The following is an 82,179-nucleotide window of genomic DNA, read 5'->3' as shown; positions in this document are numbered from 1 at the left end:
CCCGACCCCGCCAGACACTGGACTGGGCCACCCCAGCCCAGCGCCTGGCACAACTCATCACCGCTTAACGATTGCACTCACCACTTGACCCCAACGCTCGAATCTCGTCGCTAACTTCATGATCAACGGGGTGAGGGGGTGGGGTGGGGCGGTGGCGCGGGGCGGGGGGAGGGGGCGGGCGGTACGGTGAGGGTGCTCGCCGGTGCCGGGGCGGGTCCCGTTCAGGGGACCGGCGTGATCGCCGAGCGTACGCAGCCGAGGGAGATGGGCACCGGTGACTCGATCTAATACCCAGCCGACGGTCGACGACGACATCGTGATGCTCACGGTGCCCGCCGACGGCGGGTATCTGGGGGTGCTGCGTACCGCGACCGCTGGCCTGGCCGCGCGGCTGCACTTCGCCCTGGACGAGATCGAGGATCTACGGATCGCGGTGGACGAGGCGTGCGCGATGCTGCTCGCGATCGCCACCCGGGACGCCGAGCTTGAGTGCCGGTTCTCGGTGACCGACGACGCCCTCACCGTCGAGGTGACCGTGCCGACCACCTCGGGTGCCCGACTGCCGGCCGAGTCGTCGTTCGCGTGGAAGGTACTGACCGCGCTGACCACCTCCGCCAACGCCACCGCCAACGGGCGTCAGGCGACGATCACCCTGCTCACCCGCCGCGCCGCCGAGTTCTGAGCCCCGAGGCGCCGCCGCACTCCGAGCCGCACGCACCGCGCCGCCGCACTCCGAGCCAGGGGCCACCGCCGCCGCACTCCGAGCCGGGGCGCACCGCCGCCGCACTCCGAGCCGAGCGCACGGCCGCCGAGTTCCGAGCCCGGCCGCGCCGCCGGACTCCCGGGTCGGGCGCACGCCGCCGGATTCCGAGCCGGGCCGGGAGCGGTTTCTGCGGTCAGCCGACGCCGAGGGCGCGGGCGGTGGGGGTGCAGACCAGCAGGCCGATGACCAACACGCCGAGCGCCATCAGCGGGATGCCGAGCCAGGCCAGGCCGCCCTGGATCATGTAGTAGCCGACCGGGAGCAACATCAACTGGAGCACGATCGCGGGTGCGCGGGCACCGGCCCGGCGCCGTACGAGCGCGGCGGCGAGCAGCCACAGTACGAGGGCGCCGCCGGCCGTGAAGGCGGTCACGAACAGTGCGTTGACGAGGTCGGTGGCGTCTGCGGTCAGGTCCGCGTAGATCAGGTAGGCCGCCAGCAACCCGAGGCCGGTCGCCTCGCCGCGCAGCAGCCACACGGCCCAGCGCAGCGGTCCGGGCACCAGGGCAGATTCGCTGGTCACGGGTGAGTCGGTGGTCACGCGCGAAACGATACCCGCGCTTTGTCGCGGTACAGTGCCGCCCATGCGGGCCCTTCTGGTGGTCAATCCCAAGGCCACCGCCACCAGCCAGCGCAGCCGGGACGTACTCGTCCGGGCCCTGCGCAGCGAGGTCGATCTCACCGTCGAGTACACCCGGCGGCGTGACCATGCGGTGAGCCTGGCCAGGGAGGCCGTACGAGATCGGATGGACCTGGTCGTCACGCTGGGCGGTGACGGCACGGTCAACGAGGTGGTCAACGGGTTGATGACCGCCGAGACGTCGACCGTCGACCCGGACCGGCCGTCGGCCGAGCGGCTGCCCGCCCTGGCGGTGGTGCCGGGTGGTTCGACCAACGTCTTCGCGCGGGCGCTGGGTCTGCCCCGGGAGTGGCCGGAGGCGACCAGCGTGATCCTCGACGGCGTACGGCTGGGGCGGTTCCGTTCGGTCGGGCTGGGCCGGGCGGACGATCGCTACTTCACGTTCTGTGCCGGCTTCGGGCTGGACGCCGCCGTCATCCACCGGGTGGAGCAGGCCCGGCGACGGGGTCGGGTCTCCACCCCCTCGCTCTACCTGCGCGCGATGCTCACCCAGTACGCCTTCGGCCCGGAGCGCCGGCACCCGGACATCTCGCTGGAACTTCCGGACGGCGTCGTGGCGAGCGAGCTGGCCACGGTGGCGATCCAGAACACCGCCCCGTGGACGTACATCGGGGACCGGGAAGTGAACCCGAACCCGGACGCGTCCTTCGATCTCGGGCTCGACGTGATGGCCGTACGCCGGCTCCGCGTGCCGAGCACCACACGTACGGTGACACAGCTGCTCTCGCGGAAAACTCAGCCGCACGGCCGGCAAATTCTTCGGTTGCACGACCTGGAGGAGTTTTCCCTGGTCGCAGGCCGTCCGCAGGCGTTCCAGCTCGACGGGGACTACCTCGGCGAACGAGAAAAAGTTCGATTCGCCTCCGTAAGCGCCGCACTAAGAGTAATCTGCTAGCGCTGGGGTACAGCCTCCTCCATGGCCCCCTGAAAACGAGCCGGACGAGGAGACGAGTGTCGGAAATGCCAGCAATGTCGCGTGGACTGTACTATATTGATCCTTGGCTGTGGCACCCTGGGTCCCGGCAAGCGCCGGAATTCGGACAAAAGGGTTGTGGGCTTGCTCACCCGTTCAGAGTTTTTCCGAGCGGTCCCCTTGACATCACGGGAGTTCGTGAAAGTATTCACAAGCGAACTTGAGTTACCGGGACGTTGCCTCGAACTACTCGCTAAGCGAGTTGCTCACGCGGCGCTCCCAAGCGCACAACAGCCTGCGCACGTGCTTGTCGAATCGATGGGTGTACACCGTCGGGATCGGCGCGCCACGGATGCATATAGGAAAAGATCCACGCTATCCACTGCCACCCACCCAGATTGAGGAGTGTTGCCGCCATGGACTGGCGTCACCATGCTGTCTGCCGCGACGAAGACCCGGAGCTGTTCTTCCCGATCGGGACGTCTGGCCCGGCTCTCCTTCAGGTCGAGCAGGCCAAGGCCGTCTGCCGGCGCTGCTCCGTGACCGAAGATTGCCTCCAGTGGGCACTCGAATCCGGTCAGGACGCGGGCGTCTGGGGCGGAATGAGCGAAGAAGAGCGGCGCGCGGTCAAGCGCCGTGGCGGACTTCGGGTCCTGCGCGCTCACACCGCCTGACCAACCACACAAACGCTGAACGCGCCGGGGGAGTAACTCCCCCGGCGCGTTCTGTTGTGGATATGCCAAATGGATCAACACCGCGTGTCATAGAAGGATCACTACGCATCGGTAGTTGATGTCTCGGCCCGCGCCCAGTTGGCTTTCACCGCCATCATCTGAGCGGTCTTCGTAGCGTCATTCTCGATCAGATCTGCCAACGTCTCGTCTATGCGGCGCATCACATCGGCGTCCAGCCGTACGCCCGCCGCGGCGGCGTTCTCGGTCACCTGCTCCGGCCGGGTCGCGCCGATGAGCGCCGTACCGACGCCGGGGTGTTGCAGGGTCCAGGCGATCGCCAGTTGGGCCATCGACAGCCCCGCCTCCTCGGCGACCGGGCGCAGCGCCTGCACCCGCCGCAACAGCTCGTCACCGAGCACCCGCCGGATGAACACCGGCGCCCTTCCCCCACTGGCCGCCCGGGACCCGGCCGGCGGCGGCTGCCCCGGCTGGTACTTGCCCGTCAACACGCCCTGGGCGAGCGGCTGGAAGACGATCTGGCCGAGCCCCTCCCGCTCGCACAGCGGCAGCACCTCGGGCTCGATCACCCGCCAGAGCATGTTGTACTGCGGCTGGTTGGACACGATCCGGCCGCGCAGCCCGAGCTGGTCGGCGAGGGCGAGCGCGTCCCGGATCTGCGGCGCGGTCCACTCCGAGACGCCCAGGTAGCGCACCTTGCCTTGACGTACCAGGTCGTCGAAGGCGATCAGCGTCTCCTCCAGCGGGGTCCGGTCGTCGTACCGGTGGGCCTGGTAGAGGTCGACGTAGTCGGTGCCCAACCGGCGCAGCGACGCGTGGCAGGACTCCAGGATGTGCTTGCGGGACAGGCCACGGTCGTTGGGTCCGTCCCCGGTCGGCAGGCACACCTTCGTGGCGATCTCGACCGACTCCCGGCGTACGCCGCGCAGCGCCTCGCCGAGCAACTCCTCCGCCGCACCCCGGGCGTAGACGTCGGCGGTGTCGAAGGTGGTGACACCCGCCTGGAGCGCGGCCCGTACGCAGACCAGGGCGGCGTCCCGCGCCACCAGCTCCCCGTGGGTGAGCCAGTTGCCGTAGGTGATCTCACTGACCCGCAGGCCGCTGCGACCAAGCTGACGATGCTTCATGATCGGTCACCCTAGCCAGCGATGGGGCGCGTCGATGTCCCCCGAGACTGGCCGACGATCTCCGGCAGGGCGGAGGCTCAGGCCGCTACCCGCGGGGCCGCGTCAGGGCGTCCGCGTACCGGATCCGGTGCCGGCGCGACCGGCGAGCCGGCGCCGCTCGCGGTATCGACCCGGTCCAGTACCAACCGGGCGATCTCCGGCGAGTCCGTCAGCGGGGCACCGATCGCCACCGCACCGGAGGCCCGCGCCGAAGCCACCGCGCTCTCGTACAGGCGGCCGGGGGCGAGGAAGTAGGCGGCCACACCGATCCGGCGCGCACCCCCGGCCCGGAGCCGCGCCACCGCCGCGCCCGCGGTGGGCGGGGCGGCCGAGGCGTACGCGGCCAGGCTGGGCACCGCCAGCGCCTCCCCCAGCGCCCCGGCGACCGCCTCGACCGTACGACGTGCCTCCGGCACCCGCGTGCCCGCCGCCGCCAGCACCAACCCGTCCAGCGGGCCTGGAGCCGCCTCGGCAGGCTCGGCGTACAGAGCCTCGGCCAGCCGGTGCCGGAGCCCTGCCAGCAGCAGCTCGTCGGGCGCAGTGTCCACCTCGGCCGGACCGAGGACGTCGGTGACGCGTACGGGCAGCCGGAGGCCCTGGGCCTGCGCGGCGGCGATCGCACCGGGGATGTCGACCCGACCGTGGTACGCGGCGGTCAGCAGCAGCGGCACCACCGTGGCGCCCCGGTGACCGGCCGCCTCCAGCTCGTGCAGAACCGCCACCGGGCCCGGCGTGGTGTGGTCGAGGTAGGCGGCGCGTACCGGCAGGCCGGGACGGGCCAGCTCGACCGCCCGTACCAGGGACCGGGTCGCCCCCGCCGCCCGGTGGTCCTGGCTGCCGTGGGCAACCAGGACCACCGGATCCGGTCCGGATCTCATACGTGCAGGCCGCACTCGGTCTTCTCGAACATCGCCCACCGTCCGGCCCGGGGGTCCTCCCCGGCCTTGGTGCGGCGGGTGCACGGCCAGCAGCCGACCGAGGTGTAGCCGGACCGGAACAGCTCGTTGACCGGCACGTTCCAGCGGGAGATGTAGTTGTCCACGTCCGCCTGGCTCCACGCCGCGATCGGGTTGACCTTCACCTTGCCCCGCCGGGCGTCGAAGGTCACCACCGGTGTGTTGGCACGGGTCGGCGACTCGTCCCGGCGCAGCCCGGCGGCCCAGGCGTCGTAGTCGCCGAGCGCCCGTTCCAGCGGCTCGACCTTGCGCAGCGCGCAGCACTCGTCCGGCGCCTTGGCGAACAGGCGCGGGCCGTACTCGCCGTCCTGCTGGCCGACGGTCAGTCGCGGCCGGATCGACCGGACGGTGACCGGCAGCGTACGGGCGACCGTGTCGCGGACCTTGAGCGTCTCCGGGAAGTGCAGCCCGGTGTCGAGGAACATCACGTCGACGCCGGGTGCCACCCGCGAGACGACGTGGGCGAGAACCGCGTCCGCCATCGAGCTGGTGACGCAGAACCGGTCGGCGAAGGTGTCGACGGCCCAGCGGGCGATCACCTCCGCCGGGGCGCCCTCCAGCTCACGGGCGGCCTCGTCGGCCAGTGTCTTGAGTTGGGCGGGTGACCGCCGGGCCGGATCCGCCGGTGCGGCTGCCGGGCCGAGGTTGACCAGCCCGAGGTTGGTTGCCGAGAGCATGTTCATCGCGCCACCGCCCGTCCCAGTAGTCCGCTGAACTTGACCGTGAACACCCGCGCGCAGGCGTGACACTCCCAGGCGCCGTGCGATTCCTCGTTGGGCCGCAGGTCCTCCTCACCGCAGTACGGGCAGTACATCGGTGCCGCGCGGGTGTCGCTCATCTCAGCTCCTCCTCGTCGGCCCGGAGCACCCACTGGGCGAACGCCTCGCCCTGCTGGCGCCCGGCCAGGTAACGGCGGGCCACTCGTTCGACGTACTCCGGAAGTTCCTCTGCCGTGGTCTTGAGGCCGCGCAGCTTGCGGCCGAACCCGGCGGTCTGCCCCTGGGCCATGCCCAGGCCGCCGCCGAGGTGGATCTGGTAGCCCTCGACCTGACGCCCGTCGGGTCCGACGACGATCTGGCCCTTGAGTCCGATGTCGGCGGTCTGGGTCCGGGCACAGGCGTTCGGGCAGCCGTTGATGTGGATGGAGAGGTCGGCGTCGAAGTCGCGCAGCCGCTCCTCCAGCCGGGCCACGAGTTCCTGGCCACGGGCCTTGGTCTCGACGATGGCGAGCTTGCAGAACTCGATCCCGGTGCAGGCCATCGTGCTGCGCCGCCAGACCGACGGCCGGGCTTCCAGGCCGATCCCACGCAGAGCTGTGACCAGCGATTCGGTCCGCTCTTCGGCGACGTCGAGGACCAACAACTTCTGGTACGGGGTGAGTCGTACCCGGTCACTGCCGTGCTCGGCGGCGAGGTCGGCCAGGGCGGTGAGCTGGCTGCCCGACACCCGCCCGACGACCGGGGCGGCACCGACGTAGAACTTTCCGTCGCGCTGGCGCTGCACCCCGATGTGGTCGATCGGCTTCTCCGGCAGCTCCGGGGCCGGACCGTCGAGCAGCGTACGGCCGAGGTATTCCTTCTCCAGCACCTCGCGGAACTTCTCCACGCCCCAGTCGGCGACGAGGAACTTCAGCCGGGCGCGGTGGCGCAGCCGGCGGTAGCCGTAGTCCCGGAAGATCGAGACGACGCCCTCCCAGATATCCGGCACCTCGGCCAGCGGCACCCAGACGCCGAGGCGCTGGGCCAGCATCGGGTTGGTGCTCAGGCCGCCGCCGACCCAGAGGTCGAAACCGGGGCCGTGTTCGGGGTGGTCGACGCCGAGGAACGAGATGTCGTTGACCTCGTACGGGGTGTCGGCCAGCCAGGAAATCGAGGACTTGAACTTGCGCGGCAGGTTCGAGTAGGCCGGGTCACCGACGTATCGGGCGACGATCTCGTCGATAGCCGGGGTCGGGTCGATCACCTCGGCCTCGGCGACTCCGGCGACCGGGCTGCCGAGGACGATCCGGGGGCAGTCGCCGCACGCCTCGGTGGTCTGCAGACCGACCGCTTCCAGCCGGCGCCAGATCTCCGGCATGTCCTCGACCCGGATCCAGTGGAGTTGGATGTTCTGCCGGTCGGTGATGTCGGCGCTGTCGCGGGCGTACGTGGTGGAGATGTCGGCGATGGTGCGCAGTTGCTCCAGGCTGAGTTGGCCGCCGTCGATCCGGACCCGGAGCATGAAGTGCTCGTCTTCGAGCTCGTGCGGTTCGAGTACGGCGGTACGACCACCGTCGATGCCGGCCTTGCGCTGGGTGTAGAGGCCCCACCAGCGGAAACGTCCACGGAGGTCGGCGGGGTCGATCGAGGCGAAGCCCCGGTGCGCGTAGATGTTCTCGATCCGGGCCCGTACGTTGAGCGGGTTGTCGTCCTTCTTCGACCGCTCGTTCGGGTTGAGCGGCTCGCGGTGGCCGAGCGCCCACTGGCCCTCGCCGCGTGGCCGGCGGGGTGCCCGTGCCGGCCGGGTCGCGGCGGCGGTCACCTGTTCGGGGGCGGTAACGGGCCGGGCCGGGGTGCTGCTGACCGCCATCGCGGCGTCCTCCGTTGTCTGCTGAGACGAGTTGCTCGACGTACGCGGAAGCGACGGCACCCCGGTTGATCAGCGGGGCGGAGACAACGGTGTCAGCAGGCCGGCGCGGAGCGCACCCGAGACAGTTTTGGTCCAGGTGGCGTCAGTGAGCCGGACAGATCGCGCTACGTACGCGGCCGTAGTCGACGTGACGGCGGCAGGTCAGCCCCAGCGTCACAACGCGGCCTTCGACGGCGGTCATAACCGCCATGCTGCCATACCCGCCGGCCCTGAACCACCGACCGATGCCGCGATCCCGCATCCCGGACCACACTGTGGCCCGGTTCACGTTAATATAACCAATATTCGGGCTAATGCCGCATACCGCATTTTTGTCTCGTGACGTCATGAGGCGGCAACAGTGGGTGGTCACTACCGGGCTGTGCCGCCCTCGACATCGACCGACGCCGGTGAGCGATCCGGCGGGCGCGATCTCCCGCACTGGTTGGACCGGACCCGGTGGCTCTGGCCGGCACTGCTGACCCTCGCGATCACCCTGGTCCAGATCGACCGCGCCCCGCTCTGGCGCGACGAACTCGCCACCTGGAGCGCCGCCTCCCGCCCGACCGGTGACCTGCTCCGGCTGGCCGCCAACATCGACGGGGTCGCGGTCGCGTACTACCTGCTGATGCACGGCTGGATCGAACTCTTCGGCGACTCGGCGACCGCACTGCGACTGCCGGCCGCGCTCAGCCTGACCGGCGCGGCGGCACTGGTCGCCGTACTCGGGGGGCGGCTGTTCGGTGGGCGGGTCGGGCTGATCGCCGGGCTGCTCTTCGCCGTACTGCCGAGCACCTCCCGGTACGGGCAGGAAGCCCGCCCGTACGCACCGGCCACCCTGTTCGCCGTACTCGCCACCCTGCTGCTGGTACGGGCCCTGGACCGCCCCGGCTGGTGGCGGTGGACCGGGTACGCCGCCGCGCTGGTCGGCCTGGGCCTGTCCCACCTGCTGGCGACGAGCCTGGTCCTCGGGCACGCCGTGGCGGTACTGCTCGCCTGGCGGGAGGGCCACGACCGCCGGCTGTGGCGGTGGCCGGTCGCCCTCGTACCGGCGATCCTGGTCCTGGCACCCCTGGCCCGGCTCGGCCGCGACCAGCAGGCGCGGCAACTGAACTGGGTACGGCCACCGACCCTCACCGACCTGCCCGACCTCCCCGGCGACCTGCTCCAGAACGGCACCGTCGGCGGCCTCCTGGTCGGACTGGCCGCGATCGGGCTGGTCACCCGGGGACGTCGGGGCGTGGTCCTCGGCGCCTGCGTCCTGCTCCCCGCCGCCCTGCTGTACGTCGGCGGCCTGGTCACCCCGCTCTGGGTGCCGCGCTACCTGCTCTTCACGGTGCCGTTCGCCTGCCTGCTCGCCGCCGGCACCCTGGCGCGGCTACGGCTGCGGTGGGCGCTGCCGATCGTCGCGCTCGCCGGACTGCTCGGCGCACCGGCCCAGGCCAGCCTCCGCCGTACGCACGAGACGCCCCGTTCGGCGCCGGTGGACTACCCGGCCGCCACCCGGATCATCGGCGCCCACCAGCAACCCGGTGACGGGATCGTCTACTCCCCGCGTGACCCGCGCGCGTTCCTGGACATCGCGGTCCTGTACCACCTACGCGAGCACCACCCGCGCGACGTGCTCGCGGTCGAGGGGCCGGTCGCCGCCGCCACCCTGGACACTCCCGAGTGCCCCCGCCCGGCCACCTGCCTGACCACCGTCACCCGGCTCTGGCTCCTCACCCGCGGCGAACACCGATCCGACCCCCTCTCCGCCGCCACCCCCGCCAAAGCCACCGCCCTACGCAACACCTTCCGAATAACCCGGACCTGGACCGTCCCCGGCCTAACCGTCACCCTCCTGACCCGCTAACCCCTCCCCACCCAGTCCCCTCGTCGATCTAGGGCAGATGGTGGTGATCAGAGATCCACTAACACGTATTTGCCCTAGATCGGCGAGGACGCCGACGCGGGCCCGGATCGCCGCTTCCGGTTCAGCGTTTGCCGAGGGGGACGACGAGGACGGCTTCGGTGCCGCCCTCGGCGCGGTTGCGCAGTTCGATGGTGCCGGTGAGTTCGCCGGTGGCCAGGGCGCGGACGATCTGGAGGCCGAGGCGACCGCCGCTGGCGGCGTCGAAGTCGGCGGGCAGGCCCTGGCCGTTGTCGGCGACGGTCACGTGCAACTGTTTGCGGAACCGGTGCGCCGACACCACCACCTCGGCCGCGCCCTCCTCCATACCGCCCTCCTCGTCCGGCGGCGGGAAGCCGTGCTCGACCGCGTTGAGCAGCAGTTCGTTGAGGACCATCACCAAAGAGGTGGCGATCTCGGCCGGCAGGACGCCGAACGTACCCTCCCGGCGCATCCGTACCGCCACCTCGGTCGCGGCGACCTCGGTGGCGGCGGAGGCGACCCGGTCGACGATCCCGTCGAACTCCACCGCCTCGTCGCTGGACATGGCGAGGGTCTCGTGCACCAGGGCGATCGAGGCGACCCGGCGTACGGACTCCTCCAGTGCCGCCTTGGCGGCCGGGATGTCGACCCGGCGGGCCTGTAGGCGCAGCAGGGCGGCGACCGTCTGGAGGTTGTTCTTCACCCGGTGGTGGATCTCCCGGATGGTGGCGTCCTTGGTGATCAGGGCCCGGTCGCGGCGGCGTACCTCGGTCATGTCGCGGACCAGGACCAGCGCGCCGATCGGCACCCCGGCGGGCATCAGCGGCAACGCCCGGGTCAGTACGGTCGCACCCCGCGCCTCGATCTCCCGGCGGGCCGGTGCCTCGCCGCGCAGTGCGGCCAGCACCCGGTTGCCCGCCTCGGTGCCGTCGAGCGGGTCGGCGGCCAGCCGGGTGTTCAGGGCGGCCAGGTCCTCCCCCACCAGGTGGGAGGCGAAACCCAACCGCCGGTACGCCGACTGCGCGTTGGGGCTTGCGTAGGTGACCTTTCCACTGGCGTCGAGCCGGACCAGCCCGTCCCCGACCCGGGGTGCCGAGGTGGTCTCACCCGGATGCCGGGGCGGCGGGAAGGTGCCGTCGGCGAGCATCTGGGCCAGGTCGTCGGCGGTGGTCAGGTAGTTCAGCTCCAGTTGGCTCGGGGTCCGGGCGGTGGAGAGGTTGGTGTCCCGTCCCACCACCGCGATCACCTCACCCGACTCACCGTCGGCGGCGCGCAGCCGGACCGGGATCGCCTCGTGCCGGGCCGGGGTGTCGCCGTACCAGACCGGGTCACCCTCGCGCCAGATCCGCCCCTGGGTGTACGCGATGGTCAGGTGGGCCACCTCCGGCCCGCCGACGATCCGCCCCACCTGGTCGTCCTGGTACGCGGTCGGTGCGGTGGTCGGGCGTACCTGGGCCACGCAGAGGAACGCGTCGTTGTCCCCGTCCACCGGGACCCAGAGCAGCAGGTCGGCGAAGGAGAGGTCGGACAGGAGCTGCCAGTCGCCGGCGACCCGGTGCAGGTGGTCGATGTCGGCCGGACGGAGCAGGGTGTGCTCCTCGGCAAGGTCGCGCAGCGTGGACATCAGGCAAGCCTGCCACGTCCACCGCCCCGGGCCGGCATGGCGGCCGGCTCAGAGGGTGGAAGTGACCTTGTGCAGGCCGCGCGGTGCATCCGGGTCCTCGCCCCGGGCCAGCGCGAGTGCGAGCGCGAGCTGCTGCAACGGCAGGATGTCGAGCAGTGGGGCGTACCGCTCGTCGACCTCCGGCACGACCAGCCGGGCGGTGGCACCGGGGACGTCCGCCGGCCCGATCGCGACCACGTCGGCCCCGCGTTCGCCGACCCGCGCGAGCACGTCCCGCATGGCCGTGCCGCCGGGACCGGCGCCGACGACCGCGAGCACCGGTACGTCCGGGTCGGTCATGGCGAGCGGGCCGTGCAGCAGGTCGGCACCGGAGAAGGCGAGCGCCGGCAGGTACGAGGTCTCCATCAGCTTCAACGCCGCCTCGCGGGCGGTCGGATAGGCGTAACCCCGGCCGGTGGTGATGACCCGGGCGGCGAACCGGTAGCGGGTGGCGAGTTGGCCGGCGGTCGGGTCCGCGAGCGTACGTTCCGCGAGCGCCGGCAGGGCGGCCAGCGCGGCCCGTTCCTCCTCGGGCAGTACGCCGTTCCCGGCGCGTATCCCTTCGATGAGCATGAGCAGGGCGAACAGCTCGGCGGTGTACGTCTTCGTGGCGGCGACCGCCCGCTCGTGTCCGGCGGCGACGTCGATCGAGAGTTCGGCGACTCCGGTCAGCGGCGAGTCGGGGGCGTTGGTCACGGCGAGGGTGAGCGCGCCGGAGGCACGGGCCTGCCGCACCACCTCGGCCAGGTCGGACGACCCGCCGCTCTGGCTGACCGCGATGACCAACGCGCCGGACAGGTCGGGGCGGGCGCCGAAGAGGGTGACCGCGCTCGGCGAGGCGAGCCCGGCGGGCAGACCGAGCCGGATCTCGGTGAGGTACGCGGCGTAGAGCGCGGCATGGTCGGAGGTGCCACGGGCGGTGAACACGACGTGCCGGGGTCGGCGTTCGGCGATGACGGCGGCGATCCGGGCGATCGGGTCGGCCTGCGCCGGCTCCAGCAGGCGCGCGAAACCGGCCGGCTGCTCGGCGATGTCGGCCGCCATACCGGCTCCCGGATGCGCCACGAGGACCTCCCCATCATGCGCGATTGCCGCGCGTTTCATGCTCAGTCTTGCACGAAGATAAGCGTAGGAGCAATCAAGCAAGCAGTATCGAGCAGATAATCACCGCCTCTCCCGATCATGCTTTAGGCTTCCCGACCCAGGGGGGAACGAACGCGCGACGAGAGGCCGACACCGTGTCCGAGGGAGTGTCCGAGGGAATGGACGACCCACGGCTGTCGGCCGAGGGTGAGTTGGCGTTGGCCCGACTGGCCCTGGACGAGGGCGACCTGCGGCACGCGGCCGGGCACCTCGCGGGCGCGCTCGCGTACGCGCCGACGATGCCCGAGGTGCACGAGGTCCTCGCCCGGCTGGCGGCCCGCAGCGAGGGCGGGGTGGACCTCTTCCCGCTCGACCACCACCCGTTCATCGGTGCCGTGGTGGCCCGCGCCCACCTGCTCGCCGCCACCGGCAAACCCGACGAGGGTCTCGAACTGCTCGCCGCCGCGACCGCGCACGCCCCGGGCGCCGACTGGGCCGGGGTGCCCTGGGTCAGCACCCCCGAACTGCCGGCCCTGCTCGACCCGGAGCAGATCGCCCGGCTGCTGATGCAGATCTGCGCCGCCGTCGCCGACCCGGTCGACGAGGACGAACGGGAGCCGCTGCGGCCGTACCTGCTGCTGGCCCGGCACGCGATCGACACGTACCCGGACCACGGCCTGCTGCTCGGCGCGGCGTCCGCGTTGGCCCGCCGGGTCGGGGCGATCGACCAGGCGGTGGCCTGGGCGGACGCCGGGGCCCGGATCATGCCGTCGAAGCTCGCCGAGGTGTGGCTCGGTTACGCCTACCGCAGCGCCGGGCGCACCGCCGAGGCGCTCGCCGCGCTGAACCGGGCCGTCGACCACGACCCCGACGACCTCTCCGTGTACGCCGACATCGCCGGCACCCTGGCCGACCACGGGCGCCTGGACGAGGCACTCGGCTGGATCGACCGGGCCCTGCTCCGGGATCCCACCTTCGACTGCGCGGTGCACACCGGTCACCGGCTCCGCTACCAGCGCGACGGCCGCCTCGACCACCTGGTGGCGCTGGCCGACTTCCGCCGCGACCACCCGGACGACACCCACGAGCACGGCGACCTGGCCGAGTGCTGCCAGGGGCAGCCCTGGCTGGGGCAGATCCCGGCGGCCGGCGAGGCGGTCACCAACGTGCTCCGGCAGGTGCTGGCCGACGAGGGCCCGGTCCGGGGCGGGCAGTTGCGGCTCAGCGGGCTGGAGCCCCCGAGCGCGATGCGGGCGGTGGCCGCCGCCGTACCGGGGTTGGCCGTGGAGGTGGCCGAGGTGGCCGCCCCGGACATCCGGGAGCCCCGGCGGTCGTCGGCCCGACGGCTCTGGAGCTACCAGGGCACGATCGCCGTACCGGCGCTGCCGGCACCGTCACCCACCGCGGTCGACCGGATCCGCCAGCTCGCCCACCCGGCCTGGCCGCACCCGCCGGCCGCGTACGACGCCGCGGTGGGCCTGGCCACCCTGGAGGTCGACGACCTGCTCGGGCTCCTGGTGCACCCGCCCGCGCCACCGGCCACCCCGCTGGGCCGGACGTTGGCAGAACACGACCCGACCCTCTGGGTACGGTGCGTGCAGGTCTGGGCCTGCCTCGGGCTGCTGCACCACCGCACCGACGAACCGTGGGCCGACTCGACCCGGCGCCGGGTCCTGGTCGACCTGGTCTGGGGGGTCGAGGACTGGGTCACCGAGGCGGCGCTCTGCGCGCTGGTCACCGCGGCCTGGGTCGATCCGGCGGTCCGCGCCGACGTGGCCGCGATCGCCGCCGAACGGCTCGCCGACAGTGTCACCGTGGCCCGGCAGCGCCCCGTCTCGATCGCCCGCTCCCTGGCCCAACTGGTCCTGGCCACCCCCGAGATAGACCCGGACACCCGGGCCACCGCACGCACGATCCTGGCCACCGAGACCCCCGCCGCCCGCCCGTACCGCTGGCTGTCCCGGCTCTGGCACCACCTGCGCCGCCCCCGCCCCTGACGTGGACACGAACGCGCCGGCCCCGTTGGCTGCGGGACCGGCGCGTTCGTACGGGACAGGTCAGTGCACCGGGGCGTTGGCCAGAGCCGTCTCGGCCTGCTCCTCCGGGGTTCCGTCGGTCGGGGCGTTGCTGTCGCGCAGCGGGATCTCCTTGATGAACCAGGCGAGCACCGCGACCGCGGCGGCGAAGAAGACCGCCCAGGTGAAGACGCCGGAGATCGAGTCCGCCAGCCCGCCGAGCACCCCGTCGCGTACGTTCGGCGCCAGGTCGCCCAGCTTGGCCGGGTCCACCCCGCCCCCGCCGCCGCTGGTGAGCTGGTCCGCGGCCTGGGCACCGAGCCGGTCGGAGAGGCTGTCGTGCAGCCGGTTGGCGAACACGGCGCCGAACAGCGAGATGCCGAACGAGCCACCGATCGACCGGAAGAAGGTCGCCGCGCCGCTGGCCGCGCCGAGGTCCTTCTGCTCGACGCTGTTCTGTGCGATCAGCATCGAGGTCTGCATCAGGAAGCCCATGCCGACGCCGAGTACGACCATGTAGAGCGACAGCACGGTCTTGCTGGTGTGTACGTCGATCATCATCAGCAGCGCCATGCCGGCGGTCATCGCGACCCCGCCGATGATCGGGTAGATCCGGTACCTACCGGTCTTGGTGATCATCCGACCGGCGATGATCGAGACGACCAGCATGCCGAACATCAGCGGGAGCAGCAGCAGGCCGCTGTTGGTCGCCGAGGCACCCTGCACGGTCTGCTGGAACAGCGGCAGGAAGTTCATCGCGCCGAACATGGCGAAGCCGAGCAGGAAGCCGACCGCCGAGATGACCGCGAAGTTGCGGTTGGTGAAGAGGTTCAGCGGCAGGATCGGCTCCTGCACCCGCCGTTCCACCACGGCGAAGACCGCCAGGGTGACCACGGCCAGTGCGGCGAGGCCGAGGATCTGCGGCGAGGTCCAGTCGTACTCGTTGCCGCCCCAGGTGGTGATCAGCACGATCGCGGTGATGCCGACCGACAGCAGGGCCGCGCCGAGCCAGTCGATCCGGTGCTCGGTGCGGTACTTCGGCAGGTGCATCCGGGTGATCAGCACGATCAGCGCGAGGCCGCCCAGCGGCAGGTTCACGTAGAACGCCCAGCGCCAGGAGAGGTTGTCGGTGATGAAGCCGCCGACCAGCGGCCCGGCAACCATGGCGATGGCCATGATGCCGGCCATCAGGCCCTGGTAGCGACCGCGCTCGCGGGGCGGCACCAGGTCACCGATGATGGCCATCACGCCGACCATCAGACCGCCGGCCCCGAGGCCCTGGATGGCCCGGAACGCGATGAGCTGGATCATGCCGTCCCTGGCGCCACCGAACATCGGTGAGCCGGCCATGCCGCAGAGCGCGGAGCCGATCAGGAAGATCACGATCGAGGTGAGGAAGACGGCCTTGCGGCCGTACAGGTCGCCGAGCTTGCCCCAGATCGGCGTCGAGACGGTGGTGCCGAGCACGTACGCCGTCACTACCCAGGTGAAGTGGTTCAGCCCGCCGAACTCGCCCACGATCCGGGGCAGTGCGGTGCTGACGATCATGTTGTCGAGCATCGCGAGCATCATCGCGATCATGAGACCGGTGAGCACGACCCGGATGTTCGGTCGTGCCACCGCCTGCTCGGTTGTGGTCATCGGTAAGCTCCCCCTGAGCTGCAACCAACTTACTTGCCGGCCGGCTAGCGCCCTTACTAGCCGTACGGTAAGCTGGCGCCCAGGTCCAGTCAAGCCAATTCGACATGTGGGGGTCGGGTGTCTGAGAACACAGGCAACACCAGGGCCCGCATTCAGGCGGTCGCGCTGGAGCTCTTCACCGAGCAGGGCTACGAGAAGACCTCGCTGCGCGAGATCGCGGAACGACTGGGCGTGACCAAGGCCGCCCTCTACTACCACTTCAAGAGCAAGGACGACATCGTCAACAGCTTCGTCGAGGACCGGCTCGACCGGCTCGACGGACTGATCAAAATGGGTGCGGAGCCGCCGGTCGACGTGGCGGCACGGCGGCGGGAACTGCTCAGCCGCTACGCCGACGAGTTCTTCGGCAGCACCGGGCACTCGGTGATGCGGTTCTTCGACCAGAACCAGACCGTGCTCAAGAGCCTGCCGGCCGGGCAGATGATGCGGGAGCGCCTGCTCCAACTCGCCACGGTGCTGGCCTGGCCACAGGACTCACCGACCGCACAGCTGCGGGCCACGCTCGCGCTGTTCGCCGTACACAGCAGTTGGTTCGCGATCCGCAGCCCGGAGATCACCGACGCGCAGCGGCGCGAACTCGCGCTGGAGATCGCCCACGAACTGCTCGACCGGATCGACGGCACGCCGTAACCGGCGCTCGTCACCGCCCGACGGGACCCGCCGGGCGGCAGGACGGTCAGGCGGTTGCGGTGGGGGCGGTCGACGGGGCCAGTTCCAGGCGCAGGGCCAGCAGGTCCACCCCGGCGGCCGGGGCCCAGTCCCGCTCGGGGATCCGGACGAATCCCAGCCGGGCGTAGAGGCGCCGGGCGCCCGCCACGAAGTCGCGTACGCAGATCACCACGGCGCCGAAACCCAGCTCGGCGGCGCGGGTCAGACAGGTCCGGGCGAGCAGCTCGCCGACGCCCCGTCCCTGGGCCGCCGGATCGACCGCCAGCATCCGGAACTCCGCCTCGCCGGGGCCGGAGACCTCCGCGTACGGGGTGCCGGGCAGCACGAACAGCACCGACCCCACCACCCGGTCGGTACGGGTGTCGACGGCGACCAGCAGCTCGCCCTCGGCCGCCCGCCCGGCAACGTCGTTCAGCGTGCTGGCGTAGTCGTGCTCGCTGTTGAGCTGCCCGCTCGCCCGGTACGCCGCCACGGTCAGCTCGGCGATGACCGGGAAGTCCGCCGACACCGCGGGCCGGACGAGCAGATCCGTCATTCGATGACCGCGATCAGGTCACCGTCCTGCACCACGTCGCCCTCGTTGACCGCGAGCTGGCTGAGCACGCCGTCGGACTCCGCGATGACCGGGATCTCCATCTTCATCGACTCGAGAATCACCAGCGTGTCGCCCTCGGAAACGGTGTCGCCAGCGGTGGCGACGACCTTCCAGACGTTCGCCACCATCTCGGCGCGAATCTCCTCGGCCATGGTGTGGCCCTCCCTCGTCGACGCGGTGTTGCTGCGAACGGTATCCAATCATGCGCCGGCCCGCGCCGGGGCCACGGCGGGGCGGACTAACATCATCGGGTCAACTCCCGGTCCCGGGAGAACCTGTCCGACGGGAGGCCAGCATGGCGAAGAAGTCTCGCAAGAAGAAGGCTCGGAAGAAGAGCGCCGCCAACCACGGCAAGCGCCCCAACTCCTGACCGAAGCTCGACGCCGCCCGGCGGAGATGCTCGGCGGTCCCGCGGCGGGCCCTGAACCAGGGCCCGCGCGGGACCACAACGTCGATGCGTACGCGTCTGGCGAGTGGCCGATCCCCCGGGCGGCAGGCGCCGGGGTCGGGTCGGTCAGTCCGGCAGGTATTCGCGGGACTGGTCGGTCTCGAAGACCAACTCGGTGAGGCGGAGCCGGAGCCGCTCGCGCAACTCCGTCGGCGCGGTCTCGTTGCCGCAGCAGCGGGCGACCAGCGCCTTCACCTCCTGCTCGATGCCGTACTCGCGCAGGCATCCCGTGCAATCGTCGAGATGGTCGCGAATCAGATTCCGTCGCTCGTCGGCGCATTCCAGGTCGAGGTACAGATAGACCTCGGCAAGCACCTCACGACAATCGGTCTCGTGCGGTTCACCGCAACTCACGGTCCTACACCTCCCGGCCGGCTGCGGCGGAGTCCTTGGACGTCGCCGCCGCATGGAAGCCCCGGTCTGCGGCGTAACGCTCGAGCAGCTTGCGCAGATTGCGCCGACCCCGGTGCAGCCGGGACATTACCGTACCGATGGGCGTTCCCATGATGTCCGCGACCTCCTTGTAGGAGAAGCCCTCGACATCAGCCAGATAGACGGCCAGCCTGAATTCCTCCGGCAACTGCTGCAACGCCTGCTTGACGTCGCTGTCCGGCAGCCGGTCCAGTGCCTCGGTCTCGGCGGACCGCAGGCCGCTGGAGGTGTGCGACTCCGCCTCGGCCAACTGCCAGTCGGTGATCTCCTCGGTCGGCGCCTGGATCGGCTGACGCTGCCGGCGCCGGTACGAGTTGATGTAGGTGTTGGTCAGGATGCGGTAGAGCCAGGCCTTGAGGTTGGTGCCCTCTTCGAACTGGTGGAAGGCCGCATACGCCTTCAAAAAGGTCTCCTGGACCAGATCCTCCGCATCGGCCGGATTACGGGTCATCCGCAGGCCGGCGGCGTAGAGCTGGTCGACGAACGGCAGGGCGTCGCGCTCGAACCGCGCCCGACGCTCGTCCGTCGCCTTGTCCGGTTGTGTCAACCGCACATCCCCCCGCCTCGGTTGCGCGTCCCGGTAGCGGCCGGAGACGGACGGCCGGGACGTGCTCAGGACCAGCCCCGACGGCGCCAACGACGCCACGGAACCAGTCGACTTTCCCGCCGAGGATACGCGGAATCCGGGGCCCGTAGATCGGGTTCCGGCCGTGCTGGTGCTCACCGTGCGCAGTTCGCGTGTCGCTCGTCCCACACCTCGGGCACCCACCGGGCGATGTGGGCCCGTGTGGTGTTCGGCGCGCTGCGGATTCCGTGTTTCGGTCGGCACCGGTCAACCCCCTCGCGCTGAGTAGCTTCCGGAGGTTGTAACGCTGGGCGACCGGTGGGGCATTCCGGTGATCCCGGCCCCATCCCTGGTCCCGGCCGGCAACCCGTGGCTGGGGCCGTCCACGACTGGGACCAGGAAGGGCCTGGGAGGATGATGCCGAGCCCTCGTCCTACGTACTGCTGCTGTCCCCTCGGGTGTCCGGCATCATGAAAAGCAACGATCTCCCCAGGCCGGGGAAACGGTCCGGTTCCGGGTCAGCAGCCGGTCAGAATGACCACTGGTACGCCCGTCAGCGGGCCCAACCCCGCTCCCGCAGCCAGGTCACCGCGAGCGACGCCGTACCGACCGGATCCCTGCGCAGGTCATGCCCCTCGCCAGGGCGTACGAGCACGCTCACCCCGGCGGTGGCGGGCGGGAGTCCGAACGGATCCCGGTCCCCGTTGAGCACCAGCGTGGGCAGTCCGGTCAGCAGCTCGGCCGCACGGGACCGCTCGGGCCGACCAGGCGGATGGAGGGGGAAGGCGAGCGCCACGATTCCGGCCGCACCGGTCGCCACCGACGTCCGGCAGGCCACCCGGGCACCGCTGGACCGCCCGCCGACCACCAGCGGCAGCCCCGGATACCGATTCGCCAGTACGGCGACCACCGCCGTCCAGGCCTCGTCGAGGTGCCCCGCGGGTGCCGGAGCCCGCCGCCCGGCGACCCGGTACGGCTGGGTGATTCGCGCCACAAAAACACCGGACGCCCCCGCCCGATCACGCAGAGCAATCAGGTCGGGAGCGTCCACGCCACCGCCTGCACCATGTCCGAGCATCAGCAGACTGACGGGCGAGCCGGCGTCGGGCGGGTCGACCTCGACCCGCGCGGGCCCTCTCGGGGTATCAACAACCTGGTCACCGTGGAGCACCCGGTCATTCTGCTCCCCGCCGGAACCGCGCCGGCCCGCCCGGTCGTCAGCTCAACGGCTCAATGGCACCAGCGTCAGCAGCCGGTCTCTCACCGGCGGCCCGCCGTCGTCCACCACCGCGTCCGGATCACGCTGCACCTGACCCCGCCAGGCGACCAGCATGGCCCTGCGTTCCCGGGGCGTGGTGCCGCCCCACACGCCGTGGCAGTCGCCCACCTCCAACGCCCAGGCCAGACAGGCCCCCTGGACATCGCAGGTACGGCAAAGCGCAACTGCCGCATCGGCCGGTTCACTCGGTGCCGGAAAAAATGTTTCCGGGTCCACGCTCTGGCATACGCCCCTGGTACGCCAGGCATCGTCAAGTTGCCGCTCCGCCACTGCCCGCAACAATCGCGGGTCACGCCGTGCTGCGGCAACCTCGTGCGGGCGTGGCATCCGCGCCCGTGTCATCCACCCACCTCCCCCGTGGGACCGGCATGATCGGTGGGCCTCACCCGCCCGGTGCGAATCCGTACCCACTGCCGGCGCTGTGTTCTATCGCACTATTGCGGGCGGAGACAAGGGTTTGCCGGGAACCTGCGCGAAGTCCAGGGCGACGATTCACCCCTAACTCTGGCAAATCAGCACGCGCCAATGTGGCGGGCGACGCTCAGAAAAGCGTCAATTCGTCGGGCGCGGCCGGGTCCGTACGCAATGGGGGTGCGCTGACCCGGGCGACGAGTTCGGGGCCGTCGTTGCGGACGTCGCCGACGCCCCGGCCGACCGGACGGATCTCGATTCCGGCGAGCATCTGCGCCGACGGCGGCGCGAGCAGACGTTCCGCCGAGTCCCCGCCGTCGAGCCAGTCGTCCCAGCGCTCCGGCGCCAGCAGCAACGGCATCCGGTCGTGTACGTCGGCCAGCTCACCGACCGCAGCGGTGGTGATCACGCTGCAGCTCAACAGTGGGCCGTCCGGACCCTTCCAGACCGACCAGAGGCCGGCGAGGGCCAGCACGCCGCCGTCGGCGGGAGTCATGAAGTACGGCTGCTTGGTGCCGCCGTCACCGCGTACCCACTCGTACCAGCCGTCGGCCGGGACGAGGCAGCGGCGCCGGGCGAACGACCGCGCGTACGCGTTGGTGGTGGCGACCGTCTCCGCCCGAGCGTTGATCATGCGAGCGCCGCCCCGGGCGTCCTTCGCCCAGGCCGGCACGAGTCCCCACCGGGCGACCGAGAGCGCCCGGCGCCGGGCCGCCGGAGCGTCGCCGGGGTCGCCGGCCCGGTCATCCGCCACGTCGGGGTCGGCCTGGTTGTCCCGGTCCCGGAGGTCGGCACCGGCGGAGCGGTCGTCGGCCGGGCCGGCGGTGGCGGACATCCGGACGATCGGCACCGGATCGGTCGGCGCCACGTTGTAGTCCGCGTCGAGCCGGCCGCCCGTCTCGTCGAACGACTCGAAGAGCTGGCTCAGGTCAGCCGCGCTGCGGGTCGTCGCGTACCTCCCACACATGACCCCAACGCTAGCCCCTGGAGCCGGTCGCCGGCCGCCCCCGAGATCAACCTGCTACCGCACCGAGATCAATCGGGCGGCCAGCGGAGATCAACCCGAATTCCGGCCGTCCCGGCAAGCGGGAGCGCCCGGACCGCCGAGTCCGGCGCCGCCACCCGGCGCGGCAGAATGTACGGGTGGCAAACCTGACCGCGACCCGTCCCACCCAGCCGTGGAGCGCGCCGACCGCGACCGACCCGGTGGTGACGACGCTCACCCTGCCCGGGTCCAAGTCGATGACTGCGCGTGCCCTCGTACTGAGCGCCGTCGCGGTCGGCTCGTCCACCCTCCGCCGGCCGCTACGGGCCCGCGACACCGAACTGATGGCCGCCGGGCTGCGCGCCCTCGGCACCCAGGTGTCGACCGTCGACGAGGAACGCTGGCTGGTCCGGCCGAACCCGCTGCGCGGACCGGCCCACGTCGACATCGGCCTGGCCGGCACCATCATGCGGTTCGCACCGGCCGTCGCCGGGCTGGCCCACGGGCCGGTCACCTTCGACGGCGACCCGCACGCCCGGACCCGCCCGGTCGGCCCGCTGCTCGACGCGCTGCGCCACATCGGCGTACGGATCGACGCCGCCCCCGGGGACCGGCTGCCGCTGACCGTGCACGGCGTCGGCGAGGTGGCCGGCGGCGAGGTGGTCATCGACGCCTCGGCCTCCAGCCAGTTCGTCTCGGGGTTGCTGCTCGCCGCACCCCGGTTCACCAACGGCATCACCGTGCGCCACGTCGGCCCGCCGGTCCCGTCCGCCCCCCACCTGCGGATGACCGTGCAGATGCTGCGCGCGGCCGGGGCCGGGGTCGACGACACCACGCCGGACGTCTGGGTGGTCGAGCCGGGGCGCCTGTCCGGGCGCGGCTGGGACATCGAGCCGGACCTCTCCGGTGCGGTGCCGTTCTTCGCCGCAGCCCTGGTCACCGGCGGCTCGGTGACCCTGACCGACTGGCCGCACAGCAGCCTGCAACCGGTCGACACCCTCCGTACGCTGCTGCGCCGGATGGGCGGCGAGGTCACGCTGGACACCGACGGGCTGACCGTACGCGGCACCGGGGTGATCCGCGGCATCGACGCGGACCTCTCCGACGTCAGCGAGCTGACCCCGGTGCTGTCCGCGCTCGCGGCCCTGGCGGACGGCCCGTCCCGGCTGCGCGGGGTCGGACACATCCGGGGCCACGAGACCGACCGGCTGGCCGCCCTGGCCAACGAGCTGACCAGCCTCGGCGCGCACGTCGTCGAATCCCCCGACGGCCTGGAGATCCACCCCCGGCCGCTGCACGGGGGGACCTTCCGGACCTACGCCGACCACCGGATGGCGCACGCCGCCGCCGTGATCGGGCTGACCGTCGCCGGGATCGAACTGGACGACGTGGGGTGTACCTCGAAAACCCTGCCGGAGTTCCCGGCACTATGGTCAGCGATGGTGGCCGGCGACGAGAACGCGTGACAGCCGACCCCCGATCCGCTCCGCTAAGGCGCGGACGCGGCACCGAACGAGGGGGCTGAGCTGACCGGCAAACGGCGGGAGTACCGCGAGGAGGACGTCCGGATCCGGCCGGGCCGTTCGTCGCGCCCCCGTACCCGCACCCGGCCCGCGCACGACGACGCCGTACCCGCGTTCGTGGTCACCGTCGCTCGGGGCCGCTACATCTGTGTGCTCTCCGAGGACGACGACGGGCGGCACGGGCCGAACGACGGATCGGCCGCCGCCCCCATGGTCACCGCGATGCGTGCCCGGGAACTGGGGCGCAAGTCGGTGGTGGTCGGCGACCGGGTCTTCCTGGTCGGGGAGACCACCGGCCGGGACGGGGCGCTGGCCCGGATCGTCCGGATCGCCGAACGCAGGTCGGTGCTGCGGCGTACCGCCGACGACGACGACACCACCCCCGAGGGCCGGCTCGAACGGGTCGTGGTGGCCAACGCCGACCAGCTCGTGATCGTCAGCTCGCTGGCCGATCCACCACCGCGTACCGGGTTCATCGACCGGTGCCTGGTCGCCGCGTACGACGCGGACGTCGAGCCGCTGCTCTGCCTGACCAAGTCGGACCTGGCCGGGCCGGAGGAGGTGCTCGACTACTACGCCGAGCTGGACCTGCGGCACGTCCTGGTCCGGCCCGACTCCGACCTGGCCGAGCTGCGCCGCCTGCTCGGCGACCGGGTGTCGGTGATGGTCGGTCACTCCGGGGTGGGCAAGTCGACCCTGGTCAACCGGCTGGTCCCGGACGCCGACCGAGCGGTCGGTGTGGTCAGCGCGGTCGGCCGGGGCCGACACACCTCGACCAGCGCCGTGGCGCTGCACCTGCCTCCGCTGCCGACCGCCGCAGCCCCCGACTCCGGCATCGACGCCGAGCCGGACGGCTCCGGAGATGAGACGGACGGCGGCGAGCCGGGGCTGGTCGAATCCGGCGTCGTGTCGGGCGGCGAGGAGATCAAGCCCGGTAGGGACGTCGGCGCCGGATGGATCATCGACACACCGGGGATCCGGAGCTTCGGGCTCGCCCACGTCTCCGCCGACAGCCTCCTGCACGGCTTCGCCGACCTGGTCGAGGGAACGGTCGACTGCCCGCCCAACTGCGAGCACACCGCCACCGACGCCGAGTGCGCGCTGCCCGCCTGGGTGGCCGCCGGGCACGCGGACGCGCGCCGGCTGGCGTCGTACCGCCGGTTGCTGGCGTCCCGGGCCGGCGAAACCGAGTAGCCGGTCGTCGGCGACCCACGCGGACCGGGTGGCCCGCGCCACGCGGAGGGTGGGTCCTTGATCGCGTCGCCCCGCGAACTCCGCTACCTTTCCGGCCATGGCCCGGTATGCGGATGATCTGTCCCTCGCCCACGTGCTCGCCGACACCGCGGACTCGATCTCGACGGCCCGGTTCCGCGCACACGACCTGCACGTGGAGTCGAAGCCGGACCTGACCCCGGTGACGGACGCGGACCAGGCGGTCGAGCGGGCGATCCGGGCCACCCTGGCCCGTACCCGCCCCCGCGACGGCGTCATCGGCGAGGAGTACGGCAGCGCCGCGCCGTCCGCCGGCTCCGGCACCCGGCAATGGGTGATCGATCCGATCGACGGCACCAAGAACTTCGTCCGGGGGGTGCCGATCTGGGCCACCCTGATCGCCCTGATGGAGGGGGACCAGCCGGTTGTCGGGCTGGTGTCCGCACCGGCCCTGGGGCGCCGCTGGTGGGCCGCCACCGGCCACGGGGCGTACGCCGGGCGGCACACCGCCGCAGCCACCCCGATCAAGGTCTCCGGCGTACGGCGACTTGCCGACGCGAGCGTCTGCTACTCCTCGCTCGACGGTTGGGCCGAGAACGGGCGCCTGCCGGCGATGCTGGACCTCATCCAGGGCGGGTGGCGCAGCCGCGCGTACGGCGACTTCTACGGCTACATGCTGGTCGCCGAGGGAGCGGTCGACATCATGGTCGAACCGGAGCTGTCGCTCTGGGATCTGGCCGCCCTGATTCCCATCGTCACCGAGGCCGGCGGCACCTTCACCGACCTCGCCGGGCGTCCGGGTCCGGCCGGGGGCAGCGCCGTGGCCAGCAACGGGCTCCTGCACGAGGACCTGCTCCAGCGCCTCGGCTAGGCGTCTTCCCGCCCCTTGTCCACCGTCGCGGGCCGAGCGGCGGCTCGGGGCGGGAACCTCTATCCTCGCCGGATGGCTTCTGCGGGCTGGTGCTTCCTGGCGGGCATGATCATCGCCTACGGTGTCGCCAACCTGCTCCAGTCGGTGGCCGCCGCGCGGACCACCGTCCACCACAGCTTCGATCCGGGTCTGCTGCTGCGCCTGGCCTGCCAGCGGACGTACCTGCTGGGGCTCGGCTGCCAGGTGCTCGGTTTCGTGCTCGCCTTCCTGGCCCGGCGGGACCTGCCGCTGTTCCTGGTCCAGGCCGCGGTGGCGGCCGGGCTGGGTGTCACCGCGCTGCTCGGGGTGCTGCTGCTCAACTGGCGGCTGCCGGTGACCGAGGTGGTCCTGCTGGTGCTGCTCCTGGTCGGGATTACCGCCCTGGTGCTGGCCGCGAGGCCGGCGCACTCCCGGCCGCTCGGCCCGACGGCGGTGGTCGCCCTGGTCGCGACCCTCGGCCTGATCGGTGCGCTCGGTTTCTTCGCGGTACGCCTGCACGGCGCGCCGGGTTCGGTGGCGCTGGGCGCGCTGGCCGGGCTGGCGTTCTCCGCGGCGGCGGTGTCCGCCCGACCGTTGGCCTCGGCGGAGTCGTTCGCCGCGTGCGTCCGCGACCCGTTGTTCTACCTGCTGATCGCGCACTCGATCGTCGGTCAGCTCCTGCTCGGGCTGGCCATGCAGCGGGGTTCGACGACTGCCGCGGTCGCCGCGATGGACGCCGCCGGGGCGCTGCCGGCCGCGGTGGTCGGGCTGCTGCTGCTCGGCGACCGGATCTGGCCGGGGCGGGAGTGGTTGGCCGGGCTCGGTTTCCTGCTCACCCTCGCCACGGTGGTCGGCCTGACCCGGTACGCCGAACCGCAGCACCAGCGCGCCGTCACCGCCGTCCGGCGCCCGCCCCGGGTGCCCGTGTAGCCCCTGCCGGCCCTTACAGCTCGGCGTCGGGGTTGCGGCGGCGTACCACCTTCTCGTAGACCCGCTCCAGGGCGCCTGCGGTCCGTTCCCAGGTGTAGCTGCACCGCACCCGGTCCACCGCCGCGTGCCCGTACGCGAACCGCCGGGCGTCGTCGGTGAGCAGCCGGCGCAGGGTCACCCCGAGCCCGCGTACGTCACCGGCCGGGACGAGACGTCCGGTGACCTCGTCCACCACGGTGTCGGCGATGCCGCCCAGGGCGTAGCCGACCACCGGCACCCCGCACGCCATCGCCTCCAGCGGCACCCGCCCGGCGGCGGCGTACCGCTGGGTGCAGGCGACCACGTCGGCGGAGCGGTACCAGGCCGGCATCCGTACGTGCGGCACGTCGCCGATCAGGAGCACCCGGTCGCCGACGCCGTTCTGCGCCGCCAGTTCCCGGATCCGGCGGGCGTCGGGATCGTGGTCGAGCGCGTCCCCCGGCGGGCCGCCGAGGATGATCAGTTCAGCGTCGCCGACCAGGCGCAGCGCCCGGATCAGGTCCTCCTGTCCGTGTCCGGCCGACAGGCCGCCGACGGAGAGGATCCGGGACCGGCGCCCGCGCGGGGCCGCCTCGCCGTCGGGGGTGAACCGGTCGACGTCGACACCGGCGGGGACCACCGTGACCGCCGCCCGGTCCAGGCCCATCCGGGTCAGCTCGTCCACCTCGTCGGTCGACTGGGCCACCGCCAGGTCGACCGCCCGGGTCAGCGCGCGTTCCAGGGCGATCCGCTCCCCCGGTCCGGCGTACTCCCGGCCGAGGTGGCGCAGTTGCTCGGCACCGAGCGAGTGGAAGGTCTGTACGACCGGAATCCTGGTCTCCCGTACGGCGTTCGCCGCCGCCAGGCCGCCGATCCAGAAGTGGCCGTGCACCACGTCCGGGGCCCAGTCGGCGGACCAGTGTTCGATCAACCAGCGCCCGAACTCGGAGACGTGCGGCACCAGGCTGGCGGTCGGGGCGCGGGTCGACGGGCCGACCGGCACCCGCTCCACCCGGTAACCGTCGGCGTCGGTGGTGTCCGGCAGCTCCGGATCCTCCCGCCGTTCGTAGACCCGTACGTCGTGACCCCGGCCGCTGAGTTCGGCGGCTACCCGCGCCACATGCTGCTGGGTACCGGTCGCCGTACTGGACGGGCCGGGTGGGCCAGCGTGTGCGCGGACGAGGCCGACACGCATCGGGTCACCTCCATCGAGGGTGGCCGGACCAGCGGCAGACTGGCCGGGGCGGTCTCCCGGTGGCGGGCACGCCGAACGGGTGACTGGGCCAACAGGCTTTCGAACAGAGTCTCCCGTTAACCGGGCCCGGCGGAGCCGAAACCTGCAACTCGGGCCGGTGGCCCCCGACGGCCGGGGACGCCCAGCGCACGGCGTACCCGGACGATCGGACGGGAGCGCCCGAACCGGTCGGCGACCCCGTCCGCCCCGTGCCGCGCCCACGGCGCGGGATCGGCACGAAGCACCCGTCGTGCCCGGCGCGGCACACGGGTGCCGATCACCGACAGGGATCACCCGCGCCGTCACCGCTCGACCGCGCTCGTCGACCATGAGTCCACTGTGGATTGGGACGGGGATCGGGTCGGGCGGGTTCGCCGGGACGAACCAGTCAGACGGCCACGGTGCCGGGACACCCGGACACCGGTCGCCGGTTATGCCCGTGGGGCAACGGGTAGTTCCCTCGGTATGCGTGATGACGACTACCCCGTACCCCTGTCCGACCCGGAGGCCGAGGGCCTGCCCGGCACCGCCGACGACGACTCGACCGCCGGGGACGACGTCAACACGGGCCGGGAGGCGGACGGTCCACAGCCCGCCGCGCTACCGGCGGACGTGCCGCAGGCGGTCGACCGGTTCGGGAACACCGCCCAGGAACAGCTCGACGGCGAGTCGGTGGACTACAAGATCGGGCGTGAACAGCCCGAACCTCCGATCGACGACCCGCTCGCCGGGCCGGTCGACCCGGCGATCGCGCGCGAGGCGGACAGCGACGAGGCCGCCGCCCAGGCCCAGTTCGACGCGGACGTGATCGATCCCGGCCCCAGCTCGGACCCGGCCTCCGCGGTGTCGATCTACGATCACGGCAATCTGGGCGGGCCGACCCAGCCGATCGTGGGTCGGCTGGTGGAGCCGGACGAGGGCAGCCGCGACGACACCGAGACCGACGCGATCGCCGCTGACGCGGGGTCGGCCGGCGGCGGGCCGACCGCCGAGGAACTGGCCATCCACGAGACCGAGCCGCCCGGCGACCGGGAACCCGGCCTGACCCAGCCGCCGCCCTGACAGACCAACTCTCCGACGAACACCGGACCCGTGACGAAACCGGGCCGGTTGTCCGTCGGTTCAGTTGTCCAGGCCCCGCTCGATGGCGTAGCGGGTCAACTCGACCCGGTTGTGCAACTGGAGCTTGCCGAGCGTGTTCTGTACGTGGTTCTGCACCGTACGGTGCGACAGGCCCAGCCGCTCGGCGATCTGCTTGTACGACAGCCCCTTGGCGACCAGCCGGAGCACCTCGGTCTCCCGCTCGGTGAGCCGTGGTGTGCCGTCGTCCTCGACCGGATCGGGGACGGCGGCGAGCCGGCGGTACTCACCGAGCACCAGACCGGCCAGCCCCGGGGTGAACACGGTGTCGCCGGCGGCGGTACGCCGTACCGCCTCCAGGAACTCCTCCGGGGCGGCCGACTTGACCAGGTAACCGCTGGCACCGGCCTTGACCGCGTCGAGCACGCTCTGCTGCTCACCGCTGGCCGAGAGCATCAGGACCCGTACGCCCGGCACCGCGCCGACCAGCCCGTCGATCACCTCGACACCGGAGATGTCCGGCAACTGGAGGTCGAGTACCACCACGTCGGGCCGGGCGGCGGCGGCGATCCGGACCGCCTGGCGGCCCTCACCGGTGGTGGCCACGACCGCGTAACCGGCCTCGGTCAGGTCGCGGGCCACCCCCTCCCGCCACATCGGATGGTCGTCGACCACCATCACCCGGATCGGCGTGCCCGTACTCATGTCCCCACCCTAGATGGTGTCGTTTTTCCTGAGCCGCACCTCGATGCCGATCCCCACTGGTCAGCCGATCGGGATGCGGAGTTCGATCTCGGTCCCCTGGCCGGGGCCGGTGGTGATCCGTACCGTGCCGCCGAGGGCGGCGATCCGGCCCCGGATCGACTGCGCCACCCCGAGCCGCCCCTGCCGCGCGGCCTCCGCCAACCGCTGGGCCGGAATGCCGGGACCGTCGTCGCGGATCGAGACCGTCACCACGCCGGCCTCCTCCTCGACCAGCACCCACGCCCGGCCACCGCCGTGCCGGGCGGCGTTGTCCAGGGCGGCACCCGTCGCCGCCCCGACCTCACGGGCCAGCACACCGGGCAGCCGTACGGGGGTGGCCGGCATCGCCACCGAGACCGTCGTCGAGGCGTACCCGCCGAGGACCGTACGCAGATCCGCCTCCGGAACCTCGGCGGTGTCATCGGCCCGGGTCGGTGGCGGGGTCGCGATCAGCGCCCGCAGGGCCGCCTCCTGCTCACCGGCCAGCCGGGCCAGCTCACCAGCCTCCCCGTCGAGCCGGGCGCCCCGCCGCTGGACCAGGGCGAGCACCTGGAGCACCGAGTCGTGGATGCCACGGGCCAGCCGTTCCCGTTCGCGGGTCGCGGCCTCCAACTCGGTCGCCCGTTGCAGGCTCTGCTCGGCGATCGCGGCGAGCCGGGCCACGTGCCCGAGGGCGATCCCGGCGAGCAGCATCAGGATCACGCCGTTCACCGTCGCCTGGATGACCCCGTCGCGCATCAGCAGGTCCGTGCCGCCGAGGATCAACGCCGCGATCGCGCCCCGCCGCCGACCCCCGGTGACCGCCCAGGCGAGCACCGGTCCGCCCTGCCAGGCCACGGCCAGGGTGGGCACTCCCGAGGCGAGCGCGGCCTGCCCGGCCACCCAGACACTGGCCAGGAGTACGGCCATCACCACCAGCAGGTCGGCGACGAGCAGCGGCCAGCGTCGCCGGGCGGGTCGGGCGTACGCGTAGCTGGCGAAGACCGTCCAGGCGGTCATCGACACCAGTACCGGTACGGCCGCCGCCGGATGGGCGTACTCGCCCAGGTTGATCAGCACCAGGGCGAAGACGTAGCCGAGAGAGGCGAACCGGAAAACCGCGATCGCCCGCCACAGCGGCACCTGGAAGCCGCTCGCCGGCTGCTCGATCGGTCTCTCCGGCACGAACCCGACGATGTCACATCGACGCGGCCGGGACGATCCCCCCGACGTCCTCGTCAACGCACCGAAACGAGCCGATCCGGCGGGGCGCCACGGTCGGGTGCGCGACTGTTGCGGCATAACCTGACGTAGGGTGAAAATGCCATAAAGCATTTTTCGATCGATGGCGAGCCGACCATGACCAGCACCGCACCCCGCACTCCGCGTACGGTGGTGCCCATCGACGCACCCCCACTGCTCACCGAGACCTTCGACCGCGCCCGGGTGACCGAGGTCCGGCACTCCGTCGCCGCCTCCGCCGAGGCGTCGGGGCTCACCGGCGAACGCCTCGACGACTTCGTGCTGGTCGTCAACGAGCTGATCACGAACGCCGTACGGCACGGCGGGGGCCGGGGTTGGCTGCGGCTCTGGCGGGCGCCCGGGACGATCGGGTGCGAGATCTCCGACCACGGCACCGGGATCGACGCCGACCGGCTGGACGACCGGCGTAGACCCCCGCCGGACACCATCGGCGGCTGGGGGCTGTGGCTGGCCCGCCGGCTCAGCGACGAGATCACGGTGCAGACCGGTCCGGCCGGCACCACCGTACGGATCACCGCCAGCCTGCCCCCGGACGACCCGGCGGCGGTCAGCTGAACAGTGCGCTGACCGACTCCCCGTTGTGGATCCGCCGCATCGCCTCGGCCAGGGCCGGTGCCACCGAGAGCACCTGCAACTTGGGCACCCGCTTCGCCTGCGGGATCGGCACCGTGTTGGTGCAGACCACCTCGAGTACGCCGTCCTGCTGGCTGAGCCGCTCCAACGCGTCACCGGAGAACAGCCCGTGGGTGCAGGCAAGCCGGATCGAACGCACCTTCAGGTCCCGCAGGTGGTCCATCAGCTCGACCATCGTGCTGCCCTTGGCGATCTCGTCGTCGAGCACGATCACGTCCCGGTCGGTCACGTCGCCGATCACCGCGCTGATCTGCACCCGGTCGTCGCTGAACCGCTGCTTCGCGCCGGCCGCGACCGGGGTCCCGAGCATCCGGGCGAAGGCCGCCGCCTCCTTGGCGTTGCCCAGGTCGGGCGAGACGACCACGGTCTCGGACAGGTCGTAGCGCTTGAAGTGGTCGGCCAGCTCACGCAGCGCGTGCAGGTGATCCACCGGCACGCTGAAGAAACCGTGCACCTGCGGCGAGTGCAGGGTCAGCGCGAGCACCCGGTCGGCACCGGCCGCCACCAGCAGGTCCGCCACCAGTCGGGCGCCGATGCTGATCCGGGGAGCGTCCTTCTTGTCCGACCGCGCGTACGCGTAGTGCGGCAGGACCACGGTGATCCGGCCGGCCGAGGCGCCACGCGCCGCGTCGAGCATGAGCAGCAGCTCGACCAGGTTCTCCTGCACCGGCGGGACCAGCGGCTGGATCAGGAACACGTCCCGCTCCCGACAGTTGGCCTGTAGCTGCACCTCCAGGCAGTCGTTGGCGAACCGGGAGACCCGGACCGGGTGCAGGGGGACGCCGAGGTGGGCACAGATCTCGGCGGCGAGTTCGGGATGGGCACTTCCGCTGAAGACGGCGATGTCGCGCACGGTCGCATCCTAGGTTTCCCGGCCGCCGTCCGGTGCGTGACCTGGCCGGTGCGCACCCTGGCCCGTTCCGGGTACGGTGCGGCGGTGACCGAGCAGTATGTCGCCGCCATCGACCAGGGCACCACCTCCTCCCGGTGCATGGTCTTCGATGCCACCGGCACCCCGATCTCCGTGGCACAGCGCGAGCACCGGCAGTTCTTCCCGCAGCCCGGCTGGGTCGAGCACGACGCCGAGGAGATCTGGGAGAACGTCGAGTGGACGATCCGGGAGGCCCTCGACGGTGCCTCGATCGGCCCCGACCGGTTGGCCGCGATCGGCATCACCAACCAGCGCGAAACCACCCTGGTCTGGGATCGCGTCACCGGGCGGCCGGTGGCCAACGCCATCGTCTGGCAGGACACCCGTACGGTCCCGCTGCTGCGCCGGCTGGACGAGACGTACGGAGAGCACCGGTTCCGGGCGCGTACGGGGCTGCCGTTGGCCACGTACTTCGCCGGGCCGAAGCTGATGTGGCTGCTGGCCGAGGTCGACGGGCTGCGCGAGCGGGCCGAACGCGGCGAGGTGCTCTTCGGCACCATGGAGAGCTGGCTGATCTGGAAGCTCACCGGTGAGCACGTCACCGACGTGACAAACGCCAGCCGTACGCTCCTGATGGACCTGCGCACCCTGGACTGGGACCCGCAGATCCTGGACCTGATGGGGATTCCCGCAGCGATGCTGCCGCAGGTCCGCTCCTCCGCCGAGATCTACGGTACGGCCACCGGCGTACTCGACGGCGTACCGGTGGCCAGCGCCCTCGGCGACCAGCAGGCGGCCCTGTTCGGCCAGACCTGCTTCGAGCCGGGCGAGGCGAAGTGCACCTACGGCACCGGCAGCTTCCTGCTGCTCAACACCGGCACCGAACCGGTCGTCTCCGGCCACGGACTGCTCACCACGGTCGGGTACCGGATCGGCGACCAGCCGGCGACGTACGCCCTGGAGGGGGCGATCGCGGTCACCGGATCACTGGTCCAGTGGCTGCGCGACAACCTGGGACTGATCTCCGCCGCGCCGGAGGTGGAGGAGTTGGCCCGCACCGTCGAGGACAACGGCGGCTGTTACGTCGTACCGGCGTTCTCCGGCCTGTTCGCGCCGCACTGGCGCAGCGACGCGCGCGGGGTGATCGCCGGCCTCACCGGTTACATCACCAAGGGGCACCTGGCCCGAGCGGTGCTGGAGGCGTCCGCCTGGCAGACCCGCGAGGTGGTGGACGCGATGAACGCCGACTCCGCGGTGCCGCTGCGCAACCTGCGGGTGGACGGCGGGATGACCGGCAACGAACTGCTCATGCAGTACGTCGCCGACGTCCTGGATGTACCGGTGGTCCGGCCGGCGGTGACCGAGACGACCTGCCTCGGCGCGGCGTACGCGGCCGGCCTGGCGGTCGGCTTCTGGCCCGATCCGGAGACGCTACGGGCCCAGTGGCGCCAGGATGCCCAGTGGCAGCCGGCGATGGACCCGGATCACCGCAACCGGGAACTACGCAACTGGCGCAAGGCAGTCGAACGCACCCTCAACTGGACCGACGACTGACCGCGTACCGGTACGGGCGCCCGTGGTGCTCGCCCGCTTGATCCACGCGCGCCTAGCTGTCGGCGAGGGCGGCCCACGAACAGGTGAGCGCGCGTGGATCATGAAGCGCTCCGGCTGCGCCGCAGCCATACCGCTCGGAGCGGTCTACCACTGGCGGCCGGTGAGCCGTTCGTAGACGTCGACGTAGCGGGCGCGGGTGGCAGCCACGATCTCCTCCGGCACCTCGGGCGCGGGCGGCTTCTTGTCCCAGCCGGTGCTGACCGCCCAGTCCCGGACGAACTGCTTGCCGAGGGAGAACTGCCCCCGTCCCGGCTGGTACGACTCCGCCGGCCAGAAGCGCGACGAGTCGGAGGTGAGCACCTCGTCGGCGAGGACCAGGGTGCCGTCCGGCGCCCACCCGAACTCGAGCTTGGTGTCGGCCACCAGGATGCCCCGCTCGGCGGCCAGTTCGGCGCCCCGGCAGTAGACGTCCACGGTGATCTGCCGCAGTCGCTCGGCGGTTTCGGCGCCGACCTTGTCGACCACGTCGGCGAAGGTCATGAACTCGTCGTGCTCGCCCATCGGCGCCTTGGTCGTCGGCGTGAAGATCGGCTCGGGCAGGATCGACGCGTCGACCAGGCCGCGCGGCAGCTCGACCCCGGAGACCGAGCCGTCGCGCTCGTACTCCTTGAGTCCCAGACCGGTCAGGTAGCCACGGGCGATGCACTCGACCGGCACCATCTCCAGCCGCTGGACCCGGATCGCCCGCCCGGCCCACTCGGCAGGTACGTCCGTAGCGGAGATGACATGGTTCGGCACGATGTCGGCGAGCTGCTCGAACCACCACAGCGACAGTGCGGTGAGCAGCTTGCCCTTGTCCGGAATCGGCGTCGGCAGGACCGCGTCGTAGACCGACACCCGGTCGGAGGCGACCAGGATCAGGTCATCGCCGTCCGCGTAGACGTCCCGTACCTTGCCCGAGTGCAGCAGTTCCACGCCGGCAAGTACATCACGCCCGGTCGCGGCATCCCACGCGCCGTCGCCCCGGTGTGACGCGACTCCGTCCGTGACCCGACGCACCGGCTCTGACCTGGGCAGGAACGGCGCGACCGGGCGCAGATCCGGACACCGCACGCGATCGGGCACACCCCACTCCCCGTCCCATGCGTTACGGCGGTGGGTCACGCATGTCAATGCGTCGTTGCCGCCGCCACTGGACCGGACTGTGGATCTCGACCGGACGGCCGTTGACACCCGGTGGCCGTACCTGTGTAAATGTTCCCGATTGAGCCTCTGACCGGCGCCGTTGGGAGAGAACGTGCCCCCTGCCTTCCGCCCGTCCCGGCGCCGGGCGCTGGCCGCCGCCACCCTGGCCCTCGGGCTGCTCCTGAGCAGCACCCTGACCGCCTGCGACGGCGCCCGGGACACACCGTCCGAGGACCCGATCCGACTCTCGATCTTCTGGTGGGGCGGCGAGAAGCGCGCCGAGCTGACCGAGCGGGCGCTCCAGCTCTACTCGTCCCGGCACCCCGAGGTGACCTTCCAGGTCACCTGGCAGGGCAACACCGGCTACTACGACCGTCTGTCGAGCCAGGCCGCCGGCGGCAACCCGCCCGACCTGTTCCAGATCGACGACAACTACCTGACCGAGTACGCCGAACGCGGCATCATCCTCGACCTGACCGAGCACGTACGGCAGAACCGGCTCGACCTCACCGGCCTGCCCCCCAGCCTGGCCCAGTACGGCCAGGTCGCCGGCCGGACGATGGCCGTCGCCGCGGCCGAGAACACCCCCGGTCTGATCTACAACAAGAGCCTGCTGCGCCGCCACAACCTGCCCGAGCCCCGGATCGGCATGGAGTACGACGAGTTCGTGGACTGGGCGGCCCAGGTCACCGAGGCCACCGACGGCAAGGTCGCCGGGACGATGGACCCCTCCGCCGACTACAAGGCGCTCTGGCTGTGGCTGCGGGCGCAGGGCAAGGAGCTGTACCGGGGACGGCAGCTCGGTTTCACCGAGTCGGACATGACCCGCTGGTTCGACCTGTGGCGGGACGCCCGCTCCGATCGAGCCACCCCGTCGGCGGCGGTCATCGCGGAGGCGAACAGCGGCGACGTCACCCGCCAACTGGTCGCCACCGGCAAGGCCGCGACGAGCTTCATGTGGTCGAACCAGTTGCCCGAGTTGCAGAAGTTGACCCAGGACGAGTTGGGCCTGGTCACCTATCCCGGCGCCCCGAAGGCCCAGTGGGCGCGGGCGTCGATGTACTGGGCCGCCTTCCGCGGGTCCCGCCACCCGGAAATCGTGGTGGACGTGATCAACTTCCTGGTGAACGACGTGGAGGCCGGGCAGATCCTCGGCACGGAGCGCGGTCTGAGCGCGAACCTCGACGTCCGCTCGTACGTCGAGGACACGCTGACCGACCAGAGCATGAAACTCACCGCGTCCTTCGAGACCTCGATGGTCGACCGGTTCGGACCCGCCCCGACGCCGCCGCCCCGAGGTCACGCGAAGGTCCGTGCCCTCCTGATCAGCGTCGCCGAGAGCGCGCAGTCCGGCCGGGCGACCTCCAAGGAGGCGGCGCGGGCCTTCGTCAGCGAGGCCAACGCGTCGCTGGCCGGTGGCTGAGCGTCCGAAGGCGACGACTGAGGTCAGTGGCCGGGCCGGCGCCGGGTAGGGCGCCGGCCGGCCGGGACCCGATCAGCGGCGGCCGGACCGGCGACGGAGCAGCAGCACCAGCACCACCACGATCGCCACCACGACAACACCGCAGCAGACCAGCCCGAACAACCCGGCACCGATACCGCTGCGGCGCGGCCGGCGTGCCGCCTCCAGCACCAACTCACCGGTGCCGGACGACGCCCAGGCCGCCACCGGCACGAAAACGGCCAGGCTCGCCGTGAGTACGACGGCGCTGAGCCTTGCCCACCACTTTCCAAGAGAAGCCATGGCTACATCCTCCGTGTTGGGCGCAACCCTTACGCCTCGCTCGCTCGAAAGGGACGTTACCCACGGCGGGGCGGAAAGTACCCTCGGAGCGCCGGGGAGCGTCACGGGCACAGTGGGCGGACCGCCTGCCAGCCCGGGTCGTAGCGGGTCCGTAGCCGTACCCGCCCCTGGTCCCAGCCCCGGACGGCGTCCCGTACCGGCCCGAGCGGCGACGCGCCCGCCTCGGCGTACAGGTGAAAGGTCCGGCGGCCGGCGCAGCTCTCGTGGGCGACCAGCACCGCGCCCGACGCAGCCGCCGCGATCTGCTCCTCCAGCCGCTCCAGCGCGGCGAGCGCCGTCTCGGTCGGCAGCCCGGTCTCCGCCGCCCGGTACGGCACCACCACCCCGAGGTGGGTGTCCAGGTGCGGCCAACGGACCGGCTTGAGCGGATGCCGCACCGCGGCGGTCTGCGGACTGCCTCCGACCGGGGCGCGTTCGAGCAGCACCCAGCTCGTCTCCCGCAACCGCCGGGCCAACTGGGCCACCACGGCGGTGAGCGCCTCACCCGACTCGGTACGGGGCGGCAGCGTGGTGCTCACCTCGACCCCGCCCACCCACAGCTCGACCGCGACCTCACCGAGCAGCCAGTCCAGGGCGAGGAACGCCACCCGCATCCGATCCGGTTCACCCAACCGGCCAAAGTCCGGGTGATGTACGAGCACGTCCACCTCGTACCGGTCGGGGTCGATCCGGCAGGCGAACCGCAGCTCGGTCAGCTTGATCTCGTGCCCGGAGACGGTCAACGCGGCCGACAGCGAGGTCGGATCGGGTTGCCGGGTCGAGTGGTACTCCCACCGGTCGTCGGCGGCCGGAGCCGCCCGGCGCCAGCGTTCGGCGACCGCCCGCAGCCGGGGCGCTCCGGCGGCCGAGACGACAAGCGCGTGACCGGACCGGGTGCCCTGGGCGAACTCCCACTCCAGTTCCCGGTCGATCGCCTTCACCCGCCCGCTCACCTCGGCGATGAGGTCGTCGGACCAGGTGCCGTCGGCGATGGCCGCCTCCACCCTGGGCCGCGCACCGGGCCACCACCGCCAGAATTCGGCGATCGCCGGACCGACATTCCTGTGCTGGCGCGAGAACAGCATGGCAACGGAGCGTACGACCGAACTCGCCAACTGTTGATCGGCCGATCAGCCTGACTCGCTGATCTTCACCGATATCTTCCCGACCCCGGCGGGTGGCGGCACCCGCCGATTTCCGACCCTGCTCGATGGGGGCAACCGAAGATTCGCGGATCACCGACACCGTCGGGAACCCGTGTATAGCCTCGACTTGCCGGTCCGAATTCGATTCACGTTCGCACCGTCCGAACCTTCCGGACGGATCCGAGCCGTCCCGACCGGCCGCCGCCGAGGGGGTGTCCCGTGCCCACATGGCCACCGTTGAGCCGACCTGGAGCACGGGCCACCCGACCGGGGATCTCGGGACGCAGAACCAGGATGCGTACGGGCGGCGGCGGCAGGCCACTGGCGGCCCTGTCGGCCGTACAGCGGTCGATCCTGCGGGCGCTGGCGCTGACCGGGACACCGGGAGAGCTGTCGTTCGTCGAGCGGATGGTGCGGCGATCCGGGCCGGCACTCGAACACGACATCGAGACCCTCATCGGGTACGGCCTCCTGCGTGACGCCACCGACGGGCTGCACCTGGCCGACCCCGGCGTACGGCGGGCGGTGTACCGGGTCACCCCACCCTCGCTGCGCGCCGCCACCCACGTACGGGCCGCCGCGATCCTGGAGCGGTGCTGCCCCACGCTCGCCGCCGAACAACTGCTCCGGGTGCTGAACACGGCACCTCCCCCGGACGGCACCGCCACCGGGCCGGAGCGGATCGACCTCGACCTGGTGTCCCGACTCGCCGTCGACTCCGCGGTGGACCCGTCCGTGGCGGCGGAACTGCTGCTCGCCGTACACACCCGCGCCGGGGCGGGACTCGACCCGCGACACCGACGCCGGCTGCTGCCCGCACTCGTCGACCACCTGATGCTGGCCGGTCGCGCCGAGCGGGCGCTGGCCGTACTGACCGAGGAGATCGCGGCCGACCGGGACGGTCCGGAGCAGCGTGCCGTCCTGCTCGGGCGGTTGGGGGCGTGGCACGCCACCGGACGCCCGTCACTCGCCCTGGCGTACCTGCACCGGGCGCTGACCCAGGACCGGTGCGCACCGGTCCACCGGGCCTGGCTGCTGACCACGCTGGCGGCGACCGCCGGACCGCTCGGCCAGCCCGACATGACCGGGCTGCTCGGCGAGGCGGAACGGGCCGAGCGGGAGGCGCCCGCCCCCGGCGGCACCGTACGCCTGGCGCTGGCCCGCGCCGGGGTGGCGCTGGCCGGCGGCGACCTGCCCACGGCCCGGCAGGTGCTGGGGCGGGTGGATCCGCACACGCCCGCGTCCCGGGCGCCGGCCGCCCTGCTCCGCGTCGACCGGATCGCCGTCCAACTCGCGCTCGGGGAGTTCGACGAGGCGCGGACCGCGCTCGCCGCCGCCACCGTGGAGGTCGGACGGTTCGCCCCGGTGGTCGAGCCGATGCTGACCGCGCTCGACTGCCTGCTCCGGATCACCGTCGGCGAGCTGCCCGAGGCCGAGGTCCGGGCCCGGCTCGCGCTGCGCCCGCGCCCGGACCGGCAACTACCCGAGGACGTACGCCTGGAGCTGCTCGCGGTCGCCGTCGAGGCGCTGATCCGCCGGGGCCGCCCCGACCGGGCCCGGACCCTGCTCCGCGCCGAGTCCCCGGCCACCGGCTGGCCGGACCTGATGCCGTGGATCCGGCTGGGTTGCGCCGCGGCGACCGATCCCGACCCGGTACGGCACGCCGACCTGCTCCGGCACACCGTTGACGGGCTGCGCCACTCGCTGGCCCACCTGGTCCGGCTGCCGCACCGGGGGCCGATGCTGGTACGGGCCGCCCTCGCGATCGGTGAGCCGGCGTTGGCGCGTACCGTCGCCGGCCACACCGCGACGATCGCCGAACGGGTCGACGGCCCGCTCTGGTCGGGTCTTGCCGACCACGCGGCGGCCCTGGTCGAACGGGATCCGGCCACCCTGCGGCAGGCGGTCGCCCGGCTGCGGGCCACCACCGCCCGCCCGGCGCTGGCCGACGCCCTGCTCGACCTGGCCCGGCTGCCCGGCGTCCCGTCGGCCGAAGCCGGTGCCGCCGCCCAGGAGAGCGCCGGGCTGTACGGGCGGATCGGCGCCACCGGCGACCAGGAGCGGGCCCAGCGGCAGCTCCGGGCCCTCGGCGCGACGGAACAGCGGTCCCGGGACACCCGTCCCCGAGCCGGCCTGGACGCGCTCACCCAGAGCGAGGTACGGGTGGCGGCACTCCTGGCCGCCGGGGCGACGAAGCAGCAGGCGGCGGCCCGGCTCTTCGTCTCGTTCCACACCGTCGACACCCACCTGCGGGCGATCTACGCCAAGCTCGGTATCCGTACCCGGTTGGAGCTGGCCCGGATCTGGGACGGCGACAGGCCCATCGGGGAGACCTCCTGACGGAAGCGGTTCGGACCGGCGGTGGGGAACGCTCCTCGCGCCGGGACCCACCGCCGGTCCACGGTCAGCGGACCACCGGCTGTTTCGACTTCGGCAGCGCCTCGATCATCTCCCGCGGCAGGTTCAGGGTGTCGGCGCTGATCTGCGGCGGCGTGTTCGCCATCCACTGCGCCAGCGAGATGTCCTCGAACCGTGGGTTGCGGAACATCTCCAGGAACCGCAACGGCTCGTCGCCGAGGTTCTCGATGTAGTGCCCGTACGCGAACGGCACGTAGCCGACGTCGCCGGCCTGGTAGTTGAACGTACGGTTCATGCCGGAGCTGGCGAAGACGCCCATCCGACCGAAGCCCGAGATGTAGTACTGCCACTCGTCGTCGGTCGGATGCCAGTGCAGCTCCCGCATCCCGCCCGGTTCGATCTCCACCAGGGCGGCGCAGATGGTGTTCGCGGCGGCGAAGTTCGTCGAGTCGGCGATCCGTACGGAACCGCCCTTGAACCGTTGCGGCGCCTGCGCGTGCATCCGGTGCTTGAACGTACGCGGCACGTCACCGGTCGGGCTGACCACCCTGTCGGCGGAGAGCGCGGGCGGGACCTGCCCGCTGAAGATGTACTTGTCCCGCTCGGGCAGGTTCTCCAACTGGTCCACCGTCCAGCCGAAGTTCTTGGCCAGCACGTTCTTCGGCACGTGCGCGAAGAAGTCGCTGATCAGGAAGGTCCCGTTCTCGGTGAACGCCCCGTCGTCGAAGACCAGCAGGAACTCCACCCCGTCGGCGAGCGCCTGGATGTGGTGCGGCACGCCCTTCGGAAAGAACCACAGGTCGCCCTGCTCCACGTCTTCGAGGAAGTTGCGGCCCTCATGGTCGACGGCGCTGATCCGGCAACTCCCGGCCAGCACGTACGCCCACTCGGCCGCCTGGTGCCAGTGCAGCTCCCGGTACGCACCCGGCTCCAGTTTCATGTCCACGCCGGAGAGCTGGCTGGCGATCGGCAACTCGCGCTGGGTCACCTCGCGGGTCCACCCGCCCTTCTCGATCCGGGTGTGCGCCATCGAGAAGGAGAACTTCAGGTTCGGCACCGTGCCCTGGTCGGTCGGCGGCGGCACGAGCAGGTCCGGGTTCTGCCGGTCCAGCTCGACGTTGCGCGGGCCGGGGTCCAGACCGCCCTGGTCACCCCGGATGGGCTGGAGTACGTCCTGACGGGCGAAGTCGGGCATCGTGGTTCGTCCTCTCGGGTCGGTGCCGCGTCGAGTGCGGCCGGGATGGCAGGAAGAACAGGGCCCGGGCGGGGCACGGCCCGCCCTGGACGGCCACGGCGACCGGGATCGCCAGGCAGGTGAGCAGCAGTGCGGCAACGGCCCACCAGGAGATCCCGGCCGCCGCACCGGCGACGGCGAGCCCGGCGAGCACAACCAGCCGGGTGCGCAGACCGGCGATCGAGGTCGGTCCGGTGGGCGGGGTCGGTCCGGCGGGCGGTGCCGCGACGGTGGACGGGGTTCGCCGCCGGGTGACCGATGCCGCCGGGCGGTGGCGGGTCGGGGTTCGCACTGGTACGACTCCTCTCGGGTCGAGCACACCGGATCGGTCCGGGTCTTCCGCCGTACGCCGGTCGGGTTTCACAGCAGCAGGACGATCGGCAGGCTGAGCCCGAGTACGGCGACCACCGTGCCGGCCGCGGCGGCCACGTGGGTGGTCAGCGGGGCGTTCACCAGCGGGCCCATCAGCGACCGGTCCCGGCAGAAGAGGACCAGCAGGAAGAGCGCCACCGGCACACCGAGTGAGATCACCACCTGGCTGAGGATCAGCAGGCCGGTCAGCGGGGCACCGAGTACCAGGGCCAGCACCGCCGGAGTCATGGTCACCAACCGGCGCAGGTGCACCGGCACCCGCCGGGCGAGGAAGCCGTGCAGCACCACGTCCCCGGCGAGCGTGCCGACGCCGGACGAGGAGATGCCGGAGGAGAGCAGGGCGATCGCGAACGCCAGCGCGGCGGCGCCACCGACCTGGGTGGCCAGGTGCTCGTGCGCGGCGAAGAGATCACCCGTCCACCCACCGGCGGTGGCCGCACCGAGTCCCGCACCGAGGGCGATCATCGACACGTTGACGATCGTCGCCACGCCGAGGCCGACCACGCAGTCCAGCCGCAGCGCACGGCGTACCAGGGTGGGTTGCGCCCGAGCCACGGCCGCCGCCGGTCCCCGGTCCTGGACCAGGGCGGAGTGCAGGTAGACCGCCGGGGTCGACGTACGCGATCGCGGCGACCAGGGCCGGACCCAGCATGGGTGTCAGCCTCGACCGACCGCGACCCGCTACCGGTGCCTCGGTACTCGGCGCAAGCGCATCCGTCGTCACCACCCGATCGTGGCCCCACCGCCGGTCGGTCCACATCGCGCGAACACGGGGGATTTGCCGGGCATGTCCGCTGAGCGGGGACAGCGAGACCTCGTCCGGCAGGAAAAGCAAAAGCCCGCCCCCCGAAACACAGGGGACGGGCTTTTCTTTGTAGCGGGGACAGGATTTGAACCTGCGACCTCTGGGTTATGAGCCCAGCGAGCTACCGAGCTGCTCCACCCCGCGTCGGCTCGTTAACACTAGCGCACCGGCACACGCGCCCGCAAAACGAGCCGACACATGGTCCTGACTTCAACGCTGACCAGGCACTTTGCCGTACGGGCGGGTGGGGCGGAAGGCTCCCGATCGGCGGTGCGCGATATTCGGCGGAGCGCCCCATACCCCAAAAAAGAGCTCGGGGTACGGAAATCAGCGAACTGATTCCCGTACCCCGAGCGAATGCCTTTACCAGCCGTAGGACGCTCAGCCGCTCGGCGTACCGGCCGGCGGACTCGGCGTGCTCGCCGGTGGCGTGGGTGAACCCGCCCCCGTCGGCGTGGAACCCGGCACCCCGGCCGCCCGCTGGGCCGCCTGGAACTCCGTCAGCGCCGTGTCGAGCGTCTTCAGCGACTTGCCCCACCGCTCGACGTCACCGGACGCCTGAGCGGCCTGGACCTCGGCGATCGCCTGCTGCACCTTGGCCGCCGCCGCCGCGAGTTCACCGGTGAGCGCCGGTGGCGGGGTCGGCGTCGCGCCGGGGCTCGGGGTGGCCGACGGATTGTCGGTCGGCGCCGGTGGGGTGGCGGGCGGCGGATTGTTGGCGCCGGCCGCCTTGCCCTGCTCGACGAGCTGTTTGATGCCGTCCTGCAACGTGTTGGCCAGTACGACGTACTCGCCGCCGTCGCCGTAGGAGAGCAGCACCCGCTGCAGCAGTGGGTACGCGTTCTGCTGGTTGCTCTTCACGTACACCGGCTCGACGTAGAGCATGCCGTCGCCGAACGGCAGTGAGAGCAGGTTGCCGTACTGCACCTGGGCCTGGTTGGACGAGAGCAGGTTGAGTTCCTGCCGGATCGCCGCGTTGTTGGTCATCTTCTGGTGCACCTGCACCGGGCCGGAGACCGCCGTCTGGTCGGGTAACTCCAGCACCTGCAACTGCGGCTGCCCGTTCACGTACGACCCGGAGATCAACGCGGCCAGGTTCTGCCGGCTGGCCGGTGTGACCGCCGAGGTGAGCTGGAACCTCGGCGTGTCCTGCCCGGGGAACTGGGTGAACAGGTAGTACGGGGGCTGCCGCTGGCCGGTGTCGGGGGCGTCCGGGACGTTCGGGACCTCCCAGAAGTCCTGCCCGGAGAAGAACTCCCTCGGGTCGGTGACGTGGAACTTGGCCAGCAGGTTGCGCTGCACCTTGAACAGGTCGGCCGGGTAGCGGAAGTGCGCGGCCAGGTCGGCCGGGATCTCCGACTTCGGCGTCACCAGGTCCCCGCCGAAGGCCTTGTTCCAGGCCTTGAGCACCGGGTCGGTCTCGTCGAACTCGTAAAGCTTGACGGTCCCGTCGTACGCGTCGACGGTGGCCTTGACCGAGTTGCGGATGTAGTTGACGTTCTCCCGGGCGAGCTGGAAGGTGCCCCGCCCGGTCAGCTCGTCGGCCGTCTCGGTCTGCAGGTTGACCTGCTCCGCGTACGGGTAGGTGGCGGCCGTGGTGTAGCCGTCGATGATCCACTGGATCCGGCCACCGACCAGCGCCGGGTACGGGTCGCCGTCCAGCGTCAGGAACGGGGCGACCTTCTCCACCCGGTCGCGCGGGTTACGTACGTAGAGCAGCTTGGAGTTCTCGTTGACCGCGGCGGAGAGCAGGAAGTTGCTCTCCTGCTCTTTGATCGCGTAGAGCAGCTTGCGGGTGAACGAGCCGATCTCCACCCCGCCGGTGCCGGTGTAGGTGTAGGTCTGCCCGCTGTTGTTCTCGCTGTCGTTGCCGGTCGGGCGGTCGAACTCGACGGTGCGGCCCGCGTCGGTCTGGCCGACGATCGCGTAGTCGCTGTCGTCCATCTGCTCGCCGTAGTAGATCCGCGGCTGCTCGGCCGGGATCTGCTCGGCCGAGGCGGAACACCCGGCCTGGGCCTGGTTGCCGAGGAAGCCGGAGACGAAGAACGGCTGGCCGCCGCAGACCACCTGGTTCGCCGGGGCGCTGACCAGCCCGTACCCGTGGGTGAAGACGGTGTGCCGGTTGATCCAGTTGCTCTGCTGGGTGGTCAGCTCGCCGTAGTTGATCTCCCGCATACCGACCACGTAGTCCTGGGTGGCGCCGTTGACCGTGTAGCGGTCGATGTCGAGCTTCGGGCCGAAGTCGTAGAAGCCACGGACCTGCTGCAACTGGGTGTAGGTCTCGGAGATCAGTTGCGGGTCGAGCAGCCGGATGTTCGGCACCACGGAGGTGTCGGTCGCCAGCGCGGCGGGGGGCTTCAGGTTGCCCGCGCCGTACGGGGTGGTCCGGGTCGCGGCCAGCCCGAAGGACGCCCGGGTCGCCTCGATGCTGCGCTGGATGTACTGCGATTCCTTGTCCTGGAGGCTCGGCTTGACCTCGAAGGTCTGCACCGCCCACGGGTAGATGCCGCCGATCGCCACCGCCGAGATGCCGAGCAGGGCCAGCGAGATGCCCGGCCAGACCAGGTTCCGCATCACCGCGTTGGAGAACACGATGATCGCGATCGCGACCACGATCGAGATGTAGGCCAGGATCTCCTTGGCCGGCAGCAGCGCGTTGATGTCGGCGTAGCCGGCACCGTAGGTGTTGACGCTCTCGTTGAACTCCAGCAGCATCGCCCGCCGGTCCAGCACGTACGCGATGGCCTTGAGCAGCACGAAGACCGCGACCAGGGTGGTCAGGTGGGCTCGGGCGGCGTTGGTCATCCGGTCGCCGACGCCCTGCAACCGGACCCCGCCGAAGATGTAGTGCACGGCGAGGGCGCCGATCACCGAGAGGACCACGACGGTGAAGCCGACCCCGAGCAGGTAGCGCCAGAACGGGAACTGGAAGACGTAGAAGCCGATGTCGATGCCGAACTCCGGGTCCTTGACCCCGAAGTCCTGGCCGTTGCGGAACAGCAGCCACTGGCTCCACCGGCTCTGCGCGGACAGGCCGGCGAAGAGGCCGACGATGACCGCGATCGCGCTGATCCAGGCGCCGATCCGGGGTGCCAGGGCCATCCGGTAGCGCTCGAGCGTGGCCTGTTCGGCCGAGTGCGGGCGCAGCACCGGGCGCAGCCGGTACGCCAGCCACAGGTTGCCGCCGATGATCACGGCCATGGCCGCACCGACCGAGGCGAACAGCCCGATCCGGGTGACCAGGACGTCGGTGAAGACCTGGGTGTACGAGACCTCGTCGAACCACAGCCAGTCGGTCCAGGCCTGTACCCCCCAGCCCAGCAGGGTGAACAGCAGGAACACCCCGACCAGTACGCCGACCGTCACGCGACCGCGCCGGCTCATTCTCGGTAGGGGACTGCTACGCATGACCACTGTTGGCTCCGCTCCACGGTGATCGGCTCCGACCAGGCACCCAGAGTACGGGGTCCACCTGAGCGGGATGAGCCCAAGGTGAGCCGAAGGTGAGCGGGCCGGTTCAGCAGCGTGGCGGTTGGCCTCCGGTGCGCAACAGGTTCAACGCGTTCAGTGCGTCCTTGAGGGTGGCGATCCGGTACAGCGGCAGGCCCGGTTGGGGGTTGCGGACGGCCTCCTCGCAGTTGTCCGCCGGCACCAGGAACGACACCGCGCCGGCCTGCTTGGCGCCGACCAGCTTCTGCGGGATGCCGCCGATCGGTCCGACGTTGCCCTCGTCGTCGATGGTCCCGGTACCCGCGATGATCTTCCCGCCGGTCAGGTCCTCGGGGGTCAGCTTGTCGATGATGCCGAGGGTGAACATGAGCCCGGCGCTCGGTCCCCCGATGTCGCCCAGGTCGATCTTCAGCTCGAACGGGTGCGGCTGCCGCTGCTCGATCTCCACCCCGATCCGGGGCGGCTGGCCGCTGGCCGCGGTGGTGGTGACCGTGGTGGTGCCGGGCGTGCCGCCGCGTACGAACCCGACGGTGAGGGCGGTGCCGGCCGGGTGGGCCCGGACCAGCTCGGTGAGCCTGGTCGCGGTGGGCACCGGCTCACCGTTGACCGAGGTGATCACGTCGTCGACCTTGAGCCGGTCCACCGACGGGCCGCCCGCGGTGACGACCTTGACCGCGACCTGCACCGGGAAGCCCAGCTCCCGCAGCGCGGCGGTCTCGGCACTGGTCTGGGACGCGGTGAAGTCCTCGGCGTTGCGCTCGTCGACCTGCTGCTGGGTCTGCCCCGGCGGGTAGATCAGCTCGCGCGGCACCACGGCCTCGGAGTCGGACAGCCAACCGGAGATGGCCGACAGCAGCCGTACGTCGGGCTGCACACCGACCGTGGTCAGCCGCAACTGCCCGGCCGAGGTGGAGGTCTCCCGGCCGGTCACCTGGATCACCTCCTTGCCGTCCTCGGTGCCCAGCGTGTTGACCGTCGGTCCGGGGCCGAGCACCACGTACGGGATGGGTGCTCCGATCACGCCGAGGCTGAGCAGGGCGGTGAGCAGCGCACCGAGCAGGACTGTGACCCCGCGACGTCTCATGCGCCAGAGCGTACCGAGGCCCCCCGGGGGTCCCGCCGGTCGAACCCCTTAGTTCTCCCTGAGCGCAACACCTGGACCGGCATCCGGGCCCCTCGCGCGCGTACCGTGGACGGGTGCCTGATATTCCGTTCGGCTTCGCGCTCCCGGGTGGCCAGCCGCCCGACCCCAACGACCCGCAGCAGATGCAGCAGTTCATGGCTCAGCTGCAACAGCTGCTCGCCGCACCGGGCAGCGGCCCGGTCAACTGGGATCTGGCCCGCCAGGTGGCGGCCAGCCAGCTCTCCTCGTCCGGGGACCCGGCGGTCACCCCGTTCGAGCGACACGCCGTGGAGGAGGCCCTGCGCCTCGCCGACCTCTGGCTGGAGCCCAGCTCGGCGCTGCCCTCGGGCATCCAGACCTCGGTGGCGTGGAACCGGAACGAGTGGATCTTCCGGACCCTCGACGTGTGGCGCAAGCTCTGTGACCCGGTCGCCGGCCGGATGGTCGCGGCCATGGGTGACCTAGTGCCGCCGGAGCAGCGGGCCCAGCTCGGCCCGATGCAGTCGATGGTCGCCAGCCTCGGCGGTGCCCTCTTCGGCGGTCAGCTCGGCCAGGCGCTCGGCTCGCTCGCCGCCGAGGTGCTCTCGGCCGGGGACATCGGCCTGCCGCTCGGACCGGCCGGCACGGCCGCGCTGGTTCCGGCCAACATCCGGGAGTACGGCACCGGCCTGGAGCTGCCGGAGGACGAGGTACGCCTCTACGTGGCCCTGCGCGAGGCGGCCCACCAGCGCCTGTTCGGCCACGTGCCGTGGCTGCGCGGACACGTGCTCACCGCCGTGGAGATGTACGCCGCGGGCATCACGGTGAACCGGGAGGCAATCGAGGAGGCGATGGGTCGGGTCGATCCGACCAATCCCGAGTCGTTGCAGGAGCTGGCCCTGGAGGGCATCTTCACCCCGGAGGACACGCCGTCGCAGAAGGCGTCGCTGGCCCGGTTGGAGACCGCGTTGGCCCTGGTCGAGGGCTGGGTCTGCCATGTCGTGGACAACGCCGCCGCAGAGCGGCTGCCGAACGTGGTCAAGCTCGGTGAGGCGTTCCGGCGGCGCCGGGCGGCCGGTGGGCCGGCCGAGCAGACCTTCGCCGCCCTGGTCGGGCTGGAACTGCGCCCGCGCCGGTTGCGGGAGGCGGCGGCGCTCTGGGCCGCGCTGACCGAGCACCGGGGCATCGCCGGCCGGGACGCCATCTGGGGACACCCGGACCTGCTGCCCTCCGGTGAGGACTTCGCCGACCCGGAGGGCTTCGCCCGCGCCCAGCTCGACCTCGACGAGTTGGACAGCTTCGACTTCACCCAGCCCGGCGGCCCCAAGGGCGGCGACCAGGGCGACAACGAGGGCGAGGGCCCGGAGCAGCCCGGGGACAAGAACCCCTCCTGACCGCCCGTGACGCGCCTCTCCGCCCCCGTCAGGGGGCGGAGAGCAGCGCCCTGGTGGTGTCCCACCCCTCGACGGCGGGATCCAGGGTGGCCAGCTCCGCCGGGCTGCGCAGGCGACGCCAGCCCGGCGTGACCGCCACCTCGGCCGGGTCCGGCGCGGCGGCCCGGAGCGCGTCCGCGTCCGCCGTGTCCAGGTCGATCTCCGACAGCCAGTCCGGCGCGGGCAGCCGCGCTGCCACCCCGAACAGCCCCGGTCCCGGCGCCGCCGGGGCGACCGCGACACTCCGGCTGGTCAGCGGCCGGAGCAGCTTGCCCAGGATCAGGCCGGGCAGGTCGGGGGCGTCGGCGACGATCACCGCCGCCTGGTCGTACCCGTCGGCGGCGGCGGCGGCAAGAGCGGCACCCACGGTACGGGCCGGCAGGTCGTAGATCGGCATCCCCGGCCAGACCACCGCGTCGGCCAGGGCCCGCTGCTCGGCGGTGGCGGCGATCGCCGGTTCCACCTCGCTGAGCGTGGCGATCAGGTCGACCACGTCCTCGGCGAGGGCGGTCTGCCAGCGGTTCGGGTCGGTTCCGGGGGGCGACCAGCGCACCGGCCCCAGCAGCGTTACCAGCAGTCGTCGGGCCATCCGGTGACCCTAGCCGGGCGCTCCCGCGCTCAGTCGGTGAGGTTGACCCCGGCGGCGGCCGCGACCCCCTCCAGGTATCCCCGGGCCCGCTCAGCCTTGGGATAGCGCCCCACCAGCGCCCAGAACCGGGCGTTGTGACTCGGTACGACGAGGTGGGTCAGCTCGTGCAGCAGGACGTAGTCGATCACCCAGTCGGGCATCTCCTGGATCCGGTGCGAGATCCGGATGGTCCGGTCGGCGGGCGTGCACGAGCCCCACCGCCCGTTCTGGTTGGTCACCCAACGTACGCTCGCCGGGATCGCGGCCCGCCCGTGTTCGGCGAGGTAGCGGTCGATCAGCCGCTGCGACCGCAGCAGGAGGTCGTCGTCGGAGCGGCCGGTGCGCTCCTCCCTGGCGGCCAGCCGGGCGAGCATCTTGTCGACCCACTCGCTCTCCTCGGCGCGGGAGAACTGGTCCGGGATGAGCACCACGACCCGCTCGCCGTCCCGGTACGCGGACACCGTCCGGCGCCGGCGCTCACTGCGCCGTACCTCGACGACCGGCTTGCGCGCCACAGCCATTACCGGTTCGCGACAGCCCGGGTTTCATTCACGAAGGAAAACTAATGCGTAGTGACCAGGGGACCGCAAGAGTCAACTCGTCAACACGCGCCAGGAAAATCCCGGTTAGCGGCCTGCCGTCCGAAAAAAATATTTGATCGGCCCCTCGGCGGGACCCGCACCGGGGGCTGACCGGTGCGTACGCGAGGGCAACCGGTGGGCGTCCCCACGGTAAACGATCAACCTGAGCGCTCCTCACGGGTACCCCCCGGAATGACGTTCTGAAGGCATTCAACCGGCGTGTCCCTGCGAAACTGACTTATCCGACCTATTCCGGCATGCACACTCTCGTCGTCGGCTTACTCACAGTGCCGGCGCATTGCTGACATGGAACCGCCCGCACCTGGGTAGGGTCCGCCGGACCGGCGGTCACACAGTCGTGATCGCGGAGAAACCCCAGCGCCAGGGCTTGGAGGCCCGCCGCCGGGCACCCGTCGGGTGAGCCAGCCGACGGGATAGGACGAGGAGGGGCACCGTGGCCGAAAAGGCCCAGACCTACAACGGTTACTGCGTGAAGTGCAAGGAAAAGCGCGATTTCGAGGGCAACGTCGAGGTGTCCAAGACGGGCATGAACATGGCCAAGGGCAAGTGTCCCGTCTGCGGCACCACGGTCAACCGGATCCTGGGCAAGGCCAAGGTCTGAACGACCGAGGGCGAACCCGCCCGCGGGGGTTGGGGCGGCCACCAGGCCGCCCCTTCCCGTACCCGCGGGTTACGGGCACTGTCGCGGTACGGACACCGCGCGTCATGTCCCGACGGCGACAGAAGTTACCCGCTGGTTGTGGATAACCCGCCAAGTCCTGTGGATAGTGCACGGCAGGGCCGGGCACGCCTGTGGATAACGATCGACCGACCGTTCGGCAACGATGACAGCGTGTCACCCATGACACGTACCACGCTCCCCCGGCCCACGCTCCTTCCCGGCCTGGCCAGGCTCTGGCGCGACCGGCACACCCTGCAACTCGGCCTCGATCCCAGCCGCGCCGTCCTGCTCGAAGTGGCCAACCCCGGCGCCGCCCGACTGCTCGACCTGCTCGACGGCACCCGCAGCGAACGGGCGATCCTGGACCAGGCCGTACGACTCCAGGTCACCCGCGACGACGCCCGTACGCTGATCGACACCCTCCGCGCCGCGGGCCTGGTCGTCGGGGCACACACCCTCCTCCCGGCGGACCTGCCCGAGCCGGCCCGTCAGCGGCTCTCCAGCGAGGCTGCGGCGATCGCCCTGCGCGGCCCGGACGCCACCGCCACCCCCGCCCAACTGCTGCGTCGGCGCCGCGCCGCGCGGGTCGTGGTGACCGGCCGGGGCCGGCTCGGCGGCCCGATCGCGGTCGCCCTCGCGCAGGCCGGCGTCGGCCACGTCCACCCTGACCTGGACGGTCGGGTCGGGGCCGACGACGTGACCGGTACCGGGCCGGCCGCCACGGACGTGCACCGGCCCAGCGCCGAGGCGGTCGCCGACGCCATCACCCGCGCCGCTCCCGGCACCGAGACCCGACCGGTCCGGCGCGGCCACGCCAGCCTGGTGATCCAGATCGGCGCCGACCGCCCGGCCAGCCTGCTCGCCGCCGGGTACGCCCAACGCCGGCAGGCGCACCTGCTGCTGAGCCTGCACGACGGCGTACCCGTGGTCGGGCCCCTGGTCCGGGCGGCCGGCGCCCCCTGCCTCAACTGCCGCGACCTGCACCGACGCGACCGCGACCCGGGCTGGCCGGAACTCGCGGCACAGCTCGCCGCCGACCCCGCGCTCCAGGCGTGCAGCACACCCACCCTGCTCGCGGCGGTCGGCTACGCAGCCGGCGAGGTCCTCGCCTTCCTCGACGGCGGTGTGCCGGAGACGATCGGTGCGGCGGTGGAGATCCGGACACCGGGGCGGTTCCGGCGCCGGACCTGGCCCCCGCACCCCGACTGCGGCTGCGGCACCCGCCGCCGGAAACCACGGTCCCCGGCGGCGTAGCAGGCGTCATCGGGGGCGCATCTTGCGGTCTCGGCAGAAGGAATATCGGTCAACCGGGGCCAGGGTGGCCCGAGCCACCCGCTGACGGCGGTCGTGACCACCGAAAGTCGGTAACAATGATCTGGTGACCGACATCCCACGCCGGGCCGTCTCCCGGACCGCCAAGCTAGCCGCCCTGCCGCTCGGCTTCGCCGGTCGGACCGTGCTCGGCGTCGGTAAGCGGGTCACCGGCCTCGCCTCGGAGGTGATCTCGGCCGAAATCCAGCAACGTACGGCCGAACAACTCTTCAGCGTGCTCGGGCAGCTCAAGGGCGGCGCGATGAAGTTCGGTCAGGCGCTCTCGGTGTTCGAGGCCGCGCTGCCGGAGGAGATCGCCGCGCCGTACCGGCAGGCGCTGACCAAGCTCCAGGAGTCGGCTCCGCCGCTGCCGGTGGCGAGCGTGCACAAGGTCCTGGCCGAACAGCTCGGACCGGACTGGCGGTCGTACTTCCTGGAGTTCGACGACAAACCGGCCGCCGCGGCGAGTATCGGGCAGGTGCACCGGGCCATCTGGAACGGGCCACCGGTCGTACCGGCCGGCACCCGGCGGCGCGGCACCAAGGCCAAGGCCGCCGCCACCGGCCGACCGGTCGCGGTGAAGGTGCAGTACCCCGGTGCCGGCGACGCCCTGCTCGCCGACCTCAAGCAGCTCTCCCGGCTCGGCAGCATGTTCCGGGCCATCCAGCCCGGACTGGACATCAAGCCGCTCCTCGCCGAACTGCGCGACCGGATCAGCGAGGAACTCGACTACGAACTGGAGGCGGAGTCGCAACGGGCCTTCGCCGCCGCGTACGCCGGTGACTCGGAGATCTTCGTGCCGGAGGTGGTCGCGGCGAGCCCCCGGGTGCTGGTCACCGACTGGGTCGAGGGCATCCCGATGTCCCAGATCATCGCCTCCGGGACGGAGGAGCAGCGCAACCAGGCCGGGCGGCACCTGGCCACCCTGCACTTCTCCGCGCCCGGTCGGGCCGGGCTGCTGCACGCCGACCCGCATCCGGGCAACTTCCGGCTGCTGCCGGACGGCCGGCTCGGCGTGATCGACTTCGGCGCGGTGGCCCGGCTGCCGGGCGGGCACCCCGAGCCCGTCGGCCGGCTGGTCCGGTTGGCCCTCGCCGGGGAGGCCGAGGCCGTGGTCGCGGGCCTGCGCGGCGAAGGCTTCATCAAACCGACCGAGGTGATCGACGCCGAGGCCGTGCTCGACTTCATCATGCCGGTGCTCGAACCGCTCTCGGTGGACGAGTTCCGGTTCACCCGCGCCTGGCTGCGGGTCGAGGCCGGACGGCTGACCAACCCGAGGTCACCGGCGTACCAGTTGAGCCGGCAGCTCAACCTCCCGCCGTCGTACCTGCTGATCCACCGGGTCACCCTCGGCTCCATCGGGATCCTCAGCCAGTTGGAGGCGAAGGCACCGTACCGGGCCATCGTGGAACGCTGGCTGCCCGGTTTCGCCCCGCCGGCCAGCACGGCGGAAAACGACTAGAGACGGAAACGAGCCGAGGGCGGATCCGGGTGCTGGGAAGCACTCTCGGATCCGCCCTCGGTCATTCGGGCCGGTCGGTGACGACCGGCGGGACGGGTCAGCGGGACCGCCCGCTCATCAGCGGGCGGCTCGCCGGGTGGTTAGTAGAGCCCCTGCTCGCGGGCGGCCCGACGGTGGGCCTCCAGTGCGATGACACGGGCGGAACGGGTTGCCTCAGTGCGCGTGGTGTGACGACCGGCCTGAGGCAGTCGCATTCGAGCACGTGACAACGCTTCTTGGATGAGATGCATCTCTTCGACTCCGTTTGGATTCTGGATCGCGGTGTTCGGGAAAACGTTCGATACCGGCAGGATGCCGGCGTACGACTGGATCGGGTTCATGTCAGGCCGCCAACCGGACAGCAGCGCGCGACTCGGACAGCCCATCGGCCGCCAACCGCGCCTCGGCCTCGACCCGCAGCATCACGTCACGCGCGACGTCCTCCTTGCGCGGACGGCCACGGGGCCGCTTGCGCGGAACAACCGCGCCACGCTCGAAGATCTCGCCGCCCCAGACGCCCCACGGCTCCGCTCGGTCCACCGCACCGGAGAGGCACTCGACGCGCAGCGGGCAGTCCCCGCAGAGCGACTTTGCCAGTTCCAGCTCGGTGGGCGAGTCGGCGAACCACAGGTCGGGGTCGAACTTCCGGCAGGGCAGATTCGCCTCCAACTCAACGGTCAGGTCAAGTGGAGCCAACGCCAGACTCATGGCCCGGTCACCTCTCTCTCGCTTCGATCTCGTGGATCGCTGTCCTACGTACTTGTGGCGAAACAAAAACTGAGGCCGCGGATCCCGGTAAGCGGGTTCCGCGGCCTCGAGGTGAGCCGGTGGTCTGTAGATCAGACCGGCCTTCCTCGAGGTGGAACACCGCGAACATCCATCCGCTTCTTGGCCAGTTGGATGCCTTCGCCCGTGAAGCCACTCGTGCCATTGATCCCCGCGGACGCGGCAACCCGGACCAGCTCGGCCTGGACCGGAGCCTGGTGCGCCTGGGGAACCAACGGAGTACCGACGGTCAGCAGAGTCCTGGCCGCCGACACCGGTGCGAGAACAGTCAGCGATGCCGACGGTCGCTCGTAGCGGTAGATCTCCATGGGACTCGCCTCCTGTCTCACACTCGTCGCCAACATGTCGTTACCCCTCTTGAGCAGGCCTTTAGCCCCTGCTCGCGAGGTGTGCCTTGAGGCTATTCCTCATCCGGGGGCGAGGGCAAACGGTTTTACGGCTCGATTGTCGAAGTTTTTTCCGGGCCCAACTCGTCCACTGTCGCGCCGCCCACCAGAGCGAGCACCGCCTCGCCGTACAGGCCGAGCTTGCGGGGGCCGATTCCGGCGATCGCCAGGAGCCCGTCGACGGCACTCGGACGGCGTTCCGCCAGCGCGGTCAGGGTGGCGTCGGTGAACACCACGTACGCAGGGACTTTCTGGGCACGGGCGACCCGTGAACGCCAGTCGAGCAGGCGTCCGTACAGCTCGTCGTCGAGATCCGACGGGCAGTCCGAGCAGCGCCCCAGCTTGCGGTCCACCCCGGCGAGCAGGGTGGCCCCGCAGATGCGGCAGGAGATGACCCGGTTCCGTCGCGGGTCGGGTTTCCGACCGGCGACCGCACCGGTCGGGCTCGCTGCCCGCTCGCCGCCGGAGCGGTCGAGCTGCGGCAGGAACCGGGACGGGCGCCGGGGCCGACCGCCGGGCGAGCGGGCCGAGGCGTACGACAGCCAGAGCCACTCCCGAGCGCGGGTCACCCCGACGTAGAGCAGCCGCCGCTCCTCCTCCACCTGCTCGACCGTCTTCGCGTACGTGGTCGGCAGGGTGCCGTCGGCGAGCCCGACCAGGAACACCGCGTCCCACTCCAGCCCCTTCGCCGAGTGCAGCGACGCCAGCGTCACCCCGTCCACGGTCGGTACGTGCTGCTGGGTTGCCCGCCGCTGCAACTCGGTACAGAAGTCCGCCAACGACACCGCCCGTTCCACCCACCCGACCGGGTCGCTCGCGACTGCGGGGCTGGCAAGCCCACTCCGCGCGCTCGCCGCCGCGGCGTCACCGATCGGCAGCAGGTTCGGGGTCCTCGCGTACTCCTCGGCGAGCTGGACCAGCGCGGCCAGGGCCTCCCAACGCTCCCGTGCCGCCCCACCGGGCGGGGGCTGTTCGCGGGCCCAGCCGACCGCGGAGAGCGCGTCGACGACCGCCTCGACCAGCGGGGTCTCGGCCGGCGTCGAGCGCACCGCCGAGCGGAGCGCGATCATCGCCTGGCGCACCTCGGTCCGCTCGAAGAACCGCTCGGCCCCCTGCACGAGGTACGGCACCTCGGCCTCGGCCAGCGCCTTCTCGTACGCCTCCGACTGCGCGTTGGTACGGAACAGGACGGCGATCTCCCGGGCCGGCGTACCGGAGGCGATGAGCTGCCGGCAGCGGGCGGCCACCGCGGCGGCCTCGGCCGGCTCGTCGGGGAAGATCCGCAGATCGGGCTCGGGTCCGGGCGACCGCTGACCGACCAGTTCCAGCCGGAGCTGCGCCTCGGTGCCGCGGGCCTGCCGGATCACCGCGTTGGCGAGTCCGACCACCTGCGGGGTCGAGCGGTAGTCCCGGACCAGCCGGACCACCACCGCGTCCCGCCGCCGACGCGGGAAGTCGACCAGGTACGCCGAGGTCGCACCCGTGAACGAGTAGATCGTCTGGCTGGCGTCGCCGACCACGGTCAGGTCGTCCCGCCCGCCGAGCCAGGCGTCCAGCAGTCGCTGCTGCAACGGGTTGACGTCCTGGTACTCGTCCACCACGAAGTGCCGGTACTGGGCGCGTACCTGCTCCCCGACGTCCGGGTGCTCCTCGATCCCCCAGACCGCGGCACGCAGCATGTCCTCGAAGTCGATCACCCCGTTGGCGCGCTTGACCTGCTCGTACGCGGCGAAGACCTCGGCAACCCGAGCCGGGTCGTGCGGTGTCTCGCGCAGCGCCTTGGCCGCCGCCACCACGTACTCGGCCGGCTCGACCAGCGAGGACTTCGCCCACTCGATCTCACCGGCGAGGTCCCGGGCGGCAGCCCGGTCCGTACGCAGCCCGGATCGTGCGGCGGCGAGGGTGACCAGCCGTACCTTGCTGTCCAGCAGTTCCGGCATCGGCCGACCCTCCAGCAGCCGGGGCGCGAAGTAGCGGACCTGGCGCAGCGCCGCCGCGTGGAAGGTGCGGGCCTGTACGCCGCCCACCCCAAGCGCGGTCAGCCGGGCCCGCATCTCGGCGGCGGCGCGGGCGGTGAAGGTGACCGCGAGCACATGTCGGGCGGCGATCTCCCCGGTGAGCGCACGGTGGGCGATCCGGTGGGTGATCGCCCTGGTCTTGCCGGTGCCCGCGCCGGCCAGGATGCAGACCGGACCGGCCGGCGCCGTGACCGCGGCGCGCTGCTCGGGATCCAGCCCGGCCAGCACCCGTTCCGCGCTTGAGTCAACCGCCACAGCTAGGAATCATCGCAGTCGGCTTCGGCGTTGCAGCGATTAGCCTGTCGATCGACGACTACTGGAGGACCTGATCATGCTGACCATGTACTCGACGTCCTGGTGCGGCTACTGCCACCGGCTCAAGTCCCAGTTCGATCGGGAGGGGATCGCCTACCAGGTGGTCGACATCGAGCAGGACCCGAAGGCGGCCGAGTACGTGATGAGCGTGAACAGCGGCAACGCCACCGTCCCCACCATCCTCTTCCCCGACGGCACCGCCCTGACCAACCCCTCCATAACCCAGGTCAAAACCCACCTCTCCACCCCCACCACCGCCTAACCGCCCCCACCCACCCCCACCCCCCACCCCACCGCCTCGTTGATCATGAAGTTAGCGACGCGACACGCCGAACAGCAGGTCGCTAACTTCATGATCAACGAGGCGTGACAGCGGGGGTGGGGATGGTGGACACCGGAACGGCGGTGGGGGTGGGGGCGGGGGGTGAGAGGTGGCGGCCCAGCCAGAGGAAGCGGGCCACGGCGAGCATGGCCACCGCCATCAGGGCGAAGAGCAGGCGGTAGTCGACCACCCCGACCAGGACCGCACCGAGCCCGATGGACAGCGACTGTGGGCCGCTGATCAGCGCCTCTGACGCCGCCGCGACCCGGCCGACCAGCGGCACCGGCGTACGTCGCTGGGTCAGCGTGTTGAGCGAGACGATCACCAGCGGCAGGGCGAAGCCGGCCATCACCATCGCCACGAACCCGAGCAGGAGATTCGGCTGGACCAGGGCGAGCACCGCCGGCGCGAAGATCGCCACCCCGGTGGCCAGCGCACCGACCTCGCCCAGCCGGCCGACGATCGTCGCCGACGACAGGCCGCCGAGCAGCCCACCGATCCCCTGCACGGTCAGCAGTACGCCGACGAAGGCCGGCGGTTGGCCGAGCCCCCGGTCGACGTAGGCGAAGATCAGCGACTCGCTGAAGCCCAGCACCAGCATGGTCATCGCGGTCCCGGACACCCCCCGCCGCAGCGCCAGGTCGTCGAACATGTGCCGTACGCCGGCTCCGATCTCGGCCAGCCAGCCCGGCTGCCGCGGGGCGGGTGCGTCCTCGCGTACCCGCATCCGGCTGACCGCGGCGGCTGCGGTGAGGAAACCGAGCGCGCCGAGGGTGGCCAGGGCCCAGCCGCCGACGCCCGCGTAGAGGGCCGCGCCGGCCAGCGGGCCGACCAACCGCAGTCCCTGTTTGACCGTCTGGAGGGCGCCGTTCGCCTCGGCCAGCAGGTCACCCGGGACGATCTCTTTGATCAAGCCGATCAGGGTCGCACTGAGCGCGACGTAGGAGAGCCCGTAGAGGGCGCTCACCCCGTAGATGATCCACACGTCGTCCCGGTCCCGGACCGCGTAGAGCGGGGTGAGCAGCGCCGCGGTGCCCAGGTTGACGGCGATGAAGAACACCCGTCGGCGGAACCGGTCCACCATCCAACCGACCAGCGGCGCGAGCCCCATCGGCGCGACGATCGCGAAGATGGTCGCCCCGGCCATCCCGTCGGAACCGGTCAGGTCCTTGACCCAGATGGCGAGCGCCAGGAGCAGGATCGACTCGGCGACCATGCTGGCGACGAGCCCTCCGAAGAGGAGGCGGAAGTCGGGGCGGCGGAGGATGGCACGCATGGCGAGGGGTCCCTTCGTGCGCGGCAGCGGCCCTAGCCGTCGTCCGCGTCAATCGGCTCGGGCGGCCGAGCCGGCACGCCCCAGGCGATGAACCGGACCGGTCGCGAACCGGGTGGTCGGGCTTCGGGGTCGGTCAGGCTCGGCAGCCGGCGGGAGAGCAACTCGGTGATGGCCTCGCCGATCTCGGTGAGCTGCGCCGGCGTGCACCAGCCCATCGACTGGGTGAGGAAGCCCGCCTCGCGCCACTGTGGCGTCTCCTCGTGCCGACCGCCCAGCCACTCGCGCAGCGCCCGGTATTCGAGGTCGAGCAGCACCTGATGGGCGGCGGTGCCGGCCCGTGACCCCGGATCGGCCTCGACGTGGTCCGGCTCCCGATCCGCGTACGCGGGCTCGACATCGTCCGTACGGGACGGGTCGCCCGGTCCCCAGCGGTACGGCTGGAGCACGATCCGCCAGGGACGTTGCCGTCCGGTGCCGCCGCCGGCCTCCTCGACGAAGCCGTAACGGGCCAACTGACGCAGATGCCAGGAGCAGTTCGCGGGGCTCTCGCCGACCTGTTCGGAGATCTCCGTCGCGGTGGCCGGACCGGAGAGCGCGACCACGTCGAGGATGCGCAACCGCAGCGGGTGGGCCATGGCACGCAGCATCCGTGGATCCCGGATGTCCCGGACGGCCGGTTGCGGCATGGCCGGAAGCGTAGCTTTCGAAAGCTTTCTTTGGAAAGAGATCCTTTCTTGGACACGCCGGGACCCCAATTCCGCACCGGAGTGCGACGGCCGGCATACTGACCGTGGGGGGCAGTCTGAAGCGGTCATCGCCCGGCACGGCCGGGCTCGACACACGATGTCCGGCGTCCGCCGGGCTCGAAACGATCGAGAGCGAGGACCAGTTGCCTCCAGCTCAGTCCAACTCGGCCGACTCCAAGTCGGCCGTGCCCAGCCCGCTGATGCGTCGTCGCCGGCTCGGTGCCGAGTTGCGTCGCCTGCGCGAGTCGGCCCGGCTCACCGGCGACCAGGTGATCGAGCAGATCGGCTGGGCATCGGCATCGAAACTGTCCCGACTGGAGAATGGTCGAAGCCGACCCGATCCACAGGACGTCATGGTCCTGCTGGAGCTATACGGGGTCACCGGGCCGCTGCGCGACGAGCTCGCCAGCATCACCCGGGAAGCCGGGGACGTACGGAGCTGGCTGCGCTCGTACCCGGTGATGACGCCACGGCAGCGCAGCTTCGCGGAATTCGAGGCCGGCTGCGCCGACATCCGCGAGTACAGCCCGGTCGTCGTGCCCGGCCTGCTCCAGACCAGGGAGTACGCCCGGACCCGGATCATCTCCTTCCGCCCGCTCGGCAACCACTCGACCGACGCGGAGAAGTCGGACGTGGAGGATCCGGAAACCGAGGTCGAGGCCCGGATGGCCCGGCAGGCCCGGCTGATCCACGAGACCCACCCGCCGCGCTACTCCGCCGTGATCGAGGAGGCGTCGCTCAGCCGCCGGGCCGGCTCGCCGGAGGTCGTACGCGGGCAGCTCAACCAGCTCTGCAAGCTCGCCGCGTTGCCGAACGTGACGTTGCAGGTGCTGCCGAGCCAGGCGCGGATCGCCAACTGGTACCTGCCGCACACCGGCTTCTCGCTCTACCGGTTCGCCGACCCGCAGGACCCGGAGACGCTGGCGATCGAGGGACACCTCACCAATCAGGTGCTCACCGATCGCGACGAACTCGACCGGTACACCGTGGTCTTCGACTGGCTCCAGTCCGCCGCGCTGACCGCCGAGGACACCCTGACGTGGCTGGCCGACGCGGCCGGGCGGGTCTCCAGCGAGCCGGGCCGGAATTCGTCGGGTCGCGGCTCGACGACACCGCCGATCCAGCGTCGGCGGACCGAACGCCTGACCGACCAGTGACTCGTCGCGGCCGGACGCCGTTGGAGGGACGGCCACCCGTCACGATGCACCAGTCAGGTAGGAGCTGACCATGAACACTGCCTGTTCGTCCCCGGTGCCGGACCCGCTCGGCGAGCACCTGGCCGGCGCCGCCTGGCGGACCAGTTCGCGCAGCCAGACGTCCAACTGCGTGGAGGTCGCGCCGCTCGGCGACGATCGGGCACCGGTGGCACTGCGCGACAGCAAGGACCGCGGCGGGCCGGTGCTGGTATTCGCCCGTACCGGTTGGTTGGACTTCATCGCCGGCGCCAAGGACGGCGAGTTCGACCTGAACTGAGCGTCCCCCGTCATCGAGGGCTGCCTGCCGCGTGTGACCGCGCGAGCCGGCAGCCCTCGACGTGTCCGATGACGAAACCGGGGCCGCCCCCGACAAACCGGCGGCCCCGGAACGTCTCCGCTCGCGGGCCGGTGGTGACGGAGTGGTCATCGGCCTCTGTGGAACCGTCCGAAGCGCTCAGTCACCTTTCGGCGCAACGGATCCGGCTCCCCGGCGCTCCTCCGGGGGCGCCCGGTCGGTTGCTGATCCACTGTGACACCACCACTGAGCAGGCATCACCCGAATGGCTGACCCGCAAAACCAATCAGCGCGTATCACTTGCCGGCGACGCTCCGGTGCGTAACATGACGAGTGGAACTACGTGGAACTTCCACGGACCAACTCCACTCAGTAGTTACACGATCATCATCCGTCACGGTTCATCCGGAGACGCCCATGCGGTTTCTGATCGTTCGCACCGACATCCGTACCGCGGCCGACGACGACCTGGCCTCGATCTGGGCCGGCGGTGGCCGGCTGCGCGACGAGCAGACCGCGCCCGAGAACCGCCGTCAGATCGTCCGCGCGGACGATCGCGACGCCGCCCTGATCCTGGCCCGAGCGCTGTCCACCGTCGGGGCCGTACGCTCCGGCCGGCAGCGGGTCAAGGTGGTGCCGCTGCGCGAACCCGAGCTGAAACCCCACGCCGAGTGGCGGGAACAGCCGGGGACAACCGGCCCGCCACCACGCACCACCCGATAGACGACCGCCGTACGCCGGCCCGGCTCCCCCGCCGTGCACCACGCCACAGCCGGCCTCGGCGGCCCATGATCTTGGCCCGTGACCGCCGCGGCAACGACGGTCACGGGCCAAGATTGTCCTGCGGGAGCCTCGCGGGCACAGAAGAACGCGGCGGGTCAGGCCTCGTCCAGCCACCGGTGGATCAGGTAGAGCGCGATCGACGAGGGCGGCGGCAGCCCCACCCGCAGCTCCGCGTCCGCGCCGACCCGGGCACCGGCGAGCACGTCGGTGATCTCCCGACGGCTGAACCAGCGGGCCTGGGCGATCTCGGTCGGATCGACCCGTACCGGCTGCGCCGGATCGGCCCGAGCCAGGAAGCCCAGCATCAGCGAGCCGGGAAAGGGCCAGGCCTGGCTGCCCGCGTACGCGAGGTGGTCCAGGCCGATGCCGACCTCCTCGGTCACCTCGCGGTGCACCGCCGCCTCGGCCGACTCACCCGGCTCGACGTACCCGGCCAGGCAGGAGAACCGGCGGACCCCGTCCCGCGGACGCCAGGCCGCGTTGTTGCCGAGCAGGCACAGCCCCTCCGGACCGGGCTTGCCGTCATGCACCAGCACGATCATCGCCGGATCGGTACGCGGCCAGACATGGTTGCCGCCGTCGTCGACCCGTGACCAACCCGCCTCGATCACCTCCGTCGGCAACCCCGTGGTCGACGAGTACGCGTGCCGCGCGTGCCAGTTGCCCAGCGCCACCGCGGTGGTGAACAGCCCCGCGTCGGAGTCACTGAGCAGGTGCCCCACGTCGCGCAGCGACACCGCCCTGGTGTCCGGCAGCACCGGCAGCGGCGCGTCTACCGCGAAGACCGGGGTGCCGTCCGGCTCCACCCCGAGGAAGAGCCGACCGAGGGCGTCCTCCGGCACGTCCGAGGCCGCCAGCAGCAGCAACGTCGGTTGGTCGGTGTCCGGGCCGGCGAGCGCCCGCCCGCCACCGGCGATGTCCACCACCAGGATCCGGGCCCGCTCCCAGGCGGCGGCCAACCACTCCGCATCGGCCCGCCGGTGCGCCGCCCGGTCGAGCGTGGTCCGGGCCAACGGTGGACCGTCCGCCATCTCCATCCAGGTCACGACGCCGTGGCCGCCGGCTCTACCGGGGTCAGCGCGGCGAGCGGCCCGGCGATCCGCGCCGCGTCACCGAGTACGACCGTGACCGCGCCAGCCGGAGCCAGGTACTTCGCCGCCGCGGCGGCCACCTCGTCCCGGGTGACCCGGGCCAACCGGGCCGAGTGCTCGGCCAGATAGTCCAGCCGCAGTCCGTAACCCGCGTACACGCTGGCCACCGCGGCCAGTCCGGCCTGCGTCGACACGCCGAGTTGCAGGGTGCCCAGGGCGTACTGGCGGGCCTGCTCCAGCTCGTCCTCCTTCGGCGGCAACGAGGCCAACCGGCCCAGCTCGTAGATCGTCTCCAGCAGGGCCGGACCGGTCACCTCGGTCGCCACGTCGGCCGCCACGATCAGGGACGAACCGGCGACACCGTGCTCGATCACCGAGTGCGGCCCGTACGTGTAACCCTTGTCCTCGCGGATGTTCTCCACCCAACGGGACGAGAAGTAGCCGCCGAAGACCAGGTTCGCCAGGTGCAGCGCGGCATGGTCCGGATGCGTACGCGGCACCGCCGGCAGCGCCATCCGCAGCGACGACTGCACCGAGTCCGGGCGGTCCACCAGCACCAACGGCCCCGGTGTCAGCGCCGGTGCGGGCGGCAGTTCGACCGCCCGTCCCGCACCCTTCCACCGACCGAGGGTGGACTCGGCGGCGTCCAGCGCCCGCTCCGGCCGTACGTCACCGACGATGACCAGGACCGCGCCGTTGGGGTGCACCCGATCGGTGTGCAGGGTACGCAACTGGCCCGGCCGGACCGCTCGTACCTGCTCCGGTTCCGGGGTCTGCACCGCGTACGGGTGCTTGCCGTACATCCGGTGCAGCAGCGCCTCCCGGGCCAGGTGCGACGGCTGGCTCTTGGCGACCTGGATGTGGTCGATCATCCGGTCCCGCTCGTTGGCCACCTCGTCGGACGGGTAGGCCGCGTCGGTGAGCACCTCGGCGAGCAGTTCCAGGATCCGGTCCAGGCCGGTGACCAGCCCGTTGCCGGAGATCATCAACCGGTCCGGGTCGGCACCGGCGGCCAACCCACCGCCCACCTTCTGCAGCTCGGAGGCGATGTCCAGGTTGGACATCGTGCCGGTGCCGGAGAGCAGGGTCTGGGAGAGCAGCACCGCGCGGGCCAGCGGTGCCCGGCCGAACGGCACCCAGAGGCGTACCTCGACCAGGGGCACCGAGGGCCGTCGGACGGCGATCACGGTCAGCCCGTTGGGCAGCGTCCGCTCCGCCTGGGTGGGCACCTTGAGCTTGCGGGTCGGGCCCAGCGCGGGCAGGGCGAGCTTCACCTCATCGCTGGTGGAGCTGACGGTGCCGTTCACTTCGCTCCTCCGGGGATGACCTCGACGGCCGCCCGACGCTCCGGACGCAGGGTCGCGGCGGCAGCCCGTACCTGCTCCTCGGTGACCTCGCCGAGCAGCCGGGGCAGGTCGTTGATCAGTTCGGGGGCGCCGCGCTGCTGTTCGAGTGCGGCCATCTGCAGGGCCCGGCCGAGCACCGCGTCGGTCCCCCGCAGCAGGTGCGTCGCCATCCGGGCCTGGGTACGGGCCAACTCGCCGTCGACCAGCCCGTCCACCGCGATCCGGGACGTCTCCTCGTCGATGGTGCGCAGGACCTTCTCCACGTCACCGCCGGGCGGCAGGTGTGCCTCCACCAGCAGCGCGGTGGGGTCCCGTACGCCGAACGGCTCACCCATGAAGCCCAGGTAGCCGCCGATGCTGGTGACCGTACGGTCGCGCAGGACCAGCCGCTCGACCAGCCGGGAGGCGTCGCCGTCGGTCAGGACCTCGGCCAGCACCACGTACGGCAGGTAACCGGTCAGGTCGGCGACCGGGTCCGGTACCCGCCACGCGGCCGCGACCGCGGGCAGTGGCGCCAACCGGTCCGAGTACGACTGCCGCCGCTCGCCGGTCAGGTCCGGCTCGGCGAAGTCGGGCCGGACCGGCGCCGGTCGCGCCGGTACGGAGTCGAAGTGCCGGGCGACCAGTTCCCTGGTCTGTGCCACGTCCAGGTCCCCGCCGATGGCGAGTACGGCGTTGCCGCAGGCGTAGTAGCGGTCGAAGAACTCGGCCGCCTCGTCGACGGTGGCGCTCTCCAGGTCGTCGAAGGAGCCGTAGCCGTCGTGCGCGTTCGCGAAGGTGTCGAACATGATCGGCGGCAGCCGGAGCCAGGGGAAACCGCCGTACGGGCGGTTGAGGACGTTGACCCGGATCTCCTCCTTGACCACGTCGACCTGGTTGCGCAGGTTCTCCTCGGTCAGCCGGGGACCGCGCATCCGGTCGGCCTCGAGGAAGAGGGCGCGTTCGAGGGCGTTGCTGGGCAACGTCTCGAAGTAGTCGGTGTAGTCGAGGTGGGTGGAGCCGTTGAACGTGCCGCCGGCACCCTGCACGTACCTGAAGTGGGCCAGCTTCTCCAGATTCGCCGAGCCCTGGAACATCAGGTGCTCGAAGAGGTGGGCGAAGCCGGTCCGGCCCTCGGGTTCGGATCGGATGCCGACGTCGTAGACGACCGCCACACCGATCACCGGGGCGCTGCGGTCCTGGGTCAGCACCACCCGCAGACCGTTGTCGAGGGTGAACCGCTCGACCGGATACTTCGTTGCTGGAATCTTTGATCTCCGCGCCGCCACGACCCGACCCTAGCGCGTCCCCACACCCGCGTGCGGCGCCGTTGCCCCGACCGGGGACAGCGGATCGACCGCCGCGCCGATGCGGGTGAGCGGGAGCACCTCCCGGCCGACCCGGTACGCCTCCTCCAGGTGTGGCCAGGCGGAGAGGACGAACTCGTCGACGCCGAGCGCGGCGTACTCGTCGAGCCGGGCGGCGACCTCGGCGTAGCTGCCGACGAGCGCCGTACCGGCGCCCTCGCGGACCAGGCCGACCCCGGCCCAGAGGTTCGGCGCGATGGTGAGCCCGCCGGTGGTGCCGGCGTTGAGCGCGGCCATCCGGGCCTGGCCGACCGAGTCCATCCGGGCGAACCGGGCCTGCGCGGCGGCGATCCGGGCCGGGTCCATCCCGGCGAGCAGCCGGTCCGCCTCGGCCCACGCCTCGTCCGCGCTCTCCCGGGCGATGACGTGCAACCGCAGACCGGTACGGAGCACCCGGCCGTGCTCGGCGGCGAGCCGGCGGATCCGGGAGACCCGTTCGCCGATCACGGTCGGCGGCTCGCCCCACATCAGGTACACGTCGGCGAGCCGGGCGGCCACCGCCTCGGCGGCCGGGGAGGCTCCCCCGAAGTAGATCGGCGGCGGCTCGGCCAGCGGGGTGGACAGGCCGCCGCGCTCGATCCGGTAGTGCTCGCCGGAGTAGTCGAACGGCGTACCCTGCCAGGCCAGCCGGAGCACCTCCAGGGCCTCGGCGGTCCGGGCGTAGCGGGCGTCGTGGTCGAGGAAGTCGCCGTACGCCCGCTGCTCGGCCGGGTCACCGCCGGTGACGATGTTGATCGCCAGCCGGCCGTCGGAGATCGCCTGGAACGCCTCGGCCTGCTGGGCGAGCAGGGTCGGCAGGGCGAACCCGGCGCGGACCGCCACCAGTAGCCGCAGCCGGGTGGTGTGCCGGGCGACGGCGGCGCAGACGATCCACGGGTCGGGGCACCCGGAGCCGACGGGGGTCAGCGCCGCGGTGAAACCGGACTCCTCGGCTGCCCTGGCCACCTGGCTCAGGTAGTCCACGCTCGCCACCCGGTCGTGCCGGGCGGCTCCGGCCCGTACGGTCGCGGCACCCACCTGGTGACCGTCGCCGGAGGTGGGGAGGAACCAGTGGAAGGTCACGGTCTGCTCGCCTCCCGCGCCGGGGCGCGCTCGGTGGATCGGATCTCTATCTCTGTAAGTCCTACTAGTTAGATAGGGATCTTGTCCAGAGGCATTCGTGCTGCGGGACGGACGGGGCTCGATCCGGGGTGCGGTGATCGGCGATCCGGGCGTCAGGCGGTGGCGACGAGTGGGCTGGTCACCCCGTCGAGGGCGGCGAACCGGTACGCGATGCCCCTGGCCTGGCCACGGATCTCCGGTACGGCGGTGGTCTCCCACAGCCGCCCCCGGCGCGGTGAACCGAGGGTCCAGAGCGGGGCGGTGGGCGTACCGTCGCGCCCCAGGACCGCACCGGCGTGGTCCACGTCCAGCCCGAGCCCGTACGGCCCCGACCGGGCGAGACCGTCGGCCAGCAACTGCCGTACCAGGGGATCCGCCGAGGCGGGCAGCCGCCCCGGACCGGTGCAGTTGACCACCGCGCCGTACCCGTCGAGCCGGTCGTCGGCGCCCGACGCCGGGGCACGGTGCCCGAGCCGTACGTTCAGTCCGCCCTCCGACCTCGGCTCGATCGCCTCCACCACGGCCGCCCGTACGGCCAGCCGGCCGGTGTCCCGCAGCCGCCCCACCTCGTCGGCGATCTCCGGGGCCATCCGGTGCCGGTGCACCTCCCAGTGCCGGGCCAGGTGCCGCAGGAACCGGTCCCGGTCCGCCGACGAGAACCCGGCCCAGTAGGTGTCCAGCCGGGGACGCAGCCCGTCGACCACGGCCCGCCAGTCGGCACCCGCCTCGACCAGGGCACGAACCTGGCGGACCAGCCGACGCAGCGACTCGGGCGCCTGCGGCAGCGCGGTCGGGACCGGTGCCGGCGGGCCCGGCCGGTGCTGGGCGTTCGGCAGCAGTCCGTGCCGGGAGACGGCGACCATCGGGCCCCGGTGGCCGGCGGCATCCAGGCTCAGCGCCACGTCGACCGCGGTGAGGCCGGTGCCGACCAGCAGTACCGGCTGGTCGGGCGGGACCGTGTCCAGTGCGCCGGGCAACCACGGGTCGCGCACGTAACCCGATCCCCGCGCACCGGAGGCCGGCCACCGCTGCGCCGGGTCCGCCGAGGCGGGGGCCCCGATCGCGAGTACGGTCCGGTCGGCGGAGAGCCACTCGCCGGATTCGAGTTCGGCGCGCACCCGCCCACCGGTGTCGACGATCCGGCGTACCCGGTCCCGGACGATCCGCAGCCGACCCGGCGCGTCCCGCCCGACCCCGCCGAGTACGTCCCGCAGGTAGTCGCCGTACCAGCTCCGGGGCATGAAGTCACCGGCGGCGACGGCCGGGCGTCGGACCCGACACCAGTCGACGAAGTCGCCGGGCGCGTCCGGGTCGGCGCTCATCGTCCCGGCGGGTGAGTTGAGCAGGTGCCACGGCTGGGCCGCCGGCCCGTACGCCACTCCGGTGCCGGGGGACGCGGCCGGATCGACCATCGTCACCGAGGCGGCGGTGTGCCGCAGGAGTTCCCGGCTGACCAGCACGCCGCTACAGCCACCACCCACCACCAGCACCGTCCGGCTCATCCCGCCGCCCCTCGATGTTGATCTGGAAAATCCTATGCAGAAAGTAGGAGATCAACGACCTCGCCCGCTAGCGGTCGTGACAAATTCGGCGGGATCCGGAGGACGAATGCGGGACACTCCGGACGGCACCGACGGAAGAACCGTACCCAGGACGACCACCCGCCCCGACCGTTTCGGCGCAGTTCGGTGTCGGCGTGGCGTCAGATCGGGCGGACCGACGCGAGCGCGTCGTCGACCACCCAGTCAAGCTCGCGGTGGGTGCCCGGAATGGAGACGTAGAAGACCGCGGCGGTGGCCCGGCCGACGTCGATGCAGGCGACCGCGGCCAACTCGTCGGTCGCCTTGAGCCCCGGCCGGCTGAAGTGCAGCCGGAACACGGTCACCCAGGCGGGCCGACCACCGAGCAGGGTCCGCTCGTCGCGGAGCAGTTCCATCCGACTCGGCTGCGGGTAGTACTCGGCCCGCACGTCGGCGGCCACCTGCCGGCCGACGCACTCCAGGTCGAAGGTGAGGGCGTCGTTCTCGGCGGCCGGCACGGCGGCGGAGAGGATCGACGCGTGGTAGTCACTGAAACCGTCGTACGCCGACTCGGTGACGAAGTGCTGCCCCACCCGGTACGGCACCTCGAGCATGCCTGCGTTCCACTCGGTGTCCCACGGCAGCCAGGGTGCCCCGTACTCGGTGTAGGAGATGCCCGCCTCCTCGTCGACCGTACGCGGACCCACCGCCGGCGCCACGGTTGCCGGCGGTGACGGCGCGGCCTGCGGTGATGCGGTGGATGGTGGGCACATCCGGGCCAGTGGCGGCCGGGTGTCGGCCGGGGCGGAGAAGTCGTCACCGAACAGGTGCGGATCCGAGCCGAGGGTCATCACCAGCACCACCGCCAGGCCGGTGACCAGGACCGCACCGGCCGCTCCGGCGAACCACCAGAGGCGGTACCGTTCACGCCCGACCGGTGCCGGCGGCGCCACAGGGGACGGACCTGCGACGGGCGGGCCACCGAGCCGGGTCACCGGGCCGGCCGCCCATGCCGTACCCGGTGTGGGCCGGGACGGCGGCTCGGGTGGCATCGCGGGAGGCATCTGCTCTAGTCAACACCAGCATCCGACGTGTCGCCGACCAGCCCTCGCGGCTCAGGGTCACTTTCGGATCCGGGCCACTGGCGAGTCCGGGCAAACCGTCTCAGTTCATCCGGAGCCGACGAGGTTCGGCTCGACGGTGTCGGCGGCGCGGGGCGGTGGGGCCTGCAACTCGACCACGTGTGGACGGCTGGGCCCGGCCGGGGCGTCGTACCAGGGGGTGAAGGCGGCGATCAGGGCGAGGAGAAGTCCACTGAGGGCAACCGCGAGCACAACGAGGATTTCTCGTACCGCCCCCGGTCCGGCAGTCAAGATCATGACGACCTCCCCATCGGGAACCCGTCGACCAGCCCGCCAGCTCCCCAGGGAACAGGATCACCCATGACCGGACACATCGCAGTCATCCATCGGACGCAATCCGATGACCCGATCGGCTTCCCACCCCCGCCCCCTCGCCCACCCCCTCCGCCGATCCGGACAGAAGGGGGCTTGTGGATCTTCTAGGGCAACCTATTCACCCTGGAACGACGAGCGGGGAGACGGGGAGGAAGCAGAAGGGCAGAGGGGGTGGATCAGACGGCGCGGGGAGCGGCGGGGCGGCGCGGGCGACGGGTACGACCCGAGCCACGGTGCTGCGCCCGGGGCGACGCGCCGCCGGCCTGGTTCGGAGCCTGGGCGGGCTTCGGCGCGACGACCGTGACCGGCACGCCGGACGGTACGCGGGCACCGGTCACCCGGACCAGCTCCGCGTCACCCGGCCGGACCTGCGCCGACTCCGGACGGATCCCGGCGGTGGCCATCAACCGGGCCATGTCCCGGCGCTGGTCGGGCGTGACCAGCGTCACGACGGCACCGGACTCGCCGGCCCGCGCGGTACGACCGCCCCGGTGCAGGTAGTCCTTCGCCTCCGTCGGCGGGTCCACGTTCACCACCAGGTCGAGCCCGTCGACGTGGATGCCACGGGCCGCCACGTCGGTGGCGACCAGCGCGGTCACCTGGCCGTTGCGGAACTGCTCCAACACCCGGGTCCGCTGCGGCTGCGACTTGCCCCCGTGCAGCGCCGCGGCGCGTACGCCACTGGCCAGGAGTTGCCGGGCCAGCCGGTCGGCGCGGTGCTTCGTACCGGTGAACAGGATCGTCCGGCCCTCACGGGCGGCGATCTGGGTCGTGGTGGCGGCCTTGTCGGCCGCGTCGAGGTGCAGCACGTGGTGGGTCATCGCGGTGACCGTGGCGGTCCCCGGATCCACCGAGTGCGACACCGGGTCGGTCAGGAACCGGCGGACCAGCCGGTCGACGCCCCGGTCCAGGGTGGCGGAGAAGAGCATCCGCTGCCCGTTCGGCGCGACCTGCTCCAGCAGCCGGGTCACCTGGGGCAGGAACCCCATGTCGGCCATCTGGTCGGCCTCGTCGAGCACGGTGATGGTGACCTGGTCGAGCCGGCAGTCACCCCGGTTGGTCAGGTCGGCGAGCCGACCCGGCGTGGCGATGACCACCTCGGCACCGGCGCGCAGGGCGTCGGCCTGGCGCTGCAGGGAGAGGCCGCCGACCACGGTGACGCAGCGCAGGTTGACCGCGCGGGCGTACGGGGCGAGCGCGGTGGTCACCTGCTGGGCCAGTTCGCGGGTCGGCACCAGGACCAGGGCCAGCGGCTGACCGGGGCGGGCCCGGCGACCGGCGGTACGGGAAAGAAGCGGAAGCCCGAACGCGAGCGTCTTGCCGGATCCGGTGCGACCCCGGCCGAGTACGTCCCGACCGGCGAGCGAGTCGGGCAGGGTGGCGGACTGGATCGGGAAAGGCTCGGTGATGCCGTTCGCCACCAGCGCGGAACGCAGCGCGGGGGCGAGGGCGTCGGTGAACGACGCGATGGCATGAGTCATGGATAGCACCTTCCTCAAGGGCGGCACGTGTCGAGGAAGGTGCCCGTGGGGCACTGGCCGCCGGGAGCCGTGAAGGGCTCCACCAGCGATCGCAAGCACGAACCGATGGGTAATACGCGGGGCCGGCCCGCGCCAGCAAGGCGCGGGCCGGTCACGTCACCGCGCCCGGCGGGCGCAGTGGGGTGTAACTGGGTTCAGATCAGCCGGATGTTCTCGGCCTGCGGGCCCTTCTGGCCCTGGGTCACCTCGAACTCGACCCGCTGGTTCTCGTCCAGGCTCCGGTAGCCGGAGGACTGGATCGCCGAGAAGTGGGCGAAGACGTCGGCGCCGCCGCCGTCCGGGGTGATGAAGCCGAAGCCCTTGTCAGCGTTGAACCACTTGACGGTGCCAATTGCCATTTGTTTCGTCTCCTTGACGGAACGATCGGTCCCGCACTTTTGCGGGCCGAAGAGAATCGCCCGCGCCCGGCAGGCGCGGATCGGTGTCGCCCCCTGGTCGCCCCGCCCGGAGAACTCCGGACATAACAAAGAGCGCCTGGGTTACAATCCCGCAGGCGCACACAGAGTCTCTGGGAACCAAAACTGCAACTTGGTCAGCCTAGCACGTACGTGCCGGAACAGCCATCAAGCCACCGGCAGTGCGGTGATCAGCGCCGCCAGACCGTCCGCGTCGAGCAGGTCGACCGGGCGCACGGTGGTGCCCTCGCGTACGTAGTGGAAAGCGGCCCGTACCTGCTCCAACGGCACCCCGGCCAGTTCCGCCCAGGCCAGCCGGTACGCGGCCAACTGCACCGCCGCCGCGTCCGCCGCCGCACCCACCGGCTCCCGACCGGTCTTCCAGTCGATCACGTCGAAACGGCTGCCCGGCCCGCTGAACACCGCATCCATCCGGCCCCGGACCACCACCCCGGCGACCACTGTGGCAAATGGCACCTCCACCTCGGCCGGCATCCGGTCCGCCCACTCGCTGGCCAGGAACCGCTGCTGCAACTCGACCAGCGCCTCGTCCGGCGCGGCGTCCTCGTCGGCCGCCCCGGGCAACTCGTCGATGTCGAGCAGTCGACCGGCCCCGAACCGCTGCTCCAACCAGGCGTGGAAGGCAGTGCCCCGGCGGGCGTACGGGTCCGGGCGGGACGGCATCGGCCGGCGCAGCGTACGGGCCAGCGCGTGCGGGTCACGACGCAGCGCCACGAGCTGCGACACGGAGAGGTGACCGGGGAGCGCGACCTCGATCGGCCCGACCCGCTGGGCGAGTTCCGCCCGCTCGGCGAGAAGCAGGTCCGCCTCCCGCCGCCACCGGTCGAGATCCGGATCGGTAGCGGGCTCAGCCGGCTGCTCGTCGGTCGGCAACGGCGGGCCGGTGTCGGCGGCCATGTGCTGGCGGACCAGGGCTGCCGCGTCGGCCATCGCCGGACGGCGGCCACCCAGCGGGTCGGCGGGCCACTCGGCCCTCAGCACCACCTCGGTGGTCGGGTTGACCGCGTCACCGGCCGGCTCGGGCGCCCACGCGTCGATCACGTAACCGTCACCGGTCAGGCACCGGTCGTACACCTCGCGGAGGAAGACCGACGGGCCGCGCGCCAGCTTCGCCCCGTCACCCCACCAGTAGCCGGAGCAGAGCAGGAGCCGCCGGGGTCGGGTCACCGCCACGTACGCGAGCCGGCGCTCCTCCCGCTCGTCGTGTGCCCGCCACTGCTCGGTGAAGGTCGTGAGCGCCTTCATCACGCCCTTCTGGTCGGCCACCTCGTCGAGGTCCAGGACCGGCAGCCCGTCCGCGTCACCGCGCAGCGGGAACGGCAGCACCCCCAGGCCGAGCAGGTAGTGGTCGGAGTTGCGGACCGGTCCGGGCCAGACCCCACGGGTGAGCCCGGCGACCGCGACCACGTCCCATTCGAGGCCCTTCGCGGCGTGCGCGGTGACGATCTGCACCGCACCCTCCATCACCTCCAACTCGCCCGGCGCCAGTCCCCGTTCCTCCTCCTCGGCGGCGGCGAGGAAGGCCAGGAAACCGGAGAGGGAGGCGTTGGTCGAGTCACCGGAGAACCGGGCGGCGACGTCACCGAGGGCGTCCAGGTGGCCACGGGCCAGGCCGGCGTCACCGCCACGACCGTCCGTACCGGCCCGTACGGCGACCTCCACCTCCAGGCCGATGGTCCGCTCCACGTCCGCCACCAGGTCCGGCAGCGACTGGTCCAGTCGGTGCCGGAGCAGTCCGAGTTCCAGGCCGTACGCGCGCAGCCGGGCATAACCCTCGGCCGAGTAGAGCTGCGCCGGGCCCAGGTCGGCCAGCGCCTCGACCAGGGTCGCGTCGTCCAGCCGGTCGGTGCTGATCTCCGGCTCGACGTCACCGTCGGCGCGGGGCAGTTCCCGCCGGGCGGTGGCGATGGCCCGGGACCTCTTGTGCAGGGCCACCAGGTCGCGGGGGCCGATCCGCCACCGGGCCCCGGTGAGCAGCCGGAGCAGGGCCGCCCCGTCGGTCGGGTCGGCGAGCACCCGCAGGGTGCAGACCACGTCCCGTACCTCGGGGGTGTCCAGCAGGCCACCGAGCCCGACCACCTCGACCGGCAGCCCCCGCTCGCGCAGGGCCGCCTCGATCGCCGGGATCTGGCTGCGTACCCGGACCAGCACCGCGCTGGTCGGGCGCCGGTCGACCGGGATGTGCTCGGGCAGCGCCGTCGGCATTCGGGCCGCGCCCCGCCAGGCGGCGAGCAGGCTGTCCGCGATCCAGTCGGCCTCTTCCTCGTACGTGGAAAGCAGCGCACAGTGCACGGTCCCGCCGGCGGCCCCCCGCGCCGTCCGGCCGGGAATCGGGTCCTTCACCTGCATCGCCGCGGCCAGTTCGCTCACCTGGGCACCGGCGGCCCGCAGCGGCACCGCGAGCCCGTTGGCGACCCCGAGGATCTCGGGCCGGTTCCGCCAGCTCGTGGTGAGGGTCAGGGTGCGCGCCGGACGGCCACCGGTGTGGTTGAACTCGGTCGGGAACCGGTTCAGGGTGCCGGCGCTCGCACCGCGCCAGCCGTAGATGGACTGGCACGGGTCGCCGACCGCGGTGACCGGGTGACCGCCGCCGTAGAGCGCCCGCAGCAGCACCACCTGGGCGTGGCTGGTGTCCTGGTACTCGTCGAGCAGCACCACCCGGTAGCGCTCGCGTTCGATCGCACCGACCTCCGGGTGGTCCCGGGCGACCCGTGCCGCCCGGGCCATCTGGTCGCCGAAGTCCATCGCCTCGAAGTCGTCCTTGCGCTGGTCGTACGCGCGGACCAGGGGCATCAGCTTGAGCCGGATCTGCTGGATCTTCAACGCCTTGCGGACGTCGGCGTAGATCTTTCCCGGCTGGGAGCTGACCTCGGCGTAGAACCGTCCGGTCCAGGCGGAAAGCTCGTCCGGGGTGACCAGGTGCTCGGCCAGTTCACCGGCGAGGGCGAGCACCGCGTCGGTGATGGTGCTCGGCATCCGGTCGACATCGGACATGTCCCCGTCGTACGTACGCACCAGCAGGTCGGCGAGCTGCCACCGGGACGCCTCGGTGAGCAGTCGGGTCGACGGCTCGTACCCGGCCCGCAGCCCGTGCTCGGTGACGATCCGGGCCGCGTACGAGTGGTACGTCGCCACCGTCGGCTCACCGCCGAGCTGATCGCCCTCCGGATCCCGGCCGTCGCGCCCGAGCCGGCGGACCAACTGGTCCAGCCGGGTACGGATCCGGTGTGCGAGTTCACCGGCCGCCTTGCGGGTGAAGGTGAGCCCGAGCACCTGCTCGGGTTGGACGTACCCGTTGGCGACCAGCCAGACCACCCGGGCGGCCATCGTCTCGGTCTTGCCCGAGCCGGCCCCGGCGACCACCAGCAGCGGCTCGACCGGCGCGGCGATGATCGCCGCCTGTTCCCGGGTGGGTGCGTGCAGCCGGAGCAGCTTGGCCAGCTCGACCGGGGTGTAGCGCGGGCCGGCGTCGGCTCTCCGTGGCGGCTTCGGCGCCGTGGCGGCGAACAGTGACGACTGGCTCAATCCTGCTCTCCACGCTGGGTCGGCGGTGTCATCCCCGGCCGCCGTGCGGGCGGTTCGACCACCTGGCGGCCCTTGCCGGAGACCGGGCAGCTGGTCCGGACCGGGCAGACCCGGCACTTGCTGTTGGCCACCGCGGCGAAGGTCGAAGCGGCCATCGTATCGGCGGTACGCCGTACCATCGCCCGCGCCCAGCCGGCCTCGTCGGCGGCGGTGACCGGGGCCTGGCCCTGTTCCTTCGCGTCCTTGGTCCCGGTGCCGAGCTGCACCAGCGCGGCACCGCCCGAGGAGTCGCCGAACTCGGCGAACGCACCCGCCTCCACGGCCGCCTGGTACGCGCCGAGCTGCGGATGTTCGGCCAGCTCGGTGCCGGTGACCGCGGTCGACTTGCCGGTCTTGAGGTCGATCACGACCAGCCGGCCGTCGGCGTCGACCTCCAGCCGGTCCACCCGACCGGTCAGGTCGACCGGCCGGGTGGGGTCGTCCAGCCGGACCGCGAACTCGTGCTCGATGGCGAGCAGCCGGCGCGGGTTGGTCGCCAGCCAGCGGAGCAGCTTGTCGACCATCGCCTCGGCCCGCTGCTTCTCCGGCCCGGCCATCCACTGTGCGGCCAGGTCGATCACGTCGAACCGCGCGGTGACGTACTCGATGAGCTGGCTCCGGTCGGCGCTGGCGTCCTCAGCCAGCATCGCGGCGGCGTGCACCAGGTTGCCCACCCCCTGCGCGCCGCTCGCCGGTGCCGCGCCGCCGTGCCGCTCCAGCAGCCAGCGCAGGCTGCACCGCAACGCGCTCTCCATGGTGGACGGGGTGACCTTGACCGGTTCGCCCTCGTCCACCAGCGGCCGGTCGTCGGAGAGCGCCCGCAGCCCCCACCAGTCGTCCGGGTGGGCGCCGGGCACACCGGCGACGGCGAGCCGGGCGAGCTGGGCCGCGGCCTCCTGCCGCCGCTGGTCGGACGAGGCCGGGTCGATCACCACGGTACGCAGCTCCGCCACCAGCGCCGGCAGGGTGAGCGCCCTCGGCGCCCGCTCCACCGGCAACTCCCCCGGCTCCCCCGCCTGTGCTCCCTCCGCCTCCGCTACTGCCGCCGGCGCTGCCTGTGGTGCCGCCTCCGCTTCCGGAACCGGGCCGTTCGAGCCCTCCGGCGCGGAGCCGTTCGAGCCCTCCGGAGCCGGGTGCGGCGCATCGTCCGGGGCCGGGCCGTTCGGAGAGGGACCCGGGTCGGACGAGCCGACCGGGCGGGAGCCGGGGTCGGCCGGCGGGGCCAGCTCGTAGAGGAAGCGGCTCGGCTGCTCCTCGTGGTCCATCCCGCCGACCGCCGCCGAGGCGACCGCACTGACCAGCAGCCGGCGCCGGGCGCGGGTGACCGCCACGTAGAACAGCCGGCGCTCCTCGTCCAGCAAGGCCGAGGTCTGCCCGACCAGGCTGGCCGCCAGCCCGCTGCCGTCGGCGCGGCCGGCGAGCACCTCGACCAGCCGCTCCGAACCGAGCAGGCTGCCACGAAGCCGCAGGTCCGGCCAGGTCCCCTCCTGTACGCCGGCAACCGCGACCAGGTCCCATTCGAGTCCCTTGGCCGCGTGCGCGGTCAGCAGCCGCACCGCCTCGCCGGGATCGGCGCTCGGGGCCAGGGTGTCGGCGGGCAACTGCTGGCCCAGCACGTGCTCGAGGAACACCTCCGTACGGGCACCCGGCAGCCGGTCGACGAACCGGGCGGCCGCGTCGAAGAGCACCACGATCGCGTCCAGGTCCCGGTCGGCGGCGGCGGCCCGCCAGCGGGGCGCGTTCTCGCCCTCGCCGGTGGCGGTCCGGCCCCGGCCGATCGCGCCGGACCAGCGTTCGGCCAGCCCGCTGTCCTGCCAGACCGCCCAGAGGACCTGTTCGGCGGTGGCTCCGGGAGTGGCGGCGGCGGTCCGGGCGGTGGCCAGCAGCCCGGCGACCGCCTGGGCCGGTGCCGCCCAGCGCCGTTCGATCGCGGCCAGTTCCGCCGGCTCGCGCAACGCCTCGACCAGCAGCTCACCCGAGGGCCTGCGGTCACCGCCGGCCAGGGCGAGTGCGCGCAGGCCCTGCCGCAGCCGCCGTTCGGCCAGCGGATCCGCCCCGCCGAGCGGCGAGTGCAGCAGCGCCACCGCCGCCTCCTCGTCGAGCCGGTCCGGCTCCAGGGCGCAGCGCAGCAGCAGCAACAGCGGCGCCACCGCCGGTTGCAGGTGCAGCGGCAGGTCCTCGGCGTGGACCACGGTCGGCACCCCGGCGGCCTGGAGCGCCCGTTGCAACGAGGGCAGTTGTCGGGGCGCCGAACGGACCAGCACCGCCATCTGGGACCAGGGCACCCCGTCGATCAGGTGGGCGGCGCGCAGGGCGTGCGCCAGGTACGCCGACTCGCCGGTAGCGGAGCGGAACGTACGGACCTCGACGGTGCCGGGTTCGGCGTCCGGCAGCGGTGCCAGTTGCCGGTGGGTGATCGGTCCGCGCAGCCGTCGGGCGACCCGTGCGGCGGCGCCGAGCAGTCCCGTACCGCCCCGGTAGCTGGTGGTGAGCAGGACGGTCCGGGCCACCGCACCGGAGGCGGTACGGAACCGGTGCGGGAAGGCGGCGACACCGGCCGGGTCGGCACCCCGGAACGCGTACGTCGAGGAGTCCGGGTCGGCGAACGCGACCAGCGGCTTGCCGCCTCCGGCGATCAGGTTGAGCAGTTCGAGCTGGGCCGGGTCGGTGTCGGCGAGCTCGTCGACGTAGACGTGGGTCAACCGGCGCCGCTCGGCGGCCAGCAACTCCGGGTCGTCGACGAGCAACCCGCTGGCGGCCCGGACCAGCTCCGCCGGGTCGTACGCGATCGAGCCCCGGCCGGTCGCGTCCCGCAACGCCAGTACGGCCACGTACTCACGCAGGAAGCGGGCTGCGGCGGGCCAGTCGGCCCGGCCCAGCCGCTCGCCCAGCCGGGCCAGTTCGACCGGTCCGACCCCGCGTTCGGCGGCACGTTGCATCAGGTCGCGGAGCTGGCCGGCGAAGGCCCTGGTGCGCAGCGCCGGGCGGAGTTGTTCGGGCCACCCGATCCGGTCGGCCGGTGCGTGCGCGTCTGCCGGGGCCTTCGCGTCGGTCGGGTTCTGGTCGCCGACCACGTCGAGCAGCTCACGGATGATCAGGTCCTGCTCGGGGCCGGTGAGCAGGCGCGGTGACGGCTCACCCCGTTCGGCGGCGGCCCGGCGCAGCAGGCCGAAGGCGTAGCCGGGGAAGGTGCGTACGAGGGGTTCGTGCATCACCCGGGCGCCGATGCCGGTGACGCGGGCCTCGATCCGGTGGCGCAGCGCGGTGGCGGAACGCCGACCGAAGGTCAGCACCAGGATGCGTTCCGGGTCGACTCCCCCGGCCACCCGCGCGGCGACCGCCTCGACCAGGGTGCTGGTCTTCCCGGTCCCCGGCCCGCCGAGTACGAGCAGCGGCCCGTCGACGTGCTCGACGACCTGCTGTTGCCGGGGGTCGCCAACCCACGCCGGCACGGCCTCGGCCGGCCGACGAACGAGCTGGTACGCCTGCACGCCGCCCATCACACCATGCCGCCCCGACGCTCCCGCGTAGGCAACGGCGGCTTGTCACCGCTTTCCGGAGCCCTTCCCGAGCGAGGACCGCGCGGGGTGACCGGGTGGTGACGGTGACGGGAGCGTGGGTCAGTCGAGGCGGGCTTCGATGGCGTCCAGCGCGGCGCCGATCGAGTCGACCACCACCAGCAGGTTCATCGCCCGCTGGTGGGCGAAGCGGGTGGGGGCGAGTCCGTACAGCCAGTCGATCAGCCCGGTGTAGAACCCGTCCTGGTCGAGCAGGACGACCGGCTTGTGGTGCATGGCCAGGGTGGCCATGGTCCAGACCTCGAAGAGTTCGTCCAGGGTGCCGAGCCCGCCGGGCAGGGTCAGGAACGCGTCCGACTTGTCGATCATCGCGGTCTTGCGGCTGGCCATGCCGTCGGTGATCACCAGCTCGTCGGCGTGCCGGTCGGCGACCTCCAGGTCGACCAGCGCCTGCGGGATGATGCCGAGGGTGTGGCCACCGGCGGCGCGGGCGCCGTCGGCGAGCGCGCCCATCATGCCGACGCAGCCGCCGCCGGAGACCAGGGTGTGGCCGCGCCGGGCGAGCTCACCGCCGGTCTCGGTGGCGAGGTCCAGCCAGCGCTGGTCGAGCGTACGGGAGGAAGCGCAGAAAACGCAGATGGCGGCCATCAACTCACCCTTCGCGAGAGGTGGAAGCTGCCTGCTGGTCGGCTCCCGCCTGGGCGATGGCCGTCTCCTGGAGCGCTTCCTGTTCCGCGGCGAGCGCGGCGTCGGCATCTACGATATGCCCGACGGCGGTGGCCACATCATCGGTGACCAGTATCAATTCGAGATCAGCCGCCCCGATCTTGCCGGTTGCGGCGAGGGTGTCCCGCAGCCAGGCGAGCAGCCCGCCCCAGTACTCCTTGCCCATCAGGACCACCGGGAACCGGGTGACCTTGCCGGTCTGCACCAGGGTCAGCGCCTCGAAGAGTTCGTCCAGGGTGCCGAACCCACCGGGCAGGACCACGAACGCCTGGGCGTACTTGACGAACATGGTCTTGCGGGCGAAGAAGTAGCGGAAGTCGATCGCCATGTCGACCCAGTCGTTGATGCCCTGCTCGAACGGCAGCTCGATGCCGAGCCCGACGGAGAGACCGCCGGCGTCGGTGGCGCCCCGGTTCGCCGCCTCCATCACGCCGGGTCCGCCGCCGGTGATGACCGCGTACCCGGCGCGGGCGAGAGCGGCGCCCAACTCCTCGGCGAGCTTGCACTCGTCACTGTCGGGGAGGCTGCGCGCCGACCCGAAGACGCTCACCGCGGGCGGCAGGTCGGCCAGGGTGTCGAAACCCTCGACGAACTCGGAGAGGATGCGCAGGGCCCGCCAGGCGTCCTTGGTCTTCCAGTCGGCCCGGCTCCGGGAGTCGAGTAGGCGCTGGTCGGCCGTACTGGATGGGATGGCGTCCCGGCGCAGGGTGACCCCGCCGCCGTGCCGCTCCGGCCCCCGGGCCCTGCCGTTGCGTCCCTTGCTGTGACTCATGCGTCCACGGTAGTGGGATGGCCAGTCCACGTCGGCAACTCACCCCGGCTGCGGGAAAAGAGCGCCGCTCAGGTGCAACCTGAGCGGCTCCGTACGCGTCTTACTATTCACATACCGGGTATGCACGGGGTCCGGCAGCGCCGCCGGACACCTTTGGGGGGAGGCGCACCGTGATCAACAACAACGAGATCATCCGGCTCCGGCGACAGATGCACCAGCGAATCCGCGCCGTGGTGGCCGAACGCCGGGTTGCCCGCCAACAGGATTCGGCCGACGACACCGCGTTCGACTCGACCATCGCCGCGGAAACGTCCGGCGGCACCGGCGAGGGTTCGCTGATCGGCGGATAGGCCGGCCCGATCCGGCCGGGCCGGCCCGTGTTCGACGTCGGCCCCGCGGGCCGTCGTCGAAGGCGACCGTCAGACCGGCGCGAGCCAGCGGTGCAGGGTGGCCGCCCCGTCGCGGATCTTCCCGATCTCGACGTGCTCGTCCGGCGCGTGCGCCAGGTTCGGGTCGCCCGGCCCGAAGTTCAGCGCCGGGATGCCGAGCGCGGCGAACCGGGCCACGTCGGTCCAGCCCAGCTTCGCCACCGGCTCCTCGCCGACCGCCGTCAGGAACTCCCGGGCCGGCGCCGCGGTCAGTCCGGGCAGCGCCCCCGGTGCCACGTCCACCAGGTTCACCTCCAGACCGGCGAACACCTCGCGTACGTGTGCCTCCGCCTCGGCCGGCGACCGGTCCGGCGCGAACCGGTAGTTGACCTCGATCTCGCACCGGTCGGGCACCACGTTGCCAGCGACCCCACCGTGGATGCCGACCGCGTTGAGCCCCTCCCGGTAGGTGCAGCCGTCGATGGTGACCGTCCGGGCCTGGTAACCGGCCAGCCGGTTGAGCGCCTCGCCGGCCGCGTGGATGGCGTTCACCCCGCGCCAGGACCGCGCCGAGTGCGCCCGCCGGCCGGTGGTCGTCACGATCGCCCGCAGAGTGCCCTGGCAACCGGCCTCGACCACGCCGTACGTCGGTTCGAGCAGCACCGCGAAGTCGGCCGTGAGCCACTCCGGGTGCGCCTGCGCCACCAGGGTCAGGCCGTTGTAGCGGCTGTCGATCTCCTCGGCCTCGTAGAACAGGTACGTCACGTCGTACCGGGGTTCGGCCAGGCTCACCGCCAGGTGGAGGGCGTACGCCACGCCGGACTTCATGTCCGAGGTGCCGCACCCGTAGATCAGGTCACCCTCGCGCTTCGACGGGAAGTTGTCGTTCAACGGGACGGTGTCCAGGTGCCCGGCCAGCACCACCCGCTGCGAGCGGCCCAGCTCGGTACGGGCCATCACCGTGTTCTGGTGCCGCCGCACGTCCAGGTGGGGAACCGACCGCAGCACCTCCTCGACGTGGTGCGCGATTTCCTTCTCGTTGAGCGAGACGGACTCGATGTCGACCAGGGCGCGGGTCAACGCGACCGGATCGGCCAACACCTCGGGGGTCAGCGGGTTCTCCATGTCCGGCACGGTACCGTCAAGATTGTGCGGGCGCGGACCGAGCGGGCGAGCTGTGCTGTCCATGACTCACCGGCCCCCCAGCTTCCGACCGAAGGATGACTCGATGACTTCCGCGCAGCCCGCCTGGGGTATCGGACTGGCCACCGTCACCGCCGACGACCAGGTGCTCGACACCTGGTACCCGACCGGCAAGCTGGGCCTGGGCGCGCTGCCGCTGGTGCCCGGCGAGGAGCAGGCGGACGTACTCGACCTGCCGCCGGGAGCGGTCGGCGAACGGGCGCTGCCCGGTCTGCGTACGGTGGTGGTGATCACGGAAATCGGCTCGCTCGCCGACCCGATCAAGGATGCCTCCGACGCGTACCTCCGGTTGCACCTGCTCTCCCACCGCCTGGTCCGGCCCAACGAGCTCAACCTCGACGGCATCTTCGGCCAGTTGGCGAACGTGGCCTGGACCTCGGCCGGGCCGTGCCCGCCGGACCGGGTGGACGAGCTGCGGGTGATCGAGCGCGCCGCCGGCCGCCACCTGGCCGTGTACGGGGTGGACAAGTTCCCCCGGATGACCGACTACGTGGTGCCGTCCGGGGTCCGGATCGCCGACGCCGACCGGGTACGGCTCGGCGCCCACCTGGCGCCCGGGACCACGGTCATGCACGAGGGCTTCTGCAACTTCAACGCCGGCACCCTGGGCACCTCGATGGTCGAGGGCCGGATCGTGGCCGGGGTCGTGGTCGGCGACGGCTCCGACGTCGGCGCCGGTGCCTCGATCATGGGCACCCTCTCCGGCGGCGGCACCGAGAAGGTCCGCATCGGCGAGCGCAGCCTGCTCGGCGCGAACGCCGGGATCGGCATCTCGCTCGGCGACGACTGCGTGGTCGAGGCGGGTTGTTACATCACCGCCGGCTCCAAGATCAGCCTCCCGGACGGGACCGTGGTCAAGGCCCGCGAACTCTCCGGCGTGGCCGGGCTGCTGTTCTGGCGCAACTCGCTGACCGGTGCCCTGGAGGCCCGGCCCCGCACCGGACACGGCATCGAGCTCAACGCCGCCCTGCACGCCAACGACTGACCCGGACGAAAGCGGGGTGGGGGGGGGGGCGCGCCCGCCCCCCCCCCCCCCCCCCCCCGGCGGCCGCCCCCAGCACCGGCGCGCGACCAGGGGGGGCGGGGGGGCCGCGGGGGAACGGGGGCGGGGCGGGGGAGAGGGGGTGAGGG

The 82,179-nt window shown here is 71.9% G+C and carries 75 protein-coding genes and 1 tRNA gene; 26 read left to right on the top strand and 50 right to left on the bottom strand.

Annotated features, from left to right (window positions below; translation table 11 throughout):
• Positions 1–319 precede the first annotated feature (319 nt).
• Positions 320–682 carry an ATP-binding protein gene (locus tag ACWEFB_RS31130; protein ID WP_326563155.1) on the top strand — a complete coding sequence of 121 codons (363 nt, stop codon included), beginning with the start codon at positions 320–322 and terminating at the stop codon, positions 680–682.
• Between the two features lie 214 nt (positions 683–896).
• Here ACWEFB_RS31130 and ACWEFB_RS31125 read toward each other — a convergent pair whose 3' ends face one another.
• On the bottom strand, positions 897–1,286 hold the full coding sequence (locus ACWEFB_RS31125) for a hypothetical protein (RefSeq protein ID WP_442792167.1): 390 nt from the start codon (positions 1,284–1,286) through the stop codon (positions 897–899).
• Between the two features lie 61 nt (positions 1,287–1,347).
• Between ACWEFB_RS31125 and ACWEFB_RS31120 the strand changes: the two genes are divergently transcribed.
• Together ACWEFB_RS31120 and ACWEFB_RS31115 are read left to right on the top strand one after the other, a co-directional pair.
• Positions 1,348–2,298, top strand: a complete 951-nt coding sequence (locus ACWEFB_RS31120; RefSeq protein ID WP_326562715.1) for a diacylglycerol/lipid kinase family protein — start codon at positions 1,348–1,350, stop codon at positions 2,296–2,298.
• Between the two features lie 434 nt (positions 2,299–2,732).
• Complete coding sequence (locus ACWEFB_RS31115; RefSeq protein ID WP_326562714.1) at positions 2,733–2,990, top strand: WhiB family transcriptional regulator; 258 nt, start codon at positions 2,733–2,735, stop codon at positions 2,988–2,990.
• Between the two features lie 101 nt (positions 2,991–3,091).
• Here the strand turns inward: ACWEFB_RS31115 and ACWEFB_RS31110 are convergent, their stop codons facing one another.
• The 5 genes from ACWEFB_RS31110 to ACWEFB_RS31090 all read right to left on the bottom strand — a co-directional run bounded on the left by ACWEFB_RS31110 (position 3,092) and on the right by ACWEFB_RS31090 (position 7,698).
• Positions 3,092–4,135: an aldo/keto reductase family protein gene (locus ACWEFB_RS31110; protein WP_452291095.1), complete on the bottom strand. Its 1,044-nt coding sequence runs from the start codon at positions 4,133–4,135 to the stop codon at positions 3,092–3,094.
• Between the two features lie 77 nt (positions 4,136–4,212).
• Positions 4,213–5,067, bottom strand: a complete 855-nt coding sequence (locus ACWEFB_RS31105; RefSeq protein WP_452291093.1) for a sirohydrochlorin chelatase — start codon at positions 5,065–5,067, stop codon at positions 4,213–4,215.
• The gene (locus ACWEFB_RS31100; protein ID WP_452291091.1) at positions 5,049–5,813 is read right to left on the bottom strand and encodes a phosphoadenylyl-sulfate reductase; all 765 of its coding nucleotides are present in this window, start codon (positions 5,811–5,813) and stop codon (positions 5,049–5,051) included. The genes ACWEFB_RS31105 and ACWEFB_RS31100 overlap by 19 nt, the downstream gene beginning before the upstream one ends.
• Positions 5,810–5,968, bottom strand: a complete 159-nt coding sequence (locus ACWEFB_RS31095; protein ID WP_326562710.1) for a hypothetical protein — start codon at positions 5,966–5,968, stop codon at positions 5,810–5,812. Before ACWEFB_RS31095 ends, ACWEFB_RS31100 begins: the two co-directional genes overlap by 4 nt.
• Positions 5,965–7,698: a nitrite/sulfite reductase gene (locus ACWEFB_RS31090; RefSeq protein ID WP_326562709.1), complete on the bottom strand. Its 1,734-nt coding sequence runs from the start codon at positions 7,696–7,698 to the stop codon at positions 5,965–5,967. The genes ACWEFB_RS31095 and ACWEFB_RS31090 overlap by 4 nt, the downstream gene beginning before the upstream one ends.
• 484 nt (positions 7,699–8,182) lie before the next feature.
• Between ACWEFB_RS31090 and ACWEFB_RS31085 the strand changes: the two genes are divergently transcribed.
• Positions 8,183–9,592, top strand: coding sequence for a glycosyltransferase family 39 protein (locus tag ACWEFB_RS31085; protein WP_452291112.1), 1,410 nt, complete (start codon positions 8,183–8,185; stop codon positions 9,590–9,592).
• Positions 9,593–9,713: 121 nt separating this feature from the next.
• Here ACWEFB_RS31085 and ACWEFB_RS31080 read toward each other — a convergent pair whose 3' ends face one another.
• Complete coding sequence (locus ACWEFB_RS31080; protein WP_452291089.1) at positions 9,714–11,234, bottom strand: sensor histidine kinase; 1,521 nt, start codon at positions 11,232–11,234, stop codon at positions 9,714–9,716.
• Positions 11,235–11,282: 48 nt separating this feature from the next.
• A complete protein-coding gene (locus tag ACWEFB_RS31075) occupies positions 11,283–12,317 on the bottom strand; it encodes an SIS domain-containing protein (RefSeq protein ID WP_452291110.1) in 1,035 nt (344 codons plus the stop codon).
• Between the two features lie 218 nt (positions 12,318–12,535).
• Between ACWEFB_RS31075 and ACWEFB_RS31070 the strand changes: the two genes are divergently transcribed.
• A complete protein-coding gene (locus ACWEFB_RS31070; protein WP_452291087.1) occupies positions 12,536–14,353 on the top strand; it encodes a tetratricopeptide repeat protein in 1,818 nt (605 codons plus the stop codon).
• Positions 14,354–14,413: 60 nt separating this feature from the next.
• Here the strand turns inward: ACWEFB_RS31070 and ACWEFB_RS31065 are convergent, their stop codons facing one another.
• The gene (locus tag ACWEFB_RS31065) at positions 14,414–16,012 is read right to left on the bottom strand and encodes an MDR family MFS transporter (protein ID WP_452291085.1); all 1,599 of its coding nucleotides are present in this window, start codon (positions 16,010–16,012) and stop codon (positions 14,414–14,416) included.
• Positions 16,013–16,129: 117 nt separating this feature from the next.
• On the opposite strand from ACWEFB_RS31065, the gene ACWEFB_RS31060 reads away from it, so the two are divergent.
• Positions 16,130–16,702 carry a TetR/AcrR family transcriptional regulator gene (locus tag ACWEFB_RS31060; RefSeq protein ID WP_452291083.1) on the top strand — a complete coding sequence of 191 codons (573 nt, stop codon included), beginning with the start codon at positions 16,130–16,132 and terminating at the stop codon, positions 16,700–16,702.
• A gap of 46 nt (positions 16,703–16,748) precedes the next feature.
• On the opposite strand, the gene ACWEFB_RS31055 is transcribed toward ACWEFB_RS31060, so the two are convergent.
• Both ACWEFB_RS31055 and ACWEFB_RS31050 read right to left on the bottom strand, forming a co-directional pair.
• A complete protein-coding gene (locus ACWEFB_RS31055) occupies positions 16,749–17,276 on the bottom strand; it encodes a GNAT family N-acetyltransferase (RefSeq protein ID WP_452291082.1) in 528 nt (175 codons plus the stop codon).
• Complete coding sequence (locus ACWEFB_RS31050) at positions 17,273–17,488, bottom strand: biotin/lipoyl-binding carrier protein (RefSeq protein WP_326562702.1); 216 nt, start codon at positions 17,486–17,488, stop codon at positions 17,273–17,275. Before ACWEFB_RS31050 ends, ACWEFB_RS31055 begins: the two co-directional genes overlap by 4 nt.
• Positions 17,489–17,631: 143 nt before the next feature.
• Between ACWEFB_RS31050 and ACWEFB_RS31045 the strand changes: the two genes are divergently transcribed.
• Positions 17,632–17,706, top strand: a complete 75-nt coding sequence (locus ACWEFB_RS31045; RefSeq protein ID WP_369814844.1) for a 50S ribosomal protein bL37 — start codon at positions 17,632–17,634, stop codon at positions 17,704–17,706.
• A gap of 144 nt (positions 17,707–17,850) precedes the next feature.
• On the opposite strand, the gene rsrA is transcribed toward ACWEFB_RS31045, so the two are convergent.
• From rsrA to ACWEFB_RS31020, 5 genes are all read right to left on the bottom strand, one after another.
• Complete coding sequence (gene rsrA / locus ACWEFB_RS31040) at positions 17,851–18,138, bottom strand: mycothiol system anti-sigma-R factor (protein ID WP_326562701.1); 288 nt, start codon at positions 18,136–18,138, stop codon at positions 17,851–17,853.
• A gap of 4 nt (positions 18,139–18,142) precedes the next feature.
• Positions 18,143–19,045: a sigma-70 family RNA polymerase sigma factor gene (locus ACWEFB_RS31035; protein ID WP_452291079.1), complete on the bottom strand. Its 903-nt coding sequence runs from the start codon at positions 19,043–19,045 to the stop codon at positions 18,143–18,145.
• A 289-nt stretch (positions 19,046–19,334) separates the two neighbouring features.
• Positions 19,335–19,952, bottom strand: coding sequence for an alpha/beta hydrolase family protein (locus ACWEFB_RS31030; RefSeq protein WP_452291077.1), 618 nt, complete (start codon positions 19,950–19,952; stop codon positions 19,335–19,337).
• Positions 19,953–20,003: 51 nt separating this feature from the next.
• Positions 20,004–20,402, bottom strand: coding sequence for a WhiB family transcriptional regulator (locus ACWEFB_RS31025; RefSeq protein WP_326562699.1), 399 nt, complete (start codon positions 20,400–20,402; stop codon positions 20,004–20,006).
• A gap of 199 nt (positions 20,403–20,601) precedes the next feature.
• On the bottom strand, positions 20,602–21,438 hold the full coding sequence (locus ACWEFB_RS31020; RefSeq protein WP_452291075.1) for an SOS response-associated peptidase: 837 nt from the start codon (positions 21,436–21,438) through the stop codon (positions 20,602–20,604).
• 176 nt (positions 21,439–21,614) lie between these two features.
• Here ACWEFB_RS31020 and aroA point away from each other — a divergent pair, with 176 nt between their 5' ends.
• The 4 genes from aroA to ACWEFB_RS31000 all read left to right on the top strand — a co-directional run bounded on the left by aroA (position 21,615) and on the right by ACWEFB_RS31000 (position 26,010).
• Positions 21,615–22,922 (top strand): 3-phosphoshikimate 1-carboxyvinyltransferase, encoded by a 1,308-nt coding sequence (gene aroA, locus ACWEFB_RS31015; RefSeq protein WP_326562697.1) that lies wholly within the window; start codon positions 21,615–21,617, stop codon positions 22,920–22,922.
• Positions 22,923–22,982: 60 nt separating this feature from the next.
• Positions 22,983–24,173: a ribosome small subunit-dependent GTPase A gene (gene rsgA, locus ACWEFB_RS31010; protein WP_452291108.1), complete on the top strand. Its 1,191-nt coding sequence runs from the start codon at positions 22,983–22,985 to the stop codon at positions 24,171–24,173.
• A gap of 97 nt (positions 24,174–24,270) precedes the next feature.
• Positions 24,271–25,062: a histidinol-phosphatase gene (gene hisN, locus ACWEFB_RS31005; RefSeq protein WP_326562696.1), complete on the top strand. Its 792-nt coding sequence runs from the start codon at positions 24,271–24,273 to the stop codon at positions 25,060–25,062.
• Positions 25,063–25,167: 105 nt separating this feature from the next.
• A complete protein-coding gene (locus tag ACWEFB_RS31000; protein WP_452291106.1) occupies positions 25,168–26,010 on the top strand; it encodes a hypothetical protein in 843 nt (280 codons plus the stop codon).
• A 13-nt stretch (positions 26,011–26,023) separates the two neighbouring features.
• Here the strand turns inward: ACWEFB_RS31000 and ACWEFB_RS30995 are convergent, their stop codons facing one another.
• Positions 26,024–27,223 carry a glycosyltransferase gene (locus ACWEFB_RS30995; RefSeq protein WP_326562694.1) on the bottom strand — a complete coding sequence of 400 codons (1,200 nt, stop codon included), beginning with the start codon at positions 27,221–27,223 and terminating at the stop codon, positions 26,024–26,026.
• 504 nt (positions 27,224–27,727) lie between these two features.
• On the opposite strand from ACWEFB_RS30995, the gene ACWEFB_RS30990 reads away from it, so the two are divergent.
• Positions 27,728–28,324, top strand: coding sequence for a DUF5709 domain-containing protein (locus ACWEFB_RS30990; RefSeq protein WP_326562693.1), 597 nt, complete (start codon positions 27,728–27,730; stop codon positions 28,322–28,324).
• A gap of 60 nt (positions 28,325–28,384) precedes the next feature.
• On the opposite strand, the gene ACWEFB_RS30985 is transcribed toward ACWEFB_RS30990, so the two are convergent.
• Both ACWEFB_RS30985 and macS read right to left on the bottom strand, forming a co-directional pair.
• Positions 28,385–29,047, bottom strand: coding sequence for a response regulator (locus tag ACWEFB_RS30985; RefSeq protein ID WP_452291071.1), 663 nt, complete (start codon positions 29,045–29,047; stop codon positions 28,385–28,387).
• Between the two features lie 60 nt (positions 29,048–29,107).
• Complete coding sequence (gene macS, locus ACWEFB_RS30980; RefSeq protein ID WP_452291069.1) at positions 29,108–30,250, bottom strand: MacS family sensor histidine kinase; 1,143 nt, start codon at positions 30,248–30,250, stop codon at positions 29,108–29,110.
• Positions 30,251–30,424: 174 nt separating this feature from the next.
• On the opposite strand from macS, the gene ACWEFB_RS30975 reads away from it, so the two are divergent.
• Entirely contained in the window at positions 30,425–30,883 is a 459-nt protein-coding gene (locus tag ACWEFB_RS30975; RefSeq protein ID WP_326562690.1) for an ATP-binding protein, read from the top strand.
• On the opposite strand, the gene ACWEFB_RS30970 is transcribed toward ACWEFB_RS30975, so the two are convergent.
• Positions 30,876–31,814, bottom strand: a complete 939-nt coding sequence (locus ACWEFB_RS30970; protein WP_326562689.1) for a ribose-phosphate diphosphokinase — start codon at positions 31,812–31,814, stop codon at positions 30,876–30,878. The two genes, ACWEFB_RS30975 and ACWEFB_RS30970, sit on opposite strands and share 8 nt — an antisense overlap.
• A gap of 84 nt (positions 31,815–31,898) precedes the next feature.
• Here ACWEFB_RS30970 and glpK point away from each other — a divergent pair, with 84 nt between their 5' ends.
• A complete protein-coding gene (gene glpK / locus ACWEFB_RS30965) occupies positions 31,899–33,386 on the top strand; it encodes a glycerol kinase GlpK (RefSeq protein ID WP_452291066.1) in 1,488 nt (495 codons plus the stop codon).
• Positions 33,387–33,530: 144 nt separating this feature from the next.
• Here the strand turns inward: glpK and ACWEFB_RS30960 are convergent, their stop codons facing one another.
• On the bottom strand, positions 33,531–34,361 hold the full coding sequence (locus ACWEFB_RS30960) for a phosphoribosylaminoimidazolesuccinocarboxamide synthase (RefSeq protein ID WP_452291064.1): 831 nt from the start codon (positions 34,359–34,361) through the stop codon (positions 33,531–33,533).
• A 322-nt stretch (positions 34,362–34,683) separates the two neighbouring features.
• Here ACWEFB_RS30960 and ACWEFB_RS30955 point away from each other — a divergent pair, with 322 nt between their 5' ends.
• Positions 34,684–35,994: an ABC transporter substrate-binding protein gene (locus ACWEFB_RS30955; protein WP_452291062.1), complete on the top strand. Its 1,311-nt coding sequence runs from the start codon at positions 34,684–34,686 to the stop codon at positions 35,992–35,994.
• Positions 35,995–36,066: 72 nt separating this feature from the next.
• On the opposite strand, the gene ACWEFB_RS30950 is transcribed toward ACWEFB_RS30955, so the two are convergent.
• Together ACWEFB_RS30950 and ACWEFB_RS30945 are read right to left on the bottom strand one after the other, a co-directional pair.
• Positions 36,067–36,315 carry a hypothetical protein gene (locus ACWEFB_RS30950; RefSeq protein ID WP_326562685.1) on the bottom strand — a complete coding sequence of 83 codons (249 nt, stop codon included), beginning with the start codon at positions 36,313–36,315 and terminating at the stop codon, positions 36,067–36,069.
• Positions 36,316–36,416: 101 nt separating this feature from the next.
• A complete protein-coding gene (locus ACWEFB_RS30945; protein ID WP_452291060.1) occupies positions 36,417–37,439 on the bottom strand; it encodes a DUF695 domain-containing protein in 1,023 nt (340 codons plus the stop codon).
• Between the two features lie 354 nt (positions 37,440–37,793).
• On the opposite strand from ACWEFB_RS30945, the gene ACWEFB_RS30940 reads away from it, so the two are divergent.
• The gene (locus ACWEFB_RS30940; protein WP_452291058.1) at positions 37,794–39,839 is read left to right on the top strand and encodes a LuxR C-terminal-related transcriptional regulator; all 2,046 of its coding nucleotides are present in this window, start codon (positions 37,794–37,796) and stop codon (positions 39,837–39,839) included.
• Between the two features lie 64 nt (positions 39,840–39,903).
• On the opposite strand, the gene ACWEFB_RS30935 is transcribed toward ACWEFB_RS30940, so the two are convergent.
• The 6 genes from ACWEFB_RS30935 to ACWEFB_RS30910 all read right to left on the bottom strand — a co-directional run bounded on the left by ACWEFB_RS30935 (position 39,904) and on the right by ACWEFB_RS30910 (position 46,802).
• Complete coding sequence (locus ACWEFB_RS30935) at positions 39,904–41,052, bottom strand: oxalate decarboxylase family bicupin (RefSeq protein ID WP_452291056.1); 1,149 nt, start codon at positions 41,050–41,052, stop codon at positions 39,904–39,906.
• Positions 41,006–41,383: a hypothetical protein gene (locus ACWEFB_RS30930; RefSeq protein ID WP_452291054.1), complete on the bottom strand. Its 378-nt coding sequence runs from the start codon at positions 41,381–41,383 to the stop codon at positions 41,006–41,008. The genes ACWEFB_RS30935 and ACWEFB_RS30930 overlap by 47 nt, the downstream gene beginning before the upstream one ends.
• 68 nt (positions 41,384–41,451) lie before the next feature.
• Positions 41,452–42,060: an Nramp family divalent metal transporter gene (locus tag ACWEFB_RS30925; protein WP_452291104.1), complete on the bottom strand. Its 609-nt coding sequence runs from the start codon at positions 42,058–42,060 to the stop codon at positions 41,452–41,454.
• A 278-nt stretch (positions 42,061–42,338) separates the two neighbouring features.
• Positions 42,339–42,412 (bottom strand) — tRNA-Met (locus ACWEFB_RS30920).
• A 237-nt stretch (positions 42,413–42,649) separates the two neighbouring features.
• Complete coding sequence (locus ACWEFB_RS30915; protein ID WP_452291052.1) at positions 42,650–45,676, bottom strand: UPF0182 family membrane protein; 3,027 nt, start codon at positions 45,674–45,676, stop codon at positions 42,650–42,652.
• 109 nt (positions 45,677–45,785) lie between these two features.
• Positions 45,786–46,802, bottom strand: a complete 1,017-nt coding sequence (locus tag ACWEFB_RS30910; protein ID WP_452291050.1) for a YlbL family protein — start codon at positions 46,800–46,802, stop codon at positions 45,786–45,788.
• Positions 46,803–46,984: 182 nt separating this feature from the next.
• On the opposite strand from ACWEFB_RS30910, the gene ACWEFB_RS30905 reads away from it, so the two are divergent.
• On the top strand, positions 46,985–48,214 hold the full coding sequence (locus ACWEFB_RS30905; RefSeq protein ID WP_452291102.1) for a zinc-dependent metalloprotease: 1,230 nt from the start codon (positions 46,985–46,987) through the stop codon (positions 48,212–48,214).
• Between the two features lie 28 nt (positions 48,215–48,242).
• On the opposite strand, the gene ACWEFB_RS30900 is transcribed toward ACWEFB_RS30905, so the two are convergent.
• On the bottom strand, positions 48,243–48,842 hold the full coding sequence (locus ACWEFB_RS30900) for a hypothetical protein (RefSeq protein WP_452291048.1): 600 nt from the start codon (positions 48,840–48,842) through the stop codon (positions 48,243–48,245).
• 29 nt (positions 48,843–48,871) lie between these two features.
• Positions 48,872–49,402: a M48 metallopeptidase family protein gene (locus ACWEFB_RS30895; RefSeq protein ID WP_326562676.1), complete on the bottom strand. Its 531-nt coding sequence runs from the start codon at positions 49,400–49,402 to the stop codon at positions 48,872–48,874.
• Between the two features lie 514 nt (positions 49,403–49,916).
• Between ACWEFB_RS30895 and ACWEFB_RS30890 the strand changes: the two genes are divergently transcribed.
• From ACWEFB_RS30890 to ACWEFB_RS30880, 3 genes are all read left to right on the top strand, one after another.
• Complete coding sequence (locus ACWEFB_RS30890) at positions 49,917–50,084, top strand: DUF5679 domain-containing protein (protein WP_165436864.1); 168 nt, start codon at positions 49,917–49,919, stop codon at positions 50,082–50,084.
• Between the two features lie 240 nt (positions 50,085–50,324).
• On the top strand, positions 50,325–51,398 hold the full coding sequence (locus ACWEFB_RS30885) for a hypothetical protein (protein ID WP_452291046.1): 1,074 nt from the start codon (positions 50,325–50,327) through the stop codon (positions 51,396–51,398).
• Positions 51,399–51,522: 124 nt separating this feature from the next.
• Positions 51,523–52,917, top strand: coding sequence for an ABC1 kinase family protein (locus ACWEFB_RS30880; RefSeq protein WP_326562674.1), 1,395 nt, complete (start codon positions 51,523–51,525; stop codon positions 52,915–52,917).
• Positions 52,918–53,298: 381 nt separating this feature from the next.
• On the opposite strand, the gene ACWEFB_RS30875 is transcribed toward ACWEFB_RS30880, so the two are convergent.
• The 3 genes from ACWEFB_RS30875 to ACWEFB_RS30865 all read right to left on the bottom strand — a co-directional run bounded on the left by ACWEFB_RS30875 (position 53,299) and on the right by ACWEFB_RS30865 (position 56,401).
• Positions 53,299–53,664, bottom strand: coding sequence for a WhiB family transcriptional regulator (locus ACWEFB_RS30875; RefSeq protein WP_452291043.1), 366 nt, complete (start codon positions 53,662–53,664; stop codon positions 53,299–53,301).
• 131 nt (positions 53,665–53,795) lie between these two features.
• Positions 53,796–54,050: a hypothetical protein gene (locus ACWEFB_RS30870; protein WP_452291041.1), complete on the bottom strand. Its 255-nt coding sequence runs from the start codon at positions 54,048–54,050 to the stop codon at positions 53,796–53,798.
• Between the two features lie 125 nt (positions 54,051–54,175).
• Positions 54,176–56,401, bottom strand: coding sequence for an ATP-dependent DNA helicase UvrD2 (locus tag ACWEFB_RS30865; RefSeq protein ID WP_452291039.1), 2,226 nt, complete (start codon positions 56,399–56,401; stop codon positions 54,176–54,178).
• A gap of 76 nt (positions 56,402–56,477) precedes the next feature.
• Here ACWEFB_RS30865 and ACWEFB_RS30860 point away from each other — a divergent pair, with 76 nt between their 5' ends.
• Complete coding sequence (locus ACWEFB_RS30860) at positions 56,478–56,723, top strand: mycoredoxin (protein WP_326562670.1); 246 nt, start codon at positions 56,478–56,480, stop codon at positions 56,721–56,723.
• A 94-nt stretch (positions 56,724–56,817) separates the two neighbouring features.
• Here the strand turns inward: ACWEFB_RS30860 and ACWEFB_RS30855 are convergent, their stop codons facing one another.
• Both ACWEFB_RS30855 and ACWEFB_RS30850 read right to left on the bottom strand, forming a co-directional pair.
• On the bottom strand, positions 56,818–58,059 hold the full coding sequence (locus tag ACWEFB_RS30855) for an MFS transporter (RefSeq protein WP_452291036.1): 1,242 nt from the start codon (positions 58,057–58,059) through the stop codon (positions 56,818–56,820).
• A gap of 32 nt (positions 58,060–58,091) precedes the next feature.
• The gene (locus tag ACWEFB_RS30850; RefSeq protein WP_452291034.1) at positions 58,092–58,745 is read right to left on the bottom strand and encodes a winged helix-turn-helix domain-containing protein; all 654 of its coding nucleotides are present in this window, start codon (positions 58,743–58,745) and stop codon (positions 58,092–58,094) included.
• 260 nt (positions 58,746–59,005) lie between these two features.
• On the opposite strand from ACWEFB_RS30850, the gene ACWEFB_RS30845 reads away from it, so the two are divergent.
• The 3 genes from ACWEFB_RS30845 to ACWEFB_RS30835 all read left to right on the top strand — a co-directional run bounded on the left by ACWEFB_RS30845 (position 59,006) and on the right by ACWEFB_RS30835 (position 61,019).
• Complete coding sequence (locus ACWEFB_RS30845; RefSeq protein ID WP_452291100.1) at positions 59,006–59,962, top strand: helix-turn-helix domain-containing protein; 957 nt, start codon at positions 59,006–59,008, stop codon at positions 59,960–59,962.
• A gap of 70 nt (positions 59,963–60,032) precedes the next feature.
• Complete coding sequence (locus ACWEFB_RS30840; protein ID WP_326562667.1) at positions 60,033–60,278, top strand: DUF397 domain-containing protein; 246 nt, start codon at positions 60,033–60,035, stop codon at positions 60,276–60,278.
• Positions 60,279–60,713: 435 nt separating this feature from the next.
• The gene (locus tag ACWEFB_RS30835) at positions 60,714–61,019 is read left to right on the top strand and encodes a hypothetical protein (protein WP_326562666.1); all 306 of its coding nucleotides are present in this window, start codon (positions 60,714–60,716) and stop codon (positions 61,017–61,019) included.
• Positions 61,020–61,174: 155 nt separating this feature from the next.
• Here the strand turns inward: ACWEFB_RS30835 and nudC are convergent, their stop codons facing one another.
• The 13 genes from nudC to ACWEFB_RS30770 form a co-directional block, all read right to left on the bottom strand.
• Positions 61,175–62,110, bottom strand: a complete 936-nt coding sequence (nudC, locus tag ACWEFB_RS30830; protein WP_452291097.1) for an NAD(+) diphosphatase — start codon at positions 62,108–62,110, stop codon at positions 61,175–61,177.
• An 11-nt stretch (positions 62,111–62,121) separates the two neighbouring features.
• On the bottom strand, positions 62,122–63,477 hold the full coding sequence (locus tag ACWEFB_RS30825) for a M16 family metallopeptidase (RefSeq protein WP_452291031.1): 1,356 nt from the start codon (positions 63,475–63,477) through the stop codon (positions 62,122–62,124).
• Entirely contained in the window at positions 63,474–64,784 is a 1,311-nt protein-coding gene (locus tag ACWEFB_RS30820) for a M16 family metallopeptidase (RefSeq protein WP_452291029.1), read from the bottom strand. Before ACWEFB_RS30820 ends, ACWEFB_RS30825 begins: the two co-directional genes overlap by 4 nt.
• Before the next feature lie 9 nt (positions 64,785–64,793).
• Positions 64,794–65,924 carry an LLM class flavin-dependent oxidoreductase gene (locus tag ACWEFB_RS30815; protein ID WP_452291027.1) on the bottom strand — a complete coding sequence of 377 codons (1,131 nt, stop codon included), beginning with the start codon at positions 65,922–65,924 and terminating at the stop codon, positions 64,794–64,796.
• Between the two features lie 152 nt (positions 65,925–66,076).
• On the bottom strand, positions 66,077–67,465 hold the full coding sequence (locus tag ACWEFB_RS30810) for an FAD/NAD(P)-binding protein (protein WP_452291025.1): 1,389 nt from the start codon (positions 67,463–67,465) through the stop codon (positions 66,077–66,079).
• A 200-nt stretch (positions 67,466–67,665) separates the two neighbouring features.
• The gene (locus tag ACWEFB_RS30805; protein WP_452291023.1) at positions 67,666–68,547 is read right to left on the bottom strand and encodes a hypothetical protein; all 882 of its coding nucleotides are present in this window, start codon (positions 68,545–68,547) and stop codon (positions 67,666–67,668) included.
• A gap of 105 nt (positions 68,548–68,652) precedes the next feature.
• The gene (locus tag ACWEFB_RS30800; protein ID WP_326562660.1) at positions 68,653–68,862 is read right to left on the bottom strand and encodes a hypothetical protein; all 210 of its coding nucleotides are present in this window, start codon (positions 68,860–68,862) and stop codon (positions 68,653–68,655) included.
• A 254-nt stretch (positions 68,863–69,116) separates the two neighbouring features.
• Positions 69,117–70,421, bottom strand: a complete 1,305-nt coding sequence (locus tag ACWEFB_RS30795) for a DEAD/DEAH box helicase (protein ID WP_326562659.1) — start codon at positions 70,419–70,421, stop codon at positions 69,117–69,119.
• 194 nt (positions 70,422–70,615) lie between these two features.
• Entirely contained in the window at positions 70,616–70,819 is a 204-nt protein-coding gene (gene cspE / locus ACWEFB_RS30790) for a transcription antiterminator/RNA stability regulator CspE (RefSeq protein ID WP_326562658.1), read from the bottom strand.
• Positions 70,820–71,044: 225 nt separating this feature from the next.
• On the bottom strand, positions 71,045–74,422 hold the full coding sequence (locus tag ACWEFB_RS30785) for a UvrD-helicase domain-containing protein (RefSeq protein ID WP_452291020.1): 3,378 nt from the start codon (positions 74,420–74,422) through the stop codon (positions 71,045–71,047).
• A complete protein-coding gene (locus ACWEFB_RS30780) occupies positions 74,419–77,961 on the bottom strand; it encodes an ATP-dependent helicase (RefSeq protein ID WP_452291018.1) in 3,543 nt (1,180 codons plus the stop codon). Before ACWEFB_RS30780 ends, ACWEFB_RS30785 begins: the two co-directional genes overlap by 4 nt.
• Positions 77,962–78,081: 120 nt before the next feature.
• A complete protein-coding gene (locus ACWEFB_RS30775) occupies positions 78,082–78,627 on the bottom strand; it encodes an LOG family protein (protein WP_363592977.1) in 546 nt (181 codons plus the stop codon).
• A 4-nt stretch (positions 78,628–78,631) separates the two neighbouring features.
• Positions 78,632–79,477: an LOG family protein gene (locus ACWEFB_RS30770; RefSeq protein ID WP_326562654.1), complete on the bottom strand. Its 846-nt coding sequence runs from the start codon at positions 79,475–79,477 to the stop codon at positions 78,632–78,634.
• A gap of 170 nt (positions 79,478–79,647) precedes the next feature.
• Between ACWEFB_RS30770 and ACWEFB_RS30765 the strand changes: the two genes are divergently transcribed.
• Positions 79,648–79,827, top strand: coding sequence for a hypothetical protein (locus tag ACWEFB_RS30765; RefSeq protein ID WP_326562653.1), 180 nt, complete (start codon positions 79,648–79,650; stop codon positions 79,825–79,827).
• 69 nt (positions 79,828–79,896) lie between these two features.
• Here the strand turns inward: ACWEFB_RS30765 and dapE are convergent, their stop codons facing one another.
• Complete coding sequence (gene dapE / locus ACWEFB_RS30760; protein ID WP_452291015.1) at positions 79,897–80,970, bottom strand: succinyl-diaminopimelate desuccinylase; 1,074 nt, start codon at positions 80,968–80,970, stop codon at positions 79,897–79,899.
• A 103-nt stretch (positions 80,971–81,073) separates the two neighbouring features.
• On the opposite strand from dapE, the gene dapD reads away from it, so the two are divergent.
• Positions 81,074–82,033: a 2,3,4,5-tetrahydropyridine-2,6-dicarboxylate N-succinyltransferase gene (gene dapD, locus ACWEFB_RS30755; RefSeq protein WP_363592969.1), complete on the top strand. Its 960-nt coding sequence runs from the start codon at positions 81,074–81,076 to the stop codon at positions 82,031–82,033.
• Positions 82,034–82,179: the final 146 nt, after the last annotated feature.

The sequence above is a fragment of the Micromonospora sp. NPDC004704 genome, assembly GCF_053601675.1.
The sequence above is the reverse complement of the archived record's forward strand: the minus strand, read 5'-3'. Positions and strand labels throughout refer to the sequence as shown.

What these genes read in the sequence shown, in the direction of transcription:
- ACWEFB_RS31130 (WP_326563155.1), top strand. Translation starts at nt 320, where the DNA reads ATGCTCACGGTGCCCGCCGACGGCGGGTATCTGGGGGTGCTGCGTACC.
- ACWEFB_RS31120 (WP_326562715.1), top strand. Translation starts at nt 1,348, where the DNA reads ATGCGGGCCCTTCTGGTGGTCAATCCCAAGGCCACCGCCACCAGCCAG.
- ACWEFB_RS31115 (WP_326562714.1), top strand. Translation starts at nt 2,733, where the DNA reads ATGGACTGGCGTCACCATGCTGTCTGCCGCGACGAAGACCCGGAGCTG.
- ACWEFB_RS31110 (WP_452291095.1), bottom strand. Translation starts at nt 4,135, where the DNA reads ATGAAGCATCGTCAGCTTGGTCGCAGCGGCCTGCGGGTCAGTGAGATC.
- ACWEFB_RS31100 (WP_452291091.1), bottom strand. Translation starts at nt 5,813, where the DNA reads ATGAACATGCTCTCGGCAACCAACCTCGGGCTGGTCAACCTCGGCCCG.
- ACWEFB_RS31095 (WP_326562710.1), bottom strand. Translation starts at nt 5,968, where the DNA reads ATGAGCGACACCCGCGCGGCACCGATGTACTGCCCGTACTGCGGTGAG.
- ACWEFB_RS31090 (WP_326562709.1), bottom strand. Translation starts at nt 7,698, where the DNA reads ATGGCGGTCAGCAGCACCCCGGCCCGGCCCGTTACCGCCCCCGAACAG.
- ACWEFB_RS31080 (WP_452291089.1), bottom strand. Translation starts at nt 11,234, where the DNA reads ATGTCCACGCTGCGCGACCTTGCCGAGGAGCACACCCTGCTCCGTCCG.
- ACWEFB_RS31075 (WP_452291110.1), bottom strand. Translation starts at nt 12,317, where the DNA reads ATGGCGGCCGACATCGCCGAGCAGCCGGCCGGTTTCGCGCGCCTGCTG.
- ACWEFB_RS31070 (WP_452291087.1), top strand. Translation starts at nt 12,536, where the DNA reads ATGGACGACCCACGGCTGTCGGCCGAGGGTGAGTTGGCGTTGGCCCGA.
- ACWEFB_RS31065 (WP_452291085.1), bottom strand. Translation starts at nt 16,012, where the DNA reads ATGACCACAACCGAGCAGGCGGTGGCACGACCGAACATCCGGGTCGTG.
- ACWEFB_RS31055 (WP_452291082.1), bottom strand. Translation starts at nt 17,276, where the DNA reads ATGACGGATCTGCTCGTCCGGCCCGCGGTGTCGGCGGACTTCCCGGTC.
- ACWEFB_RS31050 (WP_326562702.1), bottom strand. Translation starts at nt 17,488, where the DNA reads ATGGCCGAGGAGATTCGCGCCGAGATGGTGGCGAACGTCTGGAAGGTC.
- ACWEFB_RS31025 (WP_326562699.1), bottom strand. Translation starts at nt 20,402, where the DNA reads ATGACACGGGCGCGGATGCCACGCCCGCACGAGGTTGCCGCAGCACGG.
- ACWEFB_RS31020 (WP_452291075.1), bottom strand. Translation starts at nt 21,438, where the DNA reads ATGTGTGGGAGGTACGCGACGACCCGCAGCGCGGCTGACCTGAGCCAG.
- hisN (WP_326562696.1), top strand. Translation starts at nt 24,271, where the DNA reads ATGGCCCGGTATGCGGATGATCTGTCCCTCGCCCACGTGCTCGCCGAC.
- ACWEFB_RS31000 (WP_452291106.1), top strand. Translation starts at nt 25,168, where the DNA reads ATGATCATCGCCTACGGTGTCGCCAACCTGCTCCAGTCGGTGGCCGCC.
- ACWEFB_RS30995 (WP_326562694.1), bottom strand. Translation starts at nt 27,223, where the DNA reads ATGCGTGTCGGCCTCGTCCGCGCACACGCTGGCCCACCCGGCCCGTCC.
- ACWEFB_RS30990 (WP_326562693.1), top strand. Translation starts at nt 27,728, where the DNA reads ATGCGTGATGACGACTACCCCGTACCCCTGTCCGACCCGGAGGCCGAG.
- ACWEFB_RS30985 (WP_452291071.1), bottom strand. Translation starts at nt 29,047, where the DNA reads ATGAGTACGGGCACGCCGATCCGGGTGATGGTGGTCGACGACCATCCG.
- ACWEFB_RS30975 (WP_326562690.1), top strand. Translation starts at nt 30,425, where the DNA reads ATGACCAGCACCGCACCCCGCACTCCGCGTACGGTGGTGCCCATCGAC.
- ACWEFB_RS30950 (WP_326562685.1), bottom strand. Translation starts at nt 36,315, where the DNA reads ATGGCTTCTCTTGGAAAGTGGTGGGCAAGGCTCAGCGCCGTCGTACTC.
- ACWEFB_RS30945 (WP_452291060.1), bottom strand. Translation starts at nt 37,439, where the DNA reads ATGCTGTTCTCGCGCCAGCACAGGAATGTCGGTCCGGCGATCGCCGAA.
- ACWEFB_RS30940 (WP_452291058.1), top strand. Translation starts at nt 37,794, where the DNA reads ATGCGTACGGGCGGCGGCGGCAGGCCACTGGCGGCCCTGTCGGCCGTA.
- ACWEFB_RS30935 (WP_452291056.1), bottom strand. Translation starts at nt 41,052, where the DNA reads ATGCCCGACTTCGCCCGTCAGGACGTACTCCAGCCCATCCGGGGTGAC.
- ACWEFB_RS30915 (WP_452291052.1), bottom strand. Translation starts at nt 45,676, where the DNA reads ATGCGTAGCAGTCCCCTACCGAGAATGAGCCGGCGCGGTCGCGTGACG.
- ACWEFB_RS30910 (WP_452291050.1), bottom strand. Translation starts at nt 46,802, where the DNA reads ATGAGACGTCGCGGGGTCACAGTCCTGCTCGGTGCGCTGCTCACCGCC.
- ACWEFB_RS30905 (WP_452291102.1), top strand. Translation starts at nt 46,985, where the DNA reads ATGCAGCAGTTCATGGCTCAGCTGCAACAGCTGCTCGCCGCACCGGGC.
- ACWEFB_RS30900 (WP_452291048.1), bottom strand. Translation starts at nt 48,842, where the DNA reads ATGGCCCGACGACTGCTGGTAACGCTGCTGGGGCCGGTGCGCTGGTCG.
- ACWEFB_RS30895 (WP_326562676.1), bottom strand. Translation starts at nt 49,402, where the DNA reads ATGGCTGTGGCGCGCAAGCCGGTCGTCGAGGTACGGCGCAGTGAGCGC.
- ACWEFB_RS30885 (WP_452291046.1), top strand. Translation starts at nt 50,325, where the DNA reads ATGACACGTACCACGCTCCCCCGGCCCACGCTCCTTCCCGGCCTGGCC.
- ACWEFB_RS30875 (WP_452291043.1), bottom strand. Translation starts at nt 53,664, where the DNA reads ATGAGTCTGGCGTTGGCTCCACTTGACCTGACCGTTGAGTTGGAGGCG.
- ACWEFB_RS30870 (WP_452291041.1), bottom strand. Translation starts at nt 54,050, where the DNA reads ATGGAGATCTACCGCTACGAGCGACCGTCGGCATCGCTGACTGTTCTC.
- ACWEFB_RS30860 (WP_326562670.1), top strand. Translation starts at nt 56,478, where the DNA reads ATGCTGACCATGTACTCGACGTCCTGGTGCGGCTACTGCCACCGGCTC.
- ACWEFB_RS30855 (WP_452291036.1), bottom strand. Translation starts at nt 58,059, where the DNA reads ATGCGTGCCATCCTCCGCCGCCCCGACTTCCGCCTCCTCTTCGGAGGG.
- ACWEFB_RS30850 (WP_452291034.1), bottom strand. Translation starts at nt 58,745, where the DNA reads ATGCCGCAACCGGCCGTCCGGGACATCCGGGATCCACGGATGCTGCGT.
- ACWEFB_RS30845 (WP_452291100.1), top strand. Translation starts at nt 59,006, where the DNA reads ATGCGTCGTCGCCGGCTCGGTGCCGAGTTGCGTCGCCTGCGCGAGTCG.
- ACWEFB_RS30840 (WP_326562667.1), top strand. Translation starts at nt 60,033, where the DNA reads ATGAACACTGCCTGTTCGTCCCCGGTGCCGGACCCGCTCGGCGAGCAC.
- ACWEFB_RS30835 (WP_326562666.1), top strand. Translation starts at nt 60,714, where the DNA reads ATGCGGTTTCTGATCGTTCGCACCGACATCCGTACCGCGGCCGACGAC.
- nudC (WP_452291097.1), bottom strand. Translation starts at nt 62,110, where the DNA reads ATGGCGGACGGTCCACCGTTGGCCCGGACCACGCTCGACCGGGCGGCG.
- ACWEFB_RS30810 (WP_452291025.1), bottom strand. Translation starts at nt 67,465, where the DNA reads ATGAGCCGGACGGTGCTGGTGGTGGGTGGTGGCTGTAGCGGCGTGCTG.
- ACWEFB_RS30805 (WP_452291023.1), bottom strand. Translation starts at nt 68,547, where the DNA reads ATGCCTCCCGCGATGCCACCCGAGCCGCCGTCCCGGCCCACACCGGGT.
- ACWEFB_RS30800 (WP_326562660.1), bottom strand. Translation starts at nt 68,862, where the DNA reads ATGATCTTGACTGCCGGACCGGGGGCGGTACGAGAAATCCTCGTTGTG.
- ACWEFB_RS30795 (WP_326562659.1), bottom strand. Translation starts at nt 70,421, where the DNA reads ATGACTCATGCCATCGCGTCGTTCACCGACGCCCTCGCCCCCGCGCTG.
- cspE (WP_326562658.1), bottom strand. Translation starts at nt 70,819, where the DNA reads ATGGCAATTGGCACCGTCAAGTGGTTCAACGCTGACAAGGGCTTCGGC.
- ACWEFB_RS30780 (WP_452291018.1), bottom strand. Translation starts at nt 77,961, where the DNA reads ATGGGCGGCGTGCAGGCGTACCAGCTCGTTCGTCGGCCGGCCGAGGCC.
- ACWEFB_RS30775 (WP_363592977.1), bottom strand. Translation starts at nt 78,627, where the DNA reads ATGGCCGCCATCTGCGTTTTCTGCGCTTCCTCCCGTACGCTCGACCAG.
- ACWEFB_RS30770 (WP_326562654.1), bottom strand. Translation starts at nt 79,477, where the DNA reads ATGAGTCACAGCAAGGGACGCAACGGCAGGGCCCGGGGGCCGGAGCGG.
- dapE (WP_452291015.1), bottom strand. Translation starts at nt 80,970, where the DNA reads ATGGAGAACCCGCTGACCCCCGAGGTGTTGGCCGATCCGGTCGCGTTG.
- dapD (WP_363592969.1), top strand. Translation starts at nt 81,074, where the DNA reads ATGACTTCCGCGCAGCCCGCCTGGGGTATCGGACTGGCCACCGTCACC.